A 108,799-nucleotide genomic window follows, 5' to 3' on the forward strand; every position below is an offset into this window, starting at 1 on the left:
CCGATGGGCGTCCCTAGTGGATAAGGACAACCACGATCTTCATGCTTAAAGTAGCGGGGGAGGACATCGCCGTTGGTAAAGTCATTTTGTCGGTCGGTACGCGTTTGCAGGCGCAGCATCTTGGTCTGGCTGCATCGGTTGGATTGGCAGACTTGCCGGTTTTACGCAAATTGCGCGTCGCCGTATTTTTTACCGGCGACGAGTTGGCGATGCCGGGCGAGACTTTAAAACCGGGCGCAATCTACAACTCCAACCGATTTGTATTGCGCGGATTGTTAGAAAATTTGGGTTGCGAACTGACTGATTACGGCATTGTCCCGGATTCACTGAGCGCTACGCGCGCCACTTTGCGCCTGGCTGCGCAACAACACGATTTGATCATTACCTCAGGCGGAGTTTCAGTCGGCGAAGAGGATCATGTTAAACCGGCAGTAGAGGCCGAAGGTCATCTGACTATGTGGCAAATCGCGATGAAGCCGGGTAAGCCGCTCGCTTTTGGTGAAGTTAAACGCGGGGATGGTGAGCATCCAGACAACGCATTTTTTATGGGTTTGCCAGGCAACCCGGTATCCAGTTTTGTGACATTTCTCCTGTTTGTGCGTCCATTTATTTTGCGCCTGCAAGGTTGCAGCAACGTGGTGCCGCAGGTTTACACCATGCGCGCAGATTTTGATTGGCCCAAAGCGGATCGGCGTCAGGAGTTTCTGCGCGCCAAAATCAATCTCAATGGCGGTCTCGATTTATTTCCACATCAGGGTTCCGGCGTGCTGACGTCTACCGTCTGGGGCGATGGCCTGGTCGACAATCCGGCTGGCAACGTCATTGCCGTTGGCGATCTGGTGCGTTTTCATCCGTTTTCAGCGCTCATGCAGTAAAAACAGCAAGTTCAACAGTCTCAGCAGGGAATTCTATGAAGATTCAATTACGTTTTTTTGCCAGTGTGCGTGAAGCGCTCAATCTGACGCAGGAGACCATCGACTTGCCTGACACCGTCATTACCGTTGGCGATGTACGCAACTACTTGCGCGCACGCGGCGGCGTTTGGGACGAGGTGCTGGGAGAGGGGCGTGCGTTACGGATGGCCTGCAATCAAGTCATGACCACGGCGGACGCGCCCATCACTCCCGATTGCGAAGTGGCGTTCTTTCCACCAGTGACCGGCGGATAGCCGTAAGGATCATCACTATGCCCATTCGTATTCAAACCGCTGACTTTGATCTTTCTGCTGAGTTGCTTGCGTTGCGTCAGAGTAATCCAAAAATCGGCGCGGTCGTCAGTTTTGTCGGTGCGGTACGCGATATCAACGACGGTAGTGCGATTGCAGAAATGACGCTGGAACATTATCCCGGCATGACTGAAAAGGCACTCACGGCGATCGTCGCGCAAGCGCAAGCGCGTTGGAATATTGTCGATGCGTTGGTGATTCATCGGGTCGGGCCGTTGCTGCCGATGGACCAGATTGTATTGGTGGCCGTTGCCTCGGCGCACCGTGGTGAAGCCTTTGCTGCTTGCGAGTTCATCATTGATTACCTCAAAACGGAAGCGCCGTTCTGGAAAAAAGAACAAACGCCCGAAGGCGCACGTTGGGTGGATGCCCGCGATAGTGACGATACGGTACTCAATAAGTGGCGACGTTAGTTTCCCAAATAAGCTTCCCGGCTGCATGATTCGGGCATCCTGATTACTCAGCCTTATCTCCCCCATCATTCTTGAAATACAACGCTAAGTCCCAATTTTCTCTATAGTAGATTTCATGCCATAGCTATCTTGGAGAACACCATGCGTTTTGACAAACTCACCACCAAATTGCAAGAAGCCATTGCCGACGCGCAAAGTCAGGCCGTCGGTAATGACAATCAATATATTGATCCGGTTCACGTCCTTATTGCCCTGTTGAATCAAGACGATGGCAGCGCCCGTTCGTTGCTACAAAAGGCGGGGGTGAATATTGCCGCGCTCTCTACCGGACTGAAGGCTGCGTTGGAGCGTTTGCCTAAAGTGTCGGGCAATGCTGGCGAAGTACAGATCGGGCGCGAATTGCTGGGATTACTCAACCTGGCCGATAAAGAGGCGCAAAAGCGTGGTGATCAGTTTGTTGCCAGTGAAATGCTGCTGCTGGGCCTGCTGGACGATAAATCCGACGCTGGCCAATTGGCGCGCCAGCATGGTCTGACCCGTAAAGCGTTGGAAGCGGCCATCAGCGCCGTGCGCGGTGGCGACAGCGTCGCCTCGCAAGATGGCGAGGGCCAGCGTGAGGCATTAAAAAAATACACGCTTGATCTCACTGAGCGGGCGCGGCAGGGCAAGCTCGATCCGGTGATCGGTCGCGATGATGAAATCCGTCGGGCGATTCAGGTCTTGCAACGGCGCAGTAAAAATAATCCGGTCTTGATCGGCGAGCCCGGCGTGGGTAAAACGGCGATTGTCGAAGGATTAGCCCAACGCATCGTCAACGGCGAGGTGCCCGATAGTCTGAAATCCAAACGGGTGTTGTCGCTGGACATGGCGTCTCTATTGGCGGGAGCCAAATACCGTGGCGAATTTGAGGAGCGGCTCAAAGCGGTCCTGAAGGAAATTGCACTCGATGAAGGCCAAACCATCGTATTTATCGACGAGTTGCACACCATGGTGGGGGCCGGTAAAGCCGAGGGCGCGATTGATGCCGGCAATATGCTCAAGCCTGCGCTGGCGCGGGGTGAGCTGCATTGCGTGGGCGCAACTACGCTCGACGAGTATCGCAAATACGTTGAAAAAGACGCCGCATTAGAGCGACGTTTTCAGAAAATTTTGGTCGATGAGCCTAGCGTTGAGGCGACGATTGCGATTTTGCGCGGCTTGCAAGAAAAATACGAAGTCCATCACGGTGTGCAGATTACCGACCCCGCCATCGTGGCTGCCGCTGAATTGTCGCATCGCTATATTACCGACCGGTTTTTGCCGGATAAGGCAATCGATCTGATCGATGAGGCCGCTGCCAAGATCAAGATCGAAATCGACTCTAAACCCGAGGTCATGGATAAGCTTGACCGGCGTTTGATTCAACTCAAAATCGAGCGCGAGGCGGTTAAAAAAGAAAAAGATGAAGCTTCGCAAAAGCGCTACAGCCTGATCGAACAGGAAATCGAGAAACTGGCGCGCGAATACGCCGATCTCGAAGAAATCTGGACCTCCGAAAAGGCCAACGCCCTTGGTAGTCAGCATCTCAAAGAAGAAATCGAAAAGCTGCGCCTGCAAATTGATGAGGCGACCCGCAATAGCGACTGGCAAAAAGTCTCTGAGCTGAAATACGGCAAGATGAATTCGCTGGAGCAGGCGCTCGACGCGCAACAGAAAAAAGATGCCTTAGCAGAGGCTAATCCAGACCCGAGCGCCAAGCCCAGATTGGTGCGTACGCAAGTCGGGGCCGAGGAAATTGCCGAAATTGTGTCCCGTGCTACGGGGATTCCCGTGTCGAAGATGATGCAGGGCGAGCGTGACAAATTGTTGAAGATGGAAGATGAATTGCATCGTCGCGTAGTCGGGCAGGATGAAGCGATTGTCGCTGTTTCGGATGCGATCCGGCGCTCCCGGGCGGGGTTGAGCGATCCGGATCGGCCGTATGGTTCGTTCATGTTTCTGGGACCTACCGGCGTCGGTAAAACCGAATTGTGCAAGGCGCTGGCAGGATTTTTGTTCGATACGCAGGAGGCCATGATTCGGATCGATATGAGCGAGTTCATGGAGAAGCATTCGGTCTCGCGCTTGATCGGTGCGCCGCCCGGTTATGTCGGTTACGAGGAGGGCGGCTATCTGACCGAAGCGGTAAGGCGCAAACCGTATAGCGTGATTCTGCTCGACGAAATTGAAAAAGCGCATCCGGATGTGTTTAATGTGCTGCTGCAGATGCTCGATGATGGTCGGATGACCGATGGTCAGGGGCGCACCGTGGACTTTAAAAATACGGTCATCGTGATGACGTCGAATTTGGGATCGCACCGGATTCAGGCGATGGAGGGCAGCGATCCCGAGGAGGTGAAGAGTGAAGTGATGGCCGAAGTCAGAGTTCACTTTCGTCCGGAGTTCATCAATCGGATTGATGAAATCGTCGTCTTCCATGCACTCGATGAAAAAAATATCGGCGCTATCGCCAAGATTCAGTTGAAGATTTTGGAGCTACGCTTAGGAAAGCTCGATATGCGGCTGGAGATTTCTGAGGGTGGACTGCAAAAAATAGCAGAAGCAGGTTTTGATCCAATCTACGGTGCACGACCCTTGAAGCGGGCGATTCAGCAATATATTGAAAATCCTTTATCCAAGCTTATTCTGGAAGGGAAATTTGGACCAAAAGACATTATTCACATTAGCGTCAGTAATGGTGAAATTGTTTTTAATAAGACAAGTTAGTCAACTGCTTTTGTATCGGAACGAGTAAAATTACGCGTTAACTTGCGCGTAGTTGATCACCATAAAAAGAGCCACAGTGGAATGCCGGGTGGCTCTTTTTTCTATGATTTAGTTGCTGGCGCAATAATTGCTTGAGTTGTATTGATACATTTTCCCAGGAAAATTTTGAAGAAATATTCGCTGCAACGGTTATTTATTCTGCCTTTCGTTATTTTGATCGTCAGTTTGGCAATCACAATGGGCTGGTCCTTATATCGTGCGGGTCAGAACGCAACGGATGCGATTTCGCATAAGACCCTCACTGATTTAATGCTCAGTATCGATCAAGCGACCGAGCGCCAGTTACACGATACCAAAGCGACTTTGCTCGTGATTACGCTTGCGCTAGTTTCCCCGACGAGTCCCAGGTCGGCATCCAATCCCCTCAATGCATCAGCGTTATCAAGCCCTTCCAACGCGCTATTTCCCAGCGAAATAGTCGATTTGCCGGAACGACTTTGGATCGCCAGCAGCCTGTTTCCTGAATCGAGTCGTTTTGTCAGTTTTGGCTCTGTTGATGGGCGGTTTATCAGCATCAGAAAAACCCGTGATACAGAGTTTATCGTGCGAGTGCGTGACACTACCTCAGGGCCCACTGCACTTTACCGGGCCAGCGGGCCGAATAGCGCGTTGACCCTGCTCACCACCGAGCAATACGATCCGCGTGGGCGAACCTGGTATGTCAATGCCCTGAAGTATGACAAACAAAGCTGGTCTCCGATCTTTGCCGAGGAGCGCAGTAACGAACCCGCCTTGGCGCTGGCGCACGTTGTGGTCGCCCAAGACAAGAAAGTAGTTGGCGTGGTTGCAGCCGAGATGCCGCTGAAGCCGTTAAGCGAATTTTTGCGCACGTTGACCATTGAAAAGAATGGCTTTGCTTTCATTGCCGAGCGCAATGGTGCTTTGATTGCCAGTTCGACCAACGACAACGCCTATGAGGGGGCGACTCATTCCGTGTCGGAAGAGGCGACAAATTTAATTCCTCTTTCGCACCAAGAGTCTCGCAGACGCAATGTGAGTGCCGCAACTTCGCCGCTTATGCGCGCGGCTTGGGTGTCGGTGCAGCCGCAATTGAAGTCACAGTTGTTGCAAGGACATTTTGGTAGCGCGGAAGAGCCACAAGAGCGACCGCCGATGATTAGTACTGCATTCAATAGTAGTTCGCTGGGACAGGTTGAGGTTGCGGCACGGGTTTTTCGTGATGCGGGCGGGCTAGATTGGATCGTTGTGCTGGCAACGCCGCGTTCCAATTTCTGGCATTCGGTTAGCAGCGGGATTTACCATAGTTTGTTGCTCGGATTAGTCGCGATCCTGATTTCGATGATATTTGGATTTGTGACCCTGCGTTGGGCTTTGCGGGATATTCGCACCTTGACCCAAGCTGCACAAAATATCGGTAGCGGCTCGCCTTTTGTACCGCTAGGAATTGATCGTCAAGATGAAATCGGCCAGTTAGCGCAGAGTTTTCAGGCCATGGAGCGCAACTTGCGTACCGACCGGCTGACCAATTTGCTCAACCGCGATTCATTGATTGCGCAAATTGCGTTTATGCAACGCAACGCAATCGATCCCAAGGTGTTTAGTTTTGCATTGCTATTTATTGATTTAAATAAATTCAAAGGCGTCAATGACCAGTTTGGGCATGAACAAGGCGATCGTGTACTCATCGAGGTTGCGCAACGATTGCAGAACGCTTTGCGCAAAGATGATGCCGTGGCGCGCTTTGGCGGTGACGAATTCGTCGTGTATTTGCACGGTGTCGCGACGCAAGACATTGCCACAGCGATTTGCCAAAAAATAATTCATCTGCTTGAGACCCCCCTTGATATGCATGACGGAACCAGCTATTCGGTGGGAGCCTCTGTGGGCGGCGCGCTCTATCCAGCTGATGGCTTGGATATCGAAACCTTGTTAAGGGTGGCCGATAGCCGGATGTACAGCATGAAAAAATTTGGCGGCCAGACCGATTAACGGTTTGTACGGAACAACCAGACTGTCATTTTTAAGGAGATGTACGTGAGTTTTTCAACCTGCGATATATGCGATGCCAATGAAGACAAGCTTGGCGATGGTCGGTTACGGGTCTTGCCGCCAGTATTTCTGGCGCTTGGCAAACACCATACTTTTTCTGGTCAGGCACGGACCCTGAAAGTTTTCGAAGACAATGCATTGGTCCGGACAACGCTTGAGACGCCCGGTCTTGGTCAGGTATTAGTCGTCGATGGCGGTGGCAGTCTGCGCTGTGCCTTAGTGGGCGGAAATCTTGGCGTGCTGGCAGAAAAAAATGGCTGGGCCGGGATCATCATCTATGGCTGCGCACGCGACTCGGCAGAGCTGGACGCTTGCGCGATAGGAATACGTGCCTTGGCGCTGCATCCGCAACGCAGCGTACGCAAAGGCTTGGGCGCGCAAGATATCCGGGTGACGATAGCTGGCGTGGCGGTTGCCCCCGGCGACTGGATCTACGTTGATGCTGATGGCGTGCTAGTGGCTGATGAAAAATTACATTAAATAAAATATGACCATGACTCTCAAACACATCGTTATCTGGAAACTCAAAGAACATGCAGAAGGCGCTGACAAGGCGACCAATGCACGCAAGTTAAAAGCGCTACTCGATAGCTGCGCGGCCCTGGTGCCGGGCATTCTTAAGTTTGAGGCCGTTATCGCGCAGGATGGTCTGGAAGCGACCTATGACGTGATGCTGAATTCGGAATTTGCTTCGCGTGCTGCGTTGGATGCTTATCAACATCATCCCGATCACGTTGCGATCAAACCTTTTGTTGGCGCGGTTCGTGAGGCGCGGCAATGTTTTGATTATGAAAGCTAGTTTAATTCGATCACTTTTTTATCTTTATATCGTTCACGAACATGTTTCCACAGCACGTCTTCCCGCTTGATAATCCCTTTCTAAAATACCTTGGCGTTGAGTTCATCGACATGGGTGAGGGCACCGCCACACTGGCATTAAATCTGCAACCGCACCACATGAATAGCGGTCAGGTCACGCACGGCGGAGTATCGATGACCATGCTCGATGTCGTCATGGCGCTGGCTGGACGCACCCTTAATCCGCACGCGACCGGCGCAGTCACGGTGGACATGAGCACCAGTTTTTTGCAGCCCGGCGGCCTGACTGGTGGTCGTGTCATCGCCAAAGGCCGGGCTTTTCATCGCACCGCGACGATGTGTTTCTGCGAGGCCGAACTATGGTACGGGAAAAAATTGGTGGCGAAATCGCTCGGTACTTTTAAATATATGCGCAGCACGCCAGCCAGTCGCAAGGCTGCGCTGGGTTCCGATAGTGCTGCGGATGCTTAAGTCTTGGTAGAAGGATTGGGAATGAAATTCACAATAACGGTGGGGAATTGGACAACGCTGGGCAGCGACGCTGGCGCGGTACGCCATGCAGTCTTCGTTATCGAACAAAACATTTCCCAAACATTGGAATGGGACGGCCAAGATCCCGTTTGCATCCACGCCGTAGCCTATGACGACGCCGGACAAGTGCTGGGGACAGGGCGGTTATTGCCCGACGGTCATATCGGTCGGATGGCGGTCAAACTGGCCGGGCGAGGGCAAGGCGTGGGCGCGGCGATTTTGCAAGCATTAATGGCGCAGGCGCGGCAACGTGGCGATGCTGCGGTTGCTCTCAATGCGCAAATGCAGGCAGAGGCGTTCTATCAGCGCTTTGGTTTTAGTCGGTACGGTGATGTGTTTATGGAGGCGGGAATACCGCATATTTCTATGCGGTATCAGTTTTAGGACTTATGCAAAATCGCCCGAGTCCGAAATATCGGCCTGTCTTGCCGGGGTGTTTTTTCGTAAGCTCTAAATATAGATGAAATGCGAGGTAAACCTCGGCATGCTCCTATGTACTTATTTTTAGCACAGAGAACATCTTGGCACCTGACATTGCTGACGACGCATTAAAAGATGCATTTTCTTATGACACTTGGTTCCTGCGTCAGATTCAAGAAGGGATAAGTTCTGCGAATGCGGGCCGCTTGGTATCTGCTGAAGATGTAGACGCAGAGTTTGCGACACGAAGAGCCAAGACCCGCCGCAAGCTAGAAGTGCCTTGAAGCTATCTTGTCGCGATAGTGGGTTTGATTTTTACCATCAAACCAACCGCTCTTCCAACACCGCCGTTCCGCACGCATGCAGCTTCACCAAGGTTGAATTGCGCGTGCCGTAATCCGGCGAGGCGATAAATACCGACGACAACAAACGTTCCCTCTCCACGCCCACGCCAGTCGATGGCAAGCGGCAATCGCCGGCCATCGTGGTATCGGTGAGCATCTCAAAGTAGGTTTCATCAGGCGCGCCCTGGCATAGCAAGCTGGCAAACTGGGCTTTGGTTCTGACAACTTTTGGCCAGCAAACATCTAGCAAGGCATTTGACAGACCGTATATTCCCGGTACCAACGGCTGCCCATTTCTCGGGTCCGATTGACCTTTGTTGGAATACCAGATTAATTCGTGACCATCATGGATGATCAAGTTGAAGCCGTTATAGTCGTTAGCAACCGCACTGATCTGCGCAATGTAGTCAGCCGAGCTGGTATCGCTGTCGAGGAAGTCGGTTGCCAAGGCCCCACGGCTGGGTGCATTTTCATGCCGCTCTGCTGGTGCACGCACGTTGGTGATGGCGGCGAAGCGTCCGGTCCGGCTGATGCCCAACCAAGTGCCGCCATCTTGCAGATCGCGCCCTGCATAAATATCTGGACGATCTTCCCACCAACTTGCAGGCGCGCTGGGACGTGCATAAAACTCATCGCGATTAGCGGCGGCAATGAACGGCAGGCCGGGGACTACTTTCCAGGAAAAAACGATTAGGCACATGGTGAACCTGCGACAGAAAATGGTGAAATAGAATCAAAAGTGGATTCACGCATAAACCACTCAGCATGACGCTGGCCATTGATCATGGATGCAACGCCACTATCGACAACCGCATGCTCTACGCTCTGCGCAAAACTTTCGGGCACCTCCAGATAAACCTCCATCCAGGTGTGACACCCCTCCTTGATTTCTGGTCGCCGTTTTAGTGCTGTGGCGATCTGGTGCTCACGCGACAGCACGGCCTGCATCGCCGTTGCTGCCTCGGTAAACTGCTCGGCATCATCAGCGGCTACGCGGTAATAAATGTAGAGATCCATCTGTATTGGTCTTTAGCTCAGCTTAGCCACGGGTGCGACCGGCTCTGGCATTGCGTAAGGCAGCGGCAGAAAGGTCAGTTCCGGACCATTGGCCGAGCCTAAACGGACGCTTCCATTGTCGAGCGCCGCGAGTTTGATTTCCAACAGGCAAGTAGACATGTCAGCATCGTGCGCAAGCCGCGCTGCATTAATAATCATGCCGCAGGGTTGTAATGGGTCAGCGCTGGAAAAGACTTCTGTCGCGCAGGCAACGTCTGCCGCAGCAACGTTTGCCAATACCGCACGGCGCTTGAGTTTGCCCAGATATTGACTGCGGGCGACGATTTCCTGACCCGGGTAACATCCTTTTTTGAAATTCACGCCGCCGACGACTTCGTAATTAATCATTTGCGGTACAAACTGGTCTTGCGTTGCCAGAGTAATCTGAGGGATCGCGGCCTGAATTTGTCCTAATTGCCACACGCGCGAATCGACTGCTGGCAGGGTTGTTAACAGGGTCGGCCACGCATCGATGGCGATGTCAGGCGTTGTGATCCACTGATAGCGGGCAATGCCATTGGCATCGTCACAACGCATCAGCGTCCCGGCTACGTTTGTGATGCTGGCGTAAGGCGTGGCTGGCAATTCAGCAAACCAAGGCGCAAGTGCTATGCCGACGGCAGCGCCGCCCAGGCCAAGCGTCGCGTGGCTGTCGGTGACATCGGTGAGGGTGGCTTTGGCGCGCATGATAAACATTTGCAGGCGCTTGTGTATCGCAGGCAAAATCTCACGCGGCAGTTGCAGAAAAATAGTGTCATCGTGCTTCCACATCAACAACGTCGCCAGCAAGCGCCCTTTGGGAGAGCAATAACCCGCCAGTCGAACCTCATTGAGCGGTAATTGGGCGACATCGTTGGTGAGCTGGTTATGCAAAAAATTGACTGAATCGTCTCCCTTTAATGCGAGCAGACCAGGTTCAGTCAACGATGCGACGAAATTACCGCCTGCATCTGGTGACGTTTGCTGTAATTGAACAGCGTTTTGGGTGATTAATTCTTGCCAATTGGTTGATATTTTAGTCATAAATTCGAGGGGTTTTCAATTCAGCGATTATCATATTGGGTTGATTATAAAGATGCGGCAAAAAAGCGTCGGGTCAAGCCGATTTTCAATCATTTAACAACCCCGCGGAGCGATTGACCTTGTTTAAGAAACTATTTTTTTTTATTGTCGTACTGAGTTTACTGGCCGTTGGCGGCATGGCTTATTGGACCAAGCAGCCGGTGATTGATGCGGGGGAACCGATTCCTTTCACCATCAAGCCCGGCAGCGGTCTTGACAGCGTAGTAGAGCAAATCGCCAGCGCAGGGGTTCCCGTCAATCCTGATTTGCTGGGTTTGCTGGTCCGATTGACTGGAAAAAGCAGCAAACTCAAAGCGGGCAGTTATGAAATAAAACCGGGCACAACGCCCTTGCGCTTAATTACACAATTGGTGCGCGGCGAATTTGCACAAGAATCGTTGACCGTGATTGAAGGCTGGACTTTTCGGCAGATGCGGCAGGCCGTGGCTGCCCAAACTGCGCTCAAGCACGATACGCAAGCACTCTCGGACACCGAGTTGCTCGCCAAAGTGACCACTGACTACAGCATGCCCGAGGGCTTGTTTGCGCCGGATACCTACTTGTTCGCCAAAGGATCGAGCGATTTGCAAGTCTATAAACAGGCGCATACCTTGCTGCTCAAACGCCTCAATGCAGCGTGGGAAGCGCGGGACAAGGATGTATCGCTGCCTTATAAAACACCCTACGAAGCGCTCATCATGGCCTCGATCGTCGAGAAAGAAACCGGACGCCGGGCCGAGCGCACCAATATTGCCGGTGTCTTCATCAATCGGTTGCGCCTCGGCATGCTGCTGCAAACCGACCCAACCGTGATCTACGGCATGGGAGATCAATACAACGGCAGTATTCGCAAACGTGATTTGACGACCGACACGCCCTACAATACGTATACGCGGGCCGGGCTGCCGCCCACCCCGATTTCCTTGCCCGGCAATGAGTCCTTGTATGCGGCGATGAATCCTGCCAAAACCGATGCGTTGTATTTCGTCTCCCGGGGCGACGGTAGCAGTCATTTTTCGACTAACCTCAGCGAACATAATCAAGCGGTGAACAAATATCAGCGCTGAATCAGCGTTGATCGAGTGAAAATCTATGAAATCAACTGCAAAATTTATTACCTTTGAAGGCATCGACGGTGCCGGAAAATCCACGCACATCGGCTTTGTCGCCGACCTGTTGCGCGCGCGTGGGCTGACCGTAGTGTCAACCCGCGAGCCCGGTGGAACCGATCTGGGCGAAGCCTTGCGCGAACTGGTCCTGCATCAAAAAATGCATCTGGAAACCGAGGCGATGCTGATGTTTGCATCGCGTCGCGAGCATCTCGCGCAAGTTATCGAACCGGCGCTGGCAAGGGGCGATTGGGTGGTGTCTGATCGGTTTACCGATGCCACGTTTGCGTATCAGGGCGGCGGCAGAAAGCTTGCGCTCGAGAAACTCGATGTATTAGAGCAATGGGTGCATCCTCACTTGCAGCCGGATTTGACGCTGCTGTTTGACGTGCCGCTTGATGTGGCGCGTACACGCCTGAACGCCACCCGCAATCTGGATCGGTTCGAGCAGGAACAGGCTGCATTTTTTGCCGATACCCGCGCCGAATATTTACGCCGGGCCGCGCAATTTCCAACCCGTTTCCGCATTATCGATGCGACCCGGTCGATAGCTGACACCCGGCAGGCGTTGGAGCAAATCGTGGCAGCGCTGTGATGACGAATCCGATATTTCCGTGGCAGCTTGATGCCTGGCAACAACTGCAACACATGCGGCCCCGCATGCCGCACGCGATTTTGTTTCATGGTGCGCAAGGGATCGGTAAGGTCGTGTTTGCAGAACAGTTTGCGCAATCTTTATTTTGCGAGCAGCCTTTAGCCAATGGTCACGCCTGTTGCGCATGCGCATCGTGCGGCTGGTTCGTGCAGCAAAATCATCCCGATTATCGTCGGATACGCCCGGAAATTCTGGAGGATGAAGACACGCGTGACACGGCTGATGGTGCCGACGATGACAGCAAAAAAACCGCCAAAGCTACCAAAGCACCGTCGAAAGAAATCAAGATCGATCAAATCCGCGCATTAGCCGGATTCATGAATGTCTCGACGCATCGTCAGGGGCAACGTGTCGTGGTGCTGTACCCTGCGGAAACCTTGAATGGCGCTGCCGCCAATGCCTTGCTGAAAACGCTGGAAGAGCCACCGCCAAACACCGTGATCTTGCTGATCACCAATAGTCTGGATCGACTGTTGCCGACGATATTGTCGCGCTGCCGCAAATTTCCTATGCCGCATCCGTCGCAGCAAGAGGCACTCGGCTGGCTGCGGCAACAAGGCGTGGCAGACGCGGATATGTGGCTGGCCGAACAAGGCGGTGCGCCCTTGACGGCACAGGCGCAGTCGCAAAGTGACGCACGCGAGCTGATCGATGCGCTGTTGGCGTATTTGAGCGTGCCCGGTATCGATGGGGCATTGAAAAGCGCCGAGCGGTTGCAGAAAACCTCGGTGGCGGAGTTACTCGGATGGCAGCAGCGCTGGCTGTATGATTTGCTGTCGCTCAAGATGACGGGCACGGTTCGTTATTATCCGCGTCATCAAAAAGCGTTGGCAGCATTGGCTGGGCGGGTGCAAACGGGGGCATTGTTAAAAGCCTTAAAAGCTTGCAACGAACGCCGGGCGATTGTCGAGCATCCTTTGTCTGCACGACTTTTTATCGAAGATATGTTGTTGGATTACGCAAAGATTTTTGCATAGGAGATATGCATGGTTGAAACTGGCGTCAAATTAGCACGGCCAACAGTCTTGTCTTTGGCCATCAAGGAAAAATCGGCTTTGTATGCGGCTTATATGCCCTTCTTAACCCACGGTGGTATTTTCGTACCAACCACTAAGGCCTATGCGATGGGAGATGAGGTGTATTTGATCCTCAGTCTTATGGAGGACTCTGCCAAATATCCGATTGCCGGCAGGGTCGCCTGGATTAGCCCGGCTGGGGCGAATAATAATCGCGCCCAAGGCATAGGCGTACATTTTCCTAACGATGACAGCGGTAACCGTTTGCGTCTGCGCATAGAAGAAATTTTGGGTGCAGCACTAGGTTCAAGTCGTCCCACTCACACTTTATAAGCATCGAATACACATGAAATATCATCACAGGCTGGCAACCCAACAAGATTTGGAAGCGATCGTTGCCATCTATAACAGCACCATTGCATCCCGTGAAGTCACCGCTGATACCGAGCCGGTATCGGTTGCCTCGCGTCAAGCCTGGTTTGATCACCATAATCCGACGTTACGTCCACTATGGGTGGTTGAACAGCCTGATGACAGTACTGCTCCAGGCATCATCGGATGGCTTTCGTACTCGGATTTTTACGGTCGCCCGGCTTATGCCGGTACTGCGGAAATTTCGATCTACATCCACGAAGCCGCACGCGGCAAAGGGATAGGCCGTTACTTGATGGAGCAGGCAATTGCTTATGCGCCGCATGTCAGCGTGCACACTTTGCTGGGGTTTGTGTTTGGTCACAATGAACCGAGTCTGAAATTGTTTGAGGTCTTCGGCTTTGAGCGTTGGGCCAACATGCCGCGGGTGGCAACGCTGGATGGTATTGAGCGTGATCTGGTGATTTTAGGCAAACGCGTTTTTTAAGCTTATTTCTTAAACTTATTTCTTAAGCTCATTCACTATTTTTTATATCGATTTCGACCATGTACATCGACTCTCACTGCCACATCAATTTTCCTGAACTGGCCGCCAGAATGCCGGAAGTGTTGGCCAAAATGGCGGAAAACCAGGTGACTCACGCGCTGTGCGTGTCGGTCGATTTGCCCGATTTTCCGCAAGTGTTGGCACTCGCAAAAACCTATCCGCACATCTACGCCTCGGTTGGCGTCCATCCGGACTATCAAGACACGCCGGAGCCGTCGGTGGATGAGTTGATTCGTCTGTCCGATCATCCAAAAATTATCGCCATCGGCGAAACCGGGCTGGATTACTTTCGCCTGACCGGTGATCTGGAATGGCAGCGTGAACGTTTTCGTCGTCATATCCGCGCCTCGCGTGCGACCGGAAAGCCATTAATTATTCATACCCGCGCAGCATCGGAAGACACGATCAGGATCATGCAAGAAGAGGGTGCTGGCACTAACGCTGGCGGTGCTGGCGGCGTGATGCATTGCTTTACTGAATCATTGGCAGTGGCTGAGGCGGCTATTGAAATGGGTTTTTATATTTCATTTTCCGGCATCGTTACTTTTAAGAGTGCAAAGGATTTGCAAGCCGTTGCATTAGCGGTCCCGCTGGCGCAGATATTGATCGAAACCGACTCTCCCTACCTGGCACCGGTACCGCATCGGGGCAAAATGAATGAGCCTGGTTTTGTGGTCCATGTGGCCGAATATCTCGCCAATCTCAAAGGCGTACCGGTGGCGCAGATTGCGCAACAGACGACGGACAATTTTTTTAACTTATTTAAACTGATACGAGAGGTGACGCATGATTAATGTTGCACAATCAAAACAACCGGCGATGGTGACGCACCATCGCCGGTTTTTTTTATCCGCAATCGCTGCACTGATGTTGACCGGGATGCTGGCGATTTTTCCGCTGGTCTTGCCATTAACCGCATCAGCCGCTGATCTCACACCCTCAGAGACATTCTTCAGATTGGTTCAGCTAGATGATTATCGAAGTCTGCCTAAGTTACTCGCCGCCGGGATGGACCCGAATATGGTGGAGAGCAAGCGTGGCGATACCGGCCTCATTGCAGCGCTGCGTGAAGACGCAATGCAATCGTTCAATGTATTGATCAATACGCCGGGAGTTGATCTCAATGCCCGCGCTCGAAATGGCGATACGGCTTTAATGATCGCTGCGTATAAGAATAATGTTGTGGCCGTAAAAGCCTTGCTCGATAAAGAGGCTGGGCCGAATACGACCGGATGGACCGCGTTGCATTACGCGGCGGCGGTGGGCAATAATGAGATTGTGCAACTGTTGCTCGATGCATCGGCCTACATCGATGCCGGTTCACCGAATCAGACTACGCCGATCATGATGGCGGCGCGCGCTGGCAAAATTCTGACGGTTAAATTACTGCTGGATGAAGGCGCCGACGTGACGCTGAAGAACGATGTTGGAATGACTGCGATTGATTTTGCGAAACAATTTGAGCATCAGGATATTGTTGATGGGCTCACGCATCGCTTGAAACAAGCAGAGCTGAGATAGGGCGCTGTTTATATTGTCCATGCAAGCGTAAAAAATTACATTTGTATATTATTGAATAAATATTGATGCCATTATGATAATTGATTTATTATTAATATAACTCAACACACATGAACCCCATACGCGCTGGAATGTATGACAAATAGCAGCGATGTGTGCAATGTAGCAAAGGTCTTTTTGCACCTTGTTTAATTTGTACTAGACTAAATTGAGCAGCCTTCTGGAATGAAAATTGCGCTGCTTAGTATTTCCAAATACGTCGCTTTCTTTGGGAGGTCGCTATGGAACTTCACATGCATACCCATCATTTTGCATCGCGCAGGCCCGATTGGGCTGCGGCGGCGGTGTCAGGGTTCGTCGGCGGGGCAGCTCTGATGGTGTTGGAGCTGGTCTGGTCGTCAGTATTTGCAGCGACCAATCCATGGGCAATGTCGCATCTGATTTCAGCCATCGTGATGGGGCGGGATGCCTTGCAAACGATGGATTTCAGCGTCGGCATCGTAGCTACTGCTTTGATTACGCACTATGTGTTGGGTATTGTTTTCGGCCTTATTTTATGCGCCATCATTGCGCCATTTCACTTCGACTCAAGCATAGGCATGATCATGCTCACCGGTGCAGTATTCGGGCTGGTTCTATACGCATTTAATTTTTATGGCATGGCCCGGTTTTTCCCCTGGTTTGCCGAGATACGCGGCTGGGCGGCGTTGATTGCGCATCTGATTTTTGGTTTGGTTACGGCTGGGATGTATTGGACGCTTGAGCGACATGATGCGCTGAAATAGTGCGCCCCGACAGTTCGGCTGACAGGCGGTAAAACGCTGTGGGAGTCTTTGTATGTTTCTTCGCTTCCATGGCTTGGTTGATCTTGGTCACTAATTGGTCACTAATACGGACTCAAGAGGATCAATATGGCTATGGCCGTCGTACTCATCGTGCTGGTCGACATAGCGGTGCTGTTTCATCTCTATAGTCCGTGGTGGGCCACGCCGCTGGCTTCAAACTGGCATCAGATGGATGTCACCCTGACGATTACGTTGGCCATCACCGGTTTTATCTTCGTCTTTCTCACTCTTTTCTTGGTCTACACGTTACTGCGCTTTGGTCATCGCAAAGGCCGTCGCGCCGGATATCAACCAGAGCATAAAAAACTGGAATGGTGGCTGACCGGCGTGACCACACTTGGCATCGTAGCGCTCCTGGCACCGGGGTTGCTGGTGTATGCGGATTACGTCAACGTGCCGTCTAACGCGATGCGCGTGGAAGTGCTGGGTCAGCAATGGCAATGGCGGTTTCGCTTTTCGGGCGCCAGCGGCAAACTGGGACGCAGCAGCATCGACTTGGTCAGCGCTGCCAATCCTTTTGGCATCGATCCTGCTGATGCGGCCGGTCAGGACAATATTCTTATTAATAGTAATGAGCTGCATTTGCCGGTCAACATGCCGGTAGAGATGCTGCTGCGTTCGCAAGATGTATTGCACGATTTTTTTGTGCCGCCTTTTCGCGCCCGGATGAATATGGTGCCGGGCATGGTCACATCGTTCTGGTTCACGCCGAATAAGGTCGGACGCTATGAGGCTTTATGCGCGCAACTCTGCGGCGTGGGTCACGCCAACATGCGCGCCTATGTGGTGGTGGAGGAGTTGGCTGACTTCAAACAATGGCTAAAAGCGCAGCCGACTTTCGCCGTGTCGATGTTGCTGCCGCAACCGTCTTCATTGGGGACGACGCCCGATACGCTGATTGCGCAAGGCCGGGCGTTGGCGACATCCCGAGCCTGCGTTTCTTGCCACACGGTGGACGGTAACGCCTTGGTCGGGCCGACCTGGAAGGGCTTGTTTGGCAAGACGGAGACCATGGAAAACGGCAGTACTGCGCTGGTCAATGAGGCTTATCTGAAGGAGTTTATTCGCCATCCAACGCTGCACGCGGTCAAGGGGTATACGCCGATCATGCCGAAGATTCCCTTGACGGAGGACGAGTTGACGGCACTGGTGGCGTACATCAAATCTTACGGCGCGGTGCCAGCGCCCAAGGACGCCAGTAAGTAATCTATAAAAATTCCGGGGACGGCCATGACCAGCACCGATGACAGCACTCTGCATGCACCGCAAAGTTTCTTTCTGAAATATATCTGGAGCCAGGATCACAAAGTGATCGCCGTGCAGTATTCCTGCGTGGCGATCATCGCTGGCCTGGTCGGTCTGGTGCTGTCGAATCTGATGCGTTTGCAGCTCGGTTTTCCGGGCCGCTTCGCGGGCATTGATGCGACGCATTATTACCAGTTCATGACCATGCACGGCATGATTATGGTGATTTATTTGTTGACCGCGTTGCTGCTGGGCGGGTTTGGTAATTATTTGATTCCGCTCATGGTGGGCGCGCGCGATATGGTATTTCCGTATCTGAATATGCTGAGCTTCTGGACGTATTTTTTGTCCGTCATTGTGCTCATGAGCAGCTTCTTTGTACCGGGTGGGCCGACCGGCGCTGGCTGGACGCTGTATCCGCCGCAAGCGATTTTGCCGGGTACGCCGGGCTATGAGTGGGGCATCATTTTGATGCTGGTATCGCTCTTGATCTTTATTGCGGCGGCAACGATGGGTGGTCTGAATTATGTGACGACCGTGCTGCAAGCGCGTACCGAGGGTATGACGCTGATGCGTATGCCGTTGACGGTGTGGGGAATTTTTGTCGCGACCATTTTGGCGCTGCTGGCTTTTCCTGCCTTGTTTGTCAGCGGGATCATGATGTTGCTCGATCGCACCTTGGGAACCAGTTTTTTCATGCCTGCGTTGCTATCGATGGGAAAAGCCAGCGGATATAACGGCGGTAGCCCGCTGCTGTTCCAGCATTTATTCTGGTTTTTCGGTCATCCCGAGGTCTACATCGTAGCCTTACCGGCGTTCGGGATTGTGTCCGATCTCATTAGCGTGCATGCGCGCAAATGTATTTTCGGCTACCGCACGATGGTCTGGGCGATTCTTGCCATCGGCGTTCTCAGCGTACTGGTCTGGGCGCATCACATGTTCGTCAGCGGCATGAATCCGTATTTCGGCTTTTTCTTCGCGACGACTACGCTGATCATTGCGATCCCGACCGCCATCAAGGTCTACAACTGGCTGCTGACCTTGTGGGACGGCGATATTCATATGTCGGTGCCGATGTTGTTCGCGCTGGGGTTTATCAGCACTTTTCTGATGGGCGGGCTGACCGGATTATTTTTGGGAAATGTCAGTGTCGATATCCCTTTGTCGAACACATATTTCGTCGTCGCACACTTTCATATGGTCATGGGCGTGTCGCCGCTGCTGGTGATTTTTGGTGGGATTTATCACTGGTTTCCTAAGGTTAGCGGACGGATGTTGAACGATAGTCTGGGCAAGGTACATTTTTGGATGACTTTTGTGGGGACTTACGCGATTTTTTTTCCGATGCATTACCTGGGGATACTCGGGATGCCGCGTCGTTATTACGCGTTCGAGGGCTATCAATTCATTCCATCCTCGGTCCAGTCCCTGAATGCTTTCATCACTGTGGTGGCGTTAATCGTTGCGACCGGCCAAATTTTGTTTATCTTCAATTTGATCTGGAGCACGTTTCGCGGCAAGCGTGCCGACGCCAATCCGTGGCGTGCCGCCTCGCTCGAATGGCAGACCCCGACGACACCGCCCGGGCATGGCAATTGGGGCGCGCATGTGCCGGTGGTGTATCGCGGTCCTTACGCGTACAGCATCCCCGGCGCGCAGGAGGATTTTATTGCTCAGAATGCGCCGCCGATCATTGCGGCGACGGGCCCGGGCGTGAGTGTGGGAGCGAGGGAGTACTGACATGACCACCGCCATGACGATAAAAGTAGAGGATCCAAGGCGTCGTCCGGTTGATATCCGTGCGGCTACGATGAGTGTTGCGGTATGGCTGTTTATCGGCGTGGCGACGATGCTGTTTTCGTTGTTTATTGCCGCGTATGTGATGCGGATGAACGCTGGCGATTGGTCTGCGATTGTCATGCCGTGGCAGCTTTGGATCAGTACCGGGTTATTGATCGCTATCAGTGTGATGTTGCATGTGGCGGATAAGCCGGGACGATTCATCTCATTGATGGGGTCGCTGCAACTAAGGAGATGGATAGCAATACCGCGATTAACGCTGGCGCGCTATCTATTGATCGCTGGCGGCACTTGTGGCGGGTTGTTTTTGGGATCCCAATTATGGGGCTGGCAGGCACTGCACATGATGCACGTGACAGCGGCTGGCAATCCGGCTGCGAGTTTTTTCTATTTACTGACGGCGATGCATGGGATGCACGTTGTTGGCGGCATCGTTGGTTGGGGACGGACGGCGCGCTATGCGTGGTTGCATGCCGTGGGGGATGCAGATATGCCGGATGTGCGCTGGCGCATCGCGCTGTGCGCACGTTATTGGGATTTTTTGCTATTGGTATGGATTGCGCTGTTTGCCGCGTTGGGCTGGCTGACACCGGAAGTGGTGCGTTTTATTTGCGGCGCACGCTAAAAAAGGAGGCGGTATGGACGTGCCGGTGAATCCACTCATGCCAGAAAATAGTGAGGTCGTCCCGCCCGCTCGCTGGCGTCAGTTGGCGAACGACTGGTCGGCTGATCGTGCGGCTTTTCAGGTGTCCTGGGGCAAGGCGATGATGTGGATTTTCCTGCTCTCGGACACGTTTATTTTTAGCTGTTTTCTGGTCGGCTACATGACGGTTCGGATGTCTGGCACCGCACGCTGGCCGGACCCGAGCGTGATGTTTGCGCTGCATATCGGCGGGGTCACAGTGCCGTTGCTGCTAATAGCGATCATGACGTTTGTGCTCATTAGTAGCAGCGGGACGATGGCGATGGCGGTGAATTTTGCGTATCGCCGTGAGCGAGTACGGGCTGCCGTCTTGATGTTGATTACCGCCGGGTTTGGCGTGGCATTCGTGAGCATGCAGGCGTTTGAATGGACCAATCTGATCGTCAATGAGGGCGTGCGTCCATGGGGCAATGCCGTGGGCGCTCCGCAGTTCGGTGCGGCTTTTTTTATGATCACCGGCTTTCATGGCCTGCATGTGTCGATCGGTGTGATTTATCTGGTGACGGTGGCGGTGCGGGTATTACTGGGGCGCTATGAACGTAGCGAGAATTATCAGATTGTTGAAATTGCGGGCTTGTATTGGCACTTTGTGGATTTGGTCTGGGTGTTTATTTTTGCGCTGTTTTATCTTTGGTGAGGGCGATGATGGATACTCCGCATTCCACCGGTGAGCAACATCCGACTAGTCTCTATCTCAAAATATGGGGCTTGTTGTTTGTGCTTAGCACGCTGTCTTACATGGTTGATTATTTGCAGTTTCACGGCTATCTGCGCTGGACCTTGATTGTGTTGTTGATGCTGCTCAAGGCCGGGCTGATTGTGGCTTTTTTTATGCACATGGCGTGGGAACGTCTGGCGCTGGTGTATGCGATTCTGGTGCCGCCGCTGTGCTTGCTGGTGCTGGTGGTGTTGATGGCGACGGAGGCGCATTACACCTTTGTGACGTGCTTATTATTTTTCCGCTGAGCGGGGGCTCAGCGGTTTCGTTTCTTAATTGGGCATCAGAATTTGCGGCCCGACATCCTTGATATCTTTGGTCCCGGTCAACGCCATGCTCACATCTAGCTCCTGCTGCATGATTTGCAGCATTTTGGTGACGCCCGCTTCGCCCATCGCGCCCAAACTGTAGAGAAAAGCGCGACCGATCATCGTGCCTTTGGCGCCTAGCGCGACGGCTTTTAATACGTCTTGACCGCTACGGATACCGCCGTCAAACCAGACTTCTATCTGATCGCCGACTGCTTCAACGATGGCTGGCAAAGCAGAAATCGAGGACACCGCGCCATCAAGTTGACGACCACCGTGATTGCTGACGACGATGGCGTCGGCCCCGCTGGCGGCGGCGATTTTGGCGTCTTCAACGTCGAGAATGCCTTTGAGGATCAGTTTGCCGCCCCATTGCTGTTTGATCCAGGCGATATCGTCCCAGGACAGGGTTGGATCGAATTGGCTGGCAGTCCATTTGCTGAGGGTCATAATGCCCTCGCCACCTTTAACGTGACCGGCCAGATTGCCGAAAGTTTTGCGTCCACCCAGTGCGCGCAAGGCCCACGCTGGTTTGCTGGCCAGATCGATGATGTTGGCGAGGGTGAGTTTTGGCGGGACTGACATGCCGTTTTTAATATCTTTGTGGCGCTGCCCGAGAATCTGTAAATCGAGCGTGAGGACTAGCGCGGAACATTTTGCTGCCTTGGCCCGTTCGATCAGAGATTTGACGAAACCGCGATCACGCATGACGTAGAGCTGAAACCAGAACGGCTTAGTGGTCACGCTGGCGACGTCTTCGATCGAGCAAATGCTCATAGTCGAGAGCGTGAACGGAATGCCGAATTTTTCAGCCGCAATCGCGCCCAGCATTTCACCATTCGCCCATTGCATGCCGGTGAGTCCGGTTGGGGCAATGGCGACCGGCATGGTCACTTTTTCGCCAATCATGGTCGTAGCAGTTGTGCGCTGATCGACGTTAATGGCGACGCGCTGGCGTAACTTTAAGGCGGCCAGATCGGTGCTGTTGGCGCGATACGTGCCTTCGGTGTATGAGCCGCTGTCGGCGTAGTCGTAAAAAGCTTTCGGGACCCGTTTCTGAGCGAGTACGCGCAGATCTTCGACGCAGGTGATGACGGGCATGGTTTCTCCGTGAGTGTTTAAAGTTATTTACTTGTATTTAGCGCAACCGCCATCGTAGGACAAAAGGGGGCTTCGTTGGGAGAGAATGACGCGGGTTTCAGGTGAAGAGTTTTCAACTGGGACTTCGCAGCTTATTTTTAGCTCGATAATTTCATGGCAATGAATTCTTTGGCTGCTTTATTGCCGCTGCGGACTGCGGACTCCAGCGTCGCGGGATAGTCGCCAATGGTGTAGTCGCCAGCCAGAAATACGCCTGCTATGCCAGTATTGTTTGCAGGGCGGGTGAGGGCGGGCGTGCAGGCAAAGGTTGCGCGTTTTTCGGAAATGATCTTGGTCCAGAGCGGATGCGCCAGCTCGGGGCGTTGGAATACTCGGGCTAATTGTGCGGCAATGGCGTTAGTCAATATTGCGTGGCTGTTGCCAATGGCGTTGCCTGAGGCGCTGATGACGACGGCTAGCAGACCTGCGTGGGTCGGATCAAGTTGGCCGCGATCAAATACAAATTGGCCCCAGTCGCCTTTAGTAGCGTCTTCAATGAGCGCAAAAAAAGGACGCGGCAGGGAAACACTGGGCGCGAATTGCAAATAACAGGTGGTAATGGGCTCGTAGGTGAAGCTTTGCAGCAGCGTGGTGTCGGTTAAATCGGCCAGTAAGTTTGCCGCAATGTCGGGCGGCGTGGCGATGATGACGGCATCGAAATCGCCCTCCTCAACAGCATGATTGGTCATGAGTCGCCAGCGCTTGTCGTTGGCTTGCAATTGGCGGATGTTGCAACCGAGACGCACGCTGCCGCCGTGCTGCGCAATAAATGCGGCGGCGTTATCCGGCAATAAACTGCTCAGATTTACGCGCGGTAACAGCATGTCAGAGGCGGCCCGGCGTGCGCCCAGACTATCGCGCAAGACAGCCAGAAAAACTTGTGCCGAGGCTTGTGCTGGCGGCGTATTGAGGGCCGCGATACACAACGGTTCCCATAGCAATTTGATCAGGCGCTCGGTCTGATCGAAACGTTCTAGCAAGGTACTGACGCTGCAATCGTCATGCAGTTGCCAGCCCATCCAGCGGGCGGCTGAATTGAATCGTGCCAGCGCGAGCTTGTCTTCCCGGCTTAATCCTTGGGCACGCCATAAAGCGGCTAACAGATGCAACGGCGCAGGCAGCCGGGGAGCCGAAAAGGTCATGCCGCTGCTGCTGGCGGGATAGCACATTTGTAATGGCAGGCGTAACAACGCGGTGGCGGGATTGACGCCGACTTTGCGCATCAATTGCAAAGTCTGTTTGTAGGCACCTAGTAGGATGTGCTGGCCGTTATCGACGGTGATGGCCTGGTTTGCTTCTGCCGCCTGCACAGTCACGCCTCTGGCGCGCCCCCCAAGTACACGGCTGGCCTCGAACAGCGTGACCTGATAGTGGCTGCCAGTCAGAGCGACAGCTGCTGCGCAACCGGCCCAACCGGCACCGATGACGGCGACCTTGCGCTGGTTGGCCAGATCAGCCACGAATATAGGTCTTCCATGCCAGCCATAGTTTGCGGATGGGTGTGAGTGAAATGCGTTGATTGAGGACGTGAAAGCCATCGTGTTCGATTTCGTCCAGCAATGCCCGGTAGATCGCCGCCATCATCAATCCCGGGCGCTGGGCGCGGCGGTCTTCTTTGGGCAGTAGGGCGAATGCTTCGTCATACATTTGCTGCGCACGCGCAACCTGAAAGCGCATCAGCTTTACAAAGTTATCGCTATGCCGTGCATTGAGGATATCGGCGGCGGTGACGTGGAATTGCTGGAGTTCGTTGACGGGCAAGTAAATCCGGCCTTTGCGACCATCTTCGCCGACGTCGCGAATGATATTGGTGAGCTGAAAGGCCAGGCCTAGTTTTTCAGCAAACTCCAGGGTTTGCGGCTGAGTCACGCCGAAAATGCTGGCCGACAAAATGCCAACAACGCTGGCGACGTGCCAGCAATATTGTTTGAGGCCGGGATAGTCCAGATAGCGGGTCTGATTCAGATCCATTTCCATGCCGTCGATGATGGCTTGTAGATGTTTACCATCAAGTTGATACGTTTGCAGATGGGGTTGTAGCGCCTTGGTCACCGGATGGCTGGGATTGCCAGCGATCATCGCGGCGATTTCTTTGCGCCACCAGACGAGTTTGGTTCGGGCTACGGCCTCGTCGGTGCAATCATCGACGGTGTCGTCAACTTCGCGACAGAAGGCATACAGTGCTGTGATGGCGCGGCGTCGTTCGGCGGGTAAAAACAGAAAGCTGTAGTAAAAACTTGATCCGCTCTGGGCGGCTTTTTGTTGGCAGTAGTCGTCGGGAGACATGGAGGATCTTGTGTGTGAGTTTGTATGATGGGCAATCGGCATTGCTGGTTGCCGCATATTTTGGTGAACGCGATGTTAGCGCATCTTGGTACTTTGGCGCATCCGTATTGCGCGCCATGCCAGGATCAGCCAGTCGATCTTGCCTAAAGTTGGTCGATGGCGAAAAACGTCGTAACCGACCATTTCTATGCGTTCCAGTATCCGTAGGCCACCTTGAATGACGAGCCGTAGCTCCCAGCCGATGCGCCCGGGCAGGCGCAGGGCGAGCGGTGCTGCATCTTGCATCATTGCCCGTGTGCGTTGTACTTCGAACTGCATCAAATGACGCCATGCATGATCGGTATTGGCAGCGGCAATGTGGGCCTGCGTCACGCCGAAGCGCTGCAAATCTTCTAACGGTAGATAAATACGTTCTTTTTGCCAGTCAATGGCGACGTCTTGCCAGAAGTTAATGAGTTGCAAAGCGGAGCAGATGGCATCTGAATCGCGCATATTGTCGGCATTCGCAGCGCCGTATAAGTGCAGCATCAGGCAACCGACCGGGTTTGCTGAGCGTTGGCAATAATCGCGCAAGTCTTCAAAGCGGGCGTAGCGGGTAGTGACGACATCTTGTTTGAAGGCCGATAACAGGGCGCGAAATGGTGCTATCGGCAGTGCGTACTCGTCGATGATTGTGTGCAGTGGCTGGAATAAAGCGATGTCGGCAGGTTTTTGTTGTTCAATTCGGTCTAAGGCAGCATCAAAGTCGTTTAACGCGGCTAGTCGCTCGCCGGGGCTGGCTTCGCCTTCGTCGGCAATATCGTCGGCAGTCCGGGCGAATGCATAAATTGCTTGCACAGCCGGGCGTAAGCGCACCGGTAGCAACCATGAGGCTACGGGGAAATTTTCGTAATGATTTATTGGCATAACAAATAATTCTAAGTAGTTATGTTGACGCATGTTTAGCTTAAAGCGGGACGGCAAGTTTTGTATTTGAAGATGCAGTGGTCCAAGTGCGCGGAGTTTTAGCTTTTTTCAGCCATCGAATAGTAAAGGAAAAACCAGTTCACACAGACAAATTAGTCTCAATTTGTCTGTGTAATAATGATGGGGTGGCGGCGTATTCAGGATATGAATTTATACCGAGTCATTTGCCCTGTTATGCCTGCGTATATAAATACGCCGTCGCACGATAATTAAGTAGCCTTATGACTGGCTATTTGATAGAATGCTGCCTCTTGAAGCGGATATGGCGAAATTGGTAGACGCACTAGATTTAGGTTCTAGCGTTGAAAGACGTGGGGGTTCAAGTCCCTCTATCCGCACCATACAAGTAGTAGGTACTATCAAAAAGCCCTCTTGAGAGGGCTTTTTTGTGTCCGCTGTATTCATTGATGTCTGTGACTCCAGCCGCAACGCATCGATCTATTTGGCGTATTCGGATAAATGAATTGATGGCAATCCGCAAGCAGCGTTGCCGCAGTGTCGACGCCAGTAACCATGCCAATTCCTGTAGCAAATTAGTGCGGTTATTCGGAATGCCGCGGGATTGTAGCGCCATCATGAGCGGTTTTGGCGCAATCAACTGTTTTACGTATAGAATATCGGACTTTAGCGTGCCGGGGACGGCGTTTAAATGGCAACATTTAGATGCTTAAATGATGGAAGCCGTTGATGAATCAACGGCCTCAGTGATTTAAGTCCTTCTGGTCACACATATAAAACACAGAATTTTTAATTGGACGATTCACATGGTAACTGCAGTCGAAACTCTAAACAAACTTGAACGCCGCCTCACCATTTCTATTCCAATGGTTGAAGTGCAAGCCGAAGTTGAAAAGCGCCTCAAAGTACGCGCACGTACTGCTAAAGCACCTGGTTTCCGTCCTGGTAAAGTGCCAATGAAAATGGTCGCTGCACAGCACGGTTACCAAGTTGAAAGCGAAGTATTAAACGAAAGAATTGGTGTCGCATTTAGTGAAGCAACGAGCGAAAATAATTTGCGCGTTGCTGGCTTTCCAAACATCGAACCTAAGACCAGCGAAGTTGTACCTGAAGGCATTATTGCTTTCGAGGCAACTTTCGAAGTCTATCCTGAAGTGAAAATCGGTGATTTAAGCAGCGTTGAAGTTGAGAAGACCAAGGCTGAAGTCAGTGATGCGGAAATCGATAAGACGATCAATATCTTGCGTAAACAGCGCGTGCATTACCACGTCAAGGGTGAGCAAGGCGAACACGGCGACGGTGGCAGTGACCTGGCCGCGCAAAACGAAAATCGAGTAACTATCGATTTTGTTGGCAAAATTGACGGCGTTGAATTTCCAGGCGGTAAAGCTGATGATTACGCGTTCGTGCTTGGTGAAGGCCGAATGTTGCCTGAGTTTGAAGCCGCTACCGTCGGTCTCAAAGTGGGTGAAGCTAAGACTTTTGAATTGTCGTTTCCTGAGGACTATCACGGTAAGGATGTTGCAGGAAAAACTGCAGAATTCACTATCACGCTGAAAAAACTGGAATGGGCGCACTTGCCAGAAGTAGATGCTGATTTCGCTAAATCATTGGGCATGGAAGACGGTGATCTGACAAAAATGCGCGCAGACATCAAGCTCAATCTGGAGCGCGAAGTTGGTGCGCGTGTTAAAGCGAAGAACAAAGATAGCGTGATGGATGCGTTGATCAAGGTGTGTGAACTAGACGTGCCAAAGGCATTGATTGATCAAGACGTACAACGTCTGGTCGAAATGACCCGTCAAGACATGTCGCAACGCGGTATGGATGTCAAAAATATGCCATTCCCACCGGAATTGTTTGCAGCGCAAGCAGAACGTCGCGTTCGTTTGGGTTTGATCTTGGCTGATGTCGTTAAAGAAAATAAATTGCAAGCAAGTGCTGAGCAAGTTAAGGCCCAAGTTGAAGATTTCGCACAAAGTTACGAAGATCCAAAAGAAGTTCTGAAATATTATTTTAGCGATCGTAGCCGTCTGGCTGAAGTCGAAGCACTTGTTTTGGAAGAAAACGTCGTTAACTACGTATTAAGTAAATCGAAAGTGACTGAGAAATCGGTCGCGTTTGATGAGCTGATGGGTAATAACGGACAACAAGCGTAATTAAGCCGAGTGCTGTGGGGCCTGCTCAGGCACGATATCTGAGCAGGCATCAAATAACGCTCCAATAAGGAAAAATATGACAGGCTTTCATCGTAATTCGGCGCTAGATACTGACATGCTCGGCATGGTGCCTATCGTGGTTGAGCAAAGCGGTCGCGGCGAGCGTTCTTATGATATCTACTCACGTCTGCTGCGTGAGCGCGTCATTTTTCTGGTCGGACCGGTCAATGATCAGACCGCAAATCTTATCGTCGCGCAATTGCTGTTCCTTGAAAGTGAAAATCCGGAAAAGGATATTTCACTTTATATCAATTCGCCAGGCGGCTCAGTCTCGGCCGGTATGGCGATTTTCGATACGATGCAATTTATCAAACCCGACGTTTCGACGCTTTGCACGGGGATGGCCGCATCTATGGGCGCATTTTTGCTGGCAGCTGGTGCTAAAGGTAAGCGATTTTCGTTGCCGAATTCTCGAATTATGATTCACCAGCCATTGGGTGGTGCGCAGGGTCAAGCTTCTGATATCGAAATTCAAGCACGGGAAATTTTGTATTTGCGTGAACGTCTGAATGGTATTTTGGCGGAAAAAACTGGCAGAACTATCGAGCAGATTGGCAAAGATACAGATCGTGATAATTTTATGTCATCAGATGCTGCTGTTGAATATGGCTTAATTGATAAAGTTCTTACGACGCGCGCCTGATAGCCGGGTGTGACACAAAACGCCCGAATCCCTAAAGGTCGGGCGTTTTTCTTTTTTGAAGTTTAGTTTTTTCATCCTTTAAACGCAAAAAACGCACGCCATTCTGATTTAAATTTGCCCGCGTCGTGACGAGTTGGTGTTTCGCAGGTAATATCAATTCAACGCCATACGGCTGCTTAATCAGACTTCTTTAGTCTTTGCTTGTAATCCTTTACTGACGCTTACTCAAATTGCCCTATGTCCGATAAAAAAACTTCCAGCGGCGAAAAACTGCTCTATTGCTCCTTCTGTGGAAAAAGCCAGCACGAGGTCAAAAAACTCATTGCCGGCCCGTCAGTTTTCGTCTGTGACGAGTGTATTGATCTCTGCAATGACATCATTCGTGATGAGGCATCAAACATTGAAACTTTGGATGGTCAGAAGTCAGAGTTGCCGATTCCACAGGAAATCTGCGAGTTGCTTGATCAATACGTTATTGGCCAGGAAACTGCGAAGCGAATTCTCTCAGTTGCCGTGTACAACCATTACAAACGCCTCAAACATCTGGGTAAAAAAGATGATATTGAACTGGCAAAAAGTAATATTTTGCTAGTTGGACCAACGGGTTCCGGTAAGACGTTGTTGGCGCAAACGCTGGCGCGTACTTTGAACGTGCCGTTTGTGATCGCTGATGCAACCACGCTTACTGAGGCTGGTTATGTCGGTGAAGATGTAGAAAATATTATTCAGAAATTACTACAAAATTGTAATTATGAAGTTGAAAAAGCGCAAAAAGGTATCGTCTATATCGATGAAATCGACAAGATAACGCGCAAATCAGACAATCCATCCATTACCCGCGACGTATCTGGTGAGGGAGTGCAACAAGCCTTACTCAAGCTGATCGAAGGCACTATGGCTTCGGTACCACCGCAGGGTGGGCGCAAACACCCCAATCAGGATTTTGTCCAGGTTGACACTACAAATATTTTGTTTATTTGCGGCGGTGCTTTCGATGGATTGACGAAAATTATTTCTGAGCGATCAGAGAAGAGTGGTATTGGATTCTCCGCAAATGTGAAGAGTCAAAGTCAGCGTACTTCTAGTGAAGTATTACTCGATGCCGAGCCGGAAGACTTGACGCGTTTCGGTTTGATTCCAGAGTTGGTTGGTCGGTTGCCGGTGATCGCGACATTGACTGAGCTAAATGAGGCTGCGTTGATACAGATTCTGGTGGAGCCAAAGAACGCTCTGATCAAGCAGTATGCAAAATTATTGCAGATGGAAGGTGCTGAACTCGATATTCGACCGGCTGCGTTACAGGCTATTGCTAAAAAAGCCTTAGTACGCAAAACAGGGGCGCGTGGTTTGCGCTCAATTCTTGAACATGCTCTGCTTGATGTAATGTACGACTTGCCGAGTCATAAAAATGTCTCAAAAGTGGTAATAGATGAAAACAGCATCACGCATGGTGCTAAGCCATTAATGATCTATCACGATCAGCAAAAAGTTTCAGGTACAAAATCATAACATTTGTAAAAATCAGTAAGTAATTTGCTAGAAAATTCAGTTTTTGAATAAAAGCAGTACAATTTCACAAACTATAGTTACTTGGCTTCAACCGTAAAGCCACCCGAAGGAAACTTCGCGTGTGGCTTTTTTACTGCCCCACGCAAATGTAAGTGAGGAATTTTTGTTGCAACTAGGGCTTGTGTTTAAGCTACTCGTGCCAACATCATTAATAAGTTTTTTTGATAGGGCTCGCCATGACAACTTCTACATTTACTGAACAAACCCGGTTGCCCCTATTGCCTTTACGGGATGTGGTGGTATTTCCGCATATGGTGATTCCTCTGTTTGTTGGTCGTCCAAAATCGATCAAGGCTCTTGAGGCTGCTATGGAGCAGGGTAAAAGCATCATGTTGGCCGCCCAGAAGGCTGCAGCCAAAGATGAACCATCGGCCGACGATATCTATGAAATTGGCTGCGTTGCTAATATTTTACAAATGTTGAAACTTCCCGATGGCACCGTCAAGGTACTGGTGGAGGGTGCGCAACGTGCAAGAATTCACAAAATTAGCGAGCTTGATACGCATTTTGTCGCTGATTTGACACCAGTTGAATCGGAGTTGGGGGACGACGCAGAGGTCGAGGCAATGCGCCGCGCGATCGTTCAACAATTTGATCAATACGTCAAATTAAATAAGAAAATTCCACCAGAAATTTTGACCTCCTTGGCTGGGATAGATGATGCCGGTCGTCTGGCTGATACTATAGCTGCTCACTTGCCTCTTAAGCTGGAGCAAAAGCAGGTAATTCTGGAAATCTTTAACGTTAGTAAGCGTTACGAGCATTTGCTCGGACAGCTCGAGGGTGAGCTAGATATTCTACAAGTTGAAAAACGCATCCGTGGTCGTGTCAAACGCCAGATGGAAAAATCGCAGCGTGAGTACTATTTAAATGAGCAAGTTAAAGCCATTCAAAAAGAACTGGGCGAAGGTGATGAGGGCGCAGATCTGGATGAGCTTGAAAAGAAAATTCTTGCTGCTAAGATGCCAAAAGAAGCCCTAGAGAAAGCGCAAAACGAACTTAAAAAACTGAAACTAATGTCGCCAATGTCGGCTGAAGCAACAGTGGTGCGTAACTATATAGACACGTTAGTTGGTTTGCCGTGGAAGAAAAAATCCAAGGTTAATAATGAGTTAGGCAATGCCGAAAAAGTCCTTGAGGGCGACCACTATGGCTTGGATAAAGTCAAAGAGCGGATTCTGGAATACCTCGCCGTACAACAACGTGTTGACAAGCTAAAAGCCCCGATTCTATGTTTCGTGGGTCCACCGGGTGTTGGTAAGACTTCGCTCGGACAGTCGATTGCACGTGCCACTAATCGCAAATTTGTCCGGATGGCGCTTGGTGGCGTACGTGATGAAGCTGAAATTCGTGGACATCGTCGTACTTATATCGGTTCGATGCCCGGTAAAATTTTGCAAAGCCTGGCCAAAGTCGGTGTGCGTAATCCCTTATTTCTGTTGGATGAAATTGACAAGTTAGGGATGGATTTTCGCGGCGACCCATCTTCGGCATTGCTAGAAGTGCTAGATCCTGAGCAGAATCATACGTTTTCGGATCACTACATTGAGGTTGATTTTGACTTGTCGGATGTCATGTTTGTAGCGACGTCTAACTCATTCAATATACCGCCGGCTTTGCTGGACCGCATGGAGGTCATTCGTCTGTCGGGTTATACGGAAGACGAAAAGGCTAATATTGCATTGCGTTACTTGCTACCTAAACAGATTAAAAATAATGGATTGAAAGTCGATGAAATCAGTGTTGCCGAAAGCGCTATTCGGGACATTATTCGTTACTACACACGAGAAGCTGGCGTGCGTTCACTGGAGCGTGAAATCTCCAAGATTTGTCGTAAGGTTGTGAAGTTACTGTTGCTGAAAAAGCAGGAGAAAAAAGTTGCAATTACTTCTAAAAATATAGATAAATTTTTAGGTGTTCGCCGCTTTGATTTTGGTGTTGCTGAAAAAGAAAATCAGGTTGGACAGGTCGTTGGTCTGGCATGGACTGAAGTTGGTGGCGAATTGCTGACGATAGAAGCTGTGGCTATGCAAGGCAAAGGCGCAATCATACGCACCGGTACACTCGGTGATGTAATGAAAGAGTCAATAGAGGCCGCCCGTACAGTGATGCGTAGTCGTGCCAGGAAATTGGGTATCAAAAACGAGGCATTTGAGAAGACTGATATTCATATCCATGTACCTGAAGGTGCAACGCCAAAAGACGGCCCTTCGGCAGGTATCGGAATGGCTACCGCTTTGGTATCGATCTTTACGGGGATACCGGTGCGAGCCGACGTTGCAATGACCGGTGAGATTACGTTGCGGGGTGAGGTATTGCCTATCGGTGGCTTGAAGGAAAAGCTATTGGCTGCGCATCGGGGTGGAATCAAGACGGTTTTGATTCCAGAGCAAAATGTGAAGGATCTTGCCGATATCCCTGATAACGTAAAAAATAAACTGGAAATTGTTCCGGTTCGCTGGTTTGATAAGGTACTGGAAATTGCTCTTGAGCGCCAACCGGTGCCCCTTACTGACGAGGAGGTAGTTGTCGACTCTGCCGCTGTTGCTAAGTCTGGTGAAAAGATTGATACAACAGTAGTTAAGCACTAATTAGTAAAGAAAATGCGACATTGAGAAGATGTTAACTACTTTTTAGTTGTTATGTTCTATTGATGTTATGTGTATTTGATTTTACTATAGCTCAAAAAAATCCCCTGATGCCCTGTGTTAGGGGATTTTGTTAAAATTAAGGTTGTTAAAGTTCTTAAATTTAAGCTTGGCAAAGCGCTCAAAGATACTGTAAGCTAACGTTTTTTGGCGTGGTGACAAACGTCAATTCTTGACTAGCTTGGCTCTCACTTTAAAAGTAATTGATTTAAATTTAAGTGTCGGGTGCTTAGCTCAGTTGGTAGAGCGGCGCCCTTACAAGGCGTAGGTCGGGAGTTCGAGCCTCTCAGCACCCACCAATTAGTCAGGAAATATAGTTGCGATAAATTCAAAAATTTTTTGCAGCGCGCAGTTTTAGGAGTGGTAGTTCAGCTGGTTAGAATACCGGCCTGTCACGCCGGGGGTCGCGGGTTCGAGTCCCGTCCACTCCGCCAGAATTTAAAAGGCGAACGAAAGTTCGCCTTTTTTCACATCTGCTAGTGATTTTAACAATTTGTCTTTGATTGGCTACTATGTTTGAGTTTATTCGCTCCCATCAGCGCTTGATGCAGTTTCTGCTTTTGTTGTTGATCATCCCTTCTTTCGCTCTGGTCGGCTTGCAGAGTTATACTAACTCTGGCGATAGTGCTAATACCGTGGCGAAGGTCGCAGGTCAGTCAATTACGCAGCAAGATTGGGATGCCGCACAGCGTCAACAAATGGACCGCATGCGACAAATGTTCGGCGCGCAATTTGACGCCAAGATGTTTGACTCGCCAGCTGCCAAGCAAAGTATCTTGGAAAATCTGATCGCGCAGCGTGCGCAGTTGGCCGCAGTGACGCGCGAACATCTTATCGTGTCCGATGCAACGCTACAGCAAACGCTACTTGGTATTCCAGAATTGCATGGTGCTGATGGTAAGTTCGATAATGAAAAATATCGTGGCTTATTAGCTGCTCAGGGTACTGTGCCAAAAACGTACGAAGCGGGTCTTCGTCAGGATCTCGCACTTCAACAATTGACTGGTGCAGTCAGCAATACAGCGTTTGCTCCAAAGTCGCTGGCCTTACGCTTCTCGACTATCAATGATCAGGAACGCGAAATTCAGGAATTGTTATTCAAGACTGCTGACTATGCGCCGCAAGTTAAAGTTACTGATGACATGCTGAAGGCTTATTACGATAAAAATAGCCAGCAGTTTCAAATTCCTGAGCAAGTTAACGCTGAGTATGTCGTACTCGACAAGGCCGCTGTGGCGTCACAAGTGACGGTCAGTGATGCTGATATTAAATCGTACTATGAGCAAAATTTGCAGCGTTACACTACGGCTGAACAACGCCGTGCAAGCCATATTTTGATCACGATTAAAAAGGATGCTACTGCTGCTGATAAAGAAGCGTCTAAAGCAAAGGCTGAAAGCTTACTGGCACAGTTACATAGGAACCCAGCAGAGTTTGCCAAATTGGCTAAAGACAATTCGCAAGATACTGCGTCGGCAGAACATGGTGGCGACTTAGGCTACTTTGGTGAAGGCATGATGGTGAAGCCATTCTACGATGCTGCAGCCAAACTTAAACAAGGTGAAATCAGTGATGTAGTTGAGTCTGATTTTGGATATCACATCATTGAATTGACTGGGATTAAGCCAGCTGAAGTTAAGCCTCTGGCACAGGTCAAGGCCGATATCTCAGCAGAAATTCAAACACAGCTAGCAACAAAAAAATTCGCAGAATTGGCTGAGTTGTTTAGCGATACTGTGTACGAACAAGCTGATAGCCTGAAATCTGCAGCTGACAAATTAAAGCTGTCTATTCAGACGGTGGCAAACTTGGGGCGTCATCCAAGTTCTGTTGTTGCACCAACGGTACCGTATAACAACGAAAAATTTCTAACAGCATTGTTCGCCGATGGCGCTGTAAAGAACAAGCGCAATACAGCAGCTGTTGAGGTTGCGCCAAATACTTTGATTGCGGGTCATGTGATTAGCTATAAGCCTGTTACTACGCAAGCATTTGAAGACGTCAAGGAAGTAGTACGTGCTAAGGTAATGCAGGCTGCTGAATCTGAGTTAGCCAACAAGGCTGGTGCTTCAAAATTGGCTGCGCTAAAGAGTAAAGATGATGTTGCTGATTTTGCTGCTGTGAAGACTATTTCTCGCGTAAGTCGTCAGGGCATTGCACCAAATGTATTTGATGCAGTCATGAAAGCCGATACTAGTAAGTTACCTGCCTTTGTTGGTATAGCGTTGCCAGAGCAAGGTTATGCTATTTATCGGATTGGTAAAATTTCGCAGCCAACTACGGTCGATCAGAAGCGCAGAGAAGTAGAGCAGCAAGAGGTTTCGTCAACATTAGCGCAGCAAGAAATGACCGCTTATGTCGAGGTATTAAAGCAAAAAGCTAAGGTGAAAATACTCAAGCCCGCTGTTGTTAGTGCTGGTACGGATGAGAGTCCGGCCGCGAAATAAAATAAAGTTATTGTTTAAAAAATGCCACTGTAAAGTGGCATTTTTTTTAATCTCAATATCGGCTTTGTGGAAATAAACCGATTATTTTGTCGCAGGCATTATAGTTTTGATGAGTGGTTGTAACTTCTGCCAGACATTATTCAATATGATCGGATGCGCTTGGGCGGTTGGGTGAATACGATCTGCTTGGAATAATTGCGGTTTCTCAGCGATACCTTCTAGTAAAAATGGCACGAGGGTCACGTTGGTCTGTTTTGCCAAGGTTGAATATAAACCGAAAAATTTTTCTGTGTAATCGCGTCCATAGTTAGGTGGGATGCGCATGCCAACGAGTAGCACTTTAGCGCTAGCTTTTTGTGCCGTTACTATCATTGCGCGCAAATTAGATTCCGTAGCTTTTAGTTGAAGGCCGCGCAGAGCGTCGTTGGCACCGAGTTCGATGATGACAATGTCTGGTCGTTGTTTTAACAGTGCCGGCAGTCGGGCGCTGCCCCCGCTAGTTGTCTCGCCGCTGATACTGGCGTTGGTGATGTTGATGTCCATATGCTGCGCTTGCAGACGTTGTTCCAGTAGCGCGACCCAGCCGCTTCCACGGGCCAGACCATATTCCGCCGATAGACTATCGCCCAACACCAGAACAGTTTTTGATGCAGAATAAGCGCTTGTTGTCGCTAGCATCCCAAACACACCGAGTGCGCTGAGCATGCCGGTAAGTAAAGTCTTGCGACGCAAGGCATTGTTAGCGCGGCTTGTTTTTTTTGCTTTCGTTGATGTGATCGATGAGCACTCGCGCCAACTCCGAATAATATTTCCATACTTCGTACTGATAATCCGCATGCCTCTATCCTCTTTAATTGATTCTTCTGTTCTACAAACTACGACGCCAGTCCCAGACTTTGCGATAGTCGCACAAAATCTGAGTAAGCGAGTTGCCGACGCCAGCGGTCAACTGGTCATACTTAACGACATCAATTTTACCGTTCAGTCAGGGACGACGCTGGCGATTGTCGGGGCATCCGGATCTGGTAAGTCTACTTTATTGGGATTGTTAGCTGGTTTGGATACGCCATCAAGCGGTACCGTCAAGATCGATGGCGTTGATATTTTTGCGCTAGATGAAGATGGCCGTGCCGGTGTACGCAAAAATAAGTTAGGTTTTGTGTTTCAATCTTTTCAATTGTTGAGTCATTTGAATGCCTTGGAAAATGTGATGTTGCCTTTGGAGTTACATGGCGATGTTCATGCTAAGGAAAAAGCGCAGGCGATGTTAGGGCGTGTCGGTTTGGCAAGCCGCTTGCGTCACTATCCTAAATATCTGTCCGGCGGAGAGCAACAACGCGTTGCGTTGGCGCGTGCTTTTGTGACAGAGCCACCATTGTTATTTGCCGATGAGCCCACCGGTAGTCTGGATGCCGCCACTGGCGAGGCCGTGATTCAATTAATGTTTGATCTCAATCAAGAGCGCGGCTCAACGCTGGTGCTGGTAACGCATGACACCTCGATTGCAATGCAGTGTCGCCAGACAATAACGATTGCAGCGGGACGCTTGCTTCATCATGGTGATGCGCATATTGTTGATGCTCAAATCGCTGCTAACCATCAACGCTAATCGAAAGTAGAAGACAAATACATGGCTGCCTGGCTTCCTATTGCAAAAGCGATTCTTCCTTATCTCGGCGATATCCTCACCGTCGCCAAACCTGTTTTTACTAATCGCAAAGGCAGTGGTGAAAGTAGTCAAATAGAAATTTTGCAACAACAAGTAGCTGAATTGCAAAATGCATCTCTACAAAATATTCAGGATATCAAGGCACTTGCCGAGCAATTGAAAACTGCAGTGCCCGCGTTGGAACAAGCATTGGCGGCAACGCAAGAAAAGCTGCGATGGGCTAATCGCATTGCTGTTATTTCACTGATATTGGCATTGCTATCATTTGGTATCGGAACAGTTATTTTTATGCGCTAGTTTTCGACTGCCCAAAGTACGCATCAACGACCATTTTTCGATCTGAACAATCGTTAAACACATGACTGAAATAGATTGGTAAAAATATGGATCGCCTACAGTCAATGCGGGTTTTTTCAAAAGTAGTCGAACAGGGCAGTTTTGTTGGCGCAGCCCAGGCACTGGCATTATCGAACGCGGTCGTCACGCGTCATGTAGCGGATTTGGAAAATCATCTTGGTGCGCGTTTGTTAAATCGCTCCACGCGCAGAATGTCGCTGACCGAAACAGGTCAAGCCTATCTTGAACGAGTCCGTAGCATTTTGGCTGAAATTGATGAGGCCGATGCGATTGCCTCGGCGGTGTCAAAAAATCCAGGAGGAACGCTCAATATCTATTCCCATATCGGCTTCGGACAAATGCAGATGGCGCGTTGGCTCCCGCAATATTCACTGCAATATCCAGATGTTATGTTGGATGTGACCATGTCGGATCGCACTGTTGATTTGGTTGAGGAAGGTTTTGATGTCGGTATCTTTACCGGTTTCCAGAAGTTCGATGTGAGTATGATTGCGCGTCAGTTGGGTGTCGCTGAAGTGCTGTTATGCGCTTCTCCTGACTACATACGCAAGCACGGAACGCCACAACTGCCGGAAGACCTGCTGCAACATGCCTGCTTGAATTTCTCTCTGGAGAACTTTCGTCATCATTGGACTTTTAAGTCGCCCGATGGTGTTTCAACCGTACCGATTACTAGCAAGGTAGTCTCTAATAACGCTGATCTGTTACGTCATTGTGCTCTCGCCGGGATGGGGATCGTGATGCGAAGTTCATATTCGCTTGGAGATGATTTAGGGACCGGTAAACTGGTGCGCATATTGCCAGAGCACCACATCAATAAGATATCGGTTCAACTGGTCTATCCAAGTCGACGTTTATTGTCAGCCAAGGTACGTAGTTTTGTTGATTTTATGATGGCTCAGTTTCCGCATCCCGATCGGGACCCTTGGTTGAATATTGAATAGGACTTACGCCCGCCTAGCCGTTAGGGTACTGTCTTCGTCAGTCTGCCTTGCTGGAACGATTTTGCGCAGGTCATACTTAATCTGGAAATTAAGACAACTTCAGGTAGTTTTCTCGAGCCGCAACACCAAATTTCCGTTGCTTTGCCAATGTTCACGTTCCGGAGAGCTATGCGCTTCGGTCATCAGATCGGTCGGATTTTTTTTGTATTGGGCTAAAAATAGCCTTTCGGCCAGGCGCAAATCAAGTTCGACCGGCCCCAAAAACGTCACAATCTTGCCGCGCTGAATGAGTAGGGTAGGAAAATTGTCGACATCCAGGTCATCCATCAGATCCGCCTGGTCCTCAATGTCGATCCAGACAAAGCGGGCTTCAGGGTGACGTTCAGCCAAGGCCTTAAAATTGGCTTGGTACTCGCGGCAACTTCCACACCAGGCGGCACACAGGCAGGCGACCACCCAGCTGTCCTCGGCCAGAATCTGGGCGAGTTGTGAGTGATTTTCGTTATTAATGATCAGAACGGGCATGCGCGCATTTTACCGTGACTAGACTTTGCCGGGGGCGGGCAGGGCGTTTACTAAGGGGCATATTTTTCGGTTGCAAAAATAGCTGCTTAACCAGGCGTTAACTCTGTATTTGACACTGCGCTTGTGAGGGCGGGCGCGGTAAAATAGCACCTATGCCGATTATCCTTGCCATTGAAACTTCTACCGAACTTGCCTCCGCTGCGCTACTGCGCGACGGTCAGGTCATTAGCCGCGAATCTGCTGGTGTTCAAACCCATTCTCACACTATCTTGCCGATGATACAAAGTCTGCTGGCAGAGGCCGGTATCGGCTTAGCGCAGTGCGATGCGCTGGCGTTTGGCGTCGGGCCCGGTTCGTTTACCGGCGTGCGCACCGCTTGCGGCATTGTCCAGGGGCTGGCGTTCGGTGCGGACTTGCCGGTCTTGCCGATCATCACGTTGGCGGCGATGGCGCATGCTTGTCATGAAGCCGAAGGGGCCGTGGATGTGCTAAGTGTGTTGGACGCGCGCATGGGTGAGGTGTATTGGGCACAATACCGTTACGTCGATGCGACATGGCAAGTGGTGGTTGGTCCAACGCTTTCTGCGCCAGCGCTGGTGTTGCCGACCGGCAGCGTAATTGCCTGCGGGAATGGTTTATCGGCTTATGCAGAATTATTTTCTGAGGCGAGCTTTGCCAAGGATGCTAAGCCAGCTCTCATGCCGCATGCGCGTCAGATTGCGCAACTGGGTCTGACCGCGTTTGAGCAAGGTTCAGGCTTGCCTGCGATTGAAGCGCAACCCCTCTATCTTCGTAATAAAGTCGCTTTTACTACGGCGGAACGCGCTGCTAAGGCGTCAGCATGACGGACCATTCTAGCCAGCATGAAGTAAGCAGAGTGGCATTGCCGCTATCTTTTGCCCCGATGTCGATAGCCGATCTGGAGGAGGTTGTTGAGATTGAAAAACGGGTATATTCGCATCCGTGGACTTACGGCAATTTTGTCGACTCAATCACTAGTGGATATCAATGCTGGACATTGCGCGATGCCGCTCACCGATTGGTCGGCTATTTTTTTCTGATGTCAGTGGTTGATGAAGCGCATTTGTTGAATATTAGCGTGCATGGCGATCTGCATGGATGCGGTATCGGCAAGCAGTTGCTCGACAAGGTTGTCCTGCAGGCGCACGATCAGGCGATGACGTCGGTGTTGCTGGAAGTGCGACCATCCAATCCGCGTGCGATCATGATTTATCAGCGTTATGGCTTTGTTCAGATTGGTATCAGACCGTCGTATTACCCGGCTGTGGGTGAAGGTCGTGAAGACGCCATTGTCATGAGATTGTCGCTATGAATATATCCACACGGCGCACGGCTTTTCTCGATGAGTGTGGCGTTGGTCCGCTCTGGGTGCGGCGGCAAGTGGCGACGCATCAACCAACAATGTCCCTGGAGTTAATCGAAGGTTCATTGGCGGTTGATCCTGTGCTGTCCACAATTGCGCTCGCAGTTCCTGCGATGTCTGCGCCAATACCAGCAATAATTTACGTTCCTGCAGTCGGGGAGGTAACGTATGCTTGGGAAGATACCGCATCGACACTGCCAGCTTCAACCCCCGCTGCTATCGTGCAGACTGACACTGCATCGATGGACTGGCGACAGCTCAAGGCGGCAGTCGCTGCTTGTACTCAGTGCGGTTTGTGCCACGGTCGCACGCATACCGTTTTTGGTGTCGGTGATGAACGGGCCAAATGGTTATTCATTGGTGAAGGGCCGGGTCTGGCAGAGGATCAACAGGGTGAGCCATTTGTCGGGCCGGCAGGCAAGCTGCTAGACAACATGTTGGCGGCCATGGGGGTAAAGCGCGGCGAGAGTGCGTACATTACCAATATCGTCAAATGTCGTTCGACCGATGATGACGGGAATGATCGTTCGCCATCGGCAGAAGAGATCGCTGCGTGTCTGCCTTATTTACAGCGCCAAATTGCATTAATTGCGCCAACCGTATTGGTCGCATTGGGTAAGACGGCAGCATTGTCGCTATTGGCCCTTGATCCGACAACTGCAGTGTCAACTTTACGAGGAACGGTGCATCGTTATGCCGGATTGCCGCTGGTGGTGACCTACCATCCGGCATATTTGCTACGTAAGCCATCAGAAAAAGCCAAGGTATGGGATGACTTATGCCTGGCGATGCGCTGCTATGCATCTGCCGTCGCATAATCCGTCTGCGCTTTTTTCTCAAGTATCGTCAAATCAGTTTGACGTCTTTCAGACGCAATTTCATCAACGCTGGAACCATCTCAATGATCCGCACGTAAGAGCGTTGGCGTGGCTGCTGGATGCGCCCGGCTTGTTGGATGTACACGCACCACAATGGCAGGGAAAGATCGCCCATATCCTTGATCCTCAGAGTATCGCCATCTGGCTCCAGATACTTGATAGCCAACCTGAAAAACGTTTAGCTTTACACGCCTTTATCGGTACGCTGTCATCAACCCGTCTGGGGTTGTACGCCGAAAAGCTGATGGCTTTTTATTTTCAGCAACATCAGATGTTGGTCGCGCACGGTTTGCAGGTCAGAACCGACAAAGGGGAGACTATTGGCGAGTTTGACTTCCTGTTACGGCAACCCGGCGGACTGGCGCATTGGGAGTTCGCGACCAAATTTTATTTACTCAAAAGACATGGTCCCGATCTTGTCGCCGATGATTTTGTTGGCCCCAATTTATCGGATTCGCTAGGTCAAAAACTGGATAAAACGTTTCATCATCAATTGCTATTATCGCAACATTCAGCAGCGCAAAACTATTTGAGTAAGCCAGTAGTCTCTGCGCAAGCGTTGATAAAAGGCTGGTTGTTCTATCAGGATCAGGAATTTTCTGTGCCTTGCTCGCTCGGCGTATCGGATCGACATTGCCGCGGTTATTGGTGTGCATTGTCGTCGCTGGTGACTGACAAGACTGCGCACTATCTGATACTACCCAGACTGCGCTGGTTAGCCCCGGCAAAGGCGCTGCCAGAAGATACTTTGAATGCCGCTGAGCTGCGTCAGACTTTGGCTGCGCATTTTAATCATGATCGTTCGCCGGTGATGTTGGCGACATTGCGCTCAGTTGATGGCGAGGTGCTGGAGGCTAAGAGGGGTATTGTCGTGCCAGACGATTGGGCGATGCGAGCCGCTATGACAGGCAGGCATCAGGCGTTTCTGATTTAATCTGACCTAATGCTTCTGTTCGCCAATTAATGCCAGCGAATCATGCTCGCGTTGGTTCGCGGCATGTTTGCGCATCACTATAAACATGGTTCCGGCAACGAACAGGCCAAACATGATAATGACAAGATTCACATTGATATCCATTTTTACCAAGAACGCATAGAGCACCAGCATGGTCAGAACGGATAAATTTTCATTGTAATTTTGTACCGCGATCGAGTGACCGGCACTCATCAGAACGTGACCGCGATGCTGTAGCAGGGCGTTCATGGGGACCACGAAATAACCAGCAAGCGCGCCAATCAATACCAGCAACGGATAGGCAACCCAGACAGAATGCACCAGCGTCATCGACATGACAACCAATCCCATCACGATTCCCATCGGCATCACCGATAGCGATTTCTTTAATGGCACGATGCGGGCCGCTGTAATCGAGCCGATAGCCACGCCAACTGCGACCACTCCTTGCAAAATGGCGGCCTTGTCGAGTGGCATATGGAGCGATTTTTCGGCCCATTTCAGCACGATAAACTGCAGCGTTGCGCCAGCCCCCCAAAACAGCGTCGTGACCGACAGAGAAATTTGCCCCAGTTTGTCTTTCCATAAAATACGATTACATTTCGCAAAGTCGGCGACTAGTTTGATTGGGTTGCGTTCTTGATGGCGATAACGCACGCAGGTATCGGGAATTTTTAAATTGAATATCGTGGCGACGATATACAGTATCGCGATCACGCTCAGGGCTGCCTGAGTTGGCGTACCCGGACTCCAGTTCAATACCGGTATATGCAGCGTCAAGAGAGTGGCCGAGACATGCGGATTGACGAGCGTGCCTCCCAGCACTGTGCCTAGAATAATGGAGGACACCGTCAATCCTTCGATCCAGCCATTTGCGGCGACGAGTTTTTCAGGAGGAAGTAGCTCGGTCAGGATGCCGTATTTTGCCGGTGAATATGCTGCAGCACCGAAGCCCACTATCGCGTAAGAAAGCAGCGGATGAACGTTGTAAAACATCATCGCGCAACCGAATATCTTGATTAAATTGGTGACAAACATGACGCGCCCTTTGGGAAGCGAATCTGCAAACGCACCGACAAAAGGTGCTAACAGCACGTAAGAGAGGACAAAAAACAGTTTTAGTAACGGCGTCATCCAGGTCGGTGACGACATCTCGATGAGTAATGCAATCGCTGCTATGAGCAAGGCGTTATCAGCCAGAGACGAGAAAAACTGCGCCGCCATGATAGTGTAAAAACCGCGATTCATTCGCATCTCAAAAGGCCACTCTATGGGTATCCGGCCTGCTTTATACCATGAAAATTTGACTGATCCCAAGTTTATGGCGCTCTGGTATTTCAAATTGTTCCGAGTAAGGCCCATTACGCTGTGTTGGTTGATGGGCCCGCTGTCGTTTGACCATATTGGATAAGGATTCGGCACTTCGCTCGACCTTCGTATCCGGTAAAATAGCCAATCACTTTAACTATCTGCGATAACGATTTTTATGCCAAGGCCCATCGTCGCCAGTATTGACATTTCCGCCCTTCAACACAATCTGCGCATCGCTCGCGTACACGCGCCGAACGCAAAAGTATGGGCAGTTGTAAAAGCTAACGCCTACGGGCACGGTCTGGAACGCGGACTGCGTGGCTTTGCCGAGGCTGATGGTTTAGCGTTGGTCGAGCCGGATTATGCTGTGCGACTGCGAGAACTTGGCTGGCAAAAACCGATTTTGTTGCTGGAAGGCGCGTTTGGCGTGGCTGATCTTGATGCCATCTTCACGGCGCAGCTTGAGACGACGGTGCATTGCATTGAGCAGCTCGATGCGCTGGCAGATTTTTTGCCGATGCAAACACGGCCTTTTAAGCTCAATGTGCATCTCAAAATGAATAGCGGCATGAACCGTCTGGGATTTCTTCCCGAGGCATTTCGTGCTGCTTATGCGCGCCTGCGCGCTCTGCCGGAGATCGGCAATATTACGTTAATGACGCACCTCGCCAATGCCGACGATGCGCAAAATCCGGGCCTGCCGTTACAACAGCAAATGGTTCGTTTTGAGCGCGGCGTGGCAGGACTTTCCGGTGAACATAGTATCGCCAACTCCGCCGCCGACCTACTGCACCCGGAATTACGCTCCGATTGGGTACGACCCGGCATTATGCTCTACGGTGCATCGCCGGGTGGCGGCGGTGCTGAGTCCTTGGGTTTGCGTCCGGCGATGACATTGACCAGCCAAATTATCGGCATGCAAACTATTGCCGCTGGCGAAGCGGTAGGCTACGGCAGTCGTTTTGTCGCAGCTGAACCGATGATTATCGGCGTCGTTGCCTGCGGTTATGCCGACGGTTACCCACGTCACGCGCCGACTGGTACGCCGGTAATCGTCGATGGTGTGCGCACCGGGACAGTCGGGCGCGTCTCGATGGACATGTTTTCGGTTGATTTAACGCAGGTTCCTGGTGCTCATGTCGGTAGTGATGTTTTGTTGTGGGGAAATGGTTTGTCTGTGGACGAAGTCGCGCATGCTGCTGGGACGATCGGGTACGAGTTGCTCTGTGCGGTTGCGCCTCGTGTGCGGTTTGTTGAGATCGCTTCCTGATGTGTTTTACACATTTGTCGATATAACTTTTTGATGGAAATGATCTGATCCTGATGGCCAAAGTAAAAACCAACTACACCTGTACTGAATGCGGCGGGATTGCCAACAAATGGACGGGGCAATGTCCATCTTGCAGCCAATGGAACACGCTGGTGGAGACCATCATCGAAGCCGCCAGCGTCAATCGCTTCTCAAATCAACATCAGGGATTGGCACAGACCGCACCGGTAGTGAGGTTAGAGGATATCGATGCGACGGATGTCCCGCGTTTTGGTACCGGTATCGAAGAGTTCGATCGCGTACTCGGCGGTGGCCTGGTATCGGGCGGCGTGGTGCTGATCGGTGGCGATCCTGGGATAGGCAAATCAACCTTGCTGTTACAGGCGTTGGCGAATCTGTCTCACGTCAAAAAAGTTTTATACGTCAGCGGTGAAGAGTCCGGCGCGCAAATTGCCATGCGCGGTAAACGCTTAGCCATCGATGCCAAAGATCTCAAACTACAAGCAGAAATCCAGCTAGAAAAAATCCTCAATACATTAGTTGAGCATAAGCCAGAAGTCGTCGTCATCGATTCGATTCAAACCGTGTATTCGGACGCGCTATCTTCGGCTCCCGGCTCTGTTGCACAAGTGCGTGAGTGCGCCGCGCAATTGACACGGGTTGCTAAACAATCCGGCATCACCATGATTCTGGTCGGCCACGTCACCAAAGAAGGTGCACTGGCCGGGCCGCGGGTGTTGGAGCACATCGTCGACACGGTGTTGTACTTCGAAGGCGATACCCATTCCAGCTTCCGCCTCGTGCGTGCCGTCAAAAATCGTTTTGGCGCGGTCAATGAATTGGGCGTGTTCGCCATGACAGAAAAAGGCCTGAAAGGGGTATCCAATCCATCGGCCTTGTTTCTATCCCAGCATGATGTCGCCGTCGCCGGTTCTTGCGTCATGGTCACGCAAGAAGGCACGCGCCCGTTGCTGGTCGAAATTCAGGCTTTAGTCGATGCGTCACACGCGCCCAATGCGCGGCGGCTGTCGGTCGGTCTGGATCAAAACCGGCTGGCGATGTTGCTGGCGGTGTTGCATCGGCATGCCGGGATTGCTGCATTTGATCAAGACGTTTTTATCAACGCTGTCGGCGGTGTAAAGATCACCGAACCAGCAGCCGATCTTGCGGTCTTGTTGGCGATCAATTCCTCGATGCGCAACAAACCCTTGCCGCGTGGCCTCGTCGTGTTTGGCGAAGTTGGACTCGCCGGAGAAATTCGTCCCGCACCGCGTGGGCAGGAGCGCTTGCGCGAAGCTGCAAAATTAGGATTCTCGATTGCCGTGATTCCCAAATCAAACGTGCCGAAACAAAAAATTGAAGGGTTAACCGTGATCGGTGTAGAGCGCATCGACGACGCGTTAAACAAAATACGTGACGCTGGTGAATAAGCAGGGTCCCCGGGTAAAACACATTATCGTGCGATAGTCAGCAATCAACACCAAAGGAAAAAACATGAAAACCAAAGCAGCCGTGGCATGGAAAGCCGGACAACCATTAACCATCGAAGAAGTCGAGCTGGGCGGTCCGCGTGAAGGCGAAGTCTTGGTTGAAATCAAGGCCACCGGTATTTGCCATACCGATTACTACACCTTGTCGGGCGCGGACCCTGAGGGAATATTTCCTGCGATTCTGGGCCATGAAGGCGCTGGCATAGTGGTCGATGTCGGTCCCGGCGTGAAAAGTCTGAAAAAAGACGATCACGTCATTCCGCTCTACACGCCAGAGTGCCGCCAATGCAAATTCTGCTTGTCGCAAAAAACCAATCTATGCCAATCGATTCGCTCGACGCAAGGTCGTGGCTTGATGCCGGATGCGACTAGCCGCTTCTCGATAGCTGGCAAGCCAATTTTTCATTACATGGGCACGTCAACCTTCTCGAACTACATCGTGGTGCCAGAAATTGCCTTGGCCAAAATTCGTGAAGATGCCCCGTTCGACAAAGTTTGCTATATCGGTTGCGGTGTGACCACCGGCGTGGGCGCGGTATTGTTCACCGCCAAAGTTGAAGCAGGCGCAAACGTCGTCGTGTTCGGTCTGGGTGGGATTGGCCTCAATGTGATTCAGGCGGCGCGTATGGTTGGCGCAGATAAAATCATCGGCGTCGATCTGAACCCGGCGCGTGAAGCGATGGCGCGACAATTCGGTATGACGCACTTCATTAATCCAAGCAAAGTTGACAACGTGGTGGACGCGATCATCGGTCTGACCGACGGCGGTGCGGATTACAGTTTTGAATGCATCGGCAACGTCAATACCATGCGTCAGGCGTTGGAATGCTGTCACAAAGGCTGGGGCCAGTCGATCGTGATCGGTGTTGCAGCGGCGGGGCAGGAAATCAGCACGCGTCCATTTCAACTCGTCACTGGTCGGGTCTGGAGGGGCTCTGCGTTTGGTGGTGCGCGTGGCCGTACCGATGTACCGAAGATTGTTGACTGGTATATGGAAGGCAAGCTCAATATTGACGATTTGATCACGCACAAATTACCGCTGGAGCGCATTAATGAAGGCTTTGATCTGATGAAGAGCGGTGAATCGATACGCGCCGTGGTGGAGTTTTAACGCCATGACCATCGAGCGCATCAGCGAACAAGTTTGCTTCGGCGGCACGCAGGGGTTGTATCGGCATGCCTCAAAAGAGATCGGTTTGCCGATGCAGTTCTCGGTATTTCAACCGCCGCAGGCAAAAACAGGACCGGTGCCAGTGCTGTTTTTTCTGGCCGGTCTGACCTGCACGGAAGAAACTTTCATGATCAAAGCCGGTGCGCAGCGCTATGCAGCCGAACACGGGATCATGCTGGTCACACCCGACACCAGCCCGCGCAATACCGGGATCGATGGCGCAGCCGACAGCTGGGATTTCGGCAACGGTGCGGGTTTTTATCTGGACGCCACACAAGCGCCGTGGTCTGCACATTTTCGGATGGATTCCTACATCGTGCATGAGCTGCGCGAGACGATTGTGGCTGAGTTTCCTGCCGACCCTGATCGCCTTGGCATCTTCGGTCATTCGATGGGCGGCCATGGTGCATTAACGCTGGCGTTGCGCAATCCAGCTATTTACCGCTCCGTATCCGCCTTTGCGCCTATCGCCGCCCCAAGTCAGTGTCCGTGGGGGCAAAAAGCGTTTGGGCATTATTTGGGATCGGATCAGTCCGCCTGGCATCAGTACGATGCAACGGCATTGATGCAGCAATCGCAGACGCCATTCCCGCACGGTATCCTGATCGATCAAGGCTTGAGTGATCAATTCCTTGCTGCGCAATTATTTCCGGAAAAATTCGAAGCCGCCTGTCTGCAAGCGCAGCAACCGCTGACGCTACGCCGTCATGCCGGTTATGACCACGGGTATTATTTTATTGCGACGTTTATGGCCGATCATCTGGCGTTTCATAGTCGGATTTTGCGGACTTAATACTTATTGGCCTGCGATCCCCTAAGTCCGACAGACTGCCAGGCCCGAAGCGGTCGTATTTAAAAAGCCACAGCTTCCCACCCTATTTCAACCGTTTTGCTCACAATGGCATTGTTCGACGGATAATGCGAGCCCAAGTGCAGCTGTGGGCTGACGCTACACGCGTCAACACTAGTTGTGGCAAAGAAATTCACCCGGAGTGTAGGCGTTCACGCAACATCAATATGACAACAATAAAAAATTCCCTTAGGCCCAACTCGATTAATCGTACGTTCCCATTGACAAAAAAACTGCTCACCATCCTGATTGCCGCAACAGCCACTAGTAGCGTTGGTATCAGCTATGCCGAAAACGTCATAACACCATCAGCAGATCAGAGCGCTCCTGTGGAATTGCCGCTAGTGACGGTCAACGCGGATGGCGAGGCGCAAAACAGCTATCTGGCTAAATCGGCATCTGTTGGCACCTTTGGCCGCACGCCCTTACGCGATACTCCGTCATCAATCTCCGTGATTACGCGCAGTCAAATGGACGATCAGCAATCGCGTTTGTTGAGTGATGTGGTGCGTAATGATGCGGCGGTGGCGAACAATTACACGCCTTTGGGCTATTACGAAAATTTCAGTATTCGGGGATTTTCGCTGGACTTGGCGTCGAGCTATCAACTGGATGGAATGACGATTTCGGGCGAGCAAAATGTCGCGCTGGAGAATAAAGAACGCGTCGAGGTATTGGCGGGATTAGCCGGTTTGCAGGGCGGTATGGCAGCGCCCGGCGGACTGATCAATTATGTCAGCAAGCGTCCTGCCGACGTGCGCTCGATCACGCTGGGAACCGACTCGCGCGGGTCGCGCTATCTGGCGGCCGATGTCGGGACGTTGTTTGGTGAGCAAAAGCAGTTTGGCTTGCGTGTGAATGCCGCGCACGAGGGGATGAATACCTACGTCGATGGCGTTGATGGCAATCGTAATTTTGTCTCGCTGGCGGCTGACTGGGTTATTTCGCCATCGGCTACGCTACAAATGAATATTGAAAATCAGCATAGTCAACAGCTTTCGGTGCCGGGTTATCAGCTACTGGGCGGCACGGTAATTCCGAGTAATGTTTCGCCGTCGCGATTGCTGGGTGGTCAGCCGTGGAGTAAGCCGGTGACGATGGACTCGGTGAATGCGAATGTGCGGCTGGATGTGGATATCAATTCGGACTGGCATGCTTCGTTGGCTGCTAGTCGGAGTCGGGTTGTGATTGATGATAATTCGACGTTTCCGTATGGTTGTTTCTATGTAAGTACCTGCAGCACGCCACCGCAATACTTCAGCGCAAATGGCGATTTCGATATTTACGATTATCGGTTCCCGAACGACACACGGCGTAACGATCAAGTCCAGGCAGTGTTGCAGGGGAAAATAAACCTCGGCGCAATACGCCACGATCTCACGCTTGGGGTCAGTAGTTTACGGCGTACCGTGAGTTTGAGCGATGGCGTCAATGATTATGTCGGTAGCGACAATATTTATAACCCGACACCACTGGTCTTTGATCCTTCTGCCAATACACCGAGTGCGTCAACCCGACGCCTCGATAGTCGCCAGCAGGGTTTGTTCGCGCTGGATCGGGTGCAACTTAGCGAGCGCTGGCAGGTGCAAGTCGGTGCGCGTCAGGTCTGGTTGCGTGAGAACGCGTTTGATGACACAGGGGCGACTACGCGCACGACGGATAAATCGATGCTGTTGCCCCAGTTGGCCTTGATCTACAAACCGCAAGCGGCGATGACGCTCTACACCAGCTACAGCAAAGGGCTGACGATGGGTGGGCAAGCGCCTTTTTGGGTGACGAATTCTTCTGAGTTTTTGGCGCCGACCGTATCGCGTCAGATTGAGGCGGGGATCAAGTTTGATGTGAGCGAGCGTTTGTTGCTCAGTGCTGCGCTATTTCAGATGACTAAGCCGTATGAATATCCAAAGCCTAATGGTGACGATACTCTGACCTACGTGCAGCAAGGCACGCAGACGAATAAAGGGATCGAGCTGAGCGCCGCCGGGCAAGTGAGCAAACGCTTGCGGTTGACCGCCAGCCTGGCTGCAACCCAAGCGCTGGCCAGCGATACCGGGACCCCGGCCTACGACGGCCATCAAGCGATTAATGTGCCGCGTTTGCGTGGTAGTGTGTATGCCGACTACGCGTGGCCGGCAATTACTGGCCTGAATTTGCTGGGCGGTATGGACTATAGCGCGCGCAAGGCGGCTACCCGTGCTGGCGATGTCGATGTGCCTGCGGTGTTTGTATTTAATGCCGGAACGCGTTACGCCACCATGCTGTCGGGACATAAAGCCGTGCTGCGCTTGAGTATCGACAACTTGCTCAACAAGCAGTATTGGAAAGACGTTGGCGAGTACTTGGGGGACGGTTATCTGCATCTTGGTGCGCCGCGTACTGCACGGCTGTCGGTGCAATATGACTTTTAAATAATGTGGAAATAATTTTGGATAACCTAACGCATGGACTCGGCACAGATACGGTAGCGCCAAGCTGGCCGTTACTGACGCACGATGAAGTGCGGGGTTTGCTACAACGTTACCCGCAGGTCGGTGAAGTTAAGCGGTTAACCTGGCATAGCCCACGGCCATTTTCTAGCGCCTGCTTAGTGGAGACTGCCTCTGGCTTGTTGTTTGTTAAGCGCTTGTTAAAGGCCATCCGTAGCGTCGAGGGCCTGCTGGAAGAACATCGTTTCATGGCGCATCTGGCACAACGTTTGCCAGTCGATGGGCCAGCCGTCAGCGTGGTGTTGGCTGATCAGGACGGCGCGACAGCGATTGCGCAGGGCGACTGTACTTATGAAGTGCATCAGCTGGGGGCGGGCGTTGATCTGTATCGTGATGCGTTTTCGTGGACGCCATTTTTAAAAACCGGGCACGCGTTTGCCGCTGGTCGGGCCTTGGCGCAATTGCATCAAGCTGCCGCTACTTATGTCGCTCCGGCACGCTCCGCAACGTTGCTGGTGTCGGGGTTTTCGGTCTTCAATCATGATGATCCGATGACGCAGATCCAGCATTACATCGACGCCCGTCCGGGTTTGGCTGGCTATATGGCGCAACGTCCCTGGAGAGTGGATGTGACGCGGGTGTTGCTGCCGTTTCATGCAACGTTGCAGCCGCTGTTGAAAAATCTTGTGCCGCTATGGACGCATAACGATAGTCATGCGTCCAATTTTTTATGGTGCGAAGGCAATGATCATGACGCGCAAGTAGCGACGATCTTGGATTTTGGTCTGTGCGATAAAACCTGTGCGGTCTACGATTTGGCGATTGCTATCGTGACCAATATTATTGCGTGGCTGAAGTTGCCGGAGCATGGTTCGGATTCTGCAAACGGGGATCGTCTGATCCATTTCGAACAGCTTGATGCTTTGCTCGATGGGTACGAGGCGATAGCGCCTTTGTCGGCATGCGATGCGTCGGCATTGCTCGCCATGTTGCCGTTGGCACACGTCGAGTTTGCGCTCTCAGAGCTGGCTTATTTTTATGGTGTGCAAGTATCGGCGGAGAACGCTGCCGTGGCTTACGATACATATTTATTGGGCCATGCGCAGTGGTTTAATAGCGCCGCCGGGTGCGGGTTGCTGGCCTATATTGCGCGTCGTTACTATCTTGTCTGATGTTTAGCTCTGAAGGAAATCCATGTCCGCTTTGGAAATAATTGCCGTCATCGTCAGCGCGTTAGCCGTCTGGCTGACTGCGCGTCGCAACTTGTGGTGCTGGCCGATCGGGCTGGTGTCGGTGTTGCTGTATGCACGCATTTTCTTGGACGCTAAACTATATTCCGATTTGCTGCTGCAATTGATCTTTGCCGTCATGCAATTGTATGGCTGGTGGAGTTGGACGCGTGGGGCGCAAAGCCAATCTGATCGCCATATTTTGCCGCAACGTTTGTCGCTGACTGGTTGGTGTATCGGGCTGTCGATCGGAGTGGTGGGGAGCATCTTGTTAGGCTATGTCATGGCCCGCTACACGGATGCACATATCCCTTGGCTGGATTCTGCGCTGACCAGTTTTAGTCTGGTTGCGCAGTTTTGGATGGCGCGTAAATACATCGCTAACTGGTGGCTATGGATCGCGGTCAATATCATTTATATCGGCGTCTATATTTACAAGGATTTGCAGTTAACCGCCGGTTTATATGCGCTGTTTATTGTGCTTGCCATCGTTGGTCTGCGTAACTGGCGGCGTGAGTTGCTTCAACATGAGCAGTCAACACCGGTCGGCGCTGTTGCCGTGTGATATTGGCCTTGTACCATGTCTGAATCGCCACTCCAGAATCGCTACGTTGCGCATCTTGATATGGATGCCTTCTACGCATCGGTAGAGCTATTGCGCTACCCGGATTTGCATGGCCGTGCCGTCGCAATCGGTGGCGGATCGGACCATCAACCTGATGTTTTGGCCGATGGCAGCCGCCGCTATGCCACGCTGCGCGAGTACGTCGGCCGTGGCGTGATTACGACCTCGACGTATGCCGCACGCGCTTTAGGTGTTTTTTCGGGAATGGGGATTATGAAGGCGGCAAAGCTTGCGCCGGATGCGATTCTGTTGCCTACCGATTTTGAGGCTTATCGGCATTATTCGCGGCTATTTAAGGCTGCTGTAGCGAGCGTTTCGCCCCATATCGAGGATAGGGGGATCGATGAAATTTATATCGAACTTAGCCAAGAGTTTGCCGATAGGGAAGAACTTTCTTCCTTTGCACTACGGATTAAAAAAGCGGTTAACGATGCCACCGGGTTGTCTTGCTCCATTGGCGTTGCGTCCAACAAACTGCTTGCTAAAATTTGTTCTGACCTTGAGAAGCCGAACGGCTTAACCATTCTGTCGCCAGCCGATCTGGTCTCTCGGATCTGGCCTTTGTCGGTGAGTAAGATTAATGGCATCGGTCCGAAGGCGGCTGAAAAATTAGCATTGTTAAACATTCGCACCATCGCAGAATTGGCCGAGACCGACCCGGGCATTCTTCAGGATAATTTTGGCCGCAGCTACGGCGCATGGTTGTATAACGCCTCGCACGGCATCGATGAGCGGCCGGTGGTGACGTACTCTGAACCGAAGTCGCTCAGTCGGGAAACGACATTTGAGCGCGATCTGCACGCGATGCTGGATCGACCGATTCTCTCCGCCATATTTACCAAATTGTGTGAGCGCTTAGCTGGAGACCTTCAGCGTAAGGGATACATCGGGCGCACCGTTGGCATCAAATTGCGCTTTACCGACTTCAGTACGGTCACGCGTGACGTGACATTGCCTGCGTCGATAGATGATGCGGATGCCATCCGGCGCGCGGCTGGCGAATGTTTGCGACGTATCTCATTACATCAAAGACTGCGATTGCTGGGTGTGCGGGTGAGTGCATTGTCGAAGAAAGGCGTGGCAACAGAAAGTCAATTAAGCCAGCCGGGCCAATTATTGTCGCAAGGGGATTTGTTTGGTAGTGGGGTAGATTCCGTTGAGTAGTCGTCAATACTTAGTGTTGTCAAGTCATCGAGCCGACATAAAACTGTCATTTTCTTGAAGTAATCGCTCGTTAGTCTGGCGTTGTCAACTTTTGATAAGGACAACGCATGCAATTATTGACGATCCCTGGCGATGGAAACGCGCAACTTTCCAAATTGACGGTCAGTCTCGCCAGCACGCAGGAAGAAATACGCGAAGTGCAACGCTTGCGTTATAAAGTGTTTGTTGAAGCGTTTAGTTTGTCGGCGTTGCAAAATGCCGATGGTCTTGATACGGATGAATTTGATGCCTATTGCGATCATCTGATTGTCCGCGACAACAAAACCTTGCGCGTGGTGGGAACTTACCGCGTGATGAGTCCCGATGCCGCCCGGCGCATGGGCTCTTACTACTCCGAAAAAGAATTCGACCTGTCTCGACTTGATCAATTGCGCAGCCGTATTGCTGAGGCAGGGCGCGCCTGTATTCACCCTGATTATCGTAGTGGTAGCGTGATCATGCTGTTATGGGCCGGGCTGGCGGCGTATATGCGTCGCGAGCGTTGTGAGTATTTAGTGGGTTGCGTGAGCGTCAGCCTGGCCGACGGCGGACATAATGCAGCCGCGTTGTATCACAGCTTCAAGGATGAACATTTTGCGCCAGCCGAGTATCGGGTGACGCCGCACACGCCTTTTTCTGTGGTTGAACGTGAGGCTGGCCATGTGCCGACTATGCCGCCGCTGTTAAAAGGTTATCTGCGTAGCGGCGCATGGGTGTGCGGCGAACCGGCCTGGGATCCTGATTTTCATTCTGCCGATTTTTTCTTGCTGCTGCCATTGGCCAGACTCGATAGTCGTTATGCGCGCCATTATCGTAAAGAGATGGGGGCCGTATGAGACCGCGCGATTATTTTCTCGATAGTGGATTTTCTGGTGCCGGAACGGGGGTGAAGCGTGAGCCGATTCGCTTTCGTACGATCTGGATTTCTGATGTGCATCTTGGGACGACAGGTTGCCAGGCGGCGCGTTTGCTCGAATTTTTAAAGGCGACTGAATCGGATACGCTGTATCTGGTCGGCGATATTGTCGATGGCTGGCAACTGAAGCGGCGCTGGTATTGGGATCAGACGCATAACAATGTGGTGCAGACGGTATTGAAGAAGGCGCGCAAGGGGACTGAGGTCATTTTTGTTCCCGGCAACCATGATGAAGCGGTGCGTCAATTTATCGATTTGGACTTTGGCGGTATCAAAATTCGTGATGAGCTGGTGCATACTACGGCTAAGGGAAAGCGCTTTCTGGTACTGCATGGCGATCGGTTTGATGGCGTGATTGCTTGCGCAAAATGGCTGGCGTATGTCGGGGATAGTTTGTATACAGTGATTTTGACGTTTAATCAGTGGTTCAATAGCTGGCGTGCCCGAGTTGGTTTGCCGTATTGGTCGTTGTCTCAATATTTAAAGCTTAAAGTTAAAAACGCGGTGAATTATATTGCATCGTTTGAAGATGCATTGGCAGGAGAAGCTGCTAAAAGAGGTTTGGATGGCGTTATTTGCGGTCATATTCATAAGCCGGAAATGCGTGATATTAATGGCATTACTTATTGTAATGATGGCGATTGGGTCGAGAGTTTGTCGGCGTTGGTGGAAGATGCCAGCGGTGAACTACGACTGGTTACCTGGCAGGAAATTATGGGCAATACTCATACTGTAGTAAGTCGTGCCGTTGGGGAGCTATGCGAAGTGCCATCTTAGTTCGATGACTTTTTTGGACTGTCAGTGACGAAAAAAAACCTCGCAATGCGAGGTTTTTTTATTAGAACCTTAGTCTTATGACGGGTTGGTTTCCCAAATTTTCCACCAGGTGGTTTTCTTGGAAGGCCCGCCCTTGTAATAAATACTATCCGGGTAGTTTTTTTGCAGAACACGGGCCGCGTCGTCGCGTAATTCTGTCATGCCCAACGCATCGTATGAACGAACCATAATATAGAGTGCTTCCTGAATGGCTGGTGCGTCGCGGTATTCCTTCACTGCATTTTGAGAGCGTGTTACAGCAGCTATATAGGCGCCGCGGCGGAAGTAATAGTTGGCCACATGAACGTCATATTCGGCCATCGCATTGACCAGGTACTTCATACGTATGATGGAATCCGGTGCATAAGTGCTGTCCGGGAAGCGCTCAACAACTTGTTTAAAGGAGTCGAAAGCGTCGCGGGCTGCTTTTGGATCGCGTTCGGAGGCGTCTTCTTTCGATAGAAAATCAAAGATGCTGACCTTGTCATTGAAGTTAACCAGGCCGCGAAGGTAATACATGTAATCCACGTTTGGATGATTTGGATGTAATTTGATGAAGCGGTCAATAGACGCGAGTGCCTCAGGTTGCTCTGCCTGACGATAGTGCGCGTAGGCGATATCCATCTGTGCTTGCTGGGCGTAGGTGCCGAACGGATAGCGTGATTCGAGCTTTTCAAAAAGAGAAATCGCTTTATCGTAACCACCACTACCCATTTCTTCCTTGGCCTCCGAGTATAATTTGGGCGCAGACCAGTTTGCGGTCTCATCGACCTTGTCGGGCAGTAAGCCACATGCGGACAAAGAAAGGGCGAATGTGACAGCAGCTAGTGTGGAGATTTTTTTTTGCATGATGGTTCGTAAGAATGCGTGTAAACAATTGATGGATTATAGCCGATGGGACTTGCAGTGACGTCATTTACAAAGCCAAATTTGGCTGAAACCCCTACGGAAACAGAATTTCAGGCCGATATCGATGATAGCGAAGAAAGTGATGTAGCGGTAAATACTGCTGCGCCAATTGTGCTGACATTGTTGCCAGAGGTGTGTGGAATTCGATTGGATAAGGTTATTTCCAGCCAAATTCCCCAATATTCACGTAGTCGTATCCAGCAATGGATGGAGGCCGGTCATGTCAGCGTCGATGGCAAAGTTGCCACGACCAAGATGATTGCCTTCGGCGATGAGACGGTCATCGTCTTGCCGCAACCCGCGCCCGATGAGCACGCCTATACGCCGGAGGAAATGCAGTTGTCGGTGGTATATGAGGATGACGATATTGTCGTCATCGACAAACCGGCCGGTCTGGTAGTGCATCCTGCTGCCGGTAACTGGTCGGGCACGTTATTAAATGGCCTGCTATTTCGCTGGCCTGCATTGGGCGGGGTGCCGCGTGCGGGTATCGTACATCGGCTTGATAAAGACACCAGTGGCTTGATGGTGGTCGCCAAGACGCTGGAGTCGCAGACCGACCTGGTACGCCAACTGGCGGCGCGGACGGTCAAACGTCAATATCTGGCGCTGGTATGGGGCACGCCGCAATTGAACGGCACGATTGACGCTGCGATGGGGCGTCATCCACGCGATCGTATCAAGATGGCGGTTTCAGACAGCCCGAGCGCCAAAACAGCCGTGACCCATTATGAGCGTCTGCAAAGCGGGATATTGGATGGTCGGCCGGTTAGTCTGATGCGGTGCCGTTTGGAAACTGGTCGGACCCATCAAATTCGTGTGCATATGCTGTCGATCGGTTTTGCTTTGGTGGGCGATACGTTGTACGGCAAGCAGCACTTGATGCCAGCGTTTCCACGTCAGGCTTTGCAGGCAACCCGTCTTGGCTTGAGCCATCCGTCTACCGGCGAGGAGTGCGAATGGTTCACGCCGCTGCCGGAGGATTTTGCCAATTTGATCATGCGGGCAGGTATTTCTGCTCCTGAGTAGATGCATGGCTAAAAGGACACAAACTGTGTCCTTTTTTCTTTTCGATACTTGATGACCTCCATGAACTTCATTATTCCCGATTGGACTGGAGCACCATCTAATGTTGGTGCTTCAGTGACTAGCCGCCAAGGTGGGGTTAGTGGTTCTCCTTATGACGATGGCATTGGTGGCGGAGGCCTGAATCTGGGCGCGCACGTTGGCGACTTGTTGGCCGATGTCGAGCGCAATCGGACATTGTTGCTGCCATTTGTGCCAGTGGCGCCACTTTGGATGACGCAAGTGCACGGTGTCAATGTGGTCGATGCTGGTGAGGCTGATATTGGTGTCGAAGCGGATGCCGCCATCGCAACCCGTTCCGGGGTCGTCTGTGCGGTACTCACTGCAGATTGTTTGCCGGTATTGTTTTGCGATGTCAGCGGTCGTGTGGTTGGTGCTGCGCATGCTGGCTGGCGCGGTTTGGTGGGCGGTGTGTTGGAGCAAACGGTGTCGCGGATGCGTGCTGCTGGCGCGGGCGAGATCATGGCGTGGCTTGGTCCGGCTATCGGTGCGCAACGGTTTGAAGTGGGAGTTGACGTACTTGCGGCATTTATGACGGCTGCTGAGACGCGGCCTGGATCGGTAAGATTGCTGCGTCTGACAGAGTCGGCATTTGTTCCGATTGCCGGACATGCGGGTAAATATCTGGCGGATATTTACAGTCTGGCCCGCATCGCGTTGGGAGAGGTTGGGGTATCGCGTGTGCACGGAGGTGGCGCTTGTACTGTCAGTGATCAGCGCTTTTATTCTTATCGCCGCGATAAAGTGACTGGTCGGATGGCGTCGCTTATTTGGCTTAAATAGTTATTCTTTTTCGGTGTTGCCATCCACCGAATTTGTTCGATCTTTCTGTGCTGAAACATGCTCTTCGGAATGTATTTCCTGAGGGGAATTCTTCTCGATATCCATTCGCTTGCGTTGTTCGGCTCTTTGTCGATTTCGCTTGCGTTGCGGTGTGCCGATCAGGTATAAAACTATTGTCAAAGGAAACACTCCATACAGCAGAAATGTCATCACTCCGGCGGTTGCAGACTGTTCGGTGATCGCCATCATGAAGACGACGTAAATCCAGGCGATGGCAACAATATACATATAAAAAATTAGCCTCCAAGACAATCCGGCACACAATCGAACACCATACGCGAAATCAACGGTACCCGCATGAATACTCCAAAATTCCCTACCTTCGATCCCGCATTGCTATCGCAAGCCTCACAGCAAATGCTGGAGCAATTTTCAAAAAATTTGCCGCTCAATATGCAGCAAATGGCTGATCCAAATAAATGGCTATCATTGTTCAATCCTGGTGCAGGGCAATCCTTCGCAGCGGCTGGTTTGCCGCAAGCTGCTTTGCATGATGTGGGTGTCAAGCTCGCACCTGCCACTCTCGAAAAACTTCAAAAAGAATATACAGATCAGCTCGCAGTCTTATGGCAAGACGCGCTTGCGTCACGTATGCCAGCACTCCCGGACAAGCGTTTCAATGGCGCTGCATGGCAGGCTAATCCGCTGCATGCGTTTAATGCTGCCGTCTATTTACTCAATGGTCATTATTTGACTGAGCTCGTTGATGCGGTGGATGCTCCGGTCAAAACCAAACGCAAAATTGGTTTTGCAGTCCAGCAAATGGTGGATGCGATGTCGCCAAGCAACTTTCTGGCAACTAATCCGGTCGCACAGCAATTAATGGTCGATACCAAAGGCGAGAGCTTGTCACGCGGGATGACGCATTTGCTTGCCGATATGCAAAAACGCAAAATATCGCAGACCGATGAGGCTGCCTTTGAGATCGGCAAAGACGTTGCCACGACAGAAGGTGCGGTGGTTTTTGAGAATGCTTTATTCCAATTGATTCAATACAAGCCGTTGACCAAGACGGTGCATCAGCGGCCTTTGCTGATCATGCCGCCATGCATTAATAAGTTTTACATCATGGATTTGCAGCCGCAAAATTCGCTCGTGCGCTATGCGGTCGAACAAGGCCACACCGTCTTCCTGATGTCATGGTGCAATGCTGATGCATCGCACGCGCACACTACGTGGGATCAATACATCGAAGATGGTGGCGTGAAGGCTTTGCATGTGGTGCAAGCGATATCCGGGCAGGACAAGGTCAATGCGCTAGGGTTTTGTGTTGGCGGGACGCTATTGTCTTCGGCATTGGCAGTCATGGCCGCTCGGGGCGAAAAGCCTGTCGCCAGCCTGACCTTATTGACGGCATTACTTGATTTTACTGATACCGGTGTTCTCGATGTCTACATCGATGAAGCTCAAATCAAGATGCGTGAGCAGGCCATTGGCGCTGGCGGTTTAATGCCCGGACGTGATTTTGCTTCTGCGTTTTCCAGCTTGCGACCGAATGATCTGGTATGGAATTATGTTGAATCGAATTATCTCAAAGGCGAGGAACCGACCGCCTTCGATCTGCTCTACTGGAATGCCGATAGTACAAATTTGCCCGGTCCGATGTTTTGTTATTACCTGCGTAATTTGTATTTAAATAATTCCTTGAAGGAGCCGTGCAAACTTATCGTGGCTGGCGAGAAACTCGATCTGGGCAAGATTGCTGCGCCAACATTCATCTATGCTTCGCGTGAAGACCATATCGTTCCGTGGACGTCGGCGTATGCATCGACTACGTTACTCAATCCTAAACATGCTGAACGCAATCATTTTGTCCTTGGCGCATCGGGTCATATTGCTGGTGTGATTAATCCTCCTGTTAAAAATAAACGTAGTTACTGGACCAATGAAAAGGTTGGCGTCACTGCGCAAGACTGGATGGATGGCGCGACGGAACATCCGGGTAGCTGGTGGACGCTCTGGTCTGAGTTTTTGGCTGAGCATGGCGGTAAAAAAGTAGCCGCCCCCCGTAAACCGGGAGATACAACCTACAAGGTCATTGAGCCGGCACCAGGGCGCTATGTGAAAGTAAGGGCTGAGTAGTTGGCAGGAGCAGATTATTTTTACTATTTATATGGGTAAGTGTAATAAGCGCATTGATAGAAGATTTGTATAATTTTTGATATTCCCACCAGGAAAAGACCTTTATCGTATGACGAAGTTATAAAAAAAATTCAATAACATAGTTGTCCCCAGGGGGGATTTTAGTGATGCATTACATGCATCGTTTTTGTTAATTGAATGAGAAAGAGGAGACGAAATGATCAAACGTATTGCATATGTAACAGGTGGAATGGGTGGCATCGGTACCCCAATTTGTACTCGTCTTTGTAAAGATGGATACACCGTTGTGGCTGGCTGCGGTCCAAATTCGGCACGCAAGGACAGATGGTTGTCAGAAATGCGTAGTAAGGGTTTTGACATCCATGCGTCTGAAGGCAATGTTTCCGATTGGGAGTCGACCAAAGCGGCATTTGATAAAGTTAAAGCAGAAATCGGTGAAGTTGATATTTTGGTCAATAACGCCGGTATTACACGTGATGGTCAGTTCCGCAAAATGTCCAAGTCTGACTGGGACGCTGTTATTGATACCAATCTGAATTCATTGTTCAATGTCACTAAACAAGTCATCGACGGTATGGCCGATCGTGGGTTTGGGCGGATTATTAATATTTCGTCGGTGAATGGGCAAAAGGGGCAGTTTGGTCAAACCAATTACTCCACTGCCAAAGCCGGTATTCACGGTTTTACCATGGCATTGGCACAGGAAGTTGCTACCAAAGGCGTTACCGTGAACACAGTGTCGCCGGGTTATGTTGGTACTGATATGGTGCGTTCGATTCGTCCTGAAGTTCTGGAAAAAATCATTTCTGGTATTCCGGTCAAGCGTCTGGGTGAGCCTGAAGAAATTGCATCGATCATTGCCTGGATTGCGTCGGAAGAGGGCGGTTATGCTACCGGTTCGGATTTCTCTCTGAACGGCGGACTGCACATGGGTTAAGCAGGTGATCTGATCGCAAGATCAGACCAGGGCTGATAAAGCCGCCCGCGCTGTATGCTGTTTGAAAAATATTAGTAACGTGAGCGTCATTTAGCTCGCGTTACTAACTAATGCCACGGTGACCGTTAGCTAGTCGCTGTCTAAAAACTTTGTTAATCCCACAATTTGTCGCAATTAGCGCAATATAGTGACGTGTATTGACCGTATCGCATACGGTGCATTGCATGATGTCCGGGTGACTAATTTTACTTTTTGCTTTGAAAGCGTTAATGCGCGATGACCGGGAAATTCCTATGACTACTACAAAAAAAATTTCTGTGCGCCTGATCAAAAAATATCCAAATCGTCGCCTCTACGATACGCAAACCAGCTCTTACATTACATTGGCTGACGTAAAGCAATTAGTGCTTGATAACGAGGTTTTCGCTGTAATCGATGCGAAGAGCGATGAAGATTTGACGCGGAGTATTTTGCTACAAATTATTCTTGAAGAAGAATCGAACGGCACGCCGATGTTTTCTAGTGCTGCGTTATCTCAGATCATTCGTTACTACGGTCATGCGATGCAAGGGATGATGGGATCGTATCTGGAGAAAAATATTCAGGCGTTTATCGATATTCAAAACAAGCTGACTGAAAATTCAAAAGGTTTCTACGAGGGAAAACCTTTTAGTCCTGAGATGTGGGCGCAGTTTATGAATGTTCAGGGGCCGATGATGCAGGGGATGATGAGCAATTACATCGAGCAGAGTAAGACGCTGTTTGTGCAAATGCAGGAGAAAATGCAGAATCAAAGTAAAAATATGTTCGGTACATTCCCGTTTGTGCCACCGACACCAGAAGATAAAAAATAATAAGTCAATTTTTGGAATGGCTTCATGAAGTTAAATAATGTGTTCTGTACATTATTTTTTGTGAAGCCAACAAGCCAAACGGCATTCAAAACCACATTATTGCTACGCAGACCCATCTTCATCAATCTTAAACACGTTCTAAGCCGACCATGACAGGGGAAGGGGTACAATAGCGCCTTCGCTTTATTCCTCTTTTCTCCCCCATGTCAAATGTCACTCCAGCAGCCCCTCCGGCCGCGCCTAAAGTTGGTTTCGTCTCCCTTGGTTGCCCAAAGGCATTAGTCGATTCCGAACAAATCCTCACACAATTACGCGCTGAAGGTTATGAAACCGCGAAGTCTTACGATGGTGCCGATCTGGTCATCGTCAATACTTGCGGGTTTATCGACGCTGCGGTGCAAGAGTCACTGGACGCCATCGGTGAAGCCCTGAGCGAGAACGGCAAGGTCATTGTGACCGGCTGTTTAGGGGCTAAAAAAGATGCCGACGGCGATGATATTATTAAAAAAATCCACCCGAAGGTACTGGCTGTGACCGGTCCGCATGCCCTGACAGAGGTGATGTTTGAGGTCCATAAACATTTGCCGAAGCCGCATGCGCCATTCTTTGATCTGGTGCCAGCGCAAGGGGTCAAGCTCACTCCTAAACATTTTGCGTATCTGAAAATCTCGGAAGGTTGTAACCATCGTTGTAGTTTTTGCATTATTCCATCGATGCGTGGCGACCTTGTGTCACGGCCCATCGCCGACATCATGCTGGAAGCGGAGAATCTGTTTAAAGCTGGCGTTAAGGAATTATTAGTCATCTCGCAAGATACGAGTGCTTATGGTGTGGACGTTAAATTCCGCATGGGTTTCTGGAACGGCAAGCCGGTCAAGACCCACATGACGCAACTCGTGACGGCTTTGGGTGAGTTGGCGGCACATTACGGTGCCTGGGTCCGTCTGCATTACGTCTATCCGTATCCGCATGTTGATCAGATCATTCCGTTGATGGCTGAGGGGAAAATTCTGCCGTATTTGGATGTGCCGTTGCAGCACGCGCATCCTGATGTGTTGAAGCGGATGAAACGCCCGGCTAATGGCGAAAAGAATATTGAGCGCATTCAGGCGTGGCGCGCAATGTGCCCGGATATCACGATTCGCTCGACTTTCATCGCCGGCTTTCCTGGCGAGACCGATGCCGAATTTGAATATTTGATGGACTTCCTGAAAGAAGTTGAAATCGATCGTCTGGGTTGTTTTGCCTATTCGCCAGTTGAGGGCGCAACTGCCAATGCGCTGGATAATCCTGTCCCGGAAGAATTGCGCGAAGAGCGACGCGGTCGTGTGATGTTGTTGCAGGAAGAAATTTCCAAGAAGCGGCTGCAAGCCAAAGTCGGTAAAACCATGCGCGTATTGATCGATGCGATTGACGGCAGTGGTGGCGTTGGTCGCTCTAGCGCCGATGCGCCGGAAATCGATGGCGTGGTGTACGTCAAGCCGCCTTTCGAACCGCATAAAAAATTGGTGGTCGGCGAGTTTGTCGATGTCACGATTACCGCTTCCGACTCGCATGATCTATGGGGTGCTGCATGAGGTTGAGTAGTACTGTTTTCATGGCAGGATTACTCACGATGGTGCATGCGGGCTATACCGCACCGGTTGCCGGGGGCGCCGCTCAGCAAGCTGTAGCGGCGGGTATGAACATGCCGCCTGTCGTTGCACAGGTTGTTGACGATCTGTTTGCCAAGCCACTCGTCCTGCGCGGCACGCTAGGGGATGCGACGATTGAAATGCGTCTGCAACTGAAGCCTGATCCGACCGAGGGCCTGCAAGGGACTTATTCAGCAATCGGACAATCCGCCAAGATATTGCTGGCTGGCGAATATGACGGTAGCGACGTCATCATGGAAGAGTCGGTTAACGGCAAAGACGTATCCGGTGAGTGGTCGGGCAAGTTTGACGGCACAACTTTCAGTGGTACCTGGTCAACGACCGATGACGCTATTGCCAAGCCTTTCGTCTTGAAAGTGCAGATCGCTAAATAATCAAACATTATTTCAACCATCGAGCAACGCCCCATGACTAAAAAAACACTGCAAACAACTTTGATCCATAGTGAATATAGCGCTCCGCAGGGCTTTGGCGCTTTTCCTATGGCTATCCATCATGCGTCGACTGTTTTGTTTGAGAATGTGGCGGCAATGCGTGCGCGTGATTGGCTAGATAAAAATGCGTATAACTATGGCTTGCATGGCACCCCGACCACATTCACCTTAGAAGCGCGACTGGCTGAGATCGAGGATGGTACACATTGCCGACTCGCGCCTAGCGGTTTGGCGGCGATTACGCTGGTGGATTTTGCGTTTCTGAAAAGCGGTGACGATGTCTTGGTGCCGGATAACGTGTACGGTTCTAACCGTGTGCTGAGTAACTGGTTATCGACTAATTTTGGGATCACCTCGCGCTATTACGATCCGATGACAGGTGCTGGGATTGCGGAGTTGATCCAACCCAATACCAAACTGATCTGGACCGAAGCGCCGGGTTCTGTGTCGATGGAAGTGCCGGATATTCCCGCAATTTGCGCAGCAGCGCATGCGCGTGGCGTATTGGTGGCGATTGATAATACCTGGTCGGCAGGATTGGCTTTTCGGGCTTTTGATCACGGTGTCGATATCGTTATGCAGGCGCTGACCAAATATCAATCTGGCGGATCGGATGTCTTGATGGGCGCGGTGATTACCCGCGATCCTGCGTTGGCCAAGTTGGTAGAAATTGCTTTTAACAATCTCGGGTTGGGCGTCGGCATGGATGACGTTTATCTTGTTTTGCGTAGCTTGCCTACGATGAAACTGCGCTTCGAAGCACATGATGCGGGTGCGCGTACCGTGGCAAGTTGGTTTAAAAATCGGCCGGAAATCACCCGGATGTTGCATCCGGCTTTCCCTGATTGTCCTGGGCACGACATTTGGAAGCGTGATTTTACGGGCGCTGCTGGCTTGTTCTCTGTGTTGTTCGATAAGCGTTATAGCGAAGAGCAGACTGACCGCTTTGTGGATAGCCTGAAACTCTTCAAGATTGGTTTTAGTTGGGGTGGATCGAATAGTCTTGCGGTCCCGTATCGTATTGGTCACATGCGCAAAGACTGGCAAGACCTGGGCGTTTTGGTGCGGTTTAATATTGGATTGGAAGATACGCAGGATTTGATTGCGGATATTGAGCAGGCATTATCTCGGTTGTAATATGTGATTGTAGGTATGAAAAAGCCGACCTAAGGGTTAATGCTGTTCAGTTAATCTAGATAACCGTTCGGGCTGAGTAGCCCATAGGGCGTATCGAAGTCAGCGCTGATGCAGGTGCGCCTTCGATACGCTACGCTACTCAGTCCGAACGGTTTCTTAACTGAACGGCATTACGACCTAAGGGGCGGCTTTTTCATGCTTTCAACCTACATGCTGCAGCATATAAATAGCAGGAACACCTTCATCTATCGGATAACTCAACAAATTTTTTGATGCTTCAACCGACAGGCCATCATGCCTTTCGTAGCCAAATTTAGCCCAAAATGGAAGCGATCCCTGAACCGCGACCAGTGCGCTCCAACTAAGCCCTACACTACGTGCATATGCCAATGCCCTCGTTACTAGCGCTTGCCCAGCACATTGTCCGCGCAGGCGCGGCGTGACCGCCAGGTCATGTAAATACAGGCAGTCTGGATCTGGTGCAACGTTGAACGGTGCATTGAGCGCGGTTACCATCCCTTTGCAGGAGGGATAGCTAAACAAATAGGCTGCTGGAATGTCTTTGTATTCCAGCAGCCAGCAAGTTTGTCGGCTACTGTTGATGCGCTTCAAAAGAATCGCTTCTGGTTCCACCATCGATGGTGGATAACATTCCATTTGAATCTGTATCAAGACAGGAATGTCATCTACCGTCATAGGGCGTATCAAAAGGGCAGTCATATCGATCGTCTGCCGAAATCAGACTGGCATCGTTTTGTTGTCATTCAAATCGAGTAAGCCCTTAATCAGACGATAGGCTTTCCATAACCAGGCAATGCCCCATACCAGAAATGCCAGCGGAAGCCCGATCACCGTTAACATTAAGCCGAAGCCGATTGTCACCCATAACAGATACCACCAAAACGAGCGAATTTGCCAGATGTGATGGCTATAGACAAACGTGTTCGCAGCATCTTCGCGTTTCAGGTAGTTGATGATGAGCGGAATGAACGAAAACAGACCCAGCGATAGAACAAAGCTGAGGCCGTGGAAGAGATACAGCCACCAGGCAAGGTTTTTTAAAGAGTGCAGTTTGTTATCGAAAACTATTTCTTGTGACATCGTAGCGATCCTTCAAGTGAGTGGTGACAGTCTGACATCAACGATCTGTCAAAGTTGCGGCTCTATCCGCACAACACCGGCAAAATGCCATCCAACCCGACAAAATTCAAGGCGAGACTGGCTTCTACTCTGACCACCGGTTTGGCGCGGAAAGCGACCGAAAGACCGGCGATGCGCATCATTTTCAGGTCATTAGCACCGTCACCCATGACGATAGCCTGCATCGGTGTAATGCCTAGTTCGACACACACGCGCTCAACTGTGCGCTGTTTTTCTTCCGCATTGACGATGTCGCCGATGACGTTGCCGGTGAGTTTGCCGTCGATGATTTCTAAACGATTGGCGTGGGTATAGTCGAGTCCCAGACGTGTCTTGATGCGGTCGGTGAAAAAAGTAAATCCACCGGAAACCAACAGCGTTTTGATCCCGGCTGCCTGGATGGCTGCCAGCATTTTTTCTGCGCCCGGCGAGAGTTGCAGCCGCTCGTCGTACACCCGTTGCAGTGCCGATGCATCCAAGCCTTTTAACAAGGCCACGCGGCGAAGCAGACTTTCGTTAAAGTCGAGTTCGCCGCGCATGGCGGCCTCAGTGATGGCGGAGACTTGCGGTTTGAGTCCGTGCATGTCGGCGATTTCGTCTATGCATTCGATGGTGATCAGGGTGGAGTCCATATCCATCGCCAGCAGCTTGAAATCGGATAATTTACACGTCGATGGTACAAATGCGTAATCAAGGTTTGCCGCCTGGCAAGCAGTATCAATCTGCGTTTTTAATGCATCCGAATATACGACATCTTCGCAGCGCCATGCTGTCGGCGAGGTGGCGACCATGTGGTGCGGCGCGGCTAACGCGGCGATGGCATTGGCGGCCAGATTGTCTTGGCTAAGGCTTTGCAGGATGAGTTGCATGGGGTCGTCTATAGAGTGTGTTGAGAAGGTATTAAGTGGTTAGCCGACCAGTGCCCGGATGGTTGCCTTGACTTGATTCACGCGCGTCGTCAGATCGGGCATGTTGGCAGTAATGCGCAATTTGTCCTGTCCATTGAGTTTGATATGACGATTTTTTTGAATTAACTCGATGATGCGCATGGCGTCGATAGGCGGATTTGGGGCGAATTGAAGCAGTGCCGCTTCCGAATGGGCGTCGATTTTAATGATCCCAACCGGCTTCGCTGTTACTCGCAGACGATGGGTTTCGATCAGCGCTTTGGCGGGGTCGGGTAATTTGCCGAAACGATCGATCAGTTCTTCCTGAAGATCATTAATTTTTTCCTGCGCATTGCAGTTCGCCAGCCGCTTGTAAAGCGACAAGCGCTCGTGGACATCGCCGCAATAATCGCTCGGCAGCAAGGCCGGTACGTGCAGATTAATTTCTGTCATGGTCGAGAGCGGTGCCGCCAGATCGGGCTCCTTGCCATTTTTGAGTGAGCGTACTGCTTCGTTGAGCATGTCTGAATACAGCTGAAAGCCGATCTCGTGCATTTCGCCAGATTGATTGTCGCCCAACACTTCGCCTGCGCCGCGGATTTCCAGATCGTGCATCGCCAGATAAAAACCACTACCGAGTTCTTCCATTTGCTGAATCGCATCCAGACGGCGTTGCGCAAGCTTGGTCAGCCCTTGCACGTCATGCACCAGCAAGTACGCATAGGCTTGATGATGCGAGCGGCCCACGCGACCGCGTAGCTGATGCAATTGCGCCAGACCGAATTTGTCGGCGCGATGCATGATGATGGTGTTGGCGGTGGGGACGTCGATCCCGGTTTCGATAATGGTGGTGCAGAGCAAAATGTTGAAGCGCTGGGCAACGAAATCGCGCATGACTTTTTCCAGATCGCGCTCGTGCATTTGGCCGTGGGCGATGGCGATCCTTGCTTCCGGCAATAATTCCGCCAGCATCGCTCTGCGGTTTTCGATGGTGTCGACTTCATTATGCAAAAAGTAGACCTGACCGCCACGTTTAAGCTCACGTAAGCAGGCTTCACGAATGGTCGAATCGTCCTCGCTGCGGACAAACGTTTTGATCGCCAGACGTTTTTGCGGCGCTGTTGCGATGATGGAGAAATCGCGCAGACCTTCAAGCGCCATGCCGAGCGTGCGTGGAATCGGGGTTGCCGTCAGGGTCAGAACATCGACTTCGGCACGCAGCGACTTGAGCGCTTCTTTTTGACGCACGCCAAAACGATGCTCTTCATCAATGATGACTAAACCGAGTCGCGCAAATTTGACGTCGTCGGACAGCAGTTTGTGCGTGCCAATGATGATATCGATCGTGCCGTCGGCCATGCCCTTCATTGCCAGCGTGATTTCTTTGCCGGAGCGGAAGCGCGAGAGTTCGGTAATTTTTACCGGCCAGTCGGCAAAGCGATCGGCAAAAGTCTGCGCGTGTTGTTCGGCCAGCAGCGTGGTCGGGGCCAGGATCGCGACTTGTTTGCCGCCCATCACGGCGACAAACGTGGCGCGCAAGGCGACTTCGGTTTTGCCGAAACCCACGTCACCGCAAATTAAGCGATCCATTGGTTTGCCGCTGGTCATGTCGCCGATGACGGCGTTGATGGCGGCGGCTTGATCGACGGTTTCTTCAAAACCGAAGCTGTCAGCAAAAGTGGCGTAATCGTGGGCCGAGTATTCAAATGTATGGCCTTTGCGCAAAGCACGGCGCGCATACAAATTGAGTAATTCGGCAGCGGTGTCGCGGACTTGCTGGGCTGCTTTACGTTTGGCTTTTTCCCATTGGCCCGAGCCCAGCGCGTGCAGGGGTGCATCTTCGGGCGACGCACCGGAGTAGCGTGAAATGACGTGTAGTTGCGATACCGGGACGTAGAGTTTTGTTTCTTTGGCGTATTCCAGATGTAAGAATTCAGTATCGCCTTCGCCCAGATCCATGCTGGTCAGGCCCATGTAGCGGCCGATACCGTGGTGGATATGGACTACCGGATCGCCGATCTTGAGCTCGGATAGATCGCGTACCATCGACTCGACCTGGGTTGCGCCTTCTTGTTTTTTCTTGCCGATACGGCGGCCTGAACCGGCGTAAAGCTCGGTTTCGGTAATGAAGGCGATCTCATGCAGACCGTTGAGCTCGAACCCCGCATGCAAGGGGGCTACGCCTAGCATCAGTTGCGCTGATGAGGTAACGAAGTCGGCGTAGCTTTCAGAGAGTTGCAGCGGCAGATTGTATTCGTTGAAATACTGCTGCAGGGTTTCACGCCGACCGTTGGATTCGGCGCAGATCAGAACCCGGCGCTTGCTTTGCAGCAAGTACGCACGCAGATTGGTGAGGGGGTCGTCGATGCGGCGATTGACGGCGATATTCGGTATCGGTGCCGATAACGCAGAGGCGCTGTCGTCGTTTTGAATAATCCAGCGTCCGTGCGGTTTGGCGAGGGTAAAGAATTCTTCGCTGCTCAGAAAAATGGTTTCCGGGGCCAGCAATGGCCGGTCTCTGTCGGATTTTAAAAACTTGTAGCGCGATTGCGTATCGGTCCAGAAGCGCTGAATCGCGCCGTCGATGTCGCCCAAGAGGGCGAAAGTTGTTGTGGGTGGCAGGTATTCGAACAGTGTCGCTGTGCCGTCAAAAAACAGCGGCAAATAATATTCGATACCCGCTGAGGCGATGCCGTTGCCTATGTCTTTGTAAATGGCTGAGCGCGACGGATCGCCTTCGAATTCTTCGCGCCAGCGATTGCGAAAGGCCTTACGGGCCGCTTCGTCCATGGGGAATTCGCGCCCGGGAAGCAGGCGGATTTCTTTGACCGGATATAAAGAACGCTGGGTATCGGCGTCAAAGGTACGGATGGTTTCGATGGTGTCGCCAAACAGATCGATCCGGTACGGCAGCACTGAGCCCATCGGAAAAATATCGATCAGACCGCCGCGCACGGAGTACTCGCCGGGCGAGATCACTTGCGTGACGTGGCTGTAACCAGCCAAGGTTAATTGCGATTTCAGCCGCGCTTCATCGAGCGTTTCGCCTTGTTTAAAAAAGAAGGTGTAGGCGGCCAGAAACGAGGGCGGGGCCATCCGCACCAAGGCGGTGGTTGCCGGGACGATTAAAACGTCGCAATGGCCGTTCTGGATTTCGTACAGGGTAGCGAGCCGCTCAGAGACCAGATCCTGATGCGGGGAGAAGGCATCGTAGGGGAGTGTTTCCCAGTCCGGGAGCAGGTGGCAGCGCAGATGTGCGCTTTTGTTCGCGCTTTTGGCCTCGGTTTCATTTTGCTGTTGCCCGGCAAACCAAGGGATTTCTGATAGCAAACGTTGCGCGTCGGTGGCGTTAGCCACGACGATGGTTAACATTTGTTGCTGGCTTTTTAACGCGATTCCGGCATGGGCTAACGCGTAGGCATCGGCCGAGCCGTATAAATTTGGTAGCGTAAAACGTGCGCCCGGCTTGGGGAGGGATTTCTCTAGATCGAAGTGCATCGGGCTGTGGGTTTTGATGTGAGAACCTATTCAAGAGCTGATTATGCGGTGGCGATCGAAGCGCTTGTGCTGTTCAATATCCTCGCCTGTAAGGGCACGTTTCAGCGCTGCTCTTGATCCTGCCAATGACAATATCAGTTTTAACGAAGACTGAGAATAGTGATGTTGGATAGGGGATAAAGCGTCTGAGGAAAGACAAAAAAGCCACAATTGACGAGCGTTGACAGTTAAAATTCAGAGCAGCATTATAAACCACGGACCAATTGTCGATTCGTCAGTCTTCTGGTTTGGGTTCTGGTTCTGGTTCTGGTTATGACAGATTGACAGCCTCATCGACTATTTTTTAAGTCCGATTTCCTTCTTCCCCTGTTTTTTTCAATAGTGCACCGCATGAACTTCTCACGTAACTTCGCTTTGATCCCTGCTGCCGGTATCGGCGCACGCATGGAAACCGGTTTTCCTAAGCAATATTTGCCGCTTGCCGGCAAGCCTATGCTGCTACGCGTACTTGATACTTTTGCCGCGTGTGCTGCGATTACCCATACTTTCGTGGTTGTTAGCCCGGAAGATGGCTATATCGCAGACCTGATGGCCGCGGCTCCCCATCTGAAAGATCGCGTGACGCTGTTGTTTAATGGCGGTGAGAGTCGGCATCTATCCGTATTGAATGGCCTCAACGCGATTCGAGATGTGGTCGCTGATGATGATTGGGTGCTGGTGCACGATGCAGCGCGACCGGGTTTGACGGTGGCATTGATTGCGCATTTGATTACAGCGCTACGCGATGATGACGTCGGTGGTTTGCTGGCGTTGCCAGTGGTTGATACGCTTAAACGCAGTGATGATGCCGGTCTGACTAAGCGTGTTCTGCAGACGGTCTCACGTACAGCATTATGGGCGGCGCAAACGCCGCAAATGTTTCGATATGGTTTGTTGCAGCGTGCTTTGGTGCATGCACTGGAAACGGCGCAGGACATCACGGACGATGCCAGCGCAGTCGAGATGCTCGGCTTTCAGCCCAAACTGGTAGAAGGAAATCCGTGTAATTTTAAGGTGACGTTGCCGCAAGACGTTGCATTGGCAGAGATGTTTTTGAGGGAGAAAGTATGAGTTTTCAAACAGGATTTCGCATTGGTCAGGGCTATGATTGCCACGCCTTGGTCGTTGGTCGGCCATTAATTATTGGCGGCGTGACGATTCCGCATAGCACCGGGTTAATGGGACATTCGGATGCGGATGTGTTGCTGCATGCCATTATCGATGCCTTGTTCGGTGCAGCCGGGCTGGGTGATATTGGTCGCCATTTTCCTGATACGGACGCGCAGTTTGCTGGTGCGGATTCGCGCAAATTACTGCGTGAGACGGTGCGGCGGATTAGCGTTTCAGGTTTTGGGATTGGCAATATTGACTGCACCATCATCGCGCAGGCACCAAAAATGGCGCCGCATATTCCGCTCATGGTGGCGCACATTGCGGACGATTGCGGCCTCGCCGTAGGTCAAGTCAATGTGAAAGCAAAAACCAATGAAAAACTCGGCTATTTGGGAAGAGAAGAGGGCATTGCTGCTGAGGCGATTGCTCTGTTGTTTCGTCTGGAAAGATCGATATAAAGATCGTGTTTACGCCTGATGGTGTTTGCCGGTGCTGCGTATTAATGAGAACGTCATTTGTACCGACAAACCACCGCCGCTGCGGTTATATAGATGCAGTTTTCCATTGTGGTGTTTGACGACACGGTTGACGATTGCTAATCCTAATCCTGATCCATTGGCTTGTCCGCGTGCGGTATCGAGGCGCGTAAATGGCCTGATCAAGCGTTCTATCTCGCTCTCTGGTACGCCGGGGCCGTGATCCGAAATATCGATCAACACTTTGTCATGCTGCAGCATGGTGGTGGTGATGTCGATTGTGGCGATGTCGGTCCCGTCTGCTTTACCATATTTTCGGGCATTTTCAACGAGATTGGTGAAGACGCGCCATAGTTCGGTTTCATTTCCTGCCATGTGCAGATTTTCGGCCACTCTTGCGCTGATGTTGACGTCTGTATAGCGTGCAGCATTTTGTTCAACATCATGCAGAAAGCTAGTCAGATTGATGTTGGTAAAACTACTGGTATCGGTGGGCTTGGCGTAATTCAGAAACTGACCAATGATGCCGTCCATCTGGGCCAGGTCCGATTGCATGCCGCTACGCGCTTCGTCCGATAAGTGCGCCATTTCTACCTCCAGTAGCATGCGCGAAATGGGGGTGCGTAAATCATGGGAAATGCCTGCAAGAATAATTGCACGGTCAGCATCGACCCGTTGCAGGTCGTCCACCATCTGATTAAAACTATGATTGGCCTCTTTGATTTCAGTTGGACCGGTTTCCGGTAATCGCTCCGGCCGCTCACCTTTGGCGACTGCGCGTGTTGCTGCGGTGAGGCGCGCTAGCGGTTGATTGATCAATGTCGAGACAAACATGGCCCCCAATAGCGATAACAGCATGGCTGCGGTGGCCCATTGAAACCATTGAAATCCGGAGCTGCGCTCAACCCGATCGCGGTCTAGCATCAGCCAGTATTCATCCTCATCGATGGTGAAGCTGACCCAGAAGCCGCCGATGTCGTTGACGCTGGATGAAAATCTGGTTTCAATTCCCATACGGGCACGTACTTCCGCTTCGAGTTCCGGGATCACGGCGCTATCTGGCGGCGGGGCAATTTTATCGTCATCTTCGAGCGGATAAATGCGGATGCCTTCATTGCTGGCGAGGTCAAACAGCAATTCGCGTCGTAAGTCTGGTGCGGAGTGGGTGAGCGCGGCGCGAGTAATGGTGACGATTGAAATGATTTGTGCAGCTAATTGCTGCGCACGGGGGCCGCGCTCAATAATACGGAAACTGGCCACCCACACCACCATGCTGACGGTGATGAGGAAAGCCATTAAGAAAAACGTGCGCCACAGCAACCCGCTTTTCAGCCACGCCAAGCGGTGTTGTGCGGTCATATCAGCGCGGTTGACCTTCTGGAATAAAGACGTAGCCCAGACCCCATACAGTTTGGATATACAGGGGATTAGCCGGATCGGGTTCGATTAATTTACGCAATCTGGATATTTGGACATCGAGACTGCGATCAAAGACTTCGTACTCACGCCCGCGTGCCAATTCCATTAATTTTTCACGCGATAGCGGTTGGCGCGAATGACGGGCAAACACCTTGAGGACTGAGAATTCACCCGTCGTCAATGGTACGGACTCACCATTTTTCTTCAGTGAGCGCGTTCCAAGGTCGAGCACAAATTCGCCAAACTCAAATGATTGCGGCGTCTCCGATGGGGCGCCAGGCAACTCGTCAGGACCTTTGCGTCGCAATACCGCACCGATGCGGGCTACTAGTTCGCGTGGATTAAATGGTTTAGGCAAATAATCATCGGCACCCATTTCGAGGCCGATAATGCGATCTACATCTTCGCCTTTTGCAGTCAACATGATGATCGGAGTCTGGTCGCCAGCACCACGCAGTCGACGACAAATAGCAAGGCCGTCTTCGCCCGGCAGCATGAGATCGAGCACCAATAAATCATAGCGTTCGCGTATCCACAGCTTGTTCATGGCTTGTGCATTTTCAGCAGTGACAACCTGGAAGCCTTGCTCGGTCAGGTAGCGACGCAATAAATCTCTCAGACGGATGTCATCGTCCACGACAAGAATTTTGTATTGGTGCGCGTTAGCGGTTTGAGTTGGTGTATTGGGAGTATTCATCATCGTATGGTAACGTCAGAATGAAGATCAAAAATATACTGGATGCGCATGGATTACAAAGTGTTACAAACTTTACTAAATACCTCTTATGACAAGAAGTGAGGGCGCTTACACTTGGGCTGTAACGGATAAATCTTAACCGTTATCTTGCATACATAAAAGAAAACATTATGAATACGATGTTCCGGAAAATGAGTCTTTGCGTGTTGCTCCTGGCGATAGCTGGAGGCGTTACTGCACGCTCGGATCGTCAGCGTGATGACCAGCCACCAGAGCGCACTTCACAACGGTATGAAGCGCAACGCGACAACAGTCGTAATCAACAATCGCAAAATGAGCGCGCTAATAAGGAAGCTGCTCAGAATGCGCCTCGTGCGCGTTTGTCGCCGGATGAGCGGCGCGCCTTACGTCAGCAAATAAATGAGGTTGGGCGGGATCTTTATCCGCCTCGGCGTTGATAAGTGTACTTCCAGCGAGGCGCTTGATTCGGGTAATATAATTAACGTTTGGCAACCGTAGATGGCATGCAGATGAAGTCAATGATGAAAGTCATTGGCCTTTTTTATTACTATTGATGAGCTCGGTCATCGGAAGTTGTAAACCAGAAAGGGGTTGCAAGATTCCTCTTGCAACCCCTACATTTTCTGGTGCGGCTGGCAGGAATCGAACCCACGACCCCTTGGTTCGTAGCCAAGTACTCTATCCAGCTGAGCTACAGCCGCGAAAGATCGACATTGTATATGGGTATTGTGGAAATAGGGAAAAATCTTATAGAAAAAAATATGATTTCTTAATTTATATTTTTCATAATTGTTTTCTCACAATATGTTTCTTTTTTTAGCAGTGAATAGGTGCTTAATGTTTTTATTTATCGGGCTGTAAATCGGGCTGTAAACAAGGAAAGGGTTGCAAGATTTCTCTTGCAACCCTTTTTTGTCTTCTGGTGCGGCTGGCAGGAATCGAACCCACGACCCCTTGGTTCGTAGCCAAGTACTCTATCCAGCTGAGCTACAGCCGCGAAAGACAAAATTATAGCCGAGCCCCGTCAAATTTGAAAGAGATAAATTGCGTGCGTATCATGATTTGTAAATAAAAGAAGATTTTGTATTTTTTAGAGCAGCAAGTAGAGAAACAATCCCCAGCGCTTAATGTTTGAGTAGTTTGAATAGGTCTCGGATGTTCGTTTAAGAGTTATTCAACGCCAATATAGAGAGCGTCTTTAGACGAGCAAAATTGCCGGGCAAATTTTTCGACACGTAATCCAACAATATCATCACAGTGATACAATCAAACAATAATCATTATCATTTACTGCTCTAGAAAGGGCCTACATAATGGGTGTGAAATCTATGAAATTTTCAATATTGACCACGGTGTTGGTTGCTGGCTTTGCTAGTAGTGCCTACGCTGCAGAATATCCGATTGGCAAACCGCAAATATTTAATGGTATGGAAGTAGGTGCAGTTTACTTGCAGCCTACCAAGATGGAGCCTGAGGGCATGATGCGTAAGGCAGAAGATTCGGACATGCATGTCGAGGCAGATATTCGTGCAGTAAAAAATAATCCAAATGGTTTTGCCGAAGGTGACTGGATGCCTAATCTGGTGATTTCATATGAGTTCACTAAAGCCGGTTCCAGGCAAGTGATTAAAGGCGACATGATGCCTATGGTGGCTAGCGATGGCCCTCACTACGGAGATAACGTCAAGTTGTCCGGTCCAGGTAAATACACGTTGAAAATGAAGATTTCACCACCTTCGGCAAATGAGCACGCACACTTCGGTCGTCATGTTGATAAAGAAACCGGTGTTGCTCCATGGTTCAAACCTTTTGAGGTCAGTAACGATTTCGTTTTTGCCGGTGTCGGTAAAAAGGGCGGCTATTAATTTGCTGGCTTGTTGTCAGCAACGCGTGCGAATATGTGTCTGTTTGGCAACTTCAACCAAGCGTTTTTGATCAGGAGTATTGTCGATGTTTGTGAAAAAAAAGCGTGTATTGCTTACCTTGAGTTTATTGCTCGCTGCAGGAGCGTCCTTCGGGGCAGATCTGCCGACCTTCAAGTTGGAGATGAAAGATGGCGTTTTAAATCCAGCCCGGATTGAAGTGCCAGCAGGCAAGAAAATCAAAATTGAAATACACAACACCGGTAAGTCTGCAGTCGAGTTTGAGAGTGTGCAATTGCGTAAGGAAAAAGTACTTGCACCAGGTGCAGATTCATTTGTAGTGATTGCACCGCTGTCGCCGGGCGAGTACAAATTTTTCGATGATTTTCATGCGAATGCGCAGGGTGTGATCGTCGCCAAATAGTTCGATATTAATTAGTAAGTCCTATTAGTTACTAATAAACCAGACCCGGACTCCCAGGTCTGGTTTCGATTTTTTAGCGTCAAAAGTAAACAATGCATTGCTGATGTGGACTCGCTAGATTCAGTAGAGTGTTCTGCACTGATAACGTAATAACGGAGAAATAAAGATGGGTCAGGTTTTGTTCATCGTTTGGCGTGAAAGCGTCGAGGCTTTGTTGGTCGTTGGCATATTGCACGCCTGGCTAAAGAATGGTGGCGTCGATGCGCGTCGTGGTTTGCCCTACCTATGGGCAGGTGTCGGCATAGGTGTAGTTACGGCTATCGGTCTGGGTGCTGCACTGATGAGCTTTAGCGAAATTCTTTCTGGCGATGCGCAGGATTATTTTCAAATTACGATGGTGTTGCTGGCGGCAATTCTGATTGTGCAAATGGTGTTTTGGATGCGCAAGCATGGGCGCACGCTTAAGCGAGAAATGGAAACCTCGCTAAAAGATAATTTGAAGACGGCTAATTGGTGGGGCGTGACGGCGCTGGCGGCATTGGCGATTGCACGCGAAGGTAGCGAGACGGTGATTTTTCTATACGGTCTTGGCGTCGGTCAGCATGATAGTCAGGGGATGATGGTGTTGGCGGCATTGCTCGGTTTTGGATTGGCATTGCTGACGTTCTATCTGCTGCAGTTAGGTGGAAAAATTTTCTCCTGGCGTCGTTTTTTTCAGGTGACAGAAATCATTTTACTGTTCCTGGCGGCAGGGCTTTTATTGATGGGTGTTGAGCGTTTGATGTCACTCGATGTTATCCCTACGCTGATCGATCCAATTTGGGACAGCTCAGGTTTGCTAGATGATAGTGGCACATTCGGTAATTTGGTCGGGACCTTAACTGGCTATCGTGCACATCCCGCACTGATGAGTCTATTGGTCTATGTTGCGTATTGGGTGGTGGTACTGCTGTTTCTGAAACGGGCCACGCCAAAAAAACCATCACAGACTCAACTGGCTACCTAAATTCATGAGTACGTGTACTACTTCAATTGCATCTTCAACGTCGCCGACCCGTTTGTCGCGGGTCGGCGAGTGGATGCGCCTTCATGCGGGTTTGATTCGTGGCATTCAATGGGGCGTGGTCCTCATCTATGCGCTGCTGATTCTGGTTCCGATTTTTTTGCCCCTGCCCGATGAAACAGCCCATATTTGGTCTAATCTCACCTTGATTGCGCAATTCGCATTCTGGGGAGTTTGGTGGCCTTTCGTCTTAATTAGCATGGTCTTGATGGGACGCGTCTGGTGCGGCGTATTGTGTCCGGAAGGTGCATTGACAGAGTTTGCCAGTCGGCATGGCAAGTCTATGCCGATTCCACGCTGGATGCGTTGGGGAGGGTGGCCGTTCGTAGCCTTTGCGCTCACTACGGTGTATGGGCAGATGGTCAGTGTGTATCAATATCCCAAGGCCGTTTTGCTAGTCTTGGGCGGGTCCACCATCGGCGCGATTATCGTGGGTTATCTATACGGACGAGAGAAGCGCGTCTGGTGCAAGTATCTTTGCCCTGTCAATGGCGTATTCGGTTTGTTGGCAAAATTGGCACCGTTTCATTACAAGGTAAATGAACAGGCTTGGCGCTCTTCATATAACACGCATGGCAAAAAAACGATTGCCATCAATTGCGCACCGCTCGTGCCATTGCGGGCAATGACGGGCGCAGCCGATTGTCATATGTGCGGACGTTGCAGCAACCATCGGGAGGCGATCACATTAACCTGGCGTCCGCCGACACTGGAAATTGTCAATCTGGGCGCGAAACAAAACAGCCTGTGGGAAAGTGCATTAGCCCTATATGGCCTGATGGGGATTGCAATTGGTGCGTTCCACTGGTCGGCAAGTCCCTGGTTCGTTGTCATCAAGCAAGCGATTGCAACATGGCTCATTGAGCGCGACATCATGTGGCCATTTGCCACTAACGCGCCTTGGTGGATATTTACCAATTATCCGGCGCAAAGTGATGTGTTTAGTTGGCTCGACGGTAGTCTGGTAGTTGCCTATATTTTAGTTACCGGAGTGGTGATGGGGTCTGCGTTGTCGGTGCTATTTGCTCTCAGTACGCGGTTATTGGGTAACTGGGATCTGAGTCGTTTCAATCACTTGGTGCAATCGACGATTCCTTTGGCCGCTTGTGGCGTTTTTGTCGGCTTATCCGCGACCACCGTGAGCTTGCTGCGAGGCGAGCATCTTCCTGTCTTTTGGGCCAACGATCTTCGTGCGGTTTTATTGGTGGCGACTACTTTATGGAGTTGCTGGTTGGCATGGCGTGTTACCGGTCAATATGCTTCGGCACCTTTGCGACGCTTGCTTGGTATGGCTCCGGTAATAGGGGCCTTGGCGCTGGTTAATTTTGCCTGGTTGTTGATGTTTTGGTTGTGGTGATGACATTTGAAGTTTTTTGAATTAATGCGCAATGGCACCTCCGGGGTGCCATTGTTATTTTTGACGTCGAGTTAACATATTCCTCAAAAGCATCGGGCAGCCTGCCGGACTGAGGGGATTGGGGCGTAGAATATGTCCTTATAACATATAGCGTGGCTTTGATTATTCGATTAATCGATCGCCTTCATGGTCATGCGTCAGATTTAGGATGGTCTGTTGCCAAGCTGCAGGCGCAAGTCTCTTAACCGTTTTAATCACCTTTTGCCTATTCGCCACCATGGTCCGTCCCCGGTTTTTACCAGATAACTTTACTCTCCTGCTCGTCACCACAGTACTTATTGCGAGTCTTTTACCCTGCAAGGGAGAAGTCGCTAAAGCATTTAATGTAATCACAACGATTTCAATTGGTCTGCTGTTCTTTCTTCACGGGGCCAAATTATCCCGTGAAGCGGTGATTGAGGGGGCGATGCATTGGCGTTTGCACATCACCGTATTGGCGTTTAGTTTTATTTTATTTCCGGTGTTGGGTCTGGTTTTTAAACCGATCTTTTTACCATTGGTGACCCCGGATCTTTATTTGGGTATTTTGTTTTTGTGTACTTTGCCATCCACAGTCCAATCATCGATTGCATTCACCTCGGTGGCGCGTGGAAACGTCCCTGCTGCGGTATGTAGCGCCTCAGCCTCTAATCTGATCGGAATCTTCCTCACGCCGGTATTGGTCGGCTTGATTGTTGTATCTCACGGACAAAGTCATGGTTCGTTTGGCTCAATAATGAATATCGTGCTGCAATTATTGCTGCCGTTTGTTGCCGGTCAAATTGCGCGGCGCTGGATCGGTGTCTGGGTCGATAGCCATAAACCGGTGTTGAAGTTTGTAGATCAAGGATCGATTTTGCTAGTGGTATATACCGCATTTAGCGAGGCGGTTGTGCAGGGGCTGTGGGGGCAATTACCACCTATTTCTCTGATTGGCTTGCTGGTGATCCTGATGGTTCTGCTTTTTTCTATGCTGGGGATCGCAACGTTTCTCAGCCGTCGTTTTGGCTTCAATAAAGAAGATGAAATCACGATTGTCTTTTGCGGCTCGAAGAAAAGTTTGGCGAGTGGTGTGCCGATGGCGAACGTGTTATTCACCAGTCACACTGTGGGAATGATCGTGCTGCCGCTGATGCTGTTTCATCAAATTCAATTGATGGTCTGTGCGGTGCTTGCCAAACGTTATGCCGAGCGTCCGCGTAAACTGGCTGCACCAATTATTCCGCAAAGCGATTCGTCACCGGTTTGATGAGGCGTTTCGGATGCGACTGGATTTGATAAGGGAGGATGAAGAGCAAACAAGCTGCTTTTTTTCCTCCCTTGTGCGATATGCTTAAATCAAGGTGCAGGATTCGGTTGGCGTGCGTGTATCGCGTCAATTTCTTGCAGAATGTCATCACTCAAGGTGACGTTGATACTGTCGAGATTGCTTTGCAATTGCGCAAGCGTAGTTGCTCCCACGATGTTGCTAGTGACGAACCCGCGGCTATTGACAAAAGCCAGCGCCATTTGTGCGGGATCCAAACCATGTTTTTTTGCCAGCGCAACATAATCGCCAATGACACGTTCAACTTGCGGATTGGTATATCGGCTAAAACGTTGAAACAGGGTCAAGCGACCATCCGCAGGCTGGGCACCATTCAGATATTTACCGGACAGTACGCCAAAAGCCAGAGGGGAATACGCCAGCAAACCAATCCGCTCCCGATAAGAAAATTCAGAGTGGCCAATTTCAAACGTCCGATTCAGTAAGCTGTAAGGATTTTGAATCGTCACGATACGTGGCAGGTCGAATTTTTCTGTGGCGCGTATGAATTGCGCGACTCCCCACGGGGTCTCATTTGAGATGCCGATGTGACGGACTTTTCCTGCCTTGATGAAGTCTGCCAGTATCGTCAATGTTTCTTCGATAGGAACGGTATCTTCGTCCGGGATATGGGCGTAATTCATGCTGCCAAAGCAATTCACACTCCGGTCTGGCCAATGTAATTGATACAGATCGACGTAATCAGTCTGCAATCGTTCCAGGCTACCGTTGAGTGCTTCGGTCAACCCTTTGCGATCAAAATTGTTAATTCCACCGCGAATATGGCGTGGGTTATGTGGTTTGCGGGCCGGGCCGGTCGCTTTGGTTGCAATTAACACTTGATCTCGTTTGCCGGATTTTTTTAGCCAGCTACCGAGATATTGCTCAGTTGAACCTTGTGTTTCCGGACGTGGTGGCACGGGATACATTTCGGCAACGTCGATTAAGTTGACGCCATGGGCTAGCGCCATATCGAGTTGAGCATGGGCCTCGGCTTCAGTGTTTTGTTCACCCCATGTCATCGTGCCAAGTGTGATCTGGCTGACTTTAAGATTGCTATGTCCAAGCTCGCGATATTGCATTATGTGTCCTTTTTGCCATGTATTGCGCTAGAAATAGCGCTGCCAACGCATTGTTGTGATCGTTCTCAATTGCGGTAATCCAGAACGTGTAATGGGGGTGGTGCGGGCGCAAAGTATAGCTGTATTCAGCAATGACTGTAGAGCCTCGCATGGTATCGGAAGTGCTCATTTTTGCGCTGTTTGCGGGGCCTGCTGATCGGCATCTGGCACGCTGGTTAGTCGATCGACTTTAAACAATTCAGGAAATAATCGTATCCACAGCGCGACCACGACAATCGTGCCGATGCCGCCAATCAAGACTGCTGGTACCGGACCAAACCAGGATGCGGTGATACCTGACTCAAACTCACCCAATTGGTTGGATGTCCCGACAAAGACAGAGTTGACCGCACTGACCCGACCACGCATGGCATCGGGCGTTTCGAGTTGCACAAAGGTTGATCGAACGACAACGCTAATCATGTCGGATGCGCCCAATACCACTAAAGCAACCAGAGAAAGCACCATTGAGCGTGATAACGCAAACATTATCGTCGCCATCCCGAAGATAGCGACGGCGATAAACATACTGCGGCCAACGCGCTTGGTGAGTGGCCGACGCGTGAGATAAAGGGCGACAGACAATGCGCCGAGTGCTGGCGCGGAACGAAGCAGGCCCAAGCCAAGCGGGCCGGTTGCGAGTATGTCGTGTACAAAAATAGGAAGTAAAGCAGTTGCCCCACCTAATAGCACCGCGAATAAATCCAGTGAAATGGCCCCCAAAACAGCGGGGCGACTTTTAATGAAGGCGATGCCGGCAAATAGCGATGTCAATGTGGCCGGCTCACGTTTTGGCAATACGGTTTCAATCTTAATCAGCTTGACCAGTACGCTTGCAATAATGAAAGACGCGCTACTAATGGCATACACAACGCTGGGTCCCAATGCATAAATAAATCCACCGAGCGCCGGTCCGATAATGATGGCAGTCTGGGTTGCTGAGGCTGACCAGGCGACCGCGCGAGGGAGTAATCGTGCCGGCACCAAGCCTGGTACCAATGCCTGCATCGTCGGCGCTTCAAAAGCGCGCGTGGCGCCGATAATGAAGACAATGATAAAAATTGCCTCTTTATTGAGCCATCCCTGAATGCTGCCAATGGCGAGAGCTGCAGCGGCTAATCCTTCGATGAATAAACAAATATGGGCGATCTGACGACGATCGTAACGGTCAGCTACGTGCCCAACTACCAATGCTAAAAATAGTGCCGGTAAAAACTGTACCAATCCCACGATGCCGAGATCGAAAGCACTCCCAGTCATTTGATAAACCTGCCAACCAACGGCGACGATTTGCATTTGATTGGCGACGGTTGAGGCAACGCGTGCACCCCAAAATAATGAAAAAGGTCGATGGCGCAGAACGGAATCAGAGTCGGATGCAGATTGTGTATCGGTAGTAGCGGACATTGGTGAATGGTGGGCAGAGGCAGGGTGGAAAAGTAGAGGGTATTGCTCCAGCATCGAGCACAGTTAGAAAAACAGCCGCTATTGCTGCGACTATTTTGCATTAAATGTTGTTGTTTATATGCTGATTTGGCATATTATTTTATTTGGCATTGCCGCATCAATCAAACTAGCAGTCCGATCAGGCTGATGATGTCGTCGCTGATCAATGCTTTAAACCTCGGATTATCCCAAGCGGTGACGATCCGTTTTATGTTTGACCTTAATGCTGGGTACCGAGCGAGAAAAGATATGAATGACGGAATCAATATGTATCCGCATGGCGCGGCGTGCGGCCACAGCGTTGCGTGCTTGCAGTGCGTCTAAGATGGCGTGATGTTCTGCCTCTGATCGATTCGGCATATCTTCCGACGTATACCGCGTTTGCAAGCCTTGAAACATCATGCCGTACTTGCGTCCAAGCAGATGGCTGATCAGCATCAGATAAGCCGGATTGCCGCTGGCCTCGGCGATGCGAATATGAAACAGGCGGTCTCCAGGGTGGGTGCGTGAACCGTGCTTGTTGTCATCGACGTTGCGTGCATAGGCGTCACAGATATAGGCCAATTGTTCGTCTGAGGCGTTCACCGCTGCCAGCGCGGCAGCTTCCGGCTCCACCAAACGTCGCGCCTGCAGCAACAGGAATGGCGGAATTTCGTCATCGAGTTCCCGGCTAATTTCCAGATCCAGTTCTGGGTCAAGCTCCCAAACACTACGATGCGCCGCTTCTTGCAAGGTCGACGTCAGGTCACCAAATACAAGCTCGGTCTCTGGTCTCTCGCTGCGCTCTAAGACCGTTACGCCATTCCCCACCCGCACACGCACGATGCCCAGTACTTCTAGTGCGATTAAGGCTTCTCGCACAGAGGTGCGGCTGACGCCGAATTGTTTGGCCAGCTCCCGTTCCGGAGGGAGGTTGTCGCCAGGGCCGTATTCTCCGCGGTCTATCATGGCGCGCAGTTGATCGGCGATTTGTTGGTATAAGCGGCGGTTGTGTATGGTTTGAATGGGCATGGCGGCAATATTGTTGTGTGTTAAGAATATATTTACTTGTTGCAAAGCTAAAACTTCACCCCTATTATTGGTCTGGCCAATGGACCTTTGGGACAGTATGCGTGAAGCGCTGGTAATTTAAAAGAAAAGACAACGTATTTGGAAAACGTTGCATGAGGCGGCAAAAAACGCAGATGTTTTTTAGCCGGGCGACGTGATTTCTACAAGGACACCGCTGGCTGACGGTTTGGGAGAGTAGTGCCAACGCACCATCCCGGCTTGAATCAAAGAACTTACATAGAAAGTAGAAGCACGATGACCACAATTAAAGCGATGCGCGTAGTAGATGTGCGGTTCCCAACCTCGCAAATGCTCGATGGTTCAGACGCGATGAATCCGGATCCTGATTATTCTGCTGCCTATGTAATTTTGGAAACCGATGCACCGGGCTTAGAAGGCCATGGCCTGACCTTCACGATAGGTCGAGGCAATGAAGTCTGTTGCGCTGCGATTGAAGCGATGGCGCATTTGGTAGTGGGACTGAAGTTGGAATGGATTAGTGAAAATATGGGGCGCTTCTGGCGCTATATCACCTCTGACAGTCAGTTACGCTGGATCGGTCCGGACAAAGGTGCGATTCACCTGGCCACTGGCGCAGTCGTCAACGCGGTCTGGGATTTGTGGGCCAAGGCCGAAGGAAAACCGTTGTGGAAACTCGTAGCGGATATGTCCCCGGAAGAGTTGGTCCGCACGATCGACTTCCGCTATTTGACCGATTGCATCACGTCTGAAGAAGCGCTGGCTTTATTACGTGCGCAAGTGCCCGGTAAGGCGGAGCGGATACGCTTGTTAGAGCAGGAAGGTTATCCGTGCTACACCACATCGGCGGGTTGGTTGGGCTATCCGGATGAGAAGTTGCGCAAACTCTGCCAAGAGGCGATTGATGCGGGTTTCAATCACCTTAAACTGAAAGTTGGCCGTGACCTGATCGACGATATTCGCCGAGTGACTATCGCCCGCGAAGTTATCGGGCCAGAGCGCCATCTGATGATAGACGCCAATCAGGTATGGGAAGTCGATCAGGCCATAGCGTGGGTCAATCAGTTAGCGTTTGCCAAACCGTGGTTTATTGAAGAACCGACCAGTCCGGATGATGTAGAAGGTCACCGAACAATTGGTGAGGGTATTGGTGCTGTGAAAGTCGCCACCGGAGAAATGTGTCAAAACCGGATCGTTTTCAAGCAATTCATTATGCGTGGTGCGATTGATGTGGTGCAGGTTGATGCCTGTCGCCTTGGCGGCGTGAATGAAATTCTGGCGGTGATGTTGATGGCCTCGAAATACAAATTACCGGTATGCCCACACGCTGGCGGCGTTGGTTTGTGCGAATATGTACAGCATTTGTCGATGATCGATTATCTCTGTATTGCCGGCACGAAAGAAGGGCGCGTCACCGAATATGTCGATCATTTGCATGAACATTTCGTCGATCCATGCATCATCAAAAACGCTGCGTATATGCCACCGACGGCACCAGGGTTTTCGATTACGATGAAACCGGAATCACTCGAAGAGTATCGTTTTCGCGGTCAATAAGAACACCGCTCGCGGACGCCCGCGTATGACCCGGATATTTGATCAGGGCGACTTGGTTGGGACTTACGCAAAATTGTTCCAGCAAGGCAGACTGACGAAGACAGTACTTTAGTACGGCTAGGATGGTTAACGCCGCTGGGGCGATTTTGCGTAAGTCCTATTTTTAAGTACTCACACGAGAGTAACTATGCAGCAATCCGTCATTTCTTTGAAAAATGTGACCAAGCGTTTTCCAGGTGTGCTTGCGTTGGATAACTGTCAGTTCGATTTGCTGCCCGGCGAAGTACATGCTTTGATGGGAGAAAATGGTGCCGGTAAATCGACTCTGATGAAGGTGCTATCAGGTGTTTACCAAAAGGATGACGGCGAAATCTTCTTAGATGGACGCGTGGTCGATATTGCCAGTCCACGTGCTGCGCAAGCTCTTGGTATCGGTATCATTCATCAAGAGCTTAATTTGATGAGCCACCTGAGCGCCGCTCAAAATATTTTCATTGGTCGTGAACCACGCGGGCGCTTCGGGCTGTTTCTTGACGAAGATACGTTGAACCAGCAGGCCAGGGTGATCTTCGAGCGCATGCGACTGGATTTGGACCCGCGCACGCTGGTGAGTGAGCTCACGGTGGCCAAGCAGCAGATGGTGGAAATCGCCAAGGCTTTATCGTTCGATTCGCGCGTACTCATCATGGATGAACCCACGGCGGCGCTCAACAATATCGAAATCGAGGATCTGTTTCGCATCATCCGGCAACTGCAATCACAAGGTGTCGGCATCGTCTACATTTCACACAAAATGGACGAGCTGCGGAAGATTTCAGATCGCGTCACTGTGATGCGCGATGGTCAATATGTGGCCACCGTGCCGACCGCTACGACTTCTATGGATACGATCATCGCGATGATGGTCGGGCGTCAGTTGGATAACACCGCACACGAGATTGCGGACACTACACGCAACGATATTGTGTTGGAGGTCAAGGGATTGCAGCGCGGTGCGGCGATCAAGGATGTGAATTTTACGTTACGCAAAGGCGAAATTTTGGGCTTTGCAGGCTTGATGGGCGCGGGTCGGACTGAAGTCGCGCGGGCGATTTTTGGGGCAGATCCGATTCATGCCGGAGAAATCCACATCCACGGTGTGAAGGTGTCGATCAAGTCGCCCAAGGATGCAGTGACGCATGGAATCGGCTATCTGTCTGAAGATCGCAAGCACTTTGGTTTGGCGACAGGGCTCGATGTTGAGACCAACATCGTCATGTCGAGCATGAATAAATTTCTGTCGCGCGGTCTGTTTCTGAATCAGGCTGCGATCCGTGAAACTGCTGAAGGCTACGTCAAACAACTGCGTATCAAAACGCCGTCCGTGCGCCAGCCGGTGCGGCTGCTGTCGGGCGGCAATCAGCAAAAGATCGTGATTGCCAAATGGCTGCTGCAAGACTGCGATGTTTTGATTTTTGATGAACCCACGCGTGGCATTGATATTGGTGCCAAAAGCGAGATCTACAAACTGCTCAATACATTGGCCGAACAAGGCAAGGCCATCATCATGATTTCATCGGAGCTGCCCGAAATACTGCGTATGAGTCATCGCATTCTTGTCATGTGCGAAGGTCGTATCACCGGTGAACTTTTGGCGCATGAAGCATCACAAGAAAAGATCATGCAATTAGCCACGCAACGTGAAGTTGTGAACGCAGTTACCCAATCTAATAACTAAGTAATAATTAAGAGGATGATGATGGAAAATATCCCAGGCCCCCTGCCGCATACCGCATTGCCCATGACGAGTCCTGGTCTGTTGGTCACCTTCAGGAATAAACTATTTCACACCGACACGCGACAGAAGTTGCTTGCCTTTGCCAGCCTGATGGTGCTGATGATCTTTTTCAGCATCGCTTCTCCTAACTTTCTGCAAACTGACAATATCGTTAGCATTCTGCAATCCACGGCGGTCAATGGCGTGTTGGCGATTGCCTGCACCTTTGTCATTATTACTGCAGGCATCGACTTGTCTGTGGGCACACTGATGACTTTTTGTGCGGTGATGGCGGGCGTATTTTTGGTCTATTTAGGGTTGCCGATTTACGTTGGGATTGTTGCTGCGATCTTTTTCGGGGCACTGTGTGGTGGCACCTCGGGGGTGCTGATTGCCAAGCTTAAAATACCACCCTTCATCGCGACCTTAGGCATGATGATGCTGCTCAAAGGTTTATCGCTAGTGATCTCTGGTACCAAGCCCATTTACTTCAACGATACGCCGGGATTTACTTCCATTTCGCAAGACTCATTGATTGGCGATCTGATTCCCGCTTTGCCGATTCCTAACGCGGTGTTGATTTTGTTTCTGGTGGCCATTGTGGCCGGTATCGCGCTCAATAAAACCATGTTTGGTCGCTATACCTTTGCGCTGGGTAGCAACGAAGAGGCGTTGCGCCTCTCTGGCGTGAATGTCAATTTCTGGAAAATCGCGGTCTACACAGTCAGCGGTGCCATCTGCGGCATTGCCGGTCTCTTGATTGCTTCGCGCCTGAACTCTGCGCAACCGGCGCTGGGACAGGGTTATGAACTTGATGCCATCGCAGCGGTGGTCATCGGCGGCACTTCGTTGTCAGGCGGGACCGGGACCATTCTTGGCACCATTATCGGTGCCTTCATTATGAGCGTGCTGATCAACGGCTTACGCATGATGTCTGTTGCGCAAGAATGGCAAACCGTAGTGACTGGCGTAATTATCATTCTGGCGGTCTACATGGATATTTTGCGCCGCCGAAAACAGTGACGAATTGTTCGCCATTGATCTTGTTTTACATCACATAAATGCAGCACAAAAAGGAGACTTAAAATGATGAAAAAAAGAGCATTACAGATTGCCATCAGCTTGACAGCGGCATTGGGTTTTAGCAGTACAGTGCTAGCGGAGGAAATTTATATTCCCCTCATTTCGAAAGGCTTTCAGCATCAGTTTTGGCAAGCGGTGAAGTCAGGCGCCGAGCAAGCGGGGAAAGACTTGCACGTGAAGGTCACGTTTGAAGGCCCCGAAACCGAGGCGATGGTCGATAAACAGATTGATATGTTATCGGCTGCGCTGGCCAAGAAGCCTAAAGCGATTGGTTTTGCCGCCCTCGACAGCAAGGCTGCTTTGCCGTTGTTGAAGAAAGCACAGGCAGCGCATATTCCGATTGTGGCTTTTGACTCTGGTGTTGACAGCGACATTCCCGTCACCACCGCGGCTACCGACAACAAAGCTGCCGCAGCAGTGGCGGCTGATAAGTTGGCGGAGTTAGTGGGTAAGGAGGGTGAAGTTGCTGTCGTGGCGCATGATCAAACCAGTCGTACCGGCGTTGATCGACGTGATGGGTTTGTGGAGCGGATGAAGAGCACTTATCCAAACATAAAAATTGTCAGCATTCAATATGGCGCAGGCGATCAACTGAAGTCGACCGAGATCACCAAGTCTATTTTGCAAGCCTACCCAAAACTCAAAGGCATCTTTGGTACCAATGAAGGTTCGGCAATTGGTGTACTTAACGGTGTCAAGGAAATGAAACGCAAGCTGGTGGTCGTAGGCTATGACTCCGGCAAGCAACAGAAGGACGCTATCCGCGATGGCAGTATGGCTGGCGCAATTACGCAAAATCCGGTCGGCATTGGTTATAAAACAGTAGAGGCGGCAGTGAAGGCGCTCAAGGGTGAGAAGCTACCTAAGATGATCGATACCGGATTTTACTGGTATGACAAGAGCAACATCAACGATCCGAAGATTGCAGCTGTTCTTTATGATTGAGTGAGGCTATAAATAGTGGGGTGAGCATGTTTGTGATCACCCTACAGATCTGATTTTGAGTGTGTCGGTCACAGCGTTCTGCGTTCACCCGATGCATCATTTATTGAAATCGATGAAAGTCGGAAAGTAAGTCAGGCCGCATAAACGTTTATACCTCGTTGCCTCTCCAGGTCGTGGAGTCGTACTATCTGCGTTTAGGCATTCTTGCCTAAATAATGATGCGGCCTGACTTATTAATGAACACTATCCATTATTTTTTATATGTTTAGTCGATAATAATTGCCATCGATCATGTTTATCAGTTATAAAGATGTTTAAGCAAGAAGTCGGTCGGATAATAGGATGCTTAGTAGTGTGAATCTTAAGTATTAAGTATCAGATAACACTTATTTATTTTTTTTAGTGTAATTCGATATTTTCCGTTATAATGCGGAATCGTTTAAGATTCGAGCTAGTGGTGCAGTATTTGTCTGTCATTCCTTTCTTGCTTTAAACGATCTAACGGGCGCAAGCCCAACTTAACTGAAATAGGAAATGTAATGGCAACTGGTATTGTTAAATGGTTCAATGATTCAAAAGGTTTTGGTTTTATCACTCCTGATGAAGGCGGTGAAGATTTGTTCGCACATTTCTCCGCTATCCAATCTAACGGCTTTAAGTCGTTGCAAGAAAACCAACGTGTTTCTTTCGAAGTTACTGCTGGCCCTAAGGGTAAGCAAGCTTCGAACATTCAGCCTATCTAATAGCTGAATTAAAGCATCTACTAAAAATCCTCGGTGCGCCGGGGATTTTTTTCGTCCTTTTTTCCCTTCGCATAGTTGAGAAAATAACGAAGTTTAAGTCGGCTCTATCAAGAACGAATGATGTTTAAAACTTCTCAATATTTAAGCCAGCACACCTTGATGCGATTTTGAGAGTAATTTTCCGGTTTCCTCAATGATTTTTGCTGTGACATATGTGGCATATCTCCAACGATCTTCCGAGCCCCCATCCCCTGCAGTATCAACATCTGGTAAACACTCCTCCTCTTTTGAGTCTGATTCGGAAAGCATAAAATTGCCCAATGGAAATGATGATGATGCTCAAACCCGCCAGGTATGAAAAAACTTCATGTGATTGATGAAAAAGTTTTGGCGCAACGCCGCGGATTTTGCGGATAGTACGTACTGATTTTAAAAATCACCCTGTTGTCAGGAAGTTGTAAGGGTGGGCTGAAATGCTGCGTTGTCTGTTATTTTTTTGATGTTAAATTAAAGCGCAGAGTTTGACCACGTCGCTCAGAAAATCGAAAGACAAACACCCGTAAATTCAGTGTTCTCAGAGTAATTTGCGGGTTCTTTTAAATATTGCTGCCAAGATAGTATTAAAAAATACCAAGCAGCCAATATCAATAATAAATAAGAGGAAAGAGGAAGACGCCATGACATATAAAACTAACGTATTTGTAGCTGCTGCACTGCTCACCTGGTCGCTAGCTGGTGTCGCAGCCGAACCAATTAAGATCGGCGTGACCGGACCATTCACTGGCGGCTCAGCCCCAATGGGCGTTTCCATGCGTGACGGCGTCAAACTGGCCGTTGCTGATATCAATGCCAAAGGTGGCGTTTTAGGTCGTCAACTGCAGTTGGTTGAGCGCGATGATGAAGCGAAAAATGAACGCGGCGTGCAGGTAGCGCAAGAATTGATCAATAAAGAAAAAGTTGTCGCCACCGTTGGTTTCGCTAACACCGGCGTCGCACTCGCATCGCAACGCTTCTATCAAGAAGCCAAAATTCCAGTAATGAATAGTGTCGCCACGGGCAGCATTATTACCAAGCAGTTCCTCGCACCGGAAAATAAGGACAATTACATTTTCCGTACTTCTGCAAACGATACGATTCAATCCGGTATGATTGTTGACGAAGCAATCGGCCGCCAGAAATACACCAAAGTAGCTATTCTGGCCGACTCCACCAATTACGGCCAACTCGGTCGTGAAGATTTAGAGAAGGCGCTCTTGGCCAAAGGCATCACGCCGGTCGCCGAAGAAAAGTACAACCTGAAAGATGTTGATATGACCGCGCAATTGCTGAAGGCTAAGCAGGGCGGTGCACAAGTCGTATTGACTTACGGAATTGGTCCAGAGTTGGCACAGATCGCCAACGGTATGGAAAAACTGAATTGGAAAGTACCAATTATCGGCAGCTGGCCACTTTCGATGGGCAACTTTATTGACAATGCAGGCAAGAATGGTGAGGGTGCGCGCATGCCGCAAACTTTTATTCAGGATGGCAATACGCCTAAGCGCAAGGCTTTCATTGAAGCCTATCAAAAAGCCTACAAAACTGACCGCATGCCTTCAGCTGTATCTGCTGCTCAAGGTTACGATTCGATCACTTTGCTGGTAGCCGCCATTAAACAAGCTGACACCACAGACGGAGCGAAAGTACGTGAAGCGCTGGAAAATCTGAAAGAGCCAGTCGAAGGCGTCATTACTACTTACAAGCAGCCTTACAGCCACGATGATCACGAGGCGATCAAGCCGGGTATGGTGATGATCGGTGAAGTCAAGGGCGGCCGAGTTGTGCTAGCCAAGTGATGTTAGCAAAATACGTTCACCGGTCATATCGGATGAACGTATATTGACGATCAGGCCAGTCCTCCACGTGGGACTGGCTTTTTTTCTTGCCATCTACAGGCAATTGCTCTCTTTCGTTATCTTGGATAAATATCATGGAAATTCTTCTCCAGCTAGTTTTGAGCGGTATCGCCTTAGGCATGATCTACGCGGTCATCGCTTTCGGCTATCAACTCACTTTTGCCACTTCAGGCACCCTCAATTTCGGCCAGGGTGAGGCCTTGATGCTAGGCGCGCTGGTCGGTCTCAGTCTGGTTGGCAATATTCACGGTGGTCCCTATTTAAATTACTGGTTGATGATTCCGGTCGTCATTTTGTTTGGCGCGTTGCAAGGCGTTGTCGTCGAATGGATAGGCGTGCGCCCGGCGATCAAGATCAAGTCTGAATTCGGCTGGATCATGTCTACGATTGCACTGGCAATCATCTTCAAAAATGTCGCCGAAAATATCTGGGGCAAAGACGATCTGACTTTCCCTTCACCATTGAGCGCCACGCCATTTCAGGTATTTGGCGCCAACGTGCAACCTATGCAAGTCGTCGTCGTACTTGGCGCACTGGCCATGATGCTGGCAGTCGAGATGTTCAATCGCAAATCAATCTATGGCAAAGCCGTGGTCGCTACATCTAATGATCGCGATGCAGCCGGGTTGATGGGTATTAATACCAGCATGGTCATTACGTTCTCCTACGCGCTATCGTCGGCGACGGCTGCTTTCGCTGGCGTACTGGTCGCTCCTTTGACTTTGACGGGCGCAACGATGGGGACAGCGCTAGGTTTGAAAGCATTTGCGGTAGCCATTATTGGTGGATTGACTTCCGGCATGGGTGCCATTGTGGGTGGTTTGATTCTCGGTATAGCCGAAACATTAACTGGTTTTTATATCTCAACAGGCTACAAAGAAGTACCAGGACTCGTCTTGCTGCTGTTGGTATTAGCCATCAAACCTGCCGGTTTGTTTGGTAAAACTGCGATCAAGAAAGTATGACGATGAACAAAAAATCATTTGCACTGGCCGCGCTAGGGATTATCGCGCTGGGCGTTTTCCCGTTGGTATTCCATAACCCGTACTACATCCATCTCGCGGAAACGATCCTGATCTACGCCATTTTATTATTTGGCCTCGATATCGTGGTCGGTTACACCGGGCAGGTATCACTCGGTCACGCCGGATTGTTCGGTATCGGTTCCTACACCACTGGCGTATTGGTATTCAAACTAGGCTGGCCGTTTCTGTTAGCGCTGCCGTCCAGTCTGGCAGTAACCGCTATATTCGGCGCGATTCTGGCGCTCCCGGCATTGCGGGTGACCGGGCCGTATTTGGCGATGGTCACGCTGGCATTCGGCACCATCATCGGCATTCTTATCAATGAAATGTCGTTTCTCACTGACGGCCCGATGGGTATCAAGCTCACCAAGCCGGTGTTCTGGGGTCACAAGCTTGACGAGGTCGAATATTTTTACCTGGTCGCCGTTCTGATGGTATTGGCGATGTTGATGGTCCACCGGATACTCAAGTCGCATCTTGGTCGTGCTTTTCAAGCCCTGCGCGACAGCCCGATAGCCTCCGACTGTATGGGCGTCTCGGTGTATCGCTATAAGGTCTACGCCTTTGTCATTAGCGCTGCATTAGCCGGTCTGGCAGGGAGTTTGTATGCGTATTCAGAAGAATATATTTCGCCCAATACCTATAACTTCGAGCTAACGATACTATTCCTGCTTGCCGTCATCATGGGTGGCCGTAAAAGCCGTATCGGCTCACTCATCGGTGCATTAATTGTGGTGATGTTGCCGAGCTTGCTGTCAGACATCGACTTGTTCCGCCAGATTGCCACAGTGATCGCCGTGGTAGGCGTAGCTGCAGGCGCATTCCTGCTATTGAAAAAACGCAAAACTGCGCGTGAGCTTGCTGTGCCGGTTATCGCCACCATTTGTATGGCGATATTTTCGTATCGTCTGGAGAATATTACCGACTGGCGCCTGACGATATTCGGCCTGATGACACTAGGCGTTGTGTATTACCTGCAGGACGGCATTGTTGGTTTTGTGCGCGGCATGTTTGCAAAAAAAGGGAGCGCTAAGCTGAATCAGCCGGTAACCGTTTCCGCCAATGCAGACAACGTTTGGGCAGCAAACAAGGGCACGCTGGCAATCGGCGAGAACTTACTCAGCGCCAGGCAAGTGCTGATGCAGTTTGGCGGACTCAAAGCATTGAATCAGGTTGATCTCAATATCGTCAAAGGCTCGGTACACGGACTGATTGGCCCCAACGGTTCCGGCAAAAGCACCATGATGAACGTGCTCACCGGTATCTATAAACCCACTGCCGGCGTAGTGGAGTTTAATGGTCGGGTCATCTCTGGCAACACGCCATCGGCAATTGCATTAGGCGGCGTTGCCCGGACTTTCCAGAACGTGCAGTTGTTCGGTGAAATGACCGCAACCGAAAACGTGTTGGTCGGTCTGCACAATACCTTCCGTAGCAATATTCTCGACGTGATGTTCAACAGCCGCCGTTATCGGGATGAAGAGCAAGCCGCACGGGTACGCGCTGCCAGTATTTTGGAATTTGTCGGCCTCTCCGAGTTGGCCAATGAAGAGGCACGCAATCTGCCTTACGGCAAACAACGCTTGCTGGAAATCGGACGCGCACTGGGCTTGAATCCTGAACTATTGTTACTCGATGAACCCGCCGCTGGCTTGACTGCGCCAGATATTCTGGACCTGATCGCCATCATTAACAAAATCCGCGATCACGGCATCACCATTATTTTGATCGAGCATCATTTGGATGTCGTCATGACGATTTCAGATACCGTGACTGTGTTGGATTTCGGCCAGAAAATATCTGAAGGAAAACCTGCCGCAGTTCAAGCGGATCCTTTGGTGATCGATGCCTACCTTGGCGGCAGCGCTGGCGAACCGGATGCGGTTGCCAGCCACGTCACCCCATTAACTGCCAATGAAGCGGGGGCCTGACATGCTTTCAATTTCCAATCTACACGCAGGCTACGGCAAAGTTGAAGTGCTGCAAGGCATTTCGCTAGAGATCCCTAAGGGTAAAGTAGTGACCTTGGTCGGCTCCAATGGTGCCGGCAAGACCACTACTATGCGCGCCATCTCCGGCATGATCAAGCCCACTCGCGGCACTATCATGCTCGATGGCAAGGACGTCACCGGGCTCGATTCGCACAAAATTGCCCGTGCCGGACTGGCCCATTCGCCCGAGGGACGGCGCGTCTTTGCGACCATGAGTGTGACCGATAATTTGCTGCTAGGCGCGTTTCCACGCTTCACCAAAGCGCGACCACGCGGCGATATCGCGCACGATCTCGAGAAAGCGCTGGAGCTGTTCCCACGCCTCAAGGAACGGCAAACGCAACTCGCCGGAACCTTGTCCGGCGGTGAGCAGCAAATGCTGGCGATGGCGCGTGCGGTGATGCTCAATCCAGAAGTGATTTTGCTCGATGAGCCGTCTATGGGACTTGCGCCGATTCTGGTGGAAGAGGTATTTCGCATCATCGTGCGGCTTAAAGAGCAGGGCATCACGATGCTGTTAGTAGAGCAGTTTGCCGCCGCTGCATTGAATGTTGCCGACTACGGTTATGTACTTGAGAACGGACGTATTTCGGTGCATGGTCCTGCTGAAAAACTCCGCAATGATCCGGCCGTGCAGGCAGCTTATCTGGGTGGCGGGCACTGATTAGTATCTGCACATACGCTAACCAACGAAATCGGCCCCTGCCTCCGAGATGAGGCAGGGGCCGATTTTATTCTTTCTCCGGAAATGTCAGTCTATAACTCAGGCCGGTTTATTACTTTTAGAAGCCATCCATCCGCTGCCCAACACCACCACCATGGCAACAACGTAAGCAAGATAAGTCAGCCAGGAAGCACTATTCCAAAATGCCGCAATCAGCGGTTCAGTCGTTATCATATGCACAGCGGTGTAGATCAAAATTCCCGCACCGATATAGATTGTGACTGGAAATTTCTCAATCAACTTCAATGCCAACGTCGATCCCCACACCATGATCGGCACAGAAATCAACAAGCCGATGATGACCAGAAATATGCTGCCATGCGCCGCGCCAGCGACGGCTAAGACATTGTCGATCCCCATGACGGTGTCAGCAATGATGATGGTTTTCAAGGCTGCCGCCATACTGGTGATTTTGCTGCCATCGATATTGTGATCATTGGACGCGCTGAGCAAACGATAGGCAATCCACAACAGGGCCGCGCCGCCGATGAGCAATAAGCCGGGAATTTTCAACAGCCAGACCACGGCGATCGTCATGATCACACGCGTCACAACGGCACCCAAAGTGCCCCAGATAATCGCTTTTTTACGTAAATGATCCGGCAAGTTGCGGGCCGCCATCGCGATCACGATGGCGTTATCGCCCGCCAGCACCAAATCGATGACGACGATAGATAGCAGCGCCGCAAAAAATTTCGCAGCATCCCAATCGGCCATGCCGAGCATTCCTAATAAACTTGAAACATCCATACAATCTCCATCAATAGTTCAGCAAAAGGGTAAACCAATACACCTCGGACAAAACAGGGAGCCATAACAGGAGTAGCGAGGAGAGTTCACGACGCAATGCCTGCATGGAGTCCATGCTGACAAAGGTCTTGCTCAACAGATCATTGCAATCTGTCAGGGTAACCGGGCGCAAGCGTTGTGCTTGTTCCGTGATGACGACTACCGTGTAAAACGTTGCTGTCGCAGATCCAATCCCGACGACACCGTTAGAGAGCTACTCCCCTTTGGAGGGCGCAATACCAGTTAAACAATTTTGTAAATCTGGCATCACAAGTGGGCAAGTTTACTACAAAACGCTTGTGTATAAATGAAAGCGCTGAAAATGTATAAAAATCAGCCCTTACGCCAATAATCCCTTTGCGCATACGCGTGACGCAAAAAATCCACAAACGCCCGTATCCGTAATGGCAAATGGCGACGTTGCGCAAATACGGCATAAATGTCATTGCCGGGTGCGGCAAATTCGTCCAGCACCGTCACCAATTGACCGGAGGCGATTTCAGCACCCACTTCCCACATCGAGCGCCACGCCAGACCTTTGCCATTAATCGCCCAATCGTGCAATACCTGCCCATCATTACAAAACAGATTACCAGCCACTTTCATCGTCACCACTTTGCCATTGTGCCGAAAAGTCCAACCGCGCTGGCTACCGTCGCTACTCATTGCCAGACAATTATGTTTCGCCAGATCATCCAATGATTGCGGCTTGCCATGCCGTTTGATGTAGGCGGGGGAGGCCACCACAATGCGCTGGTTATCGGCCAGTTTGGTGCCGATCAGGGACGAGTCCGATAACGAGGCGATACGGATAGCAACATCAATCCCCTCGCCAATCAGATCGACCACCCGATCATTCAAATTCAGCGTCAGCGTGACATCGCGATGTTCTGCCAGGAAAGACGGCATCAACGGCGCGACGTGTTGTCGTCCAAAACCTGCCGGTGCAGAAATGAGCAAATGGCCGCTTGCGTGAGCACTACGTTCAGAGACCGCTGCCTCTGCGTCTTCGAGGTCTGACAAAATACGCTGGCAATCCTCCAAAAAAGCATCACCCTCGTTGGTGAGTGCGATTTTGCGCGTAGTGCGTTGCAATAATTTGACGCCAAGACGTTCTTCCAGCGCATCCAGACGGCGTCCGATCATGGCCGGTGCGATGCCCTCGGCCCGCGCCGCAGCCGACAGGCTACCGCGGGCGGCGACCTCGACGAAGGTTGAGATTTGCTTGAACTGATCCATCTTGAAATCCTTACAAATTAAGGCTATCTGTGACTAAAACGCATAGATCCTATGATAATAGGTTCCACCTATGATGATTAAGTTTAAATATACTTATTAACGTAAAAATCAAACAATGCCATTCCCCATTTCACATATTGAATATGGTGCAATACCGAATGTAGCAGTGCACAATATGGCAGCTTAGCGAAAGCAGGATCGCCTAAAGATTTCAAAAACCCGCAACATCATCTCGAACAACAGGAGCCAGCTCATGACACAAGCAATACAACTGCCAACAGGAATGGAAATTAACGGCGCCATGCAAGCCGGATACGCAGAAATTCTGACCCCGGACGCACTGGCGTTAGTCGCTAAACTCAGCCGCGCGTTTGAGGCGCGCCGTCAGGAATTGCTGGCGTTGCGCGTGCAACGTGCTGCCCGCCTTGATGCAGGCGAGCGTCCTGACTTTCTGCCGGAAACTGCGCATATTCGCAACGGCGACTGGAAAATCGCCCCGATTCCACAAGCGCTGGAATGCCGTCGCGTAGAAATCACCGGTCCGGTCGAGCGCAAAATGGTCATCAACGCCTTCAACTCGGGCGCAGACAGCTACATGACCGATTTCGAAGATTCCAATTCGCCAGTCTGGGACAACCAAATCACCGGCCAGATCAATCTGCGCGACGCCATTCGCAAGACCATCTCGCTGGAACAAAACGGCAAATCCTACAAACTCAACGATAAAGTTGCGACCTTGGTTGTCCGCCCACGCGGCTGGCATCTGGATGAAAAACACGTGCTGGTCGACGGCAAACGTGTCTCTGGCGGTATTTTCGATTTCGCCCTGTTCATGTTCCACAACGCCAAAGAACAACTCGCACGCGGTGCGGGTCCTTACTTCTATTTACCAAAGCTCGAATCGCATCTGGAAGCGCGTTTGTGGAATGATATTTTCGTCATGACCCAAAACGAACTCGGTCTGCCACAAGGCACGATCAAAGCCACGGTCCTGATCGAAACCATCCTGGCCGCCTTCGAAATGGACGAAATCCTATACGAACTGCGCGAACACAGCTCGGGCCTCAATGCCGGTCGTTGGGATTACATTTTCTCTTGCATCAAAAAATTCAAGCTAGACAAAGATTTTTGTCTGGCCGATCGTGCCAAGGTCACCATGACCGCGCCGTTCATGCGCTCTTACGCCTTACTGCTGTTGAAAACTTGCCACAAGCGTAACGCCCCGGCAATTGGCGGCATGGCCGCACTGATCCCGATCAAAAACGATCCGGAAAAGAACGACATCGCCATGGGCGGCGTACGTACCGACAAAGCGCGTGATGCAACCGACGGCTACGACGGCGGCTGGGTTGCCCATCCGGGTCTGGTTGAATTGTCGATGGCGGAGTTCAAAAAAGTCCTGGGTGACAAGCCGAATCAGATCAGCAAGCAACGCGACGACATCAACGTCACCGCCGCCGAACTGCTCAACTTCAAACCAGAAGCGCCGATTACCGAAGCCGGTTTACGTTACAACATCAACGTCGGTATCCACTATCTGGGCGCATGGTTGTCCGGTAACGGTTGCGTGCCGATTCATAACCTGATGGAAGATGCAGCGACGGCAGAAATCAGCCGCGCCCAAGTCTGGCAATGGATACGCTCCACCAAAGGCGTGCTCGATAACGGTCAGAAAGTCACCGCTGCAATGGTGGTGGCGATGATTCCGGAAGAGTTGGCCAAGGTCAAAGAGCTGGTTGGCACAGGCGCTACGTATGATCGTGCGGCGAAGATATTTGAAGAAATGTCGACTTCGGACACGTTTGCTGAGTTTCTGACGTTGCCGCTGTACGAAGAAATCTGATTGTATTTATGCAGTCAAAAAGCCGATCTCAGGATCGGCTTTTTTATTGTGCGCCCGGCTTGAACGCTTATCTGGTTAATGCGTTCAAGTATCGCTCGTAACCCGCACGCAACTGCTGCGCCGTCGCATTGAGTAACGTGATGGCGATGTCGTCGACATGACGCTGCGTCCATGATTCCAGACGTGTACCTTTAACCCATTGATTGAAGGCACCCAAGGCCGGTCCGGTATGCACCTGGTAATTCACCAGATCGTCCAATGAGGCGCTAAAGGCTATGCGGGTCGAATAGCCGAAATACCACCGAAACACCAGCCCCATACGATACTTGGCATTGCTTTGCGCCTTCGCAATATCCTGCGTTCGTCCCGCTGCTTGCAAGTATTCCAGGGTCTCCTGCCATACCTGCGCCAAACTACGTTTGAAATAGCTGCGCTCAAGCTGCGTTTTGAGCGCGTCGGGAATCTCATCGAGAGTTTCGTAATGGCTATACAGCGCAAATAGTTTGTTAGCCCGCATCGGAAACAGCAGCCCCTTCTTCAGTACCTGCACCCGCGCGCCAGTCTCAAACATATCACCGGCCGGGGCGTATGCCATGTCATGGATGCCAGCCTGTTGCAGCAGCGTCTTCACCGCATCGGTGGCACCGGACTCGACCGTGCATTGGTTGATCGAACCGGTCAAAATAAAATCGGCGTCCATCGCAAAGGCCGCCGCCGCCGCTGTTGGCGTACCGATGCCGCCAGCTAACCCCACACATACGGGTTCCTGATAGTGGTATTGATCGACAATGGACTGTCGCAGCAATTGCATCGCTGGCAAAAGGATAGTCGGAATGCGTCCATCGGTATGACCGCCAGAGTCGGCTTCGACGCAAATATCGTGACTCATCGGCACCTGTTGCGCCAACGTTGCCTGCTCGGCAGTGATGGCCCCCTCTTTGCGCAACGCTTCGACAAGGTAGGCGGGGGCCGGGCGCATAAATGCCTCAGCGACTTCTAATCGAGAGACCTTGGCCAGTATCCGGTGAGCGCATTGAATACCCGCCGCACCGCGACTGAGCCCTGTGACGCGAAACAAAACTAAGGCGAGTGTTATTTGCATAAATGCAGCCGCTTCGATATTGCGCACGCCGTACTGTAAATAGAGTTCAACCGTGGCGCGCTCCTGCGCTGGCAGCGCATGATCGGCCAATAGATTCACGCCATACGGCGCACTGTCACCGAGTTGTGTCGCAATAGTCTGAATTGCCGTTTCAATCGTCTTCAGAGCCAGGCCACCCGTGCCCAGATAACCGATCATGCCCGCGCGCGCCATCCGAATAACCAGCGCGGCGGACGCCGTACCGCGGTACATCGCGCCTGCTACGTAGGCGTACTTCAAATCGTAGCGCTGACGAAAAATCTTGCTACCAAGCGATTGCGCCTCGAAGGTGGGTGTTGCAGCGACGATCGTTTCAATCGGTGGCTCCGGGGTGTTGGTCATCGCTACCAGTGTCTCCTCAATCAAGGGAGACTCGGTACGGCGTATCTCATCAACCAATTTGCTTAGCACTGAACCGCCGATACGATTGGGCTCTGCGCCCATTTCTACATAGTCGAAGTGGCCCAGGCCCATCAGGTAACGGATGCTATCGATCCACTGGACTGAACTGGTGATTTGTCGGGCCAGACACGCGGCAACTTGTCCGGGCCGATAGGGGCGGGCGGTCACATTGGCAATAACCGGAATGACCGGGTCAGCGAAAGGTATATCTTTTAAAAAAGTAGCGAATGCCTGTTGCGCATCATGCATGTAACGCGAATGGAACGCTGCACTCACGTTAAGTACGATGCAGCGCACCTTATCAGCATGAAGTGCCTGCACCTCGACCGTGTTGAGGAGCTTTGCCACGGCATCAATCGCGGCCTGATCGCCAGCAATCACCGATTGCGTAGGCGAATTGATATTCGCTAAATCGATGCTGTCGAGCTGATGTTCGCGCAGCAACGCCAGCAGCGCATCAGCGCGCATACCAACGACTGCGGCCATACCGCCACCGTTGGCCTCGCCCATCAATTGTCCGCGCTTTTGGACGATGCGCAGACCAGTCTCGAAATCAAAACATCCCGCCGCATGCAGTGCACAAATTTCTCCAAGACTGTGTCCTGCCAGCGCATCGACGGCTATCCCCTGCTCACGCCAACGGTAATAGCGCAAGACATTGACGACGTACAAAGCGGGTTGGGTGTATTGCGTCAGACGTAAACGATTCTCAGGGTCCGTGACGCACAAAGTATCGATGGCGTATCCAAGAATGGAGGATGCGATTGCCGTCCATTGCGGATAAGCGGCAAACAGATCTTTTCCCATCCCTTTATATTGCGCGCCCTGGCCGGGAAAAAGTAATACGTTCATGAAGGTCTCTCTGTTCTGCACATTTTTGCACCAGGCAAAACGTGGTGAAACGGCAAAAGTGTGGCCGAAAAGATAAACGTTAATTAAGATTTTTCTTAACGGCAATGTATTTCCAAGTAGTAACACTCTATTAAATCAACTAAGAAAAATCTGTATTTTGGGACAATATTTATTCCTATATTCGATATGCAATTTGAGAAATATCGTTCTATTTTTATTAATATTTATTGGCGGATAATATGGAAAACAATCTTTTTCCCGAAAAAAAACGTGATCAATCAGCGCTACGCGATACTCCCGCTGCCGGTGACGATATAGCGATTATCGGTATGGCATGCCGCTTCCCCGGTGCACCAAATTACAAGGTGTTCTGGGATAACCTCAACAATGGGGTATCGAGCATCGCGGAAATCCCTGATGAACGTTGGGACAAGGAAAAATATTACGCCCCGGTCAACGCCGAGAACGCCCATACCAGCGTGAGCAAATGGGGTGGCTTTATCGATGATATGGATTGTTTCGATCCCGCCTTCTTCCATATCTCGCCGCGTGAAGCCGAACTGATGGACCCGCAACAGCGGATCATGCTCGAATTGAGCCAGAGCTGCATAGAGGATGCCGGATATAACCCCAAAGAATTATCAGGAAGTCGGGTCGGGGTCTATATCGGCGTATGTAATTTCGATTATAAGGAAATACTCGAAAAAACCGTCTGGCCGGCACAAGGACACATGTTGACCGGTACTTACGCCTCCATCATCCCCAACCGGATTTCCTTTCATTACAATTTTTCCGGCGCGAGCCAACCGGTTGACACCGCCTGCTCCAGCGCATTAGTGGCGTTGCACGAAGCGGTGCACGCATTGAAACGAGGCGAGTGCGAATCCGCTTTAGTGGGCGGCATAAGTCTGCTGTGCACTGTCGAAAAATTTGTCTGGACCTCAAAAAACGGCATGCTTTCCGCTGATGGGCAGTGCCATACTTTTGATGAAAGCGCCAATGGCTACGTCCGTGGCGAAGGTGCCGGGCTGATTATGCTCAAACCCTTGCAGCAGGCGATCAACGATGGTGACACCATCCACGCAGTCATTCGAGGAAGCGCAGTCAATCATGGTGGGCACGCACCAACCCTCACATCACCGAACGCATTCTCGCAAGCCAAGGTGATAGTGAGCGCGCATCGTAACGCTAACGTGTCGCCCGATACCATCGGCTACATTGAAGCGCATGGTACCGGCACGCCCAAAGGGGACCCGATTGAGATCAATGGTTTAAAGCGTGCTTTCTCTCAGCTAGCAAAACATTTTGGCACGCCCCTCAACGAGGCAAGCTGCGGCATCAGCGCTGTGAAGACGAATATCGGCCACCTCGAAGCTGCCGCCGGTATTGCGGGATTGATCAAGACATTGTTAGCGATGCGGCACCAGACGCTGCCACCGCTACTTAATCTGAAACAGTTAAACAGTCGTATCAATTTTCAACATAGCCCGTTCTACGTCGTCGGGGAAAGCCAGCCCTGGGCGGTCATCAAGGATGCGCAAGGTGATCCATTGCCGCGTCGCGCTGGCATCAGTTCGTTTGGCTTTGGCGGGGTGAATGCGCACGTTGTCCTGGAAGAATATGTGGCGCCTGCGCGGGTCGCAACACCCGTAAAGGGTCCGGTATTAATCCTGCTGTCGGCACGTAATACAGCGCAATTGATGTTGCAGGCAGCGCAGTTACTCAGCCATCTGGAAGCGCATGACGTCAATCTGACCGATCTGGCCTACACCTTGCAAGCCGGGCGCGAAGCGTTTGCCATACGACTGGGATTTATTGCGCACACGCAAGAAGAATGTAAGGACAAACTACGCGCCGTACTCGCTAATCAGATGGCCGAGCAACAGGTGTATCAAGGACAGGTCAACGACGATGGTAAAGAGTGGGCCGCCACCGAAGATATGGTACAGACGGTGCAGAACTGGATTGCCAAAGGCAATCTGACGAATCTGTTGGGTAAATGGTTGCAGGGAATGGCCGTGAGCTGGCCCGCACTCTACGGCGTAGTCACACCACAGCGCATCAGCCTGCCCACCTATCCGTTTGCAAAAGAACGTTATTGGGTAGCGCAGGTAAATAGCAATACGGCACAGCCCGGACAAGGCGCGCCGTTGCATCCGCTGGTTCACCGTAATACATCGACCTTAAGCCAGCAACGGTTTAGCACCACGCTCAGCGGCGAAGAATGGTTTTTGCGTGACCATGTCGTCGCAGGCGAGAAAGTCTTGCCTGGGGTAGCGCAACTCGAATGGGCACGCGCTGCATTGGCATTGGCGAACGCGTCGAACGCGTCGGACAGTGCGGGCATCATCGAATCCATCGTCTAAGAACCTATTCAAAATCTTTTTGCCAATGAGGCTGAAATTATGTATTTTGTTTAAATGCGAAAAAAATACCCAAGCGATATAAGCCGCGAGATGTTTGAACAGATAGCGCCGCTCTTGATGAGTGCTCGGAAGCGAACGAAGCCACGGAAAATTGATGTGTACGACGTATTTTGCGCGATTCTGTATCTACTTAAAAGCGGGTGTCAGTGGGATATGATTCCAAGCGACTTTCCGAAGAAGACCACGGTGTATTACTACTTTCAACTATGGAAAGAGAAGCCGTCGGAAGATGGACTAAGCCTGCTTGAGCAGGCTTTAAAAAAATGTAGTTGGCGTGGTCCGCATCAGCAATGGACGGAGCGCGTTGACCACGTTCGTCATCGTTGATGCGCAAAGTGTTAAAAATACGGATACGGCAAAGTACAAGGGATATGACGCCGGTAAGAAAGTATCGGGTATCAAGCGCCATATTGCGGTTGATACCCAAGGCTTACCGCATGCGATTTCAGTGACAACGGCCGATGTGACGGATAGAAAAGGCGCTTTGGAAGCGCTGAGACGACACAAAAAATCATTATCCAAAGTCGTTAATATGCTAGCCGATGGAGGGTATACCGGAGAGCCTTTTGCCGATGGCGTACGCGAAATATTGGGAGCATCCGTGAGCATCGCCAAACGCAATGAGCTTCATACCTTTGCTGTGATGCCTCAGCGTTGGGTCGTGGAACGCTCTTTTGCATGGCTTGAGAAATGCAGAAGGCTGTGGAAGAACTGTGAACGTCAACTTAACACCAGCCTTCAGTTCGTCAATTTGGCATTTCTCGTTTTGCTCTTGAAAAGATGTTGAAAAGATTTTGAATAGGTTCTTAAAAGAGGTGACGTGGCTACGGCCCCTGAAGGTAGCGACATCGCTGGAAGTCCACATCACGTTAGAAGTACAAGAAGACGGCGACATCACCTTTGACATCTTCAGCACGCAGGATGACGCTGTCCAGATATATAGCCAGGGGCGCGCCGAACTACTTGAAACGACCGTAGCAGAAGCGCCGCGGATCGATGTAGTCGCTGCGCGCCAGCAATGCACAGAGCACTTAACGCAGGCCGCCTGTTATCCGCTGTTTGCCAAACAAGGGGTCACGCTTGGGGCCAGTTTTCAGGTATTAAATGCCCTGCAAACGGGGGCGGGTATCGCCGTAGGATCGTTATCTGTTCCTGGGCAAGCTGCGCCGGGCTATACCTGGCTGCCGAATCTGGTGGACGGTGCAGCACAGACCGGCGTGTGGCTGGCGTCCGATGGCGCAGTGGCGTTGCCGTTTGCCGTGAACCGCGTAGAGCAGTGGGGCGTGTTGCCGCTTGAAGATGCATGGGTAGTAGCAAAGCCAGCCGCTAACGACAGCCGCGCAGTGCGCAAGCTCGATATCGTGATCGCCCACGCTGATGGACGGATAGCGTTGCGGCTAAGCGGCTTTAGCGTGCGCGCCTATGAGGTAAAAGCACCCGCCGAGACAGTATTACTGGCATCACAATGGTCGGTACAAGCGCTGCCATCGTCAGCGATAGCAATACCGCCGACGGGGTCAAAATATGCCCTGCACAGAATTCTGTTGGCTGACATGGGTGAGCCCGACAATGCAACGATAATCGATCACCTTGCAGCGGCGTTGCCTGACACCCAATGCACCCGTTTGATGGCAACCGGTACGCTCGCTGTGCGCTACACGCACTATGCGCAGCAACTACTTGAGCAGCTACAGCGCGATGTCGTCGCGCATCCGGGCAAGCCGATGCTGATCCAGTTAGTGACGCCCAATGACGGCGAGGCCGCAGTGCTGCAAGGCTTGGGCGGGTTGTTGCGCAGCGCGCAGCAGGAGTATCCACAGCTATCCATCCAAATGATGGCGATGGAGGCCGATGTCTCAGCGTCATTGCTGGCACAACGGCTGCAAGCGGAGGCGGTGTTGCCCACGCCTGTCGTGCGCTATGTCGAGGTACAGCGCGAGGCACAGCGCGAGGTTGCTGCTTTAGCCTTGCTGGAGACGACGGACGTCGCTGTGCCGCCGTGGCGCGATGGCGGCGTCTATCTCATCACCGGTGGTCTGGGTGGTCTGGGACAAATTTTTGCCAGCGCTGCGGCACAAGACCGCAAGCCGGTATTGATACTGACCGGACGCAGCGCACTGACGCCGCTGCTCAACGATCAATTAGCGGCACTGCGTGGATCAGGCGCGCGCGTGGCTTATCACGCTGTGGATGTCAGCGATACGGCAGCGGTAACAGCGCTGGTCGCCAGTGTTGTGGCCGAGTACGGGCAACTCAACGGCGTCATCCATAGCGCCGGTGTACTGCGCGATGGATTATTGGCGACCAAGACCGCACACCAGTTGCGTGAAGTATTCGCATCGAAGGTGGCCGGACTGGCGGCACTGGATCAGGCCACGCGCAATATTGCGCTGGACTGGTTCATGCTGTGCTCATCGATTGCCGGGGTAATGGGTAACGCCGGGCAGACCGACTATGCGTCAGCCAATGGATTTATGGATGCGTATGCGCAGTATCGTCAAGATTTAGTCGCGCAGGGACAGCGGCAAGGTCGCACGGTCTCGGTGAGTTGGCCGCTGTGGGCCGAGGGCGCGATGCAGGTCGACGCAGCCACGCGAGAGCAGATGCAACGCAGCACGGGATTTGTGGCCTTGCCGACGCAAGATGGTCTCACTGCGCTATCTCATGCGTTGACGCAGAACGCCGTCCACGTAGTGGTCGGATATGGCGACAGGACGCGGATGCTGGAACGTCTGCGATTGGCGCGTGCACAGCAAGCGCTGCCAGCGGCGACACCTAAAGTTAACTTGTCTGAGGGGGCCGTCAACGTGCTGCAGACACAAATAGCGCAGGCATTAACAGGATTGATTTCAGGACAATTGAATATTGCATCGGAACATTTGGAGCCTGAGACACCATTGGCTGATTTTGGCTTCGATTCGATCACGCTGACGACGTTCGGTAATACGCTAAATAGCACCTATGGATTGGCTTTAAGTCCGACCATATTTTTTGAATACCCGTCGATTGCGAAGCTATCGAGTTATTTGCTGCGGGAGCAGCGTACGGCGATGGAAAAATCGTTCAAAACAACAGAAGATGCAGCAACCGTAGACGCAGATTCCTCCATCAATACCAATCAACATCCCACGCCAGTGGCGAAATCCGCACCACTTTCGGCACGGTTTCGGCGCGCGCATGTGGCCGTTTCTCCCGCGCCAGCCAACATTGCCGCCGAACCCATCGCCATCATCGGCATGAGCGGCTGCTTTGCCCTGTCTGAGGATGTTGACGCCTTATGGGTAAACCTGATGGCAGAGCGTAATTGCATTACTGAATTGCGCCCGCAACGCTGGGGCAATGCTGCTATACCGACGGTGCGTCATGCGGGAGTGATTGAGAATATGGACATGTTCGATCCGCTCTTCTTCGGCATATCGCCGCGTGAGGCACAAGCGATGGACCCGCAGCAGCGCTTGTTGATGACCTATGTGCATAAAGCGATAGAGGATGCAGGCTACTCAGTCCAAAGTCTGTCGGGAAGCGCCACGGCATTGTTGGTAGGGACTGCAAGCACGGGTTATGCCAACTTGCTGGAACAATCGGGCGAGCCGATTGCCGGCCATAGCGCCCCCGGAATCGCTTGCTCCATCGGCCCTAACCGGATGAGTTACTGGCTCAATTGGCACGGTCCGAGCGAGCCGATCGATACCGCTTGTTCAAGTTCTTTGGTAGCAGTGCATCGCGCTGTGGAATTGCTGCGCAGCGGGCAATGCACACAAGCGGTCGTTGGTGGCGTCAATACCTTGTTGTCGGCATCGATACACGAGAGTTTTACCCAGGCTGGCATGCTAGCCCCTGACGGGCGTTGCAAAACGTTCTCAGCGCAAGCAGACGGCTATGTGCGCGGCGAGGGCGCAGGGATGTTATTTTTAAAACCGTTATCCGCCGCCGAGCGCGATGGAGACCATATCTATGGCGTCATCAAAGGCAGCGCCACCAATCACGGCGGGCGCGCCCATTCGCTGACCGCTCCGAATCCGCGTGCGCAGGCCGATCTGATCAAGACCGCGCTGCGGCAAGCGAACGTCGAGC

The 108,799-nt window shown here is 51.2% G+C and carries 97 protein-coding genes, 5 tRNA genes and 1 pseudogene; 77 read left to right on the top strand and 26 right to left on the bottom strand.

The genetic code is table 11. The features are described from left to right. Window positions 1-53: 53 nt before the first annotated feature. The 10 genes and pseudogenes from ACVBEF_RS01695 to ACVBEF_RS01740 all read left to right on the top strand — a co-directional run. Window positions 54-875, top strand: a pseudogene (locus ACVBEF_RS01695) (molybdopterin molybdotransferase MoeA); the annotation flags it as partial. A gap of 35 nt (window positions 876-910) precedes the next feature. Beyond that, window positions 911-1,168, top strand: a complete 258-nt coding sequence (moaD, locus tag ACVBEF_RS01700) for a molybdopterin converting factor subunit 1 (protein WP_447122214.1) — start codon at window positions 911-913, stop codon at window positions 1,166-1,168. Window positions 1,169-1,185: 17 nt separating this feature from the next. Then, window positions 1,186-1,638 carry a molybdopterin synthase catalytic subunit MoaE gene (gene moaE, locus ACVBEF_RS01705; RefSeq protein ID WP_447122215.1) on the top strand — a complete coding sequence of 151 codons (453 nt, stop codon included), beginning with the start codon at window positions 1,186-1,188 and terminating at the stop codon, window positions 1,636-1,638. A 141-nt stretch (window positions 1,639-1,779) separates the two neighbouring features. Further along, the gene (gene clpB, locus ACVBEF_RS01710; RefSeq protein ID WP_447122216.1) at window positions 1,780-4,383 is read left to right on the top strand and encodes an ATP-dependent chaperone ClpB; all 2,604 of its coding nucleotides are present in this window, start codon (window positions 1,780-1,782) and stop codon (window positions 4,381-4,383) included. Window positions 4,384-4,548: 165 nt separating this feature from the next. Beyond that, window positions 4,549-6,393 carry a sensor domain-containing diguanylate cyclase gene (locus ACVBEF_RS01715; RefSeq protein WP_447122217.1) on the top strand — a complete coding sequence of 615 codons (1,845 nt, stop codon included), beginning with the start codon at window positions 4,549-4,551 and terminating at the stop codon, window positions 6,391-6,393. Window positions 6,394-6,438: 45 nt separating this feature from the next. Next, complete coding sequence (rraA, locus tag ACVBEF_RS01720) at window positions 6,439-6,933, top strand: ribonuclease E activity regulator RraA (protein ID WP_447122218.1); 495 nt, start codon at window positions 6,439-6,441, stop codon at window positions 6,931-6,933. A gap of 7 nt (window positions 6,934-6,940) precedes the next feature. After that, window positions 6,941-7,252, top strand: a complete 312-nt coding sequence (locus ACVBEF_RS01725; RefSeq protein ID WP_447122219.1) for a Dabb family protein — start codon at window positions 6,941-6,943, stop codon at window positions 7,250-7,252. A gap of 41 nt (window positions 7,253-7,293) precedes the next feature. Further along, on the top strand, window positions 7,294-7,743 hold the full coding sequence (locus tag ACVBEF_RS01730; protein ID WP_447122220.1) for a PaaI family thioesterase: 450 nt from the start codon (window positions 7,294-7,296) through the stop codon (window positions 7,741-7,743). A gap of 21 nt (window positions 7,744-7,764) precedes the next feature. Beyond that, window positions 7,765-8,187 carry a GNAT family N-acetyltransferase gene (locus ACVBEF_RS01735; protein WP_447122221.1) on the top strand — a complete coding sequence of 141 codons (423 nt, stop codon included), beginning with the start codon at window positions 7,765-7,767 and terminating at the stop codon, window positions 8,185-8,187. A gap of 137 nt (window positions 8,188-8,324) precedes the next feature. Further along, complete coding sequence (locus ACVBEF_RS01740; protein ID WP_447122222.1) at window positions 8,325-8,507, top strand: hypothetical protein; 183 nt, start codon at window positions 8,325-8,327, stop codon at window positions 8,505-8,507. A 37-nt stretch (window positions 8,508-8,544) separates the two neighbouring features. On the opposite strand, the gene ACVBEF_RS01745 is transcribed toward ACVBEF_RS01740, so the two are convergent. Genes ACVBEF_RS01745 through ygfZ form a run of 3 tightly spaced genes read right to left on the bottom strand, consistent with a single transcriptional unit; the run spans window position 8,545 to window position 10,646 of the window. Continuing rightward, window positions 8,545-9,267 (bottom strand): NRDE family protein, encoded by a 723-nt coding sequence (locus tag ACVBEF_RS01745; protein WP_447122223.1) that lies wholly within the window; start codon window positions 9,265-9,267, stop codon window positions 8,545-8,547. Beyond that, window positions 9,258-9,584, bottom strand: a complete 327-nt coding sequence (locus ACVBEF_RS01750) for a DUF4936 family protein (RefSeq protein ID WP_447122224.1) — start codon at window positions 9,582-9,584, stop codon at window positions 9,258-9,260. Before ACVBEF_RS01750 ends, ACVBEF_RS01745 begins: the two co-directional genes overlap by 10 nt. Before the next feature lie 12 nt (window positions 9,585-9,596). After that, window positions 9,597-10,646, bottom strand: a complete 1,050-nt coding sequence (gene ygfZ, locus ACVBEF_RS01755; RefSeq protein ID WP_447122225.1) for a CAF17-like 4Fe-4S cluster assembly/insertion protein YgfZ — start codon at window positions 10,644-10,646, stop codon at window positions 9,597-9,599. A gap of 113 nt (window positions 10,647-10,759) precedes the next feature. Here ygfZ and mltG point away from each other — a divergent pair, with 113 nt between their 5' ends. From mltG to ACVBEF_RS01820, 13 genes are all read left to right on the top strand, one after another. Continuing rightward, a complete protein-coding gene (mltG, locus tag ACVBEF_RS01760; protein ID WP_447122226.1) occupies window positions 10,760-11,752 on the top strand; it encodes an endolytic transglycosylase MltG in 993 nt (330 codons plus the stop codon). 25 nt (window positions 11,753-11,777) lie between these two features. Continuing rightward, on the top strand, window positions 11,778-12,389 hold the full coding sequence (gene tmk / locus ACVBEF_RS01765; RefSeq protein WP_447122227.1) for a dTMP kinase: 612 nt from the start codon (window positions 11,778-11,780) through the stop codon (window positions 12,387-12,389). Further along, on the top strand, window positions 12,389-13,426 hold the full coding sequence (locus ACVBEF_RS01770; RefSeq protein ID WP_447122228.1) for a DNA polymerase III subunit delta': 1,038 nt from the start codon (window positions 12,389-12,391) through the stop codon (window positions 13,424-13,426). The genes tmk and ACVBEF_RS01770 overlap by 1 nt, the downstream gene beginning before the upstream one ends. A 9-nt stretch (window positions 13,427-13,435) precedes the next feature. Beyond that, the gene (locus ACVBEF_RS01775; protein WP_447122229.1) at window positions 13,436-13,798 is read left to right on the top strand and encodes a PilZ domain-containing protein; all 363 of its coding nucleotides are present in this window, start codon (window positions 13,436-13,438) and stop codon (window positions 13,796-13,798) included. 13 nt (window positions 13,799-13,811) lie between these two features. After that, entirely contained in the window at window positions 13,812-14,324 is a 513-nt protein-coding gene (locus tag ACVBEF_RS01780; RefSeq protein ID WP_447122230.1) for an N-acetyltransferase family protein, read from the top strand. Window positions 14,325-14,383: 59 nt separating this feature from the next. Beyond that, on the top strand, window positions 14,384-15,178 hold the full coding sequence (locus ACVBEF_RS01785) for a TatD family hydrolase (protein WP_447122231.1): 795 nt from the start codon (window positions 14,384-14,386) through the stop codon (window positions 15,176-15,178). Beyond that, on the top strand, window positions 15,171-15,905 hold the full coding sequence (locus ACVBEF_RS01790; RefSeq protein ID WP_447122232.1) for an ankyrin repeat domain-containing protein: 735 nt from the start codon (window positions 15,171-15,173) through the stop codon (window positions 15,903-15,905). Before ACVBEF_RS01785 ends, ACVBEF_RS01790 begins: the two co-directional genes overlap by 8 nt. 281 nt (window positions 15,906-16,186) lie before the next feature. Further along, window positions 16,187-16,690, top strand: a complete 504-nt coding sequence (locus ACVBEF_RS01795) for a hypothetical protein (RefSeq protein ID WP_447122233.1) — start codon at window positions 16,187-16,189, stop codon at window positions 16,688-16,690. Window positions 16,691-16,816: 126 nt separating this feature from the next. Continuing rightward, window positions 16,817-17,956 carry a cytochrome c oxidase subunit II gene (locus ACVBEF_RS01800; protein WP_447122234.1) on the top strand — a complete coding sequence of 380 codons (1,140 nt, stop codon included), beginning with the start codon at window positions 16,817-16,819 and terminating at the stop codon, window positions 17,954-17,956. Window positions 17,957-17,980: 24 nt separating this feature from the next. Continuing rightward, window positions 17,981-19,735: a cytochrome c oxidase subunit I gene (gene ctaD, locus ACVBEF_RS01805; protein WP_447122235.1), complete on the top strand. Its 1,755-nt coding sequence runs from the start codon at window positions 17,981-17,983 to the stop codon at window positions 19,733-19,735. Between the two features lies 1 nt (window position 19,736). Further along, window positions 19,737-20,420: a bb3-type cytochrome oxidase subunit III gene (locus ACVBEF_RS01810; protein ID WP_447122236.1), complete on the top strand. Its 684-nt coding sequence runs from the start codon at window positions 19,737-19,739 to the stop codon at window positions 20,418-20,420. A 37-nt stretch (window positions 20,421-20,457) separates the two neighbouring features. Then, entirely contained in the window at window positions 20,458-21,135 is a 678-nt protein-coding gene (locus tag ACVBEF_RS01815) for a heme-copper oxidase subunit III family protein (protein WP_447122301.1), read from the top strand. A gap of 8 nt (window positions 21,136-21,143) precedes the next feature. Beyond that, entirely contained in the window at window positions 21,144-21,464 is a 321-nt protein-coding gene (locus tag ACVBEF_RS01820) for a cytochrome C oxidase subunit IV family protein (RefSeq protein ID WP_447122237.1), read from the top strand. A gap of 24 nt (window positions 21,465-21,488) precedes the next feature. Here the strand turns inward: ACVBEF_RS01820 and ACVBEF_RS01825 are convergent, their stop codons facing one another. The 4 genes from ACVBEF_RS01825 to hpnC form a co-directional block, all read right to left on the bottom strand. After that, a complete protein-coding gene (locus ACVBEF_RS01825; RefSeq protein ID WP_447122238.1) occupies window positions 21,489-22,625 on the bottom strand; it encodes an alpha-hydroxy acid oxidase in 1,137 nt (378 codons plus the stop codon). A 137-nt stretch (window positions 22,626-22,762) separates the two neighbouring features. After that, the gene (gene hpnE, locus ACVBEF_RS01830) at window positions 22,763-24,124 is read right to left on the bottom strand and encodes a hydroxysqualene dehydroxylase HpnE (RefSeq protein WP_447122239.1); all 1,362 of its coding nucleotides are present in this window, start codon (window positions 24,122-24,124) and stop codon (window positions 22,763-22,765) included. After that, on the bottom strand, window positions 24,117-24,950 hold the full coding sequence (gene hpnD, locus ACVBEF_RS01835; RefSeq protein ID WP_447122240.1) for a presqualene diphosphate synthase HpnD: 834 nt from the start codon (window positions 24,948-24,950) through the stop codon (window positions 24,117-24,119). The genes hpnE and hpnD overlap by 8 nt, the downstream gene beginning before the upstream one ends. A 75-nt stretch (window positions 24,951-25,025) precedes the next feature. Then, window positions 25,026-25,856, bottom strand: coding sequence for a squalene synthase HpnC (gene hpnC, locus ACVBEF_RS01840; protein WP_447122241.1), 831 nt, complete (start codon window positions 25,854-25,856; stop codon window positions 25,026-25,028). 316 nt (window positions 25,857-26,172) lie between these two features. Between hpnC and ACVBEF_RS01845 the strand changes: the two genes are divergently transcribed. From ACVBEF_RS01845 to ACVBEF_RS01880, 8 genes are all read left to right on the top strand, one after another. After that, window positions 26,173-26,257: transfer RNA gene (locus ACVBEF_RS01845), tRNA-Leu, on the top strand. A gap of 423 nt (window positions 26,258-26,680) precedes the next feature. Next, on the top strand, window positions 26,681-28,033 hold the full coding sequence (gene tig, locus ACVBEF_RS01850) for a trigger factor (RefSeq protein ID WP_447122242.1): 1,353 nt from the start codon (window positions 26,681-26,683) through the stop codon (window positions 28,031-28,033). A gap of 76 nt (window positions 28,034-28,109) precedes the next feature. Next, the gene (gene clpP, locus ACVBEF_RS01855) at window positions 28,110-28,736 is read left to right on the top strand and encodes an ATP-dependent Clp endopeptidase proteolytic subunit ClpP (protein WP_322237855.1); all 627 of its coding nucleotides are present in this window, start codon (window positions 28,110-28,112) and stop codon (window positions 28,734-28,736) included. Between the two features lie 237 nt (window positions 28,737-28,973). Beyond that, window positions 28,974-30,245, top strand: a complete 1,272-nt coding sequence (clpX, locus tag ACVBEF_RS01860; protein WP_447122243.1) for an ATP-dependent Clp protease ATP-binding subunit ClpX — start codon at window positions 28,974-28,976, stop codon at window positions 30,243-30,245. Window positions 30,246-30,481: 236 nt separating this feature from the next. After that, entirely contained in the window at window positions 30,482-32,896 is a 2,415-nt protein-coding gene (gene lon / locus ACVBEF_RS01865; RefSeq protein WP_447122244.1) for an endopeptidase La, read from the top strand. 280 nt (window positions 32,897-33,176) lie between these two features. Then, window positions 33,177-33,252, top strand: a tRNA-Val gene (locus tag ACVBEF_RS01870). Between the two features lie 58 nt (window positions 33,253-33,310). Then, a tRNA-Asp gene (locus ACVBEF_RS01875) sits at window positions 33,311-33,387 on the top strand. Between the two features lie 78 nt (window positions 33,388-33,465). Continuing rightward, window positions 33,466-35,400 (top strand): SurA N-terminal domain-containing protein, encoded by a 1,935-nt coding sequence (locus ACVBEF_RS01880; RefSeq protein ID WP_447122245.1) that lies wholly within the window; start codon window positions 33,466-33,468, stop codon window positions 35,398-35,400. Window positions 35,401-35,481: 81 nt separating this feature from the next. On the opposite strand, the gene ACVBEF_RS01885 is transcribed toward ACVBEF_RS01880, so the two are convergent. Further along, the gene (locus ACVBEF_RS01885) at window positions 35,482-36,105 is read right to left on the bottom strand and encodes an arylesterase (RefSeq protein ID WP_447122302.1); all 624 of its coding nucleotides are present in this window, start codon (window positions 36,103-36,105) and stop codon (window positions 35,482-35,484) included. A 130-nt stretch (window positions 36,106-36,235) separates the two neighbouring features. On the opposite strand from ACVBEF_RS01885, the gene ACVBEF_RS01890 reads away from it, so the two are divergent. The 3 genes from ACVBEF_RS01890 to ACVBEF_RS01900 all read left to right on the top strand — a co-directional run bounded on the left by ACVBEF_RS01890 (window position 36,236) and on the right by ACVBEF_RS01900 (window position 38,370). Further along, window positions 36,236-37,009, top strand: a complete 774-nt coding sequence (locus tag ACVBEF_RS01890) for an ABC transporter ATP-binding protein (protein WP_447122246.1) — start codon at window positions 36,236-36,238, stop codon at window positions 37,007-37,009. A 21-nt stretch (window positions 37,010-37,030) separates the two neighbouring features. Continuing rightward, window positions 37,031-37,366, top strand: coding sequence for a hypothetical protein (locus tag ACVBEF_RS01895; protein WP_447122247.1), 336 nt, complete (start codon window positions 37,031-37,033; stop codon window positions 37,364-37,366). Between the two features lie 86 nt (window positions 37,367-37,452). Next, window positions 37,453-38,370, top strand: coding sequence for a LysR family transcriptional regulator (locus tag ACVBEF_RS01900; protein WP_447122248.1), 918 nt, complete (start codon window positions 37,453-37,455; stop codon window positions 38,368-38,370). A gap of 99 nt (window positions 38,371-38,469) precedes the next feature. Here ACVBEF_RS01900 and ACVBEF_RS01905 read toward each other — a convergent pair whose 3' ends face one another. Further along, window positions 38,470-38,895: a thioredoxin family protein gene (locus ACVBEF_RS01905; protein ID WP_447122249.1), complete on the bottom strand. Its 426-nt coding sequence runs from the start codon at window positions 38,893-38,895 to the stop codon at window positions 38,470-38,472. A gap of 152 nt (window positions 38,896-39,047) precedes the next feature. On the opposite strand from ACVBEF_RS01905, the gene tsaB reads away from it, so the two are divergent. Genes tsaB through ACVBEF_RS01925 form a run of 4 tightly spaced genes read left to right on the top strand, consistent with a single transcriptional unit; the run spans window position 39,048 to window position 42,091 of the window. Further along, entirely contained in the window at window positions 39,048-39,740 is a 693-nt protein-coding gene (gene tsaB, locus ACVBEF_RS01910) for a tRNA (adenosine(37)-N6)-threonylcarbamoyltransferase complex dimerization subunit type 1 TsaB (RefSeq protein ID WP_447122250.1), read from the top strand. Continuing rightward, on the top strand, window positions 39,737-40,228 hold the full coding sequence (rimI, locus tag ACVBEF_RS01915) for a ribosomal protein S18-alanine N-acetyltransferase (protein WP_447122251.1): 492 nt from the start codon (window positions 39,737-39,739) through the stop codon (window positions 40,226-40,228). Before tsaB ends, rimI begins: the two co-directional genes overlap by 4 nt. After that, window positions 40,225-41,097 (top strand): uracil-DNA glycosylase, encoded by an 873-nt coding sequence (locus ACVBEF_RS01920; RefSeq protein ID WP_447122252.1) that lies wholly within the window; start codon window positions 40,225-40,227, stop codon window positions 41,095-41,097. The genes rimI and ACVBEF_RS01920 overlap by 4 nt, the downstream gene beginning before the upstream one ends. Further along, entirely contained in the window at window positions 41,078-42,091 is a 1,014-nt protein-coding gene (locus tag ACVBEF_RS01925) for a DUF1853 family protein (RefSeq protein ID WP_447122253.1), read from the top strand. The genes ACVBEF_RS01920 and ACVBEF_RS01925 overlap by 20 nt, the downstream gene beginning before the upstream one ends. A 6-nt stretch (window positions 42,092-42,097) precedes the next feature. Here ACVBEF_RS01925 and lplT read toward each other — a convergent pair whose 3' ends face one another. Continuing rightward, window positions 42,098-43,360, bottom strand: coding sequence for a lysophospholipid transporter LplT (lplT, locus tag ACVBEF_RS01930; protein ID WP_447122254.1), 1,263 nt, complete (start codon window positions 43,358-43,360; stop codon window positions 42,098-42,100). 238 nt (window positions 43,361-43,598) lie between these two features. Here lplT and alr point away from each other — a divergent pair, with 238 nt between their 5' ends. From alr to ACVBEF_RS01980, 10 genes are all read left to right on the top strand, one after another. Next, a complete protein-coding gene (gene alr / locus ACVBEF_RS01935) occupies window positions 43,599-44,693 on the top strand; it encodes an alanine racemase (protein ID WP_447122255.1) in 1,095 nt (364 codons plus the stop codon). Between the two features lie 53 nt (window positions 44,694-44,746). Further along, complete coding sequence (gene radA / locus ACVBEF_RS01940; RefSeq protein WP_447122256.1) at window positions 44,747-46,123, top strand: DNA repair protein RadA; 1,377 nt, start codon at window positions 44,747-44,749, stop codon at window positions 46,121-46,123. 64 nt (window positions 46,124-46,187) lie between these two features. Continuing rightward, the gene (locus tag ACVBEF_RS01945; RefSeq protein WP_447122257.1) at window positions 46,188-47,294 is read left to right on the top strand and encodes an S-(hydroxymethyl)glutathione dehydrogenase/class III alcohol dehydrogenase; all 1,107 of its coding nucleotides are present in this window, start codon (window positions 46,188-46,190) and stop codon (window positions 47,292-47,294) included. Between the two features lie 4 nt (window positions 47,295-47,298). Then, on the top strand, window positions 47,299-48,147 hold the full coding sequence (fghA, locus tag ACVBEF_RS01950) for an S-formylglutathione hydrolase (RefSeq protein WP_447122258.1): 849 nt from the start codon (window positions 47,299-47,301) through the stop codon (window positions 48,145-48,147). Between the two features lie 224 nt (window positions 48,148-48,371). Continuing rightward, window positions 48,372-50,612, top strand: coding sequence for a TonB-dependent siderophore receptor (locus tag ACVBEF_RS01955; protein ID WP_447122259.1), 2,241 nt, complete (start codon window positions 48,372-48,374; stop codon window positions 50,610-50,612). 17 nt (window positions 50,613-50,629) lie between these two features. Further along, complete coding sequence (locus ACVBEF_RS01960) at window positions 50,630-51,802, top strand: phosphotransferase enzyme family protein (protein ID WP_447122260.1); 1,173 nt, start codon at window positions 50,630-50,632, stop codon at window positions 51,800-51,802. 22 nt (window positions 51,803-51,824) lie between these two features. Beyond that, window positions 51,825-52,424 carry a nicotinamide riboside transporter PnuC gene (pnuC, locus tag ACVBEF_RS01965; RefSeq protein ID WP_447122261.1) on the top strand — a complete coding sequence of 200 codons (600 nt, stop codon included), beginning with the start codon at window positions 51,825-51,827 and terminating at the stop codon, window positions 52,422-52,424. A 15-nt stretch (window positions 52,425-52,439) separates the two neighbouring features. After that, entirely contained in the window at window positions 52,440-53,648 is a 1,209-nt protein-coding gene (dinB, locus tag ACVBEF_RS01970) for a DNA polymerase IV (RefSeq protein ID WP_447122262.1), read from the top strand. A gap of 107 nt (window positions 53,649-53,755) precedes the next feature. After that, window positions 53,756-54,523 carry a GNAT family N-acetyltransferase gene (locus ACVBEF_RS01975; RefSeq protein ID WP_447122263.1) on the top strand — a complete coding sequence of 256 codons (768 nt, stop codon included), beginning with the start codon at window positions 53,756-53,758 and terminating at the stop codon, window positions 54,521-54,523. Next, entirely contained in the window at window positions 54,520-55,380 is an 861-nt protein-coding gene (locus tag ACVBEF_RS01980; RefSeq protein ID WP_447122264.1) for a UDP-2,3-diacylglucosamine diphosphatase, read from the top strand. Before ACVBEF_RS01975 ends, ACVBEF_RS01980 begins: the two co-directional genes overlap by 4 nt. Window positions 55,381-55,455: 75 nt before the next feature. On the opposite strand, the gene ACVBEF_RS01985 is transcribed toward ACVBEF_RS01980, so the two are convergent. After that, complete coding sequence (locus ACVBEF_RS01985) at window positions 55,456-56,268, bottom strand: outer membrane protein assembly factor BamD (protein ID WP_447122265.1); 813 nt, start codon at window positions 56,266-56,268, stop codon at window positions 55,456-55,458. A 45-nt stretch (window positions 56,269-56,313) separates the two neighbouring features. On the opposite strand from ACVBEF_RS01985, the gene ACVBEF_RS01990 reads away from it, so the two are divergent. Next, window positions 56,314-57,357 carry an RluA family pseudouridine synthase gene (locus ACVBEF_RS01990; RefSeq protein ID WP_447122266.1) on the top strand — a complete coding sequence of 348 codons (1,044 nt, stop codon included), beginning with the start codon at window positions 56,314-56,316 and terminating at the stop codon, window positions 57,355-57,357. Between the two features lie 60 nt (window positions 57,358-57,417). Next, window positions 57,418-58,197 (top strand): peptidoglycan editing factor PgeF, encoded by a 780-nt coding sequence (gene pgeF, locus ACVBEF_RS01995; RefSeq protein ID WP_447122303.1) that lies wholly within the window; start codon window positions 57,418-57,420, stop codon window positions 58,195-58,197. Here pgeF and ACVBEF_RS02000 read toward each other — a convergent pair whose 3' ends face one another. Beyond that, window positions 58,198-58,485: a hypothetical protein gene (locus tag ACVBEF_RS02000; protein ID WP_447122267.1), complete on the bottom strand. Its 288-nt coding sequence runs from the start codon at window positions 58,483-58,485 to the stop codon at window positions 58,198-58,200. It abuts the gene before it with no gap. Window positions 58,486-58,554: 69 nt separating this feature from the next. On the opposite strand from ACVBEF_RS02000, the gene phaC reads away from it, so the two are divergent. The 6 genes from phaC to ACVBEF_RS02030 all read left to right on the top strand — a co-directional run bounded on the left by phaC (window position 58,555) and on the right by ACVBEF_RS02030 (window position 65,377). Further along, a complete protein-coding gene (gene phaC / locus ACVBEF_RS02005; protein ID WP_447122268.1) occupies window positions 58,555-60,339 on the top strand; it encodes a class I poly(R)-hydroxyalkanoic acid synthase in 1,785 nt (594 codons plus the stop codon). A gap of 217 nt (window positions 60,340-60,556) precedes the next feature. After that, complete coding sequence (locus ACVBEF_RS02010; protein ID WP_447122269.1) at window positions 60,557-61,297, top strand: 3-ketoacyl-ACP reductase; 741 nt, start codon at window positions 60,557-60,559, stop codon at window positions 61,295-61,297. Between the two features lie 293 nt (window positions 61,298-61,590). After that, a complete protein-coding gene (gene phaR, locus ACVBEF_RS02015) occupies window positions 61,591-62,151 on the top strand; it encodes a polyhydroxyalkanoate synthesis repressor PhaR (protein WP_447122304.1) in 561 nt (186 codons plus the stop codon). A 203-nt stretch (window positions 62,152-62,354) separates the two neighbouring features. After that, a complete protein-coding gene (gene rimO / locus ACVBEF_RS02020) occupies window positions 62,355-63,728 on the top strand; it encodes a 30S ribosomal protein S12 methylthiotransferase RimO (RefSeq protein ID WP_447122270.1) in 1,374 nt (457 codons plus the stop codon). Then, window positions 63,725-64,180 carry a hypothetical protein gene (locus tag ACVBEF_RS02025; protein ID WP_447122271.1) on the top strand — a complete coding sequence of 152 codons (456 nt, stop codon included), beginning with the start codon at window positions 63,725-63,727 and terminating at the stop codon, window positions 64,178-64,180. Before rimO ends, ACVBEF_RS02025 begins: the two co-directional genes overlap by 4 nt. Before the next feature lie 33 nt (window positions 64,181-64,213). Beyond that, window positions 64,214-65,377: a cystathionine beta-lyase gene (locus tag ACVBEF_RS02030; protein ID WP_447122272.1), complete on the top strand. Its 1,164-nt coding sequence runs from the start codon at window positions 64,214-64,216 to the stop codon at window positions 65,375-65,377. Between the two features lie 201 nt (window positions 65,378-65,578). On the opposite strand, the gene ACVBEF_RS02035 is transcribed toward ACVBEF_RS02030, so the two are convergent. The 4 genes from ACVBEF_RS02035 to mfd all read right to left on the bottom strand — a co-directional run bounded on the left by ACVBEF_RS02035 (window position 65,579) and on the right by mfd (window position 70,902). After that, window positions 65,579-66,097: a GNAT family N-acetyltransferase gene (locus ACVBEF_RS02035; RefSeq protein ID WP_447122273.1), complete on the bottom strand. Its 519-nt coding sequence runs from the start codon at window positions 66,095-66,097 to the stop codon at window positions 65,579-65,581. Between the two features lie 18 nt (window positions 66,098-66,115). After that, window positions 66,116-66,478: a DUF4870 family protein gene (locus ACVBEF_RS02040; RefSeq protein WP_447122274.1), complete on the bottom strand. Its 363-nt coding sequence runs from the start codon at window positions 66,476-66,478 to the stop codon at window positions 66,116-66,118. Window positions 66,479-66,540: 62 nt separating this feature from the next. Beyond that, entirely contained in the window at window positions 66,541-67,386 is an 846-nt protein-coding gene (serB, locus tag ACVBEF_RS02045) for a phosphoserine phosphatase SerB (protein ID WP_447122275.1), read from the bottom strand. A gap of 39 nt (window positions 67,387-67,425) precedes the next feature. Then, window positions 67,426-70,902 (bottom strand): transcription-repair coupling factor, encoded by a 3,477-nt coding sequence (gene mfd / locus ACVBEF_RS02050; protein WP_447122276.1) that lies wholly within the window; start codon window positions 70,900-70,902, stop codon window positions 67,426-67,428. A gap of 390 nt (window positions 70,903-71,292) precedes the next feature. Here mfd and ispD point away from each other — a divergent pair, with 390 nt between their 5' ends. Both ispD and ispF read left to right on the top strand, forming a co-directional pair. Next, the gene (gene ispD, locus ACVBEF_RS02055) at window positions 71,293-72,012 is read left to right on the top strand and encodes a 2-C-methyl-D-erythritol 4-phosphate cytidylyltransferase (RefSeq protein WP_447122277.1); all 720 of its coding nucleotides are present in this window, start codon (window positions 71,293-71,295) and stop codon (window positions 72,010-72,012) included. Continuing rightward, the gene (gene ispF, locus ACVBEF_RS02060; protein WP_447122278.1) at window positions 72,009-72,512 is read left to right on the top strand and encodes a 2-C-methyl-D-erythritol 2,4-cyclodiphosphate synthase; all 504 of its coding nucleotides are present in this window, start codon (window positions 72,009-72,011) and stop codon (window positions 72,510-72,512) included. The genes ispD and ispF overlap by 4 nt, the downstream gene beginning before the upstream one ends. 9 nt (window positions 72,513-72,521) lie before the next feature. On the opposite strand, the gene ACVBEF_RS02065 is transcribed toward ispF, so the two are convergent. After that, on the bottom strand, window positions 72,522-73,889 hold the full coding sequence (locus ACVBEF_RS02065) for an ATP-binding protein (RefSeq protein WP_447122279.1): 1,368 nt from the start codon (window positions 73,887-73,889) through the stop codon (window positions 72,522-72,524). 1 nt (window position 73,890) lies between these two features. Then, window positions 73,891-74,646 (bottom strand): osmolarity response regulator transcription factor OmpR, encoded by a 756-nt coding sequence (gene ompR / locus ACVBEF_RS02070; RefSeq protein ID WP_447122280.1) that lies wholly within the window; start codon window positions 74,644-74,646, stop codon window positions 73,891-73,893. 170 nt (window positions 74,647-74,816) lie between these two features. Here ompR and ACVBEF_RS02075 point away from each other — a divergent pair, with 170 nt between their 5' ends. Beyond that, entirely contained in the window at window positions 74,817-75,104 is a 288-nt protein-coding gene (locus ACVBEF_RS02075) for a hypothetical protein (protein ID WP_447122281.1), read from the top strand. Window positions 75,105-75,291: 187 nt separating this feature from the next. On the opposite strand, the gene ACVBEF_RS02080 is transcribed toward ACVBEF_RS02075, so the two are convergent. Together ACVBEF_RS02080 and ACVBEF_RS02085 are read right to left on the bottom strand one after the other, a co-directional pair. Beyond that, window positions 75,292-75,368 (bottom strand) — tRNA-Arg (locus ACVBEF_RS02080). 219 nt (window positions 75,369-75,587) lie between these two features. Continuing rightward, window positions 75,588-75,664: transfer RNA gene (locus ACVBEF_RS02085), tRNA-Arg, on the bottom strand. A 316-nt stretch (window positions 75,665-75,980) separates the two neighbouring features. Here ACVBEF_RS02085 and ACVBEF_RS02090 point away from each other — a divergent pair. From ACVBEF_RS02090 to ACVBEF_RS02110, 5 genes are all read left to right on the top strand, one after another. After that, a complete protein-coding gene (locus ACVBEF_RS02090) occupies window positions 75,981-76,532 on the top strand; it encodes an iron transporter (RefSeq protein WP_447122282.1) in 552 nt (183 codons plus the stop codon). A gap of 85 nt (window positions 76,533-76,617) precedes the next feature. Continuing rightward, window positions 76,618-76,953, top strand: a complete 336-nt coding sequence (locus ACVBEF_RS02095) for a cupredoxin domain-containing protein (protein ID WP_447122283.1) — start codon at window positions 76,618-76,620, stop codon at window positions 76,951-76,953. 166 nt (window positions 76,954-77,119) lie between these two features. Next, window positions 77,120-77,959 (top strand): FTR1 family iron permease, encoded by an 840-nt coding sequence (locus tag ACVBEF_RS02100; protein WP_447122284.1) that lies wholly within the window; start codon window positions 77,120-77,122, stop codon window positions 77,957-77,959. A 73-nt stretch (window positions 77,960-78,032) separates the two neighbouring features. Further along, window positions 78,033-79,373 (top strand): 4Fe-4S binding protein, encoded by a 1,341-nt coding sequence (locus tag ACVBEF_RS02105; protein WP_447122305.1) that lies wholly within the window; start codon window positions 78,033-78,035, stop codon window positions 79,371-79,373. 277 nt (window positions 79,374-79,650) lie between these two features. Next, window positions 79,651-80,661: a bile acid:sodium symporter family protein gene (locus ACVBEF_RS02110; RefSeq protein WP_447122285.1), complete on the top strand. Its 1,011-nt coding sequence runs from the start codon at window positions 79,651-79,653 to the stop codon at window positions 80,659-80,661. 89 nt (window positions 80,662-80,750) lie between these two features. Here the strand turns inward: ACVBEF_RS02110 and ACVBEF_RS02115 are convergent, their stop codons facing one another. The 3 genes from ACVBEF_RS02115 to ACVBEF_RS02125 all read right to left on the bottom strand — a co-directional run bounded on the left by ACVBEF_RS02115 (window position 80,751) and on the right by ACVBEF_RS02125 (window position 84,296). Beyond that, window positions 80,751-81,800 (bottom strand): NADP(H)-dependent aldo-keto reductase, encoded by a 1,050-nt coding sequence (locus ACVBEF_RS02115; RefSeq protein WP_447122286.1) that lies wholly within the window; start codon window positions 81,798-81,800, stop codon window positions 80,751-80,753. A gap of 165 nt (window positions 81,801-81,965) precedes the next feature. Then, window positions 81,966-83,246: an MFS transporter gene (locus ACVBEF_RS02120; RefSeq protein ID WP_447122287.1), complete on the bottom strand. Its 1,281-nt coding sequence runs from the start codon at window positions 83,244-83,246 to the stop codon at window positions 81,966-81,968. Window positions 83,247-83,468: 222 nt separating this feature from the next. After that, on the bottom strand, window positions 83,469-84,296 hold the full coding sequence (locus ACVBEF_RS02125) for a FadR/GntR family transcriptional regulator (protein ID WP_447122288.1): 828 nt from the start codon (window positions 84,294-84,296) through the stop codon (window positions 83,469-83,471). A 294-nt stretch (window positions 84,297-84,590) separates the two neighbouring features. On the opposite strand from ACVBEF_RS02125, the gene ACVBEF_RS02130 reads away from it, so the two are divergent. From ACVBEF_RS02130 to ACVBEF_RS02170, 9 genes are all read left to right on the top strand, one after another. Continuing rightward, the gene (locus tag ACVBEF_RS02130; protein WP_447122289.1) at window positions 84,591-85,871 is read left to right on the top strand and encodes an L-fuconate dehydratase; all 1,281 of its coding nucleotides are present in this window, start codon (window positions 84,591-84,593) and stop codon (window positions 85,869-85,871) included. A 187-nt stretch (window positions 85,872-86,058) separates the two neighbouring features. Continuing rightward, a complete protein-coding gene (locus tag ACVBEF_RS02135; protein WP_447122290.1) occupies window positions 86,059-87,588 on the top strand; it encodes a sugar ABC transporter ATP-binding protein in 1,530 nt (509 codons plus the stop codon). A 63-nt stretch (window positions 87,589-87,651) separates the two neighbouring features. Next, complete coding sequence (locus ACVBEF_RS02140) at window positions 87,652-88,650, top strand: ABC transporter permease (protein ID WP_447122306.1); 999 nt, start codon at window positions 87,652-87,654, stop codon at window positions 88,648-88,650. Between the two features lie 63 nt (window positions 88,651-88,713). Beyond that, entirely contained in the window at window positions 88,714-89,655 is a 942-nt protein-coding gene (locus ACVBEF_RS02145; protein ID WP_447122291.1) for a substrate-binding domain-containing protein, read from the top strand. A 539-nt stretch (window positions 89,656-90,194) separates the two neighbouring features. Further along, complete coding sequence (locus ACVBEF_RS02150; RefSeq protein ID WP_010398811.1) at window positions 90,195-90,398, top strand: cold-shock protein; 204 nt, start codon at window positions 90,195-90,197, stop codon at window positions 90,396-90,398. Between the two features lie 677 nt (window positions 90,399-91,075). Then, window positions 91,076-92,233: an ABC transporter substrate-binding protein gene (locus ACVBEF_RS02155; protein ID WP_447122292.1), complete on the top strand. Its 1,158-nt coding sequence runs from the start codon at window positions 91,076-91,078 to the stop codon at window positions 92,231-92,233. A gap of 134 nt (window positions 92,234-92,367) precedes the next feature. Further along, complete coding sequence (locus tag ACVBEF_RS02160) at window positions 92,368-93,258, top strand: branched-chain amino acid ABC transporter permease (protein WP_447122293.1); 891 nt, start codon at window positions 92,368-92,370, stop codon at window positions 93,256-93,258. After that, window positions 93,255-95,249, top strand: a complete 1,995-nt coding sequence (locus ACVBEF_RS02165) for a branched-chain amino acid ABC transporter ATP-binding protein/permease (protein WP_447122294.1) — start codon at window positions 93,255-93,257, stop codon at window positions 95,247-95,249. The genes ACVBEF_RS02160 and ACVBEF_RS02165 overlap by 4 nt, the downstream gene beginning before the upstream one ends. A 1-nt stretch (window position 95,250) precedes the next feature. Beyond that, window positions 95,251-95,973, top strand: coding sequence for an ABC transporter ATP-binding protein (locus tag ACVBEF_RS02170; RefSeq protein ID WP_447122295.1), 723 nt, complete (start codon window positions 95,251-95,253; stop codon window positions 95,971-95,973). A 99-nt stretch (window positions 95,974-96,072) separates the two neighbouring features. Here ACVBEF_RS02170 and ACVBEF_RS02175 read toward each other — a convergent pair whose 3' ends face one another. Then, window positions 96,073-96,759 carry a TerC family protein gene (locus ACVBEF_RS02175; protein ID WP_447122307.1) on the bottom strand — a complete coding sequence of 229 codons (687 nt, stop codon included), beginning with the start codon at window positions 96,757-96,759 and terminating at the stop codon, window positions 96,073-96,075. A gap of 396 nt (window positions 96,760-97,155) precedes the next feature. Then, entirely contained in the window at window positions 97,156-98,061 is a 906-nt protein-coding gene (locus ACVBEF_RS02180) for a LysR family transcriptional regulator (RefSeq protein ID WP_447122296.1), read from the bottom strand. 253 nt (window positions 98,062-98,314) lie between these two features. Here ACVBEF_RS02180 and aceB point away from each other — a divergent pair, with 253 nt between their 5' ends. Further along, window positions 98,315-99,904: a malate synthase A gene (gene aceB, locus ACVBEF_RS02185; protein ID WP_447122297.1), complete on the top strand. Its 1,590-nt coding sequence runs from the start codon at window positions 98,315-98,317 to the stop codon at window positions 99,902-99,904. 67 nt (window positions 99,905-99,971) lie between these two features. Here the strand turns inward: aceB and fabD are convergent, their stop codons facing one another. Continuing rightward, a complete protein-coding gene (gene fabD, locus ACVBEF_RS02190) occupies window positions 99,972-102,299 on the bottom strand; it encodes an ACP S-malonyltransferase (protein ID WP_447122298.1) in 2,328 nt (775 codons plus the stop codon). 239 nt (window positions 102,300-102,538) lie between these two features. On the opposite strand from fabD, the gene ACVBEF_RS02195 reads away from it, so the two are divergent. The 3 genes from ACVBEF_RS02195 to ACVBEF_RS02205 all read left to right on the top strand — a co-directional run. Then, entirely contained in the window at window positions 102,539-104,665 is a 2,127-nt protein-coding gene (locus tag ACVBEF_RS02195; protein WP_447122299.1) for a beta-ketoacyl synthase N-terminal-like domain-containing protein, read from the top strand. A gap of 54 nt (window positions 104,666-104,719) precedes the next feature. Continuing rightward, window positions 104,720-105,512 (top strand): IS5 family transposase gene (locus ACVBEF_RS02200; RefSeq protein ID WP_447121918.1). Its coding sequence is split into 2 segments (ribosomal slippage): window positions 104,720-104,989 and window positions 104,991-105,512, totalling 792 coding nucleotides; the frame shifts between segments, so codons are not numbered across the junction. Between the two features lie 7 nt (window positions 105,513-105,519). After that, a partial coding sequence (locus ACVBEF_RS02205) for an SDR family NAD(P)-dependent oxidoreductase (RefSeq protein ID WP_447122300.1) occupies window positions 105,520-108,799 on the top strand: 3,280 nt, incomplete at its 3' end.

The sequence above is a fragment of the Glaciimonas sp. GG7 genome, from assembly GCF_052976905.1.

Coding starts and splice junctions, on each gene's coding strand:
- moaD (WP_447122214.1), top strand. CDS start 911: ATGAAGATTCAATTACGTTTTTTTGCCAGTGTGCGTGAAGCGCTCAAT.
- moaE (WP_447122215.1), top strand. CDS start 1,186: ATGCCCATTCGTATTCAAACCGCTGACTTTGATCTTTCTGCTGAGTTG.
- clpB (WP_447122216.1), top strand. CDS start 1,780: ATGCGTTTTGACAAACTCACCACCAAATTGCAAGAAGCCATTGCCGAC.
- ACVBEF_RS01725 (WP_447122219.1), top strand. CDS start 6,941: ATGACCATGACTCTCAAACACATCGTTATCTGGAAACTCAAAGAACAT.
- ACVBEF_RS01730 (WP_447122220.1), top strand. CDS start 7,294: ATGTTTCCACAGCACGTCTTCCCGCTTGATAATCCCTTTCTAAAATAC.
- ACVBEF_RS01735 (WP_447122221.1), top strand. CDS start 7,765: ATGAAATTCACAATAACGGTGGGGAATTGGACAACGCTGGGCAGCGAC.
- ACVBEF_RS01745 (WP_447122223.1), bottom strand. CDS start 9,267: ATGTGCCTAATCGTTTTTTCCTGGAAAGTAGTCCCCGGCCTGCCGTTC.
- ACVBEF_RS01750 (WP_447122224.1), bottom strand. CDS start 9,584: ATGGATCTCTACATTTATTACCGCGTAGCCGCTGATGATGCCGAGCAG.
- ygfZ (WP_447122225.1), bottom strand. CDS start 10,646: ATGACTAAAATATCAACCAATTGGCAAGAATTAATCACCCAAAACGCT.
- tmk (WP_447122227.1), top strand. CDS start 11,778: ATGAAATCAACTGCAAAATTTATTACCTTTGAAGGCATCGACGGTGCC.
- ACVBEF_RS01770 (WP_447122228.1), top strand. CDS start 12,389: ATGACGAATCCGATATTTCCGTGGCAGCTTGATGCCTGGCAACAACTG.
- ACVBEF_RS01775 (WP_447122229.1), top strand. CDS start 13,436: ATGGTTGAAACTGGCGTCAAATTAGCACGGCCAACAGTCTTGTCTTTG.
- ACVBEF_RS01780 (WP_447122230.1), top strand. CDS start 13,812: ATGAAATATCATCACAGGCTGGCAACCCAACAAGATTTGGAAGCGATC.
- ACVBEF_RS01785 (WP_447122231.1), top strand. CDS start 14,384: ATGTACATCGACTCTCACTGCCACATCAATTTTCCTGAACTGGCCGCC.
- ACVBEF_RS01790 (WP_447122232.1), top strand. CDS start 15,171: ATGATTAATGTTGCACAATCAAAACAACCGGCGATGGTGACGCACCAT.
- ACVBEF_RS01795 (WP_447122233.1), top strand. CDS start 16,187: ATGGAACTTCACATGCATACCCATCATTTTGCATCGCGCAGGCCCGAT.
- ACVBEF_RS01800 (WP_447122234.1), top strand. CDS start 16,817: ATGGCTATGGCCGTCGTACTCATCGTGCTGGTCGACATAGCGGTGCTG.
- ctaD (WP_447122235.1), top strand. CDS start 17,981: ATGACCAGCACCGATGACAGCACTCTGCATGCACCGCAAAGTTTCTTT.
- ACVBEF_RS01810 (WP_447122236.1), top strand. CDS start 19,737: ATGACCACCGCCATGACGATAAAAGTAGAGGATCCAAGGCGTCGTCCG.
- ACVBEF_RS01815 (WP_447122301.1), top strand. CDS start 20,458: ATGCCAGAAAATAGTGAGGTCGTCCCGCCCGCTCGCTGGCGTCAGTTG.
- ACVBEF_RS01820 (WP_447122237.1), top strand. CDS start 21,144: ATGGATACTCCGCATTCCACCGGTGAGCAACATCCGACTAGTCTCTAT.
- ACVBEF_RS01825 (WP_447122238.1), bottom strand. CDS start 22,625: ATGCCCGTCATCACCTGCGTCGAAGATCTGCGCGTACTCGCTCAGAAA.
- hpnD (WP_447122240.1), bottom strand. CDS start 24,950: ATGTCTCCCGACGACTACTGCCAACAAAAAGCCGCCCAGAGCGGATCA.
- hpnC (WP_447122241.1), bottom strand. CDS start 25,856: ATGCCAATAAATCATTACGAAAATTTCCCCGTAGCCTCATGGTTGCTA.
- tig (WP_447122242.1), top strand. CDS start 26,681: ATGGTAACTGCAGTCGAAACTCTAAACAAACTTGAACGCCGCCTCACC.
- clpP (WP_322237855.1), top strand. CDS start 28,110: ATGACAGGCTTTCATCGTAATTCGGCGCTAGATACTGACATGCTCGGC.
- clpX (WP_447122243.1), top strand. CDS start 28,974: ATGTCCGATAAAAAAACTTCCAGCGGCGAAAAACTGCTCTATTGCTCC.
- lon (WP_447122244.1), top strand. CDS start 30,482: ATGACAACTTCTACATTTACTGAACAAACCCGGTTGCCCCTATTGCCT.
- ACVBEF_RS01880 (WP_447122245.1), top strand. CDS start 33,466: ATGTTTGAGTTTATTCGCTCCCATCAGCGCTTGATGCAGTTTCTGCTT.
- ACVBEF_RS01885 (WP_447122302.1), bottom strand. CDS start 36,105: ATGCTCAGCGCACTCGGTGTGTTTGGGATGCTAGCGACAACAAGCGCT.
- ACVBEF_RS01890 (WP_447122246.1), top strand. CDS start 36,236: ATGCCTCTATCCTCTTTAATTGATTCTTCTGTTCTACAAACTACGACG.
- ACVBEF_RS01895 (WP_447122247.1), top strand. CDS start 37,031: ATGGCTGCCTGGCTTCCTATTGCAAAAGCGATTCTTCCTTATCTCGGC.
- ACVBEF_RS01900 (WP_447122248.1), top strand. CDS start 37,453: ATGGATCGCCTACAGTCAATGCGGGTTTTTTCAAAAGTAGTCGAACAG.
- ACVBEF_RS01905 (WP_447122249.1), bottom strand. CDS start 38,895: ATGCCCGTTCTGATCATTAATAACGAAAATCACTCACAACTCGCCCAG.
- tsaB (WP_447122250.1), top strand. CDS start 39,048: ATGCCGATTATCCTTGCCATTGAAACTTCTACCGAACTTGCCTCCGCT.
- rimI (WP_447122251.1), top strand. CDS start 39,737: ATGACGGACCATTCTAGCCAGCATGAAGTAAGCAGAGTGGCATTGCCG.
- ACVBEF_RS01920 (WP_447122252.1), top strand. CDS start 40,225: ATGAATATATCCACACGGCGCACGGCTTTTCTCGATGAGTGTGGCGTT.
- ACVBEF_RS01925 (WP_447122253.1), top strand. CDS start 41,078: ATGCATCTGCCGTCGCATAATCCGTCTGCGCTTTTTTCTCAAGTATCG.
- lplT (WP_447122254.1), bottom strand. CDS start 43,360: ATGAATCGCGGTTTTTACACTATCATGGCGGCGCAGTTTTTCTCGTCT.
- alr (WP_447122255.1), top strand. CDS start 43,599: ATGCCAAGGCCCATCGTCGCCAGTATTGACATTTCCGCCCTTCAACAC.
- radA (WP_447122256.1), top strand. CDS start 44,747: ATGGCCAAAGTAAAAACCAACTACACCTGTACTGAATGCGGCGGGATT.
- ACVBEF_RS01945 (WP_447122257.1), top strand. CDS start 46,188: ATGAAAACCAAAGCAGCCGTGGCATGGAAAGCCGGACAACCATTAACC.
- fghA (WP_447122258.1), top strand. CDS start 47,299: ATGACCATCGAGCGCATCAGCGAACAAGTTTGCTTCGGCGGCACGCAG.
- ACVBEF_RS01955 (WP_447122259.1), top strand. CDS start 48,372: ATGACAACAATAAAAAATTCCCTTAGGCCCAACTCGATTAATCGTACG.
- pnuC (WP_447122261.1), top strand. CDS start 51,825: ATGTCCGCTTTGGAAATAATTGCCGTCATCGTCAGCGCGTTAGCCGTC.
- dinB (WP_447122262.1), top strand. CDS start 52,440: ATGTCTGAATCGCCACTCCAGAATCGCTACGTTGCGCATCTTGATATG.
- ACVBEF_RS01975 (WP_447122263.1), top strand. CDS start 53,756: ATGCAATTATTGACGATCCCTGGCGATGGAAACGCGCAACTTTCCAAA.
- ACVBEF_RS01980 (WP_447122264.1), top strand. CDS start 54,520: ATGAGACCGCGCGATTATTTTCTCGATAGTGGATTTTCTGGTGCCGGA.
- ACVBEF_RS01985 (WP_447122265.1), bottom strand. CDS start 56,268: ATGCAAAAAAAAATCTCCACACTAGCTGCTGTCACATTCGCCCTTTCT.
- ACVBEF_RS01990 (WP_447122266.1), top strand. CDS start 56,314: ATGGGACTTGCAGTGACGTCATTTACAAAGCCAAATTTGGCTGAAACC.
- pgeF (WP_447122303.1), top strand. CDS start 57,418: ATGAACTTCATTATTCCCGATTGGACTGGAGCACCATCTAATGTTGGT.
- ACVBEF_RS02000 (WP_447122267.1), bottom strand. CDS start 58,485: ATGTATATTGTTGCCATCGCCTGGATTTACGTCGTCTTCATGATGGCG.
- phaC (WP_447122268.1), top strand. CDS start 58,555: ATGAATACTCCAAAATTCCCTACCTTCGATCCCGCATTGCTATCGCAA.
- ACVBEF_RS02010 (WP_447122269.1), top strand. CDS start 60,557: ATGATCAAACGTATTGCATATGTAACAGGTGGAATGGGTGGCATCGGT.
- phaR (WP_447122304.1), top strand. CDS start 61,591: ATGACTACTACAAAAAAAATTTCTGTGCGCCTGATCAAAAAATATCCA.
- rimO (WP_447122270.1), top strand. CDS start 62,355: ATGTCAAATGTCACTCCAGCAGCCCCTCCGGCCGCGCCTAAAGTTGGT.
- ACVBEF_RS02025 (WP_447122271.1), top strand. CDS start 63,725: ATGAGGTTGAGTAGTACTGTTTTCATGGCAGGATTACTCACGATGGTG.
- ACVBEF_RS02030 (WP_447122272.1), top strand. CDS start 64,214: ATGACTAAAAAAACACTGCAAACAACTTTGATCCATAGTGAATATAGC.
- ACVBEF_RS02035 (WP_447122273.1), bottom strand. CDS start 66,097: ATGACTGCCCTTTTGATACGCCCTATGACGGTAGATGACATTCCTGTC.
- ACVBEF_RS02040 (WP_447122274.1), bottom strand. CDS start 66,478: ATGTCACAAGAAATAGTTTTCGATAACAAACTGCACTCTTTAAAAAAC.
- serB (WP_447122275.1), bottom strand. CDS start 67,386: ATGCAACTCATCCTGCAAAGCCTTAGCCAAGACAATCTGGCCGCCAAT.
- mfd (WP_447122276.1), bottom strand. CDS start 70,902: ATGCACTTCGATCTAGAGAAATCCCTCCCCAAGCCGGGCGCACGTTTT.
- ispD (WP_447122277.1), top strand. CDS start 71,293: ATGAACTTCTCACGTAACTTCGCTTTGATCCCTGCTGCCGGTATCGGC.
- ispF (WP_447122278.1), top strand. CDS start 72,009: ATGAGTTTTCAAACAGGATTTCGCATTGGTCAGGGCTATGATTGCCAC.
- ACVBEF_RS02065 (WP_447122279.1), bottom strand. CDS start 73,889: ATGACCGCACAACACCGCTTGGCGTGGCTGAAAAGCGGGTTGCTGTGG.
- ompR (WP_447122280.1), bottom strand. CDS start 74,646: ATGAATACTCCCAATACACCAACTCAAACCGCTAACGCGCACCAATAC.
- ACVBEF_RS02075 (WP_447122281.1), top strand. CDS start 74,817: ATGAATACGATGTTCCGGAAAATGAGTCTTTGCGTGTTGCTCCTGGCG.
- ACVBEF_RS02090 (WP_447122282.1), top strand. CDS start 75,981: ATGGGTGTGAAATCTATGAAATTTTCAATATTGACCACGGTGTTGGTT.
- ACVBEF_RS02095 (WP_447122283.1), top strand. CDS start 76,618: ATGTTTGTGAAAAAAAAGCGTGTATTGCTTACCTTGAGTTTATTGCTC.
- ACVBEF_RS02100 (WP_447122284.1), top strand. CDS start 77,120: ATGGGTCAGGTTTTGTTCATCGTTTGGCGTGAAAGCGTCGAGGCTTTG.
- ACVBEF_RS02105 (WP_447122305.1), top strand. CDS start 78,033: ATGCGCCTTCATGCGGGTTTGATTCGTGGCATTCAATGGGGCGTGGTC.
- ACVBEF_RS02110 (WP_447122285.1), top strand. CDS start 79,651: ATGGTCCGTCCCCGGTTTTTACCAGATAACTTTACTCTCCTGCTCGTC.
- ACVBEF_RS02115 (WP_447122286.1), bottom strand. CDS start 81,800: ATGCAATATCGCGAGCTTGGACATAGCAATCTTAAAGTCAGCCAGATC.
- ACVBEF_RS02120 (WP_447122287.1), bottom strand. CDS start 83,246: ATGTCCGCTACTACCGATACACAATCTGCATCCGACTCTGATTCCGTT.
- ACVBEF_RS02125 (WP_447122288.1), bottom strand. CDS start 84,296: ATGCCCATTCAAACCATACACAACCGCCGCTTATACCAACAAATCGCC.
- ACVBEF_RS02130 (WP_447122289.1), top strand. CDS start 84,591: ATGACCACAATTAAAGCGATGCGCGTAGTAGATGTGCGGTTCCCAACC.
- ACVBEF_RS02135 (WP_447122290.1), top strand. CDS start 86,059: ATGCAGCAATCCGTCATTTCTTTGAAAAATGTGACCAAGCGTTTTCCA.
- ACVBEF_RS02140 (WP_447122306.1), top strand. CDS start 87,652: ATGACGAGTCCTGGTCTGTTGGTCACCTTCAGGAATAAACTATTTCAC.
- ACVBEF_RS02145 (WP_447122291.1), top strand. CDS start 88,714: ATGATGAAAAAAAGAGCATTACAGATTGCCATCAGCTTGACAGCGGCA.
- ACVBEF_RS02150 (WP_010398811.1), top strand. CDS start 90,195: ATGGCAACTGGTATTGTTAAATGGTTCAATGATTCAAAAGGTTTTGGT.
- ACVBEF_RS02155 (WP_447122292.1), top strand. CDS start 91,076: ATGACATATAAAACTAACGTATTTGTAGCTGCTGCACTGCTCACCTGG.
- ACVBEF_RS02160 (WP_447122293.1), top strand. CDS start 92,368: ATGGAAATTCTTCTCCAGCTAGTTTTGAGCGGTATCGCCTTAGGCATG.
- ACVBEF_RS02165 (WP_447122294.1), top strand. CDS start 93,255: ATGACGATGAACAAAAAATCATTTGCACTGGCCGCGCTAGGGATTATC.
- ACVBEF_RS02170 (WP_447122295.1), top strand. CDS start 95,251: ATGCTTTCAATTTCCAATCTACACGCAGGCTACGGCAAAGTTGAAGTG.
- ACVBEF_RS02175 (WP_447122307.1), bottom strand. CDS start 96,759: ATGCTCGGCATGGCCGATTGGGATGCTGCGAAATTTTTTGCGGCGCTG.
- ACVBEF_RS02180 (WP_447122296.1), bottom strand. CDS start 98,061: ATGGATCAGTTCAAGCAAATCTCAACCTTCGTCGAGGTCGCCGCCCGC.
- aceB (WP_447122297.1), top strand. CDS start 98,315: ATGACACAAGCAATACAACTGCCAACAGGAATGGAAATTAACGGCGCC.
- fabD (WP_447122298.1), bottom strand. CDS start 102,299: ATGAACGTATTACTTTTTCCCGGCCAGGGCGCGCAATATAAAGGGATG.
- ACVBEF_RS02195 (WP_447122299.1), top strand. CDS start 102,539: ATGGAAAACAATCTTTTTCCCGAAAAAAAACGTGATCAATCAGCGCTA.